Source organism: Thiomonas intermedia, assembly GCF_002028405.1.
Classification (GTDB): Bacteria; Pseudomonadota; Gammaproteobacteria; order Burkholderiales; family Burkholderiaceae_C; genus Thiomonas; species Thiomonas intermedia.
Genome location: NZ_CP020046.1, coordinates 1,413,173 through 1,524,082, shown reverse-complemented (window position 1 = coordinate 1,524,082; position 110,910 = coordinate 1,413,173). Strand labels below are relative to the sequence as shown.

Here is a 110,910-nt window from a genome sequence, read left to right as displayed (position 1 = left end):
AGTCGCTCGCGCCACAGGGCAAGGATGTCGCTTCGCGTGAGCATGCCAACGACCCGACCAGAGCCATCACCCGCTATTACAGGAAGGCGTCCTATGTCATGGGCCGAGAGTTTCAAGATGGCCTCAGCAAGGGTGGTTTCCATGTTCACGCACACGGCAGAGCCTCTGACTAGGCTTCCCAATTGCTGCGTGGCATCAATGTCAGCGCCATACAAACTTTTGCGCGTGATCACGCCAAGGGCCGCACCGTTTGCATCAACGACGGCGTAGCCCTGGTGATGACTTCCTGGTGCGCGAGTGTCTAACCAAGCCCGCACTTCGGCCACACTTTGAGTTGCCAGCAATGTGACCGGCTTGAGGCTGGCGTAGTCGCTCACGCGGGCCTGCGTTAGTGGATCGGCTTGGTACGTATCGGGTACGTGCAGCCCGCGGCGGCTGATTTTCTCGGTCATGATGGTTTGACGCATCAGCAGACTGGATACGAGAAAAGCTGTGCCGCAACCTATGAGCAAGGGCAGCAGTCCCGCTACCTGCCAAGTGGTTTCCAGGGCAAATATCACGGACATGAAAAGGGCGCGGGAGGAACCCGCGAAAATGGCGGCCATCCCCACCAGAGCGGCCAGGTTTGGGCTCAGGCCGAGTTGCGGGAACATGACGGCGCTGATATGGCCCAGAGCCGCGCCCAGGCAGGCGCCTATGGTCATCAATGGAGCCAGCGTGCCGCCCGAGGTTCCACTACCCAACGCGATGGTCCACGAAACCAGCTTGGCTGCACCGAGCAGCCAAAGTGCAGGACCGAGGAGGTTGCCAGACAATGCGTCCGTGATGTTGTCATATCCCACTCCCAAGGTTCTTGGTTGCCACCAACCAATCAGGCCTACCGCCACCGCGCCTATGGCGGGCCACCACATCCAGTGGACAGGGAGATGATCGAATGCATCTTCCACCGCATACACGCCTTGGGTAACAAACACAGCAACCAGTCCGACCACAGCCCCCAGGGGTACGCAGGCCAGTAACGCCGGGGCTTGCGGCCAAGCCAGCGGTTGCATGACAAAAAACGGCGTAGCACCGACGAACAGCGTGCGCATGATTTCAGCAGAAACGCAGGCGGCCAGCACGGGCAGCAACGCGGCTGGGCTGAACTCGAACAGCAGCAATTCGATCGCGAGCATCATGGCAGATAGTGGCGTGCCAAACACGGCTGCCATGCCTGCGGCGGCACCTGCGGCCAACAGTACCTTGCGCTCGTTGGGAGTGATGGAGACCCATTGACCCACCACCGAACCCAAGGCGCCGCCAGTGGCAATGATCGGCCCTTCGGCGCCAAATGGTCCGCCAGTGCCAATGGAAATAGCGGATGACAGGGGTTTGAGAAAAAGCACGCGCAGCGAAATGCGACTGCGGTTGACCAGCACCTGTTCCATGGCCTCCGGGATGCCATGGCCGCGAATGGCGGCAGATCCATATCGCGCCATGACGCCTACGATGAGGCCGCCGATGATGGGTACGCCGATGATCCAAGCGCCCAGTACGGTGTCCGTTGGGCTGACCAGACTCCAGCCGATGCGGCCCTGGAAGCTAAGGTGTGTAACGAGCCCGATCAGTGCCATGAGCAGTTGTGCAATCAACTCTGCCACAACGCCGATCCCTAACGCCAGCAGCAAAATGAACACAGTCCGCGGATGGATTCCGCCGGGAGCGCGGTTCAAATCCTCCGTTCCGATGGATAGTTGATCGGCCGGTTGTATGGGCAGGTCTTTTGGGGGTGATTTAGCAGAAACGGGGCTCATGAAGTGATGGCACAGACTGAGGGTGCAGGGCCGCTTCGAGAAAAGAAAAACGACGAAGCAATAACCAGCTATCTCGAGCGCCAAGTCCAGCAGAATACGAAAGATCAGTGAAATTTGATGTGTCAAAGTGTGGCGAAATCTGTTGCCGATAAAAATGGCCATGGCTTTGGCGTGTCAACATTGCGCCTGAGCTTTCGTTAACCATCCATGTTCATCAAATCGATCAAACGCATGGGCTTGCTCTCCATTTGGCGCGGCCATAAAGTGATCGCCGGGCTGTTGTTTGCTTTCGTGGTGCAGCCGATGCTTCCCGTTAACGCGCAACCGGCCCCGGAGTTTGTCCGTTTCAAGGCGGAATGGCGTGTCACTCTGAAAAGTGACGGTCAAGGTACCGACTCCCGCGGTGCGCAATGGCTGGCTTTGCTCGGCGGGTTGGGCGGACAAGAGGGCGTGGCCACCGCGCAAGACCAGGTGACCTGGCCTGCGCAGGGCAGCGGCGCCTACCGCATCGACAGCACCCTCACGCCGCGCGGTGCGATTGCCGTGCTGCTGCGTCGGCTGCACTGGGTGCGCGGTGCAAGCGGAGAAGTGCGCGACGGCAGGCCCGAGCTGCTCTCGGCCAGCAATCAGCGCGGGGATAGCCCGGCCACGCTGATGCACATCGAGCATGGGCGTATGCAAGTGACGACAGCCGGTCAGGCGGCGTCAGCGCCGGCTGAATCGACGGCAACGACACAGCCCGCGCCACCCGGGCTCACCGATCCGCTGACGCTGAGCTGGGGTTATCTGCAGCGCCCGCTGCCTACCCGCGCCTTCACCGTGCCCTTGCTCATCAATGACAAGGTGCAGACCGCCCACATCACGCCGCAGCGCGCCACGCTGCAATGGCAGGGGCAGGAGGAGGCGTGCACCCTGCTCGACGCTCACAGCGCGCAGAGCAGCGCCACTTTGCGCATCTGGCTGCGGCAAAGCGATGGCCTGCCGCTGCAGGTCGAACTCGGCATGGGCGACCGCTACGGGCTCGATGTGGTGCAGACTCTGGCAGCGGCGCCGGATGGGCTGCCCGCCGTACTGGTTCAGCACTGAACCGTAGGCGCCAGCGAAGCGCTACGCTATATGCATGAACGAGAACGGCACAGCAGACGACAAGGCGCCCCTGCCACCTGCGGATACGGCGAGGGTGCGCTTGCAGATCAAACAAGGCACGGCGCTCGGGCCCGGCAAGGCCGCGTTGCTCGAAGCGCTGGAACGCACCGGCTCGATTTCAGCCGCCGGACGCGCGCTCGACATGAGCTACCGCCGCGCCTGGCTACTGATTCACAGCGTCAATCAGGCTTACAAAGAACCGCTGGTCGAAGCCTCCAAGGGTGGCGCGGGCGGCGGCGGTGCGCAGCTCACCCCGCTGGGGCGCGAGGTGCTGTCGATTTACCGGCGCATGGAGCGCAAGGCGCTGAGGGCCATCCAGCCCGACCTCGACGTGCTGCAAAAACTGCTGCGCGAGTGAGGGGGTAGTCGTTTCAGTGCGGCCAGCACATCAGATGCTCGGCGCGCAGATGTGCCACCACGGGCGCTCCTGCGCGCAGGCCGTGGTGGGCAATCAGCCGCAGCGGGGCGCGCAGCCACAGCCGTGCGTCGCCGCAGCGCATCGCCAGGGTCGCGCTCGCGCCCTGCACCACCAGGTGCTCGATCTGGCCTGAGACCGGGTTTTCCAGATCGGCGGTCTGTCCCGGCTTGAGCGGGGGCAGGCGCACCTCGTCGGGCGATACGGCCCAGTCAACCAGGCAGCCGATCTCGCATGACGCCATCAAGGGCGCCCACAGCGGCAGCCCGCCTTCTTCCCACTGCAACAGCGTCAGCCCGCGCTCAACCGCGTGGCGCAGCACGCGCGCGGTAAAACGGTTGCGCACGCCCAGCAGCGCTGCAGCCGCCTGATTGGCCGGATGCGCAAACACCTCGGCAGGCGGCCCCTGCTGAATGACCTGCCGACCCGAGAGCAGCACCACCCAGTCAGACATGGCCGCCAGGCTGGCATCGTGCGTGGCGGCCAGCGCCGGCATGGAGAGCTGGTGCATGCGCGACACCAGTTCGGCCATGATGTCGTCGCGGGTGCTGGCATCGAGCGCCGAGGTGGGCTCGTCGAGCAACAGCACCTGCGGCCGCCGCGCCAGCGCGCGGGCCAGTGCCACGCGCTGCTGCTGTCCGCCCGAAAGCTGGGCGGGGCGCAGCTCGGTCTGCTGGGCCAGCCCGACCGACTGCAACAACTTGACGGCCGCCTGCCGCTGAGCGCCCAGCGCCCCGCCCAGCGCATAGGCCACGTTCTCCCAGGCGCGCAAATGCGGAAACAGCGCATACCCCTGCGGCAGATAGCCAACGGGCCGACGCTGCGGCGGCAGGGCGCCGAAAGGCGGGCCCTGGCTGGGAATGAGCCCCGCAAGCGCCTTCAGCACCGTGGACTTGCCTTCGCCGCTGGAGCCGAGCAGGGCGGTGAAGCCGTGCACCTCGAAATCGACGTCGAGAGCGATCGGCTGGCGGATCTGCAGATTGACGTGCAGGCGGGCGGGCGAGGGCATCATGTCCGGCGGACGGTTCAGGCCAGGTTCAGGCGCCGCCCTGCCCGCGCCGAGACAGCGCGCCGAGCAGCAGGGGCAGGGGCAGGCCGATGAGGAAGAACAGCCAAAGCAGCGGGTACACCGCGGGCAGGCCGGTGTCCTGCAGGTTGACCCACAGCTTCACCGGAATGCCTTGCGGGTAATACGCCACGATCAGCACAATGCCGAACTCGCCCAGCGCCCGCACCCAGGCCAGCGCCACCCCGGCGGCCAGACCCAGCCCCGAAAGCGGCACGGTAATGCGCCAGAAGGTGCGCCAGGGCGACTGCCCCAGGGTGAGCGAAATCTGCTCAAGCTCGCGCGGCACGCCCTCGAACGCCGAGCGCGCGGCGACGATGAAATACGGCGCGCTGCCATACACCTGCGCCAGCAGAAAGGCCGAGGGCGTGTTGGTGAGATTGAGGCCGAGCCGATCCAGTGGCTGGCCGATCCAGCTGTACGGCCCGTAACTCATCGACAGCAACAGGCCCATGGCCAGCGGCGGCGTGAGCAGCGGCAGCAGCACCAGCATCTCCATGAGCCACTTGCCGCGAAAGTCGTGCCGCGCCAGCCACCAGGCCACCGGCGTGGCGAACATCACCACGATGGCCACGGCGATCAGGCTGTAGCTCACCGACACCCAGAGCGAGCCCAGGTCGCCTTGCTGCAGATGCAGCGTTTGCCACGGCGTGCTGAGGAACAGCCCGGCGAAAGGCAGACTGAGAAACAGCAGCCCGGCCAGCCCGGCGCCCGCCACGATCCACGCGCGGCGCGCAGGCGCTTGCTTGGCGTGCGGCGCAAAGAACGGGGCTGCGGCGGTATCCAGCGGGGTCAGGGTCATGCCGTCATTGTCGTCGCAGCTCGAAGCTCAGAGCACGAGTCAATGAGCCGGTTGAAGATCGCCGCCCTTGGGGGCGCTGTAGCCGTATTGTTTGAACAAGGCCTGACCCTCGCCGCTGTTCATGAATTTGACGAAGGCGGCTCCGGCCTTGGGGTTGGGCGCGTTTTTCAGCACCGCGGCATAAAACACCAGTGGCTGGGTGGACAGGGTGTCGGTCTTGCCGTTGGGGAGCTTGATGTCGAAGTGTGCCTTGCTGTACCACTTTTCGATCATGCCGGGATCGCTGAGATTGATCTCTTCCGGCAGCTTGATGTAGGGCAGTTTGTGCGAAATCACCGCGCTCAGGTAGCCCGAAGTGGCGTCGAGCTGGCCCGACTCCAGGCGCGAGAGCAGCGAGGGTTCGGTGAAAATTTGCTGCTCGTTTTCGACCTTGCCCAGAATCTTGTCGGCCAGTCCCGGCTGCTTGTAAAACTCTTGCGCCAGCAGCATGGTGAACACGATGTTGCGGCCCTGCGGATCGGTTTTCGGGTCGGTGCGGCCAAAGCGCAGGCCCGGTTTTTCGAGCACCGAGTACCACGGCATTTTCCCGGCGTCAGCGGCCTTGAAGTCGGCGGCGAACTTGCTCTTGTCGCTGTAGGCAATCACCATCTGCGTGCTGGCCACCGGTACGGCGGTATCGATCAGGCCGGCTTTTTGCAGCACTTCGATCGGCCCGGGTGTGATGGAGACGAATACATCGGGGTTGATCTGCTTGGCGGCGATCAGGTGGGCCAGGCCGAAGGCACCCGCGCCCTGACCCTGGTACTGCACATGGTCCTGCCTGGCAATGGCCGGGCCCAGCGCCTTGTCCATCAAAGCGCCCATGGAACCCGCATAGGCCACCGCCAGCACGGGCTCGGCCGCGAAGGCCGGGGCGCTGGCAACGGCGCAGGCGGTGCCCATCGCGGCAGCGAGGGAAAGCTTCACCAAAATACGACAGTTCATCAGAAACTCCTTGTTTGTTGAGATCAAGCGTTGGAATTGTCTTGGAAATTCGCGCAGCGAACGCTTCAATGAAATATATCGAAGCGATCCGCTGGGAGGTGTTTGCAGGTGTTTCAGGTGCAATCGCGCAGTCAGGCGTCAAACCGACACCAAAAGGGGCCAAGACGAACGTCATGAGGCAGCGCTGAGCCTGGCGCCGAAGCGAGGCTCAGACAGGTCGGTGCGCCTTAGCGGGGTTCGTCGGCGTGGCGCTCGCGCAGTTGCTCGGCCACGCCCTGCATGGCGCGATCCATCAGACCTTGCGCTTCCAGCGGCAGGATGAGGCCCTGCGCCGCCATGCGTTCGAGCGCACGGCGGGTCATGGAGTGCGCCCGGCCGCCCACCTTGCTCGAGAACATGTAGAACAGGCCTTGCGGGCTGCGCCAGGTCAGCTGGGCGCGTGCGCTGCGTCCCTGGATCTGCAGTTGCACCCAGGTGCCGATATCAAGCGAGGCGATCAGCCCGGTCACTTCGGTGGGCGAGAGCAAGGCCTGCTCGGCCGGGGGCACGCTGGCCGGGCCCAGCTGCGAATCGGCAGGGTCGGCGGCGGGGGGCTGCGGGGGCTCGGCGGGTACGTCGCTGGCTTCGATCAGCCCGCTGGTGAGTTTTTCCTCATTGCGCACCAGCGCCTCGGGCATGGCGCTGGCCACGGAGGCGCTGGGTTGCGGGTGCAGCAGGCGCGTCCATTCGCGTTGCAGCAGCAGGGCATCGTCACGCGAGGTGGCCTGCTGGGCTTCGCCTTGTCCACGTATGGCCTGCGCCTGCGCGTCCATCAGCCACGACATGAACTCCTGACGTTTGTCGGCGGGAAGCGAGATCAGGTCGAGGCCCTGGCTCAATCGTTGCACCAGGGGCGGCAGCAGCTTGAGCAGCGCCTTGCGGTCGGCGTCAAGCGTCTTGGGCTGCACGCTCCAGATGAGATCGCTGGCTGTCTGCTTGTAGGTTTGTGTGATGTCGGCATCTTCGCCATGCCGGAGTACCGATTCGGCCAGCACCGTGGACCAGTGCTCGAGCATGAACTCGCGCAGCTGCGGGTGGGTGTGCAGCCGCGCAAAGACGTCGTGCAGGTGCCGGTACAGCGCGCCGTGCAGCAGGCTGCGGAATTCGGCGCGGCGCAGGGCGTCGACCGCGTCGGCCTGCTGCTGCTCGACGGCGGCGGCGCTTTCGGCAATGTGGCGCTGCAGATCGGCGAGTTGCTGCGTGAATACCGAGGCATCGTCTTCGTCGGCGTTGACCACCGCCTCGACCATGTGCGAGAGAAACGGCAGGAAGCGCTGGGCGGCGGGTTCTTCGACGCTCGAAAAGCCAGCGCTGTATTCGGCTACCCGGTTGAGCAGCTTGCGCGTGGGGTGGTTGCGCGAGCTGAACAGGCTGGCATCGCGCAGGCCCAGACGCAGCACCGGAATCTGCAGCCGGGCCAGTTGCGCCTTGACCGCGGGCAGCAGCTTGGGATCGGCCAGGATGTGATCGAACAGCAGCGAGACCACGTCGATGGTGAGCCGCTCCAGCGGGCGGTTGGCGACTTCGTACAGGCTTTGCCGGTGGCGTTCGATGAGGTTGACCGCGGTGGCGGCCGAAGCCGGCTCGTCGCGCCAGTTCACCTCGCGCAGGCCCAGACGGTCGCTGAGCAACAGGCGGTCGAGCGCATCGCGCAGCTGGGGGTTGAGGCCGTAGGCCTGGCCGAAGACCGAGGGGCCGAAGCCCGACGGCGTGGGGCCGAAACCCGAGGGCGCGAAACCCTCGCCCTGGCCACCCTGCGCCGGGCTGCCAACGGCCTGGGCCGCGCCGCGCCGTCCCGCGAGCAACTGCTGCAAGGCTTCGAGATGCAGCTCTGCGCCGCCCTGCGCCGCGCCCATCAAAGCCTGTTCGTCGATCGCGCCGGTCGCGGCCCGGGTCGGGCCGCGGCGCTGCTGCCGATACTGCGCGGGCTCGACCTGCAACTCGGCCAGCCGTTTGTTGTAAAGCGCATAAGTGTCTTTCAGCGCGGCCGACATGCCCTTGCCGAAAACACGCAGCAGCCCCAGGCGTTCTTCGGCATCGAGATCGACCACGCCGAGGGCGTGGTGCAGCGATTTGCTGAACACCTCCGGCCGCAGCGGGTTGGTCTGCGGTGTGGCATGTTCGCCGGCGCGAAGGCTGTCCAGCCGCGCGCCCAGGTCGCGCACCTCCCACTGGGCCTCTGATTCGAGCAGGTGGGTGAGGCGGGAGACTTCCACGCCTTCCTCCAGGTCGGATTCGTCCACCAGGCTGAGCGCTTCGAGTTGCAATTCGCGCGGGGCCACGGGCTTCTGGCCGCGGATCTCCTCGTCGAGCACCTGATGAAACCGGTCGACGAAGGCGCGGATGAGTTGGCCCTCGTTCTGCCGCAGCGCGTGGCTCATGTCGGAGAACTGCTGCCGGTCCCGCCCCGTTCCCGCGCCTTCGGCCTGCTGTTCCAGGGCTTCGATGACCTGGCGCACGACCGACCGCATCAGCTCATCCGAGCGCTGGATGGCATCGTCGATGCAGGATTGGAAAATCTCGGAAGGCAGCATGGTTCGGTGGAATGTCGAGGTCCGTCTGGTCGGGCGCGGACATAGTTCGCAATGTAAACCGATCCTGATGCGATTTCCCGCTTTGCCCTCCGACGCCTCACCTTCCTTGGGATAAGCGTTGCAGCCTTGCAAACGCCCTATCCCACCATCCGCGCCACGGCCACCCCGCCCACCACTCGGTTTGGCGCGCCCCGCGGATCACCCGATGTCGGGCGCGCCGCAACTTTGGCACTCGGTCCCAGGCGGGAAGGAGGGCGACGCGCGCGGAATGGGCGGGGCAATCCGGCCCAGGCTCTGCCATTCCTCACGCAGCTCGCGTGCGGCCTGCACCATGTGCCGCAAGGCCGCTTCGGTTTCCGGCCAGGCGCGGGTCTTGAGGCCGCAGTCCGGGTTGATCCACAGGCGCTCGGGCGGAATGACTTGCGCGGCGCGGCGCAGCAGCCGAACCATGTCGGCGGTGGAGGGCACGCGCGGCGAGTGAATGTCATACACGCCGGGGCCGATGTCGTTCGGATAGGCGAAGGCGCCGAAGCCGTCGAGCAGCGCCATGTTCGAGCGTGAGGTCTCGATGGTGATGACATCCGCGTCCATCGCCGCGATGGACGGCAGGATGTCGTTGAATTCCGAATAGCACATGTGGGTGTGGATCTGAGTGTCGTCGCGCGCTGCCCCCGCCGACACGCCGAAGGCGCGCACGGCCCAGTCGAGATAGGCGGCCCAGTCGCCGCGCTTGAGCGGCAGACCCTCGCGAATGGCGGGTTCGTCGATCTGGATGATGGCAAGGCCTGCATTCTGCAGATCGTTCACTTCGTCGCGCACCGCCAGCGCGATCTGCAGCGCCACCTGCGCGCGCGGCAGATCGTCGCGCACGAAGCTCCATTGCAGCAGCGTGATCGGGCCGGTGAGCATGCCCTTGACCGGGCGCGCGGACAAGGATTGCGCATGGCGCGCCGTGTCCACCGTCATCGGCTCGGGCCGCCACACATCGCCCCAGATGATGGGCGGCTTCACGCAGCGCGAACCGTAGCTCTGCACCCAGCCGCCTGCAGTGAAGGTGTAGCCCCAGAGCTGCTCGCCAAAAAACTCCACCATGTCGTTGCGCTCGGCCTCGCCATGCACCAGCACGTCCAGGCCGATGTCTTCCTGCTGGCGAATGACTGTGGCAATCTCCTCGCGCATCTTCTGCAGATAGTCGGTGTGCCGACATTCGCCGCGACGCCAGGCCGCGCGCGATGCGCGAATCTCGGTGGTCTGCGGAAAGGAGCCGATGGTGGTCGTAGGCAGCGGCGGCAGAATCAGGCGCGCGCGCTGCAGGGCGATGCGCTGCGCATAGGGGGCGCTGCGGCGGGCGTCGGCCTCGGTGAGCGCCTCCACCCGGCGGCGTACCTGGGGCAGGGTCACGCGCGGGCAGTCGCGGCGCGAAGCCAGGGCCTCCGCATGAACCTGCAAGGCCTCGCGTACCGCCTCAAAGCCCTGGTCGAGCGCGGTGGCGAGCAGGCGCAGTTCCTGCAGCTTTTCTTGCGCGAACGCCAGCCAGGGCCGTACCTCGGCGTTCAGGCGCGCGCCCGCGCCGCCCTCGGCGGCCAGGCTGACGGGCACGTGCAGCAGCGAGCAAGAGGGCGCGATCCACAGGCGTTCGCGAAGCGCGGTGTGCAGCGGTCGCAGGGTGGAGAGCGCAGCAGCCAGATCGCTGCGCCACACATTGCGACCGTCGATGATGCCCGCGGACAGCACCCATTGCGGCGGTAGCGCCTCGCGCCAGACGTCGAGTTGCCGTGGCGCCCGCACCAGATCGAGATGCACGCCATCGACCGGCAGCGCGGCCAGCGTGGCCGGGGCGAAGGTGATCGACTCGAAGTAAGTCGTCAGCAACAACCTGGGGCGAAGCGCACCGGCCTGCGCGGGCAGCGCGGCGTAGAGCGAGGGCAGCAGATCGCGCCAGGCCGTGTCGAGGTCGAGGGTGAGCGCGGGTTCGTCGAGCTGCACCCATTCCACCCCCAGCTCGGCGAGGCGGGCCAGCACCCGGGCGTAGGCTTTGGACAGCGCGGGCGCCAAGTGTCGGCGGTCGAAGCCGGGCTGGTGCGATTTGGACAGCCACAGAAAAGTCAGCGGTCCGATCAGGACCGGCTTGGGCGCATGCCCCGCTGCCTGCGCCTCGCGCACGCGGTCGAACAGCGCTTCACCGCCGCCGTCCAACATGGTTGCGGCGTCGAGTTCGGGTACGAGATAGTGATAGTTGGTGTCGAACCACTTGGTCATCTCCATCGCGGGCTGCGTGGCATGACCGCGGGCCAGCGCGAAGAGCTGCTCCAGGCGCAGCGAGCGGGCGTCGAAGCCGAAGCGCGCGGGCAGCGCACCGAGCAGGACGGCGGTGTCGAGCATGTGGTCGTACAGGGCGAAATCGCCCACCGTGGCAAAGCGCAGTCCTGCATCACGCTGCGTGGCCCAGTTTGCCGATCGCAGCTGTGCCGCGGCTGACTGCAGCGTGGCTCCCGAGCTTTTGCCTTGCCAGAAATGTTCGAGCGCGAACTTCAGCTCGCGCTGCGGGCCGATGCGCGGATAGCCCAGGATGTGCGTGGTGGTCATGCCGATACTCCAAGGTGAAATGAAAGCAGGAGGGAGTTTGCGCACCCCGCTGAAGTGAATCAAGCGATGAATTTTTAGGTTAGGCTGAATGGCATTCAACTTTCCTCTGGCCATGCTCGAACTCCGTCATCTGCGCTCTCTCATCGCCATTGCCGAGACCGGGCGCATCAACGCCGCGGCCGAGGCGGTGCATCTCACGCCCTCGGCGCTGTCGCACCAGCTGCGCGCGCTGGAAAGCCACTACGGCATGCCGCTCTTGTTGCGCGACGCGCGCGGCCTGCGCTTCACGCCAGCGGGAGAGCGTCTGCTGGCGCTGGCGCGGCAGATGCGCGAGGCGCAGCAGGCCGCCGAGCATGATTTGCAGCGTATTCAGGGCGACACCCTTGGCACGCTGAGGCTGGTTCTCGAATGTCACACCTGCTTCGAATGGCTGATGCCGGTGCTCGATGCCTTCCGCCAGCGCTGGCCCGATGTGGAGGTCGATCTGGTGTCGGGATTCCACCGCGACCCCGAGGCGTTGCTGAGCAAGGGCAAGGCCGATCTGGTGATCGGGGCGCGACGCGCCTCCGGGCGGCAATGGGTCTCGCTGCCGCTGTTTCGATTCGAGATCCTGCTCGCGCTGCCGCCGGGTCATGCGCTTGGGGCCCGGCGCAGCGTCCGGGCCGAAGATCTCGAGGGCGAGACCCTGATCACCTATCCCGCGCCCGACGCGCGCATCGACCTCATTCGAGAGGTGCTGCAGCCGGCAGGCATCCATCTGCCGCGGCGCACGGCCGAGCTCACCATCGCCATCCTGCAACTCGTGGCCAGTCGCCGGGGTATCGCGGCGCTGCCGAACTGGGCGCTCAAGCCATCGATCGACAGCGGCTATGTGCAGGCTCGTCGTGTCGGGGCGCGCGGGCTGTGGAGCGAACTGCACGTCACCGTGCCGCGCGAATTGGCCCTGCGCCCCTATGTGGGCGATCTCGTGGAAATGATCCGGCAGCGCGTTGCCACGCATCTCGACGGTGTGCAACTGCTCTGAAGATGGGCTGCCGACGTGCCGGGGTAAGCCGTGGCGCCCGGCGCGCAACGTGACCGCGCCGCACAATGTCCGGGCGGACGTTCAAGTTGCCGCCGCGAGGTTTCGTCGCGGACGTGGACCGGGCCATGACCCGGTCTAGGGCGCTGACATCCGCTCCCCGCACATGCCCTGAAGGAGCCTTTTCATGCCACACAAGTACCTGACCCTGCATACCGCCGATGGACAGACCGTCGGCGCCTATCTCGCCGAGCCCGAGGGCAAGCCCAAGGGCGGCATCGTTGTCGTCCAGGAGATTTTCGGGGTGAACGCCCACATCCGCAGCGTGGCCGATGGCTATGCGGCGGCCGGCTATCTCGCCATCGCGCCCGCCGTGTTCGACACGCTGGAGAAGGGCGTCGAACTGGGCTACGACGGGCCCGGCATGCAGAAGGGCATGGCGCTGGTTTCCGAGCTGGGGTTTGACCGTGCGCTGGCCTCGGTTCAGGCCGCGGCGCAGGCCGTCGCGACTGCGGGCAAGGTCGGCGTCGTCGGCTATTGCTGGGGCGGCAGCATCGCCTATCTCGCGTCCATCCGTGCGGGCATGCCTGCGGTGAGTTACTACGGCGGCCGCAATATCCAGCTGGTGAAGGAGACGGCGCAGGGCCCGCTGCAATTTCATTACGGCCTGCGGGATGCCCACATCTCCGAGGCCGACCGTGAGGCCGTGCGCGTCGCCAATCCCTCGGCGGAGTTCCATGTCTACGACGCCGACCACGGCTTCAACTGCGACGTGCGGGCCAGCCACGACCCTGCAGCGGCCCAACTCGCCCGCGAGCGCGCACTGACGTTCTTCGCCCGACACCTCGGCTGATCGACAGATCGGCGCGGGCCTGCATGCCCGCGCAGCCCATGCGCGATACTGGCGGCTTTGCGTTTCTTGCCCATGGCCCTGCACCGCGTCCGCCGCATGTCCGCTCCGTCCTCCGAGTCCTGGTCGCCAGCGCTGCCCTTGGGGCGGCGCAGCGGGTTGGAAAACTGGCTGACCGACGCGGGCTCGCTCACTCGCAGGCTGCGCCAGCACAGCACGCACTTCGAGTTGCGGCTGCTGCGGCAGGGGGCGGCGCGGGCCCTGCGAGACGAATACCCCCTGCTCGGGCTGCCGCAAGGCCGCAAGGTCTGGCGCCGCGACGTGTTGCTGATGGCCGATGGCGTGCCCAGGGTGCTGGGCCACAGCGTTTGCCCCCTGGCTGCCTTGCGCGGCCCGTGGCGGCTGCTGCGGCACCTTGGCGTCAAGCCGGTGGGCGACGCGGTGTTCACCCGCCCCCAGACCCGGCGCAGCGACCTTCGCGTCCGACGGTTGCGAGCGGCGCATCCCCTGTGCCGTATGCCGCACGCGGCTCACGGCATCGGCGCCCGCTGGGCGCGCCGATCGTCCTTCGTTTATGGCGGCGTGGCGCTCTGGGTCAGCGAGGTCTTCTTCTTTGACGGCCCTTGAATCGTCCAGCGGCTTGCGCCGACACGGCGCCAGGCGCGGGCCGCCGTCAGCCTCTGACAATCAAGGCAGAGACCTCCACGTTCGAAGGCCGTGAGCGTTTTTCGCGCGAGAAAGCCTTTGATTTTTCAGGGATCATTTTTTGGAAATTGCGATCCATCAAACATCGTGGGATTTGCATTCATATACTCCACCCCGTATTTGAAACAAACTGCAACCGCAGCGGCGATGCCGTCGCCGGTTGCGTTCCCTCTTTCTCCCAGGAGTGCTACCCATGCTGGTCAACAACCTTCGAGAGCGTTATTCCCCGATGTACTTCCTGGCCGCGTTGGGCGCAGGCGGGCTTGCGGTGTCGTTTTTCATCTATCCCATGTTTCTGCTGCCCCATCCGGATACGCCGATGGTGACGTTCAACCATCTGTGGCCGATCTTGACGTCGGGGGACAACCCGCTGCTGTCCGCGCTCGTCGGGATCGATCTGGCGGTGATTGCGCTGTTCTCGATCCTGCACTTCTGGCTGCTGGCCTGGAATCTGCGGGAGTTCAGGTTGTTCCGCCAGACGGAGGCCTATCAGAAGCTGCTGTCTTCCAATGCCGAAATCAGCCTGATGGCGGTGCCGCTCACCCTGGCCATGACCATCAATGTGGCCTTCGTGCTGGGCGCGGTGTTCGTGCCCAATCTCTGGAGTGTGGTCGAGTGGATGTATCCCGGTGCGATCGCGGCCTTCCTCGCGGTCGGCATCTACGCGCTGCGCATTCTGGGGGCCTATTTCACCCGCCTGTTCGTGCACGCGCAGTTCGATTTCGCCGAGAACAACTCGCTCGCCCCGATGGTGTCGATCTTCGCGCTGGCCATGATTGCCGTGGGTCTTGCCGCGCCGGGCGCCATGAGCCACCACCGCGAAATCAACGCCATCGCCATGGTGTTGTCGGTCTTCTTCGCCAGCGCGGCCATCCTGCTGCTGGTCATCAAGGTCGTGCTGGGTTTTGACGCCATTTTGCGTCATGGCATCGCGCCGCAGGCAGCGGGCAGTCTGTGGATCCTGATCCCCATCCTCACCCTGCTCGGCATTACCTGGGTGCGCTGGTCCATGGGGCTGTCGCATCAGTTCGGCAACCCACATCACCCCACCGATCTGCTGCTGTTTACCTCGGTGATCGTGTCGATGCAGGTGCTGTTCGGCATGATCGGCTACGCGGTCATGAAGAAGCTCAACTACTTTGCCGACTATGCCGGCGGTGCCAAGAGCAATGCCGGGGCCTTCGCGCTGATCTGCCCGGGCGTGGCGTTCTTCGTCTTCGGCATGTTCTTCCTCAACTTCGGGCTGGTCATGCCCAAGCTGGTCGGTGTGGGGTCGTGGGTGTATTTCCTGCTCATGTCGCCGCTGGTGCTCGTGCAGTTCAAGACCCTTCAGGTCTACTTCCGCCTGTTCGGCAAGCTGCTGCTCAAGCCCGGCCCCCACCTGGCCGCGGCCTGACGCGGTCAATCGCACATGAAAAAGGGACGCTCCGGCGTCCCTTTTTCATGCTGCGAAGATGGGCGGGCGCCAATGCGCCCAGGGATGCGCCTGCTCCAGTTCGCTGGCGACCTGCAGCAGCAAATCTTCCCGGCCCCAGGCGGCGGCACATTGAACGCCGACAGGCAAGCCGTGCGCATCCAGACCCCAGGGCACCGACATGGCCGGCGTGCCTGTGAGATTGGCCAACTGGGTGAATGGCGTGCGATGCAGATTCTCGAACGCCAGACGCTCCACCAGGCCACTGCGGCGCAACACCCCGCCCAGGCCGAATCGCAGAATGGCGCCCAGCGCGGTGCGCTGCCAGTCTGGCGTGGCCAGCTCGCCGATGCGGGCGGGCGGTTGCGCACAGGTCGGGGTGAGATACAGATCGAAGCGCGCGAACAAGGCGCCCAGCGCCCGCATCGGGGCGTTCCAGCGAGCTCGGGAAAGGGCGTAGTCCCCGGCCGAGAGGCTGCGGCCAATGAGCGCCAGGGCCTGAGTGTCGGTCTCAAAGGCCGAGGCGGGCACGCCCCGCCCCTTCCAGTACTGCAATTGGCCGGCAACCTGGCCGAAGTACATCGTGAGGTAATCGCGCGCCAGCTGCATGCCATCGCCCACCGGATCGACCCACTCGACGTGATGGCCGAGCGATTGCAGAAGCTGTCCGCAATCGGCCGCGGCTTGCGACCACGCCGCGTCGACCGCGCCGCCGATGGGCGAGGTCGTGCTCAGCGCGATGCGCAGCCGCCCGGCAGGCGGATGCGCCTCCTGCGCATAGGGGCGAGCGGGCGGCGCAACGACAAATGGGTCGCCGGGCTCGGCGCCAGCGAGCACATCGAGCAGGGCGGCGCTGTCGCGGACCGAACGCGAGATCGCATGGACACTGACCGCGCCCTCCCACTGCTCGTCGAACTGCGGTGCGCAGCTCACCCGGCCTCGCGAAGGTTTCAGACCGAACAGGCCGCAGTACGCCGCCGGAATGCGAATCGAGCCGCCTCCGTCGCTGGCCGCCGCCACCGGCACGATGCCTGCCGCCACGGCCGCCGCCGCGCCACCTGAGGAGCCGCCCGGCGTGTGCTCCAGACTCCACGGGTTGCGCGTGGGCCCGAAGGCGAGCGGCTCGGTGATGGCTTTCAATCCCAGCTCGGGCGCATTGGTGCGGCCGAAAATCACCAGGCCCGCCTGCTCCCAACGCCGCACGACCGCATCGGTCTGTCCCGCAGGCATGCGCGCCAGCCAGGCGTTGCCCTGGCTGGTGGCGCATCCGGCCAGATCCATACCCAGATCCTTGAGCAGAAACGGCACACCAGCAAAGGGCGCGCTTGAAGCGCCGAGCTGCGTCAGGCGACCCTGTGCGTAGGCGCGCAAATCGCCGCTGACCGCATAGATGCGCGGGTTGACCGCATCGCACCGCGCCAGCGCGTCCAGCAAGGCGCCTTCCGCACTCAGCTCGCCGTGCCGGATGCGCGCGGCCGTCTCCAGCGCGTCGGGCGGGGCGGTCGAGAAATTGGGGAGGTCAGTGGGGCTCATGAGGTGCGCCATGAAAGCACATCTCCGAGCCAACAAAAAGGCCTCCTGGTGACAGGAGGCCTTCGAAAGTCTTGGTGGCCAGGGGCGGAATCGAACCGTCGACACGCGGATTTTCAATCCGCTGCTCTACCAACTGAGCTACCTGGCCTTGTTTTTCACCTGCAGGGCATCGGCAGACCGTGCGCAGCATTTCGGAAAAACTGACATGCTAACAAAATTTGCGGGGCCTTTGGGCGCCACCTCACCAACGGGTTCACTCAGCAGCAGGCCCGAGAGGGGTGATGGCTTCGTCGTCTTGCGGGGATGCAGGCTCGTTGCGGCTGCGCATGCCACGGCCCAGGTCGACGCCGAGTTGCTTGATCTTGCGGTAGAGATGGGTGCGCTCAAGCCCGGTCTTCTCGGCCACGCGGGTCATGCTGCCGTTCTCGCGGGCCAGGTGAAACTCGAAGTAGGCGCGCTCGAACTCGTCTCGGGCCTCGCGCAAGGGGCGGTCGAGCAGAAAGGCGCGCTCGGCAGGCAGTGCCGCGGGTTGCGGGGGCAGTGCCGGCGCGGCGGAGCCTGCCGGGGCGACCGCCGGGGGTGCGAGGCTTGCGCCACCCGCCTGGCGAGCCACGGGCTTGGTCAGGGCTTGTGAAACCGATTGCAAGAGCTTTTGCAGGGCGATGGGCTTTTCGAGAAAGGCCATCGCGCCGATGCGGGTGGCTTCGACGGCATGGTCGATGGTGCCATGGCCGGACATCATGATGACGGGCATGGTGAGCTGGCCACTGCTGGACCATTCCTTGAGCAGGGTGACGCCATCGGTGTCGGGCATCCAGATGTCGAGCAGCACGAGGTCGGGCTGGGCCTGGGCACGCAGCTGCCGGGCCTGCGCGGCGTTTTCGGCCAGTGCCACGCTGTGCCCTTCGTCATTGAGGATTTCGGAGAGCAGCTCACGAATCCCCATCTCATCATCCACCACCAAAATGCTTGCCATACCGATTCACTCTTTCAAGAAAACGCCGGGCAGCCCCAAGTTTTCTCGACCCCCCTGGGGACGGCCTTGATGGGGCGCGGCTTCCGGGCGGTCATGCATGCTGCAAGGGCGCGTGCACAGGAGGCTGTTGCGCCAGTCCCGGGAATATAAGGGATACGCGTGCGCCGCCAACCGACCCCTCTGCCAGCAGGTTCTGAATCTCGATGCGGGCATGATGTTCCTCCGCGATCTTTTTCACCACGGCCAAGCCCAGGCCGGTGCCGCGCGGCTTGCTGGTGACGTAGGGCTCGAAGGCGCGGTGCAGGATCTTGTCGCTGAAGCCCGGCCCGTTGTCGCTCACGCTCAGGCGAATGCGGGGCACGGCGCCCGGCTGGGCCGCCAGGATCTCGGTACGCAGGCGCACTTTGCGCTCGGGCTGCGCGGCCACGGCATCGATGGCGTTTTGCAGCAGGTTGTGGATGACCTGGCGCAGTTGGGTGGCGTTGCCCAGGATGTCGGGCAGATCGGCTGCGAGGTCGGCCCGAACCTGCGGATGTTCCTCGGGGCTGGCGCCGTCTTTCGCGGGCAGGCTGCTGTAGAGATTGAGAACGTCGCGGATGAGGTCATTGAGGTTCATGGCCTCGGGCCTGCCGGCCGGCAGCCGCGCGTAATCGCGGAAGTCGTTGACCATGTGCTGCATGGCCTGCACCTGGTTGACGATGGTCGTGGTGCTGCGCTGGAGCATGTCGCGGTCGGCGCCTTCGAGCTTGCCCGAGAGTTTCATCTGCAGGCGCTCGGCGGAGAGCTGGATGGGCGTCAGCGGGTTTTTGATCTCGTGCGCCAGCCGCCGCGCCACTTCGGCCCAGGCGATCGAACGCTGCGCGCTGATGACTTCGGTGATGTCGTCGAACACGACGACCGAGGCCGGCTGTCCAGGAAGGGCCAGCCTCGCGCCCCGCGCCAGCAGGGTGATGGTGGCATCGCTTCCAGGGAAGGTGTAGTCGATCTGCTGCAGCCAGTGCGGGCTTGGGGCGGAGGCGTCCTGCTCGTCGAGCGAGGCGAAGGCCTCGGCGATGGTCTGCGCCAGGGGCTGAAGGCTGGGGTGCTGGCTCAAGGGCTGGCCGATCAGGCCTTGCAGCGGGGCGCGCAGTAGCCTCGTGGCGCTTGGATTGGCAAGGGCCAGACGTTGGTCGCCGCCCAGCACCAGCACGCCCGCGCTGAGGTTGTCGAGCACGCTTTGCAGATAGGCGCGCGAAGCTTCGAGCGCGTCGTGGTTGAACTGCACCTGCGCCCGGGCTTCGGCGAGCTGGTTGGTCATGGCATTGAACGAGCGCACCAGCACGCCGAGTTCGTCGTTGCGCTGGAAGTGCGGTTTTTGGCGCAGATCGCCTTCGGCTACGGCCTTCATGCCATCGGCCAGCAGCAACAGTGGCTTGGCCAGTTGATTGCCGAGAACCACCGCGAGCAGCACCGCCAGGAAAACGGCCAGGAACAAGGTCAGGGTGAGGGTTGAGATATACATGCGCTTGAGGCCCTCACGCCCCAGGGCGCGCTCCTGATACTCGCCATAGGCGCGCTGGACTTCGAGGGCGCTGCTGGAGATGGCTTGCGGCACGTCCTGGATGAGCTGCAGATAGCGCCCATGACCGGGGAGGACGAAGTTGCGCGTGGGCAGGCCGACCACGACCCGCAGCTTCAGCTTCTGCGGCGTCTGACCTGAGCCGTCGTCGCCACCCTCGATATCCGAAATCGATCCCATGGTGCGCAGTTGCCGCATGCTGCTCGGTCCGGGCAGGTCGGGGATCAGCGAAAACGGATTGCCTCCCGCGGTGACCAGAACCGTGCCGTTGCCATCGAACACCGTGATCTGCTGCAGGCCGAGCTGCTGGCGCAATTGCTCCATGGCCAGCGGGGACAGCAGTGTGGGGTCTTCGGCGATCTGCACCGACAGATTGCGCGCCTTGGTCTGCAGATCGTTTTGCAGCACGTTGAGTGTGGTGCGCCCCAGATTCAGGCCGGCGTTGAGCGCACCCTCGACCTTCACATCGAACCAGGTCTCGATGCTGCGGGCGACGAACTGATAGGACACGGTGTAGATGACGACGCCGGGCAGCACGCCCACCAGCGCGAACACCGCCGCGAGCTTGAACAGCAGACGGCTGCCGAAGCGTCGCTTGTGCAGTCGCCAGCCCAGCCGCAGGCCCAGGGCGACGACGAGGAGCAGCAAAAGGCCGGCGACGACGAAGTTGATCCAGTACAGCCAGCCGAAGAACGGGCTGGGCTGCGCCGTGTTGTCGGTGGATACCGCCAGCAGGAAGACCAGGAAGACGGCCAGCGGCAGGCCCAGGGCCAGTGCCAGACGCATGGCCCAGCGCGAGGTGCGACTGTCCCAGGCATTGCCGCTCGGCCTGGTCATGGCGTCCAGACGAAGGGTTGAGGCTGGAAGGTGGCTTCGATCTTCCAGTCTGACTGCGACGAGACGTTGAGCTGGAACGGCCGTGGCAGTTGCGACAGGTCGAGTCTGAACCGGGCATCGAGCTGGTAGGACTGACCCGCCACCAGTTGCGAGGGCTCGGCCACGCGCAGATGCCGGGTGCGCTGCACCACGCCCAGTGCTTCGTCGAGGCTGTCATAGTTCTGCTGCAGGCCGCCCACGGAGACGCGGTAGCGCTGCAGCAGCGGCTGATAGGCCAGCCGCACTTCGCGTCTGGCCAGGGCGATGTCTTCGTTGAACCAGTACCAGCGCGGGCGGACCACCGTGGCCACGGTTTCGAAGTAAAGCGCGATGCCTCGGCTGAGCACGTCTTCGAGGCTGCGCGGCAAGGCAAACACCGCGGCCGTGGTGACGAACAAACCCTCCGGGCTCATGGTCAGCATCAGCGGTTCCGTATCCACCGTGGTGGCCTTGGCCTGCGAGATCAGGCTCGCTCCCGCGGCCAGCGCCAGGCCACTGCGCAGCAGCTTGCGGCGCAGGAGGTCTGGAGTGGGGCGGGCGGCTTTCACGAGGCTTTGGTGAACAGGGCGTAGAAGAAGCCGTCTTGCGAATGACCTGCGGCGTGGGGGCCGCTGCTCTGCTCGGTCGAATCGGGATCGGGTTCCTGTGGCAACAACTGCCCCGGCGCGGGCGATGCTATCGCATCCGCGTGCCTGGCGAGGAAGGCCTGGGCCTGGTCCACGCCCTCCTGGGGAAACACCGAACAAGTGACGTACAGCAACTTGCCGCCGGGTTGCAGCAGCGGCCAGAGCGCATCGAGGAGGGCGGTCTGGGTGGCGGCCAGGGCCGGAATGTCGGCGGCGCGCCGCAGCCAGCGGATGTCGGGGTGGCGGCGGGCGATGCCCGAGGCGCTGCAAGGCGCGTCGAGCAGGATGCGGTCGAAGCCCTGGCCGTCCCACCAGGCCGAAGGGGTGGAGGCGTCGGCCGCAAGGGTGCGAGCGTGAAGCCCCAGGCGTTGCAGGGTGTCCTCGACGCGGCGCAGCCGCTGCGCGTCCTTGTCGAGCGCGAGCACGTCGCAGTCGCAGCGCTCGAGCAGGTGGGCGGTCTTGCCGCCTGGGGCGGCGCAGGCGTCGAGCACGCGCTGGCCGGGCTGCACGTCGAGCAGGCCCGCGGCGTATTGCGCGGCAGCGTCCTGCACGCTGACCCAGCCGGCATCGAAGCCGGGAAGCCGTTCGACCGCCACGGCGTGGCTCAGCACGAGGGCCTGGTCGAGCGCGGCCTCATCGGGCGTCGCGCCGAGCATGCCGTGTTGCTGGAGCGCGGCCTGATAGGTGTCGCGGGCGATGCGCCGGGTGTTGACTCGCAGGGTCATGGACGGCTGGCGCTGGGCGACGGCAAGCAGGCGCTGCCAGTCGCCCGGATAGGCTGTCTGCAGCGATTCGACCCACCACGCCGGGTGATTCCACCGGGCCTCGATCGCCTCGCTCGCTGGCGATGTCGCCTTGGCCTGGGCAGAAAAACGGCGCATCAAGGCGTTGGCAAATCCTTCGGCATGCCGCAGTGCCGGTGTGCGCTTGCAGGCCTCGACCGCCTGATTGACCACGGTGTGCGCCGAGTATTGAAGCGGCGTATCGGGAAGAAGTAGCACCAGGGCCGTCAGCAGCACATCGCGCAGCAAGGGCGGATGAACACTGCGGGGGTGGAGTTCGGCCAGCACGGCTCGCGCCGTGCCCAGGTGGCGCAGCACGGTAAAACTCATGGCCTGCGCCGCGCCGCGCTGGCCCGCATCCCATTTGCCGCGGGCCGCCGCCTGCGGCAAGGCGGTGGCGAGCGATGCACCGGATTGAACGGCCCCGATCAACTGCGCGCTGGCCAGGAGATCGCGCCACAGGGGACGCTGGTGCGGTTTGGGGGTGGGGCTGGAGGATGGGGAAGTCACCGGAGCATTATCGATGCTGCTACGTCCCTGTCCCCAACATGCGAGCGCCCGCATGAAGCGGGCGCTCGGGGAACAATGCGTCGCACCGGGGCGACGCGCGCATTCAAGGGCAGATGTAGGCGAAGCCTTCGCGATACTGCAGATTGGCGGCCTCGGCCACGCCGGAGGGGACGATGGTGGCATCGAGCAGCACGCGGTCCTTGGAAATCTTGCGCGTAGTCAGGGTGTTGTTGCACACTCGGAACGAAACCCCCTGCGAGGCCAGTCCGCCGACCAGCCCGGCGAACTCGGCACCCTTGCCGTCCACCGCGCCATTGAGCATGAAATCAATGCCGGCCCCATTGCCGACAACGACGATCTTCGCCGTGGGGTCGGCGGCGAGATGATTGCGCACATTGCCCAGACAGCGCGAGCCTTGCGCATCGCCTTGGGTGACGTGATAAACAACTTTCACGGGACCTTCCTTGTCTGCGCGGCCTTGCGCCCGTGCGGTGGTGCTGGCCATGAGCGCCGCAGCGCCAACGGTGGCTGCGGCCAGGGCCTTGCGGCGGTTGGTGGTGTTTTCCATAGGTCTCCTCCTTGGGGTGGGGGCGTATCACGCTCTGAAGGCGCTAGTGCGAGAAAAAGGGCCGATTCATGATCGACCCTTGCATGATGCCTGCGAACGACGCGCCGCACAATCCGTGCGGATTCAGACCCTGCGGCGCGTGGGTGTCTTCAGGACAGGGTGTCGCGCCAGATGTTGGTGGCCCAGGCCTCGGCGTAGTGCGCCTCGACGTCGGACAGGCCGGCCGAGATGCCGCCCGAGCCCGGCACCGTGAGGAAGGTCTTGTCCTTTTCGCTGTACTGGTGCACCGTGGCCACGTGGATGGCCTGATGGAAGCTCACCATGCTGTAGCAGGTGTTCATCACCACCGGGCTGGGGTTGATCGGCTGGTCGTAAAGCATGGACACGATGGCGGCTGCCGCCACCTTGGCCTGCTGGTTGGCCATGTGACCCGACTTGGGCATCAGCGGCGAGATCTGGATCGAGTCGCCCAGCACGTGGATGTCCTTGTGGACCGTCGACTCAAAGGTGCGGTAGTCCACCGCACACCAGCGTCCATTCATATTGGACAGACCGGTGCGCTGGGCAATGACGCCGGCGCGCTGCATGGGAATGATGTTGAGCACGTCGGCTTTCACCGGGGCGTCAACCTCGAATTCGGCCTCCATGGTCTGCGTGTTCACGCCCACCACATTGTGGTCGGGCACATACTCCACCATGCCGCCGTACATCTCGGCCCAGGCCTTCTTGAACAGCGGCTCCTTGGACTGCACCTTGTCGTTGGCGTCGAAGATGATGACCTTGGACTTGGGCTTGTGTTTCTTGAAGTAGGCAGCCACCAGCGAGGCACGCTCGTACGGCCCGGGGGGGCAGCGGTAGGGCGCCTTCGGCACCGTCAGCGCGAACACGCCGCCGTCGGGCATGGCTTCGATCTGCTTGCGCAGCGCCACGGTCTCGGGGCCGGCCTTCATCGAGATGAGGATCTTGCCGGATTCATTCGCGGCCTTCAGCCCCTTGACGGTGTCGTACATCAGGTCGATGCCGGGCGAGACCACGAGCTTGTCGTACTTCAGGCTGTCGCCGTTGGCGAGCTTCACGGTGCGCGCGGCCGGGTCGATGCTCTCCACCATGCTCTTGATCCATGTCACGCCGTGTCGGCCGCGCAGCGCGTCGTAGGAGGTGGTGATGTCCTGCATGGACTTGGCGCCCGCGATGACCAGATTGGATACCGGGCAGGAGACGAAGTCATCGCCCGGCTCCACGACCGTGACCTCGATGGTGTTGCCCGACCAGTCGCGGATGTATTTGGCGGCGGTCGATCCACCGTAACCGGCGCCGACGATGACGACCTTGCCTTTGCCCGCCGCGTTGCGCGTGGTGCTGGCGCAGCCGGAGAGGGCGGGTGCGAGGCCGAGGGCGCCCACGGTGGTGGCGCCTGCAAGAAAGTTGCGACGTGATTGCATGATGGGACGTCCTTACGGTTTCTGCTGGGCGAAATAGGTGGCGATCAACTGGATCTGGGCCTCGGTGTAGCCCTTGGCGATCTGCGGCATGATGGTGCCGGTGCGCTTGCCCGACTTGTATTCGGCCATGGCGTCCACGATGGAGGCGGCACTACGCCCGGCCAGGGAGGGGATGGAGGCGGTGGACACGCCGTGCGGCCCGTGGCAGTTGAAGCAGGTGGCGGCCAGCGACTGGGCCGGCGTCACCAGGGAAGTGCCCGCATGCGCCGCGCCTGTGGCGCAGAGCAGGGACGTCAGCAGAAGTTTGCGCAACATTCGATGCCTCCTTGAAGGAATAGAGCGGCAGATCAGAAGACATCTCACGGTCCTTGATCCATCACAAAAGGTATCGAAATGTAGCAAATAGATACATTCGGGTGAACCAGCAGAAGGGCCGGTTCATCTTGCGTTGCCTCAACGCGAGATTGGCGCGAATGCTGCGGCGCCGAATTCTGCCGGTGCGATGCGAGACGAGGCCGAAGCCGAGGCGCGCCGCGCCGCGCCGCACCGTCTCCGTTCAGGGCTTGATGTAGTACCAGCCTTCGGATTGCAGTTTCACCAGCTCGTAGACGCCGGCGGGAACCAGGGTGGCTTCGAGCACCAGCTGACTTTGTGGGATCTTCAGGAAGGTGAGGGTGTTGTTGCAGGCCTTGAACTGCACGCCCTGATTGGCCAGGTCGCCGATCATGCCGGAGAACAAGGCGCCTTGTGGCGTCTTGGCGCCGTTGAGCAGAAAGTGGATGGCCTTGCCATAGCCCACCACGATGAACTGCATCTTCGGATCGAGCTCCAGAACGTTCTGGATATTGATCAAACCCTCGTAGGCCTGTTCCAGACTGTCGCTGATCTGCATCGCGACCTTCCACGGCTCGTTCGAGATCGCCTTCGCCGACACGGGGCCTTGGGTCTGCGCCTGCGCCAGACGGGCACCGCCAAGCCCGACCAGCCCGGCACCGAGCCATTTGATGCGGTCACGTGGATTCATGGTTTCTCCTAGGTCGATGGGATCAATCGGACGGATGCGGATGGGTCCGGCGTGTGTGCAGGTGATGCAGGCTCCAGTGTTGGCGCTCGGCGAGCCAGCGATAGAGCCAATACCCCACTAACGTGACAAAAAGCAGGGCCAGGGTGTTGAAGAACAGGGCGCCCGGCAGGATGGCCAGAAGCTCCAGTCCATTGAAGTCCTGCCACTTCACGATGGCTGTGAGCAATGCGCTGAGCAGGCCGAAACCGGCACCGATGGCGGCATTGATGCGCAGCAGAGTGGGCAGGGTGAGGACGGCGGTCTCGATCCGCGGTGAGGTCATGATGGGGCTGTCAAGGGTTCAGGGCCGGACTTCGCCGTCGCCCAGCACCACCCATTTCAGGCTGGTGAGGCCTTCGAGGCCCACGGGGCCGCGGGCGTGGAATTTGTCGGTGGAAATGCCGATCTCGGCGCCCAGGCCATATTCGAAGCCGTCGGCAAACCGCGTCGAGGCGTTGACCATGACGCTGGCCGAATCGACTTCGCGCAGGAACTGCATCGCCCGCGGGTGATCGCGGGTGAGGATGGCGTCGGTATGTTGCGAGCCGTAGCGGTTGATGTGGGCGATGGCAGCGTCCACGCCGTCCACCAACTTGATGGAGATGACGGGGGCGAGGTACTCGGTGCTCCAGTCGGCCTCGGTCGCGTCGCGCAGCAGGGCCTCGGCGCCGGGCACCGTGGCCAGCAGCGATCGGCTGGCCGGGCAGCAGCGCATTTCCACGCCCTTCTGCGCGAACACGGCGCCGATGCGGGGCAGGAACTCCGCGGCGATATCGCGGGCGACCAGCAGCGACTCGGCTGCATTGCAGGGGCTGTAGCGCTGGGTCTTGGCGTTGTCCGTCACCTTCACGGCCATGTCGAGATCGGCGTCGTCGTCGACATAGATATGGCAGTTGCCGTCAAGGTGCTTGATCACGGGCACCCGCGCTTCGGCGCTGATGCGCTCGATCAGGCTCTTGCCGCCGCGCGGAATGATGACATCGACGAATTGCGGCATGGTGATCAGGGCACCGACGGCGGCGCGGTCGGTCGTGGGCACCAGTTGCACGGCGTCGGCCGGCAGTCCGGCGGCCTGCAAGGCCTGCGCGACCAGCGCGGCCAGCGCCCGGTTGCTGTGAATGGCTTCCGAACCACCCCGCAGAATCACGGCGTTGCCGCTTTTGATGGCGAGCGAGGCGGCTTCGATGGTCACGTTCGGGCGGCTCTCGTAGATCATGCCGAACACGCCCAGCGGCACCCGCATCTGCCCCACGCTGATGCCGCTGGGGCGCCGCCGCACGCCATCGATGCCGCCGATGGGGTCGGGCAGGGCCGCCACCTGCTCGCAGCTTTGCGCCATTTGCTCGACCACCTTGTCGCTCAGCGTGAGGCGATCGACGAACGCCGGCTCCAGTCCGGCATCGCGGGCGGCATGCAGATCGCGCAGATTGGCATCCTGCAACGCAGGCCGCTGCTGGCGGATGGCGGCCGCCAGGGCGATCAGCGCCCGGTTCTTGGCGGCCGAGGGCGCGCGGGCCATGTCGCGCGAAGCGGCCCGGGCACGCGCGCCCAGATCGGCCATCAGGGTGTGGATCTGTTCAGAGGAGGCGTCCATCAAACTGTAAAAAACGCGGAATGAAAGAAATTCGGGATACGAACCGCACGCAACACCATGCAATCCGTTTAAGCTGCCGTCGCAAAGCCCGGGCCAGGCGATTATTGTGCGTCAAGGGGGCCGGACATGCTGGACTGATTGATTTAGACAAAGGAGCGGATCATGGGATTGTTCGATAGCGTGGCAGGTGGTTTGGGTCAGATGCTCGGTGGCCAGCAGGCGCAAGGCGGAGCGGGCGACAACCCGATGCTGCAGGCCGTGATGGGGTTGATGAACGACAGCGGCGGCTTGAGTGGGTTGCTGAGCAAATTCCAGCAGGGCGGACTGGGCGACCTCGTGCAGTCGTGGGTGGGGACCGGCGCGAACCTGCCGATTTCCGCGGAACAGATCCAGCAGGTGCTCGGCAGCGGCGCTTTGGGCGATATGGCGAGCAAGCTCGGCATCCAGCCCGAACAAGTGGCGGGGGCCCTGTCGCAGTCGCTACCCCAGGCCGTGGACGCCATGACGCCCAACGGCCAGGTGCCCGCCGCGTCTGATCTGGCCGGGGAGGTGCAGAACCTCATCGGCGGGTTGTTCCGCTAGCTGGATCGGTCGTATCCAGACACAATTGGATTGGGTACGACACTCTATGCTTGAGGGCAGGCCCGACTAAGCGGAAGGAAGATTCATTCGTCAGCGTCATGTCGGCTACAGGAGATGCGCCCATGATCCGATCGAATCCTTTACATCAGTTCCTGCGGCGGCTTGCCGCCAGCGTTGCGGTGCTGGCCGCCAGCGCCGCGCTGCCAGTTCTGGCGGCGACCGCGGCAGACCCTGCCTCGTGCGCGGCCTGTCACGGCGCCAACGGCATGGGCAATGCCGCGGCGGGCTACCCCCGCCTGGCGGGTCTGCCCAAGGCCTACATCGAAGCCCAGTTGAAAGCCTTCGCCGACGGGCAGCGCAACAATGCGCTGATGTCGGCCATGGCCAAACCGCTGAACCCGGCCGACATCTCCCATCTCGCGGCCTATTACTCGGGCCTGCATCTCGGAGAGGCGCCTTTGGCCAAAGCGCCGCCAGCGGAGCAGGCGGCACTGGGCGATGCCCTGGTTCACCAGGGAGACTGGTCGAAGGGCATTCCCGCGTGCATAAGGTGCCACGGCCCCGGGCTGGAGGGCGTCGGCACGGCCTTTCCGCCGTTGCTGGGCCAGCCAGCCGCGTATATCGAAGCGCAGATCAAGGCCTGGAAAGAGGGCACGCGCCGGGGCGATCCGCAGGCTTTGATGCAGACGGTGGCGTTGCGAATGACCGATGCCCAGACGCAGGCCGCCGCGGCCTGGCTGGCAGCACAACCCGTTCCCGGCCCCAAGGCGGCCGCGCCTGTCAAGAAGGCGCCCTGAAACCTGCCTGCGTGAACCGCAGCGCTGCATGCCCGGCGTTGCGTCCCTGACCGAACCGAATCGTTGAGGATTTCCCATGACAGTCCTGATCACCCGCGCCACGTCCCGCCTGCATCGCCATGGCCGTCTCGCTCTGCTGCAGGCGGCGCTGCTGGCGGCTGCCGGCACGGCCACGGCCGCCGCGCAGACGCCAGCAGTGCCGGTGGCCCCGCCGCCCTCGCAGATCAATGCCGCCGTGGGGACGGGTTCCAAGTTTCAACCGCCCCCGGAGTCGGCCATTCCGAACAATGACTTCGGCAAGATGGTGCGCCTGGGCCGCGACATCATGGTCGACACACCCAAGTACGCCAAGGCCTATGTCGGCAATAGCCTGAGCTGCGTGAACTGCCATACCGACGGCGGACGCATGGCCGGGTCGGCGCCGATGTGGGCGGCCTATGTCAGCTACCCGGCCTACCGGGCCAAGAACAAGAAGGTCAACACCTTCGAGGAGCGATTGCAAGGCTGCTTCATGTACAGCGAAAACGGCAAGGCGCCGCCGCTGGGCAGCGAACCGCTGGTGGCGCTGGAGAGCTACGCGTACTGGCTGTCCACCGGCCTGCCTGTAGACGAGAAGACGCCGGGCCGTGGCTATCCCGCGCTGGCCAAGGCGGCGCAGGCTCCCGACTATGTGCGCGGGCAGAAGGTCTATGCGCAGAGCTGCGCGATCTGCCATGGCGCAGACGGCCAGGGGCAGTACGTCGAAGGCAAGACGGTGTTTCCGCCGCTGTGGGGCGACAAGTCCTTCAACTGGGGCGCGGGCATGGGCAGCATCAAGAGTGCGGCGGAGTTTATCCACGCCAACATGCCCTATGGCCAGAGCTACAGCCTGACGCCGCAGCAGGCCTGGGACGTGGCTTACTTCATGGATGCGCAGGAGCGCCCGCAAGACCCGCGTTGGACCGGCACGGTGGCGGGCACGCGCGCCAAGTACCACGACAGCAAGTTCAGCCTCTACGGTACCAAGGTCAACGGCAAACTGCTGGGCGATACCGGCGCCCCCAAGGCGCGCTGAACGTCTTCCGGTCGGCCCTGCCAATGCGCTGCCATGGCAGCGCATTGGTCATTCAGGTAGCGGCCTTGCTGGGTTCGATGTTGCGGAACAATCGTTGATACAGCACCAGGTACAGCGCCTGGAACGCAGCGGCCACGAGAAAGGGTGCGACCAACCACCCCATGTGCAGCAGCACGCCGGCAAACAGAGGGCCGATGGCGCGGGGGATTTGAATCGAGACATTGTTGACGGTGGCGGCCAGACCGCGCCGGTCCGCGCCCGTCAGACTCACCGTCAAGGCCTGACGCACGCCCATGGTGCCTTGGTTGGCGGTGGCTCGCAGGGCGTAAAAGCTCGCAGCAATCCAGAACACGGGCGACAAGGGGGTGAGCAGGAGCATCAGCAGCCCGGCCGTGCGCATGCCGACGACCGCGCGCACCGCGCCGAAGCGCTGGGCCAGGCGGCTGGCGACCTGCGCGCCAAATGCGGCGAACACAAAGCTGGCCGCCATCGCGGGCCCGATACTGGCTGGGCCATGACCAAAGCGCACCAGATACCAATAGGCCATCAACGGCGCCACCATGCCGATGCCCAGGCCGTTGAGGGCGTTGACCAGGCCCAGTCGCCAAAGCAGGCGGTTCTCGCGGCGGTGACGCTCTTGCCGAGGGCTGTCGTCATCGCTGCGCTCGTCCGCGCCGAGCGCGCTCAAGGGGCGTGGTTCAACGCGGCTGGCGGTTGGCGCATCTTCGGCCGTCAGCAGCAGGAAGAAGCCCGCAGCGGAGCCCAGCAGCGGCAGGACGAACAGGCTGCGGTACGCCCAATCTTGCGACATGAGGCTGCTCAGCCAGTGCGGCGCCGCGCCGAACACGGCACCCAAGGCCATGCCCAGCATTCCCAGGGTTGAGTTCAGGCTGAAGATCTGCGAGCGCAGTGCAGGCGGCGTGCCATGCGCCAGCCAGGCCTGCTCCAGCGGGCCGAAGGGGCCGGCCGCGCCGTTGGCGCCACGCCCGAAGCCCCCGAGCAGGGCGGCGGGCACCAGAAGCCAGGGGGTGCTTGTGAACAGCGCCACGGCGGCGCAGATGACGAGGATCAGTTCGTAGCCGAGCAGGAACTGACGTCGTCCGAGGCGATCGCTGAGCGGTCCGATCCACAACGTGAGTGCCGCACCGATGAACAGCCCGCCGCTGAGAACGGCACCAATCTGCGGCGCGCTCCATTGCAGGGCGTGCAGATACAGCGTAAAGGCTGCGACCAAGGCCCCCTGGCCGATGCTGCGCGACATGCGCGCGAGAATCACGCGCCGTGCGGCTAGAGAAATCTGCGCCCAGGCGCTGGGTTTGGGCTGTGAGGCGTCGTCAGGGCGCCAGGGGGGCGCTGCGGTTTGCATCCCGGGGCTCGTTTACTCCGGCCGTCGCTGTTCGATCGAGGCCGTAGCCAGGTGCGCATCACGGGTTTCGAGGGCGTGGGCCTGCTGCTGTGGTTTGGCGGTGGTGCCGGACGGGGCCGCCATGTAATGCTTGATCTGGGCGATCACGGCGGCCTGATCCCAATTTTCCGGGCCCATGGTGCGTGCAATTTCCTTGCCCTGCTTGTCGATCAGAATGGTGGTGGGGGTGCCCAGAATGCTCAGGGTGTCGAGCGCGTGGGTGGTGGGATCGACATAGATCGGCAGGTTGCCAATGAAGTTGTCATCGTAAAAACTCTTCACCGTGTAGATCCCGCCCTTGTCCACTGACAGGGGGACGACCGCGAAGTCCTTGCTGCCCAGTTGCTTCTGCAGCTTGTCCAGCGTGGGCATTTCGCGCACGCAGGGCGGACACCAGGTGGCCCAGATATTGAGCAGCACGACCTTGCCCTTGAAATCCGCAAGCGTCATGGCTTTGCCCTGCGCATTCTCGAACGTGACCTGCGACAGGGGGAGGTTGTGGGGCGTGGGGTAGGGCGTGAAGGTAAACCCGGCCGCCCAAGAGGCGGGCGCACAGGCGATGCACACGGCGAGCACCGCGCTGGCGCGGCGCATGAGAACAGTCATGGAAGGCATGAAACGACTCCAGGGGAAGGAACGTAGCGTCGCTGTCCAAGGAGGCGAGCGGGTCTCGTTGAGCTCCCGTGCTCTCGGTGGATGTCCGTGACGCTGATGCTCAAACCATAGCCGCGAGACGTCGCTGGAAATGTAACGGCATGTAGTACCGGTTCCACGCATGGTGGCTTTCGGCAAGGGGACAATGCCGCCATGTCCGCAGCGTTCGACCTGTTCTTGGCCCATCTGGTCCTCGGCGTCCACCTCGGGGTGATTCTGTTCAATGTGGCCGGACTGATCGTCGTGCCCCTGGGGGCATGGCGGCGCTGGTCCTGGGTGCGCGGCTGCTTCTGGCGCGCCGCGCATCTGCTGTCGATGGCGGTGGTGGCGGCTCAGGCCGCGATGGGGCGTGCCTGCTTCCTCACTCTGTGGCAGAGCGAGCTGCTGCGAGACGCAGGTCGGCAGGGGTATGCGGCCGGGCTGATCCAGACTTGGATCGATCGCCTGATTTTCTGGAACCTGCCGCTGTCGGTGTTCACGGTGCTTTATCTGGCGGTGGGGGTTTACACCTTGGCGCTGTGGTGGCGGGTGCCGCCGCGCTGTGGGCGCGCCAGGGCCCAGCCCAGCAGCAACGCGAAGAGAGCCAGCAGCACTTCGGGCCAGTCGCCATAGCGCGACGCGGCCCAGGCGAACGGGGTCAGGCCGGCATGGCCTTGCACGGTGACGTTGAGGACGCCCACGGTGTAGGGCGGCAACTCGGCGGCAACCCGTCCTCGCGCGTCGATGAGGGCGGTGGCGCCGGTATTGGTGGCGCGGATGCCGGGAATCTGAAATTCCAGCGAGCGCATGCGCGCAATTTCCAGATGCTGCGGGATGACGATGGTGTTGCCGAACCAACCGAGATTGGTCAGGTTGGCAAAGAGGTTGGGAGCATGGCCGGGCGAGCGAAAGCGCTGCGCCATCTGCGCGCCGAACAGATCCTCGTAGCAGATGTTCGGCGCCACCTTCACGCCCTGCACCACGAAGGGCGGCTGGTCGAAACCGCCGCGGGCAAAGCTACCCAGAGGCATGTCCATCAGCTTCACGAACCAATGAAAGCCATAGGGCACGAACTCGCCGAAGGGCACCAGGTGGGCTTTGTCGTACCGATAGGGCGCCGTGCCCCCCAGCCCCAGCACGCTATTGGTGTATTGATCGGTGCCCCGTGTGAGAGGAATGCCGAGGAGCGCGGCGGCGTGGTGCTCTCTTAGCGAGCGCTCGACCTGTCGCAGATAGGACGGGTCGAGGTCTTCCGGCAGGACCGGCACCGCGGTCTCCGGGGTGACGATGAGATCGGCGTGCAGCGAACTCAGCCAGTCGCCGTACAGACGCAGCGTTGGTGCAAGGGAATCGGGGCGGAATTTCTCAGACTGCGCCACATCGCCCTGGAGCAGCGCCACACGCAGGGCGGGACCGACCGGGTGCGTCCAGCGGACCTGCTGCAATTGCAGGCCGCCCAGAAAGAGCGCCGCCAGCAGGGCCACATTGACCAGTGCGCCGCGCAGACTGACCTGCGAGAGCAGCGCCAGCAGCGCGGCGGCCAAGGCCGCGGCGAAGTTCACCCCGTACTGCCCGACGACTGGGGCGTAGCCCGAAAGCGGATTGCCCACCTGCGCATAGCCCAGCGCCAGCCAGGGAAAGCCGGTGAAAACCGTGCCGCGCAACCATTCGGCCAGGGTCCAGCCGCCGGCGAGCACGCACGCCGATCCGAGCGCCTGCAGCAGCGGCCAAGGCTCGCGTCGAGCAGGCGGTGCGAGTGCGGCGGCGAGTGCCGCAGCCAGCGTGGGGTAGATGGCGAGATAGGCGCAGAACAGCAGCAGGGCACCACCCGCCAGGGGCGGCGACATGCCGCCGTACACCGCCATGCTGATATAGAGCCACCAGAGCCCGCCCGTGAACCAGCCCAGACCCAGGCTGAAGCCCAGCAAGGCGCCGCGCTTGGCTCTTTTCGACCGGGTGGACTGTGGATCGGCCCAGAGCAGGCCGATCCACAGGGCCAGGATCAGGATGGACCACGCGCCGAACTGCGGTCGCCCAAAGGTCTGGGCGAGCAACCCCCCCAGAAGGATCGACAGAAACGGGGCGAGGCGAGGGTGGGCGAGCAGGCGCCCCAGACGGGAGCGGGGGCGCGCAGAGTGGCGATCGCGGGGTGCGGGATGTGCAGGCATGAAACAGGAAGGGTCGGAGGGTGCGGCGCCCGGACTTTACCCTGCAGGCAGGGTGCTGCCGTCAGCATAGGGGTCTGGGATGGCGAAGCGCTGCAGGGCGGCCACTTCGTGACGCTCCATCTCTTGCGCTTCGCGCTCGGTCAGATGGTCCCAGCCTTGGGCGTGCAGTACGCCGTGGATGACGAGATGGGCGTAATGCGCGACCAGAGGCTTGTCTTGAGCCTGTGCTTCGCGCGCGACGACCGGGCTGCACAGCACGATGTCAGCCAGCACGGGCCAGTGGCCGTAGTCGAAGGTGAGGACATTGGTGGCGTAATCCTTGCCGCGGTAATCACGGTTGAGCGCTTGGCCTTCGTCGGCCGTCACGAAGCGCAAGGTGATCTGATGCGGCCGCGCCTCGCCGTTGGAGGACTGGGGCTCACAGGTCTGGGGCCCAACGCGCAAGGCCGCGCGAATCCAGCGCAGCAACAAGGCGCGGGGCAGCAGAGCGCGATGCGTGGGGTCGGCGAACTGGACCGAAAGGCGCAAAGCGGGTGAGGGAAGTCGGGCTGGCCGCGTCATGCCGGGCGCGGCGTGCGCCGGCGTGGAGTTGGGGTGCTGTCGCTTGGATGGCGGTCGGACACACCGGCGGCTTCGAGGCCCTGCTGGGTGTCGTGGGCCTCGTAGGCATCGACGATGCGTGCAACCAGGGGATGCCGCACCACATCCTGACTGGTGAAGTGATTGAAGGCGATGCCCCGAACCTGGGCCAGCACTTTCTGCGCCTGGGCGAGCCCGCTTTGCGTGCCACGCGGCAGATCGACCTGACTGATGTCGCCGGTGATCACCGCGCGGGACCCGAAGCCGATGCGTGTGAGGAACATCTTCATCTGCTCAGGCGTGGTGTTCTGGGCCTCGTCCAGAATGATGAACGACTGGTTGAGTGTGCGCCCCCGCATGAAAGCCAGCGGTGCGATCTCAATGGCGCCGCGTTCAAACAGCTTCTGCGTCTTCTCCATGCCCAGGAGGTCGTACAGCGCGTCGTACAAGGGGCGCAGATACGGGTCGATCTTCTGCGTCAGGTCGCCGGGAAGAAAGCCCAGCCTCTCACCCGCCTCGACGGCGGGGCGGGTGAGCACCAGGCGCGAGATGGCATGACGTTCGAGCGCATCCACCGCGCAGGCCACGGCGAGAAAGGTCTTGCCCGTGCCCGCCGGACCGATGCCAAACGTGATGTCGTGCTGAAGGATGTTGCGGATGTACTGCACCTGATTGGGCGTGCGACCATGAAGGCTATCGCGCCGCGTGTAGAGCACCGGCTCGTCGTCTGCGGCGGCGAGCTTCGGCCGAAGACCCTGGGCGGCCTGGACCAGTTCGAGCTGGATGTCCTCAAGGCTGAATCGGGCCTCGGTCCGGCTCCAGAGTGTCTGCAGCAAATCGAGTGCGCGCCGAGCGGCGGTGCTTTCACCCTCGACGGTCAGGGTATCGGCCCGTCGGGCAAGGCGTACATCGAAAGCGACTTCGATCTGCCTCAAATTCTCATCCAGCGGTCCGCAGAGCTGGGCGAGGCGGGCGTTGTCGGGTGGAGAAAAAGTGTGTCTGAGTTGCACGGACGAAATGGACATGAGGGCTGTTGTGGGTGTGGGCGGGAAACGCCCACGATTCCCCCGCATTCAGGGGCGTGAGTTGATAGTATCGGCCTGATGCCGACATTGTCTGCTCGGCGTAAAGACCAGAAACGGAATCCGATGAGCGCCATGCAATGTGCCTTGGTCGTCGACGACCTTCCCGCGGTGAGGGCCGGGTTTGTCGAGCTGCTGCGGGAAAATTATCCGGGTGCGCGTATTTTCGAGGCGGGACGCATGGCAGACGCCATGCAGCTGCTGCAGCGCGAACCCGTGGATCTGCTGCTGGTCGACCTCGGTCTGCCCGACGCCAGTGGGCTGGAGCTGATTCGCACCCTGACCGACACGCGTCCGCAGGCGCGTTCCGTGGTGGTCACCATCTTTGACGATGATGACCACCTGTTCCCTGCGTTGCAGGCCGGGGCATTCGGTTATCTGCTCAAGGACCGTCCCAAGATCGAGCTGCGCGCCCAGCTGCGACGCATTCAAGACGGCGAGCCCCCGCTTTCGCCCAGTATTGCCCGAAGAATGGTGCAGCACTTCACGCATTTGCACCGCACGATGTCAGCGCCGTCCTCGAACGTCCCGCAGGAAGATCAGATTGCACTGACTGAGCGGGAAAGCGAGGTGTTGCAACTGGTCGGCAAGGGCTACACCTTGCCGGAAATCGCTGTTCAACTCGGCCTCTCGCGCCATACCGTGGCGGACTACGTCAAGCAGATCTATCGCAAGCTCAATATCTCATCCCGCGCCGAAGCTGCCCTGGAGGCGGTTCGGCGCGGACTGGTGCGTTGAGCCCATCGCCACATCCGGAAGGTTGTCATCCCCCGCCTACCTCTATCTATATATATGTCAGCCAGCCCCTTGTCCTTGGAAGCTTCGGAGTGCTATCTCAATGGCACGTTTCAGCCCCTTTCGCAATGCCAGGTGTCCGTTCTGGATCGTGGCTTCATCTTCGGTGATGGCGTCTACGAGGTCATACCGGTTTACGGTCGGCGCGTTTTCAGGGCCCAAGATCATCTGGCGCGACTGCTGCGCAGCCTGTCGGCCATCGGCATCAAGAGCCCGCGGCAGGCCGCTGACTGGCTGTCCCTTGTGCGCGAACTTGTCGCCCGCAACACGCCAGATGACCAGTGCATCTACATCCAGGTGACGCGCGGCGTCGCAAAGCGTGATCATGCTTTTCCTCAGGGCGTCGAGCCCACGGTATTCATGATGAGCTCTCCGTTTCCGCACCTTTCGATGGAGCGGCGTTCCCAGGGCATGGCCTGCATCACTGCCCCGGATCTGCGCTGGAGAAACGCCCATATCAAATCGATATCGCTTCTAGGCAACGTGCTCGCACGCCAGTTGTCCGTGGAGAATGACGCCTCAGAGACCATTCTTATAAGAGACGGATTTCTGACAGAAGCCTCTGCTTCAAATGTCTGGCTGGTCCGCAATGGGCGCCTGGCAGCTCCCCAGCGTGACCATGACAAGCTGGAAGGAATCCGGGTGAGCCTTCTGGAGGAGTTGACGGCAGCGCTGGGTGTGGTGCTTGAGTTCCGGCCGGTGGCCGAGTGGGAACTGCGCTGTGCTGACGAGATTCTGTTGACCTCTGCGACCAAAGAGGTGGTCTCCGTCACGGCCATCGACGGGAAATCCGTCGGTGCAGGGCTGCCTGGCCCTGTAGGGATCTCTCTGTACCAAGCCTATCAAGAGGCCAAGCGCCTGCAATCCCATTGAGGCTGGGGGGCTCTTATGGCCTTATTGGAAGAGTAAACAAATTATTTTGCACAAACACTTGACGCGGCTATTGGCCGCGTGCACAATCTCATCTCTCGGCGCTAACCCGCTTGAGGCGGTCAGCAAAAGGAAAGTTAACAAAGACCTTTCGCTTGACTCGGAAATAAAATTAGTGCAATAATTGATGTCTTCGCTGCAAACAGCGAAACGAAGCAAGAAAAAAGAAAGTAGTTAATAACCTTTCGCTTGACTCGGAAATAAAATTAGTGCAATAATTGATGTCTTCGCTGCTCATGCAGCAAACGCCAAACGGCGAGTTCATTAAGAAATCAACCGATAAGCGTGGGCGTTTGGCTTGATGCAAATATACCAAACGCTCATATGAAGTACGGAAATTTTCCGTAATTCCTTGAGTGTGCATTGTTCGCAATGCAAAAAAGATCGAACTATAGAGTTTGATCCTGGCTCAGATTGAACGCTAGCGGCATGCTTTACACATGCAAGTCGAACGGCAGCGCGGGGCAACCTGGCGGCGAGTGGCGAACGGGTGAGTAATACATCGGAACGTGCCCTGTGATGGGGGATAACTACGCGAAAGCGTAGCTAATACCGCATACGACCTAAGGGTGAAAGTGGGGGATCGCAAGACCTCACGTCATAGGAGCGGCCGATGGCGGATTAGCTAGTTGGTGGGGTAAAGGCCTACCAAGGCGACGATCCGTAGCTGGTCTGAGAGGACGACCAGCCACACTGGGACTGAGACACGGCCCAGACTCCTACGGGAGGCAGCAGTGGGGAATCTTGGACAATGGGGGCAACCCTGATCCAGCAATGCCGCGTGTGGGATGAAGGCCTTCGGGTTGTAAACCACTTTTGGCGGGGGCGAAATATCGAGTGCTAATACCATTCGGTGATGACGGTACCCGCAGAATAAGCACCGGCTAACTACGTGCCAGCAGCCGCGGTAATACGTAGGGTGCAAGCGTTAATCGGAATTACTGGGCGTAAAGCGTGCGCAGGCGGTTAAGTAAGACAGATGTGAAATTCCCGGGCTCAACCTGGGAACTGCATTTGTGACTGCTTGACTAGAGTGCGGCAGAGGGGAGTGGAATTCCGCGTGTAGCAGTGAAATGCGTAGATATGCGGAGGAACACCGATGGCGAAGGCAACTCCCTGGGCCTGCACTGACGCTCATGCACGAAAGCGTGGGGAGCAAACAGGATTAGATACCCTGGTAGTCCACGCCCTAAACGATGTCGACTAGTTGTTGGACGGGTTACTGTTCAGTAACGTAGCTAACGCGTGAAGTCGACCGCCTGGGGAGTACGGCCGCAAGGTTAAAACTCAAAGGAATTGACGGGGACCCGCACAAGCGGTGGATGATGTGGTTTAATTCGATGCAACGCGAAAAACCTTACCTACCCTTGACATGCCAGGAACTTACCAGAGATGGTTTGGTGCTCGAAAGAGAACCTGGACACAGGTGCTGCATGGCTGTCGTCAGCTCGTGTCGTGAGATGTTGGGTTAAGTCCCGCAACGAGCGCAACCCTTGTCATTAGTTGCTACGCAAGAGCACTCTAATGAGACCGCCGGTGACAAACCGGAGGAAGGTGGGGATGACGTCAAGTCCTCATGGCCCTTATGGGTAGGGCTACACACGTCATACAATGGGCGGTACAGAGGGTTGCCAACCCGCGAGGGGGAGCCAATCCCTTAAAACCGCTCGTAGTCCGGATTGTAGTCTGCAACTCGACTGCATGAAGTCGGAATCGCTAGTAATCGCGGATCAGCTTGCCGCGGTGAATACGTTCCCGGGTCTTGTACACACCGCCCGTCACACCATGGAAGTGGGGTTTACCAGAAGTAGTTAGCTTAACCGCAAGGAGGGCGATTACCACGGTAGGCTTCATGACTGGGGTGAAGTCGTAACAAGGTAGCCGTATCGGAAGGTGCGGCTGGATCACCTCCTTTCTAGAGATGCATTAAGTCGAGCGCTCACACTTATCGGTTGTCAACGTTGATGGTGGTTGCGATACCGAACTTCGTGGCCCAAGCGGGTCTGTAGCTCAGTCGGTTAGAGCACCGTCTTGATAAGGCGGGGGTCGTTGGTTCGAATCCAACCAGACCCACCAGAACTGGAGTTTACCCTGGGGGTGTAGCTCAGCTGGGAGAGCACCTGCTTTGCAAGCAGGGGGTCATCGGTTCGATCCCGTTCACCTCCACCAGTCTTCAAAAGAAAAGCAATTTTCTTTTGATGAAACCATCGTTGTGTTCTTTAACAATTCAAAAGCTGATATTTGCATGACAGTAGTCATGCATTGCGATTGCATCGCAAATATGAGTTCAATCCTATTTGACCAGTGGTCAAAATTATAGGATCAAGCGACTAAGTGCATACGGTGGATGCCTTGGCGACTACAGGCGATGAAGGACGTTGTAGCCTGCGATAAGCTGCGGTGAGCTGGCAAACAAGCTTTGACCCGCAGATTTCCGAATGGGGAAACCCACCCGAAAGGGTATCTTTGACTGAATACATAGGTCATTGAAGCGAACCGGGCGAACTGAAACATCTCAGTAACTCGAGGAAAAGAAATCAACCGAGATTCCGATAGTAGTGGCGAGCGAAATCGGATCAGCCTGCATAATTTAGCATTTGGCATAGCAAAACGACATGGAAAGGTCGGCCATAGAAGGTGATAGCCCTGTATGTAAAATGTCTTATGTGGAACTAAGTATGCGAAAAGTAGGGCGGGACACGTGTAATCCTGTCTGAACATGGGGGGACCATCCTCCAAGGCTAAATACTCGTAGTCGACCGATAGTGAACAAGTACCGTGAGGGAAAGGTGAAAAGAACCCCGGGAGGGGAGTGAAATAGATCCTGAAACCGTATGCATACAAAAAGTCGGAGCCCTCCGGGGTGACGGCGTACCTTTTGTATAATGGGTCAGCGACTTACATTCAGTGGCAAGCTTAACCGAATAGGGAAGGCGCAGGGAAACCGAGTCCGAATAGGGCGTCTAGTCGCTGGGTGTAGACCCGAAACCGGATGATCTATCCATGGCCAGGATGAAGGTGCGGTAACACGTACTGGAGGTCCGAACCGACTAGTGTTGCAAAACTAGCGGATGAGCTGTGGATAGGGGTGAAAGGCTAAACAAATCCGGAAATAGCTGGTTCTCCTCGAAAACTATTTAGGTAGTGCCTCGCGTATCACCGCCAGGGGTAGAGCACTGTTTTGGCTAGGGGGTCATGACGACTTACCAAACCAATGCAAACTCCGAATACTGGTGAGTGCAGCGCGGGAGACAGTGCACCGGGTGCTAACGTCCGGACACAAGAGGGAAACAACCCAGACCGCCAGCTAAGGTCCCTAAATATAGCTAAGTGGGAAACGAAGTGGGAAGGCATTGACAGTCAGGAGGTTGGCTTAGAAGCAGCCACCCTTTAAAGAAAGCGTAATAGCTCACTGATCGAGTCGTCCTGCGCGGAAGATGTAACGGGGCTAAGCTATATACCGAAGCTGCGGATGTGCGTAAGCACATGGTAGAGGAGCGTTCTGTAAGCCTGTGAAGGTGTGCTGAGAGGCATGCTGGAGGTATCAGAAGTGCGAATGCTGACATGAGTAGCGTTAAAAGAGGTGAAAAGCCTCTTCGCCGAAAGCGCAAGGTTTCCTACGCAACGTTCATCGGCGTAGGGTGAGTCGGCCCCTAAGGCGAGGCAGAGATGCGTAGTCGATGGGAAACAGGTCAATATTCCTGTACCGATGTCTAGTGCGATGTGGGGACGGAGAAGGTTAAATCAGCCGGGTGTTGGATGTCCCGGTTCAAGTGTGTAGGCGTGCCCCTTAGGCAAATCCGGGGGGCTTAGCTGAGGCATGATAACGAGGCAGCTTGCTGCTGAAGTGATTGATACCCTGCTTCCAAGAAAAGCCACTAAGCTTCAGCTAGACACGACCGTACCGCAAACCGACACTGGTGCGCGAGATGAGTATTCTAAGGCGCTTGAGAGAACTCGGGAGAAGGAACTCGGCAAATTTGTACCGTAACTTCGGGATAAGGTACGCCCTCGGTATGTGACGCCGTACAGGCTGAGCAGAAAAGGGCCGCAGTGAAAAGGTGGCTGCGACTGTTTATTAAAAACACAGCACTCTGCAAACACGAAAGTGGACGTATAGGGTGTGACGCCTGCCCGGTGCCGGAAGGTTAAGTGATGGGGTGCAAGCTCTTGATCGAAGCCCCGGTAAACGGCGGCCGTAACTATAACGGTCCTAAGGTAGCGAAATTCCTTGTCGGGTAAGTTCCGACCTGCACGAATGGCGTAACGATGGCCACACTGTCTCCTCCCGAGACTCAGCGAAGTTGAAATGTTTGTGATGATGCAATCTCCCCGCGGAAAGACGGAAAGACCCCATGAACCTTTACTGTAGCTTTGCATTGGATTTTGAACAGATCTGTGTAGGATAGGTGGGAGGCTTTGAAGCGGTGCCGCTAGGTGTCGTGGAGCCAACCTTGAAATACCACCCTGATGTGTTTGAGGTTCTAACCCTGGACCGTGAATCCGGTTCGGAGACAGTGCATGGTGGGCAGTTTGACTGGGGCGGTCTCCTCCCAAAGCGTAACGGAGGAGTTCGAAGGTACGCTAGGCACGGTCGGAAATCGTGCTGATAGTGCAATGGCATAAGCGTGCTTAACTGCGAGACTGACAAGTCGAGCAGATGCGAAAGCAGGACATAGTGATCCGGTGGTTCTGTATGGAAGGGCCATCGCTCAACGGATAAAAGGTACTCTGGGGATAACAGGCTGATACCGCCCAAGAGTTCATATCGACGGCGGTGTTTGGCACCTCGATGTCGGCTCATCTCATCCTGGGGCTGTAGCCGGTCCCAAGGGTATGGCTGTTCGCCATTTAAAGAGGTACGTGAGCTGGGTTTAAAACGTCGTGAGACAGTTTGGTCCCTATCTTCCGTGGGCGTTGGAGGCTTGAGAGGGGCTGCTCCTAGTACGAGAGGACCGGAGTGGACGAACCTCTGGTGTACCGGTTGTCACGCCAGTGGCATCGCCGGGTAGCTAAGTTCGGAAAAGATAACCGCTGAAAGCATATAAGCGGGAAACTTGCCTCAAGATAAGGCCTCCCCGGAGACTTGATCTCCCTAAAGGGTCGTTGAAGACGACAACGTTGATAGGCTGGGTGTGGAAGCGCAGTAATGTGTTGAGCTAACCAGTACTAATTGCCCGTGCGGCTTGATCCTATAATTTTGACCATAGAGATGCAATCAATCAGCTTTTGAATTGGACGAGTTTTCGTCAACAAGTTATGCCTGATGACCATGGCGAACTGGAACCACCCCTTCCCATCCCGAACAGGGCCGTGAAACAGTTCAGCGCCGATGATAGTGCGCATTCGCGTGTGAAAGTAGGACATCGTCAGGCTACCCTAACGAGCCCGGCCATCCCTTGATGGTCGGGCTTTTGTCATGTTGTTTTGTTCCAGTTACCGTACTCCAGCAGGAGTGAGGAAGATCTATGCCGACGATCAATCAATTGGTTCGCTCTCCTCGTGTGAGCGAGCGCATCAAATCCAAAAGTCCTGCGATGGAAAACTGCCCGCAGCGCCGTGGTGTGTGCACCCGTGTCTATACAACGACGCCGAAGAAGCCTAACTCTGCGCTGCGTAAGGTCGCGAAAATCCGTCTGACCAATGGCTTTGAGGTGATTTCCTACATCGGTGGTGAGGGGCACAACTTGCAAGAGCACTCGGTGGTGCTGGTGCGCGGTGGTCGTGTCAAGGACTTGCCAGGTGTGCGTTATCACATTGTGCGTGGCTCTCTGGATCTGCAGGCGGTGAAAGACCGTAAGCAGTCGCGCTCGAAATACGGTGCCAAGCGCCCGAAGAAATAATTCGATTTACTTGATTGCAAATCGATTTCCGTCCGCATTTGCGGAGTAAGCAGCCCAAATAGGGCTTGGGCTCAGCCCAACTGAATTGGAGAAATCATGCCTCGTCGTCGCGAAGTAGAGAAGCGAGAAATTCTGCCGGATCCGAAATTCGGCAGTGTGGATGTAGCCAAGTTCATGAATGTCGTCATGCTCTCCGGCAAGAAGGCCGTCGCAGAGCGCATCGTCTATGGTGCTTTCGACACAATTCAAGAAAAGTCGGGAAAAGATCCGCTTGAGGTCTTTTCGGCCGCCATGGGTAATGTTCGCCCCATGGTTGAGGTCAAATCCCGCCGTGTGGGTGGGGCTAACTATCAAGTTCCCGTTGAGGTGCGTCCTTCGCGCCGCATGGCTCTTGCTATGCGCTGGATTCGCGAGGCCGCCAAAAAGCGCAATGAGAAGTCGATGCAGCAGCGCCTTGCCAACGAATTGCTGGAGGCGGCGGAAGGCCGTGGCTCCGCAATGAAGAAGCGTGATGAAGTGCACCGCATGGCCGAGGCCAACAAGGCCTTCTCGCACTTCCGCTTCTAAATACAAACCTGGATTTCATCATGGCACGAACTACCCCGATCGAGCGTTACCGTAATATCGGTATCTCTGCGCACATCGACGCTGGCAAGACCACGACGACGGAGCGCATTCTGTTCTACACCGGTGTCAATCACAAAATTGGCGAGGTGCATGACGGCGCCGCCACGATGGACTGGATGGAGCAGGAGCAAGAGCGTGGTATCACGATCACCTCTGCGGCCACGACTTGTTTCTGGAAGGGCATGGACCGTTCCTTGCCTGACCATCGCATCAATATCATCGATACCCCTGGGCACGTGGACTTCACCATCGAGGTGGAGCGCTCCATGCGCGTGCTTGATGGTGCGTGCATGGTGTATTGCGCCGTGGGTGGCGTGCAGCCCCAGTCGGAAACTGTCTGGCGCCAGGCCAACAAGTACAAGGTGCCGCGCCTGGCGTTCGTCAACAAGATGGACCGCACGGGAGCCAATTTCTTCAAGGTTTATGAGCAGATGCGCACCCGCCTCAAGGCGAACCCGGTGCCTATCGTCGTGCCTATTGGCGCCGAAGAGAACTTCAAGGGCGTTGTCGACCTGCTCAAGATGAAGGCCATCATTTGGGATGAGGCGTCCCAAGGTATGAAGTTCAGCTATGAAGACATTCCAGCCGATCTCGTGGAGACCTGCAAGGAGTGGCGCGAGAAGATGGTCGAGGCGGCTGCCGAATCCAGCGAAGAGCTGATGAACCAGTATCTTGAATCGGGCGAGTTGAGCGAGGACGAGATCAAGCAAGGTCTACGCGCACGCACCATTGCCAGCGAAATCCAGCCCATGCTTTGCGGTACGGCGTTCAAGAACAAGGGCGTGCAGCGCATGCTGGATGCCGTGATCGAATTCATGCCTTCGCCGGTCGATATTCCTCCGGTTTCGGGTCATGACGACGACGAGCAGGAGGCTGTGCGCAAGGCTGCCGATGACGAGAAGTTCTCGGCTTTGGCGTTCAAGCTGATGACCGACCCTTATGTGGGTCAGTTGACCTTCATTCGCGTCTACTCCGGGGTGCTTTCCTCCGGCGACACCGTCTACAACCCGATCAAGGGCAAGAAGGAGCGCATCGGTCGCCTGCTGCAGATGCACGCGAACAACCGCGAGGAAATCAAGGAAGTTCGTGCCGGCGACATCGCCGCTGCCGTGGGTTTGAAGGAAGTGACCACGGGTGAAACGCTGTGCAGTCCTGACGCCATCATCACCTTGGAAAAAATGGTGTTCCCCGAGCCCGTCATCGCGCAGGCCGTGGAGCCCAAGACCAAGGCTGACCAGGAGAAGATGGGCCTGGCACTGCAGCGTCTGGCCCAAGAAGATCCCTCTTTCCGCGTCAAGACGGACGAGGAATCGGGTCAGACCATCATTTCCGGCATGGGCGAACTGCACCTCGAAATCATCGTGGACCGCATGAAGCGTGAATTTGGCGTCGAAGCCAACGTCGGCAAGCCGCAGGTCGCCTATCGCGAAACCATTCGCAAGACGGTGGACAATGCTGAAGGCAAATTCGTGCGCCAATCGGGCGGCAAGGGCCAGTATGGCCACGTCGTGCTGAAGGTCGAGCCGAACGAGGTTGGCAAAGGTTTTGAGTTCGTCGATGCGATCAAGGGCGGTGTGGTGCCGCGCGAGTACATCCCTGCAGTGCAGAAGGGTGTTGAGGAGTCGCTGAACTCCGGCGTGCTCGCGGGCTATCCGGTCGTCGACGTCAAGGTGACGCTGCACTTCGGCTCCTACCACGACGTTGACTCTTCCGAGCAAGCGTTCAAGATCGCGGCATCCATGGGCTTCAAGGAAGGTTGCCGCAAGGCCAGCCCGGTCATCCTCGAGCCGATGATGGCCGTGGAGGTCGAGACTCCGGAAGATTACGCCGGCAACGTGATGGGGGACCTGTCGTCCCGCCGCGGCATGGTACAGGGTATGGATGATATGGTGGGTGGTGGCAAGGCCATCAAGGCCGAAGTGCCGTTGTCGGAAATGTTTGGCTACTCGACCACGCTGCGCTCCATGTCTCAAGGTCGTGCCACCTACACGATGGAGTTCAAGCATTACGCCGAAGCGCCCAAGAACGTGGCTGACGCCATTGTGAGCGCCCGGGCAAGCAAGTAATCGATCCAATCAATAGCGACCCCTTTCAAAAGAATTCAGAGAAGGAAAACATCATGGCGAAGGAAAAGTTTGAGCGGACCAAGCCGCACGTGAACGTGGGCACGATTGGTCACGTGGACCACGGCAAGACCACGCTGACGGCGGCCATCACCACCGTGCTGTCGGCCAAGTTTGGCGGATCGGCCAAGAAGTACGACGAGATTGACGCGGCGCCCGAAGAGAAAGCGCGCGGCATCACCATCAACACCGCGCACGTCGAATACGAGACCGAAAGCCGTCACTACGCCCACGTCGACTGCCCCGGCCACGCCGACTACGTCAAGAACATGATCACCGGAGCCGCCCAGATGGACGGCGCCATTCTGGTCGTGTCCGCTGCCGACGGCCCCATGCCCCAGACCCGCGAGCACATCCTGCTCGCCCGCCAGGTCGGCGTGCCCTACATCGTCGTCTTCCTCAACAAATGCGACATGGTCGACGACGCCGAGCTGCTCGAACTCGTCGAGATGGAAGTGCGCGAACTTCTCTCCAAGTACGACTTCCCCGGTGACGACACCCCCATCATCAAAGGTTCGGCCAAGCTCGCCCTCGAAGGCGACAAAGGCGACCTGGGTGAGAAGGCCATCTTCAGCCTGGCCGACGCCCTCGACAGCTACATCCCCACGCCCGAGCGCGCCGTGGACGGCGCCTTCCTGATGCCCGTCGAAGACGTGTTCTCCATCTCCGGGCGCGGCACCGTCGTGACCGGCCGGATCGAGCGCGGCATCGTCAAAGTCGGCGAAGAAATTGAAATCGTCGGCATCCGCCCCACCCAGAAGACCACCTGCACCGGCGTGGAAATGTTCCGCAAGCTGCTCGACCAAGGTCAGGCCGGCGACAACGTGGGCATTCTGCTGCGCGGCACCAAGCGTGAAGACGTCGAGCGCGGCCAAGTGCTGTGCAAGCCCGGCTCGGTCAAGCCCCACACCCACTTCACCGCCGAGATCTACGTGCTCAGCAAAGACGAAGGCGGCCGCCACACCCCCTTCTTCAACAACTACCGTCCCCAGTTCTACTTCCGCACCACCGACGTCACCGGCGCGGTCGAGCTGCCCAAGGACAAGGAAATGGTCATGCCTGGCGACAACGTCAGCATCACCGTCAAGCTGATCGCCCCCATCGCCATGGAAGAAGGCCTGCGCTTCGCCATCCGTGAAGGCGGTCGCACCGTCGGCGCCGGCGTCGTGGCCAAGATCATCGAGTAAATCGTTCATCGCAATGCACCGGCGCCGTCTCGTCATGGCGCCGGTTTTCGCTCTTTGAAGAGATCATCATGCAAAACCAAAAAATCCGTATTCGCTTGAAGGCGTTCGATTACAAGCTGATCGACCAGTCCGCCATGGAAATTGTCGATACCGCCAAGCGCACCGGCGCCATCGTCAAGGGTCCCGTGCCGATGCCTACTCGCCTGCAGCGTTTCGACATCCTGCGTTCGCCGCACGTCAATAAGACGTCGCGTGACCAGCTTGAAATTCGCACCCACCTGCGTTTGATGGACATCGTTGATCCGACGGACAAGACCGTCGACGCGTTGATGAAGCTCGATCTTCCCGCAGGCGTTGACGTCGAAATCAAGTTGCAGTAACTGCACTGCCTTGCTAGAGGCGAGGTGAGTGATGTATGATGCACAGCTTTCTTTTGCTTTGGCAAAAGAAGAAGCATGAGGCCTGTGGCGTGAGCCCGGGTCCCAATTGGGCTCAGCCAAAAGGTTTGGGCCGTTTGATAACCTACGGGTCTGGCCAATCGTAGCCAGGCAGGAGAAAACAATGAGCTCACATTCAATGGGCCTTGTCACGCGCAAGGTCGGAATGACGCGTGTGTTCACCGACGATGGGGAGTCCATCGCCGTCACCGTGCTGGATGCTTCCGGCAATCGGGTGTCGCAGGTGCGCACACAGGATGTGGATGGCTATAGTGCCGTCCAGGTGGCTTTCGGCTCACGCAAGCCGTCACGCCTGACCAAGGGCCAGGCTGGCCATTTGGCCAAAGCTGGCGTGGAGCCGGCCGAAATCCTCAAGGAATTCGATCTGCCTTCTGACAAGGCGGCTGCCTATGCGCCTGGCGCAACGGTGCCTGCCACGTTGTTCCAGGTCGGGCAGATGGTGGATGCGCAAGGTGTCTCGATCGGCAAAGGCTTTGCCGGATCGATCAAGCGCCACAACTTTTCGTCCAACCGCGCCTCTCACGGCAACTCGGTCACGACGCGTGCGCCGGGCTCCATCGGTATGGCGCAGGACCCAGGCCGCGTGTTCCCCGGCAAGCGCATGGCCGGCCAATTGGGCAATGAAACCGTGACGGTGCAAAACCTGGAAGTGGTTCGCATCGACGAGTCGCGCCAACTCATTCTGGTCAAGGGTGCGGTGCCGGGTTCGCGTTCTGGCTTTGTGTTTCTGCGTCCCGCAGTCAAGTCTGCGGCAGGGGGTCAGTGATGCAGCTCGAATTTCTGAATGCGCAGGGTCAGCCTGCGGACAAGTTTGATGTCAGCCCGGAAGTGTTCGGCCGCGACTTCAACGAAGATCTGGTGCACCAGATCGTCATCGCCTACCAGGCCAATGCGCGCTTGGGCAATCGCGCCCAGAAGGACCGCGCGGTGGTCAAGCACTCGACCCGCAAGCCCTGGAAGCAAAAGGGTACGGGCCGTGCGCGCGCCGGTATGACGTCGTCCCCGCTGTGGCGTGGAGGCGGCAAGATTTTCCCGAATTCGCCGGACGAAAATTTCACCCACAAGGTCAACAAGAAGGCCTATCGCGCGGGTATGCGCTCGCTGTTTTCGCAGCTGGCGCGTGAAGGCCGTCTCGTCGTGGTCGACAACTTCACCGTCGATGCGCCGAAGACCAAGCTGGTTGCAGAAAAGTGCAAGGCGATGGGCTTCGATTCGGTGATGATCATCGCCGACGGCACGGACGAGAACCTGTTTCTCGCTGCCCGCAATCTGCCGAATGTTCTGGTTGTCGAGCCGCGCTACGCCGATCCGCTGTCCCTTCTGTTCTACAAGAAGGTCGTGATGACCAAGGGCGCCGTCAGCCAACTTCAGGAGATGCTGTCATGACGCAAGCCGTTCTCAATCCTCAGCGCCTGATGCAGGTGCTCAGCGCTCCGGTCATTTCCGAAAAGGCAACCCTGGTTGCCGAAAAGCGCAATCAAGTGGTGTTCCGTGTTTTGCGCGACGCGACCAAGCCCGAGATCAAGGCGGCGGTTGAGCTGCTGTTCAAGGTTGACGTCGAGTCGGTACAGGTCGCCAACATCAAGGGCAAGGTCAAGCGCACGGCGCGTGGCACGGGCCGTCGCAATCATGTCAAGAAAGCCTATGTCTGCCTGAAGGCGGGCCAAGAGCTGAATTTCGCGCAGGAGGGTATCTAAATGCCCGTCGTCAAAGTCAAACCGACCTCGGCCGGCCGCCGCGCCGTCGTCAAGGTCACGCATCCGCATCTGTATAAGGGTGAGCCGGAGCGTTCGCTGCTCGAGCCCCAGTTTCAGAAGGCTGGCCGCAACAACAATGGCCATATCACCACGCGCCATCGTGGCGGTGGTCATAAGCACCATTACCGTGTGGTCGATTTCCGTCGAGACAAGGACGGCATTCCGGCCAAGGTCGAGCGTATCGAATACGACCCCAACCGTACCGCGCACATCGCGCTGGTGTGCTATGCCGACGGTGAGCGCCGCTACATCATTGCGCCGCGCAACCTCGAAGTGGGTGCCATGCTGATGAGCGGCTCGGAGGCGCCGATTCGCGCAGGGAATGCGCTGCCGATTCGCAATATTCCGGTGGGTTCGACCATTCACTGCATTGAGATGCAGCCTGGCAAGGGCGCGCAGATTGCCCGCTCCGCCGGTGCTTCCGCCGTGCTGCTGGCGCGCGAGGGCATCCATGCCCAAGTGCGTATGCGCTCCGGGGAAGTTCGCCGCATTCACATCGACTGCCGTGCCACGCTGGGTGAGGTGAGCAACGAAGAGCACAACCTGCGCCAGTATGGCAAGGCCGGTGCGATCCGCTGGCAAGGTATTCGTCCGACGGTGCGAGGTGTGGCCATGAATCCGGTCGATCACCCGCACGGTGGTGGTGAAGGCAAGACAGGTGAAGGCCGCGTGGCAGTCAGCCCGTGGGGCACGCCGACCAAGGGTTATCGCACCCGCAACAACAAGCGCACGCAGAGCATGATCGTGTCGCGTCGTAAGAAGTAAGGGATAGCACATGGCTCGCTCACTCAAAAAAGGTCCGTTCTGCGACCAGCATCTGCTGAAGAAGGTTGAAGCTGCTGTCAGCACCAAGGACAAGCGCCCGGTGAAGACCTGGTCGCGTCGCTCCACCATCCTGCCCGAATTCATCGGCGTGACGATTGCCGTGCACAACGGCAAGCAGCATGTCCCGGTGTACGTGTCCGATCAGATGGTGGGTCACAAGCTTGGCGAATTCGCGCTGACGCGGACATTCAAAGGACATCCCGCCGATAAAAAGGCGAAGAGGTAAGGCAGACACATGGAAACTCGTGCAACCCTACGCGGCGTTCGCCTCTCGGCTCAAAAGGGCCGGCTGGTGGCGGACCTGATCCGCGGCAAAAAAGTGGACTCCGCTCTCAGCATCCTGGAGTTCTCGCCCAAAAAAGCATCGGGCATCATCAAGAAAGTGCTGGAGTCGGCCATCGCCAACGCCGAGCACAACGATGGCGCCGATGTGGACGAGCTGAAAGTGACCCAGGTCATGGTGGAAGAGGGTTCGACCCTCAAGCGCTTCAGTGCGCGTGCCAAGGGCCGTGGCAACCGCATCAGCAAGCCCACCTGCCATATCTATATTCAAGTCGGGAACTGAGGACGTCACATGGGACAGAAAATTCATCCGACCGGTTTCCGTCTGGCCGTCACGCGTGGCTGGGCTTCGCGCTGGTATGCGCCGAGCACCCAGTACGCCAAGATGCTCAGCGAGGACATCATGGTCCGCGAGTACCTGGCCAAGCGCCTGAAAAACGCCTCGGTGTCGCGCGTGCTCATCGAGCGTCCGGCCAAGAACGCCCGCATCACCATTTACAGCGCCCGTCCGGGCGTGGTGATCGGCAAGAAGGGCGAAGACATCGAAAACCTGAAGGCCGAGCTGACCAAGCGCCTTGGGGTGCCGGTTGCCGTGGACATCGAAGAAGTGCGCAAGCCCGAGATCGATGCCCAACTGATTGCCGATTCCATCACGCAGCAGCTTGAAAAGCGCATTCAGTTTCGTCGCGCCATGAAGCGCGCGATGCAGAACGCCATGCGCATGGGCGCCCAGGGCATCAAGATCATGTCCGCGGGTCGTCTGAACGGCATCGAAATTGCGCGTACCGAGTGGTACCGCGAAGGCCGCGTGCCCCTGCAGACCTTGCGTGCGAACATCGACTACGCGACCTCCGAAGCCAAGACGACCTATGGCGTCATCGGCGTGAAGGTGTGGGTTTACAAGGGCGATACGCCGGCCAAGGGTGCCATCGTCCCGGCCAAGGCCGAGCCTGCCGCGCCCGAAGATGATCGCCGCAACCGCCGTCCTGGTGCAGCCCGTCCGTCTGGCGCCCGCCGCGCCGCGCCGTCTGCCGATGGCGAAAAATCCGTTGCAGTCAAGCGCGTGCGCAAACCGGCTCAGTCCGGCGGTGCGACCGGCGCTTAAGGAGAGATTTCATGCTACAACCCGCTCGTCGCAAATACCGCAAAGAGCAGAAGGGCCGCAACACGGGCCTGGCCACACGCGGCGCCACCGTGGCTTTTGGTGAGTTCGGCCTGAAGGCGACCACCCGCGGCCGCATCACCGCTCGCCAGATCGAATCGGCCCGTCGCGCCATCTCCCGTCACGTCAAGCGTGGCGGCCGGATCTGGATCCGCGTGTTCCCGGACAAGCCGATTTCCATCAAGCCCGCCGAGGTGCGCATGGGTAACGGCAAGGGCAATCCCGAGTACTACGTGTCGGAAGTCCAGCCGGGCCGCGTGCTTTACGAAATCGAGGGTGTGCCCGAGGCCATCGCGCGTGAAGCTTTCGAGCTCGCCGCTGCCAAGCTGCCGTTCCGCACCATCTTTGTCTCGCGCCAGATCGGCGCCTAAGGAGAGCGATATGAAATCGACCGCTCAACTCACCGAACTGCGCGCCAAGGACATTCCTGCGCTGCAGACCGAACTCGACAGTTTGCTCAAGGCCCACTTCAATCTGCGCATGCAGAAGGGCACGCAGCAGCTGCAGAACACGAGCCAGCTTGGCAACACCAAGCGTGCCATTGCACGGGTTCGCACCCTGATTCAAGAAAAGAAGGCCAAGGGTTAAGCCATGACTGAACAAAAGAAAGTCCAGCGTACGCTGGTCGGCCGCGTGGTCAGTGACAAGCGCCAGAAGACAGTGACCGTCCTTGTCGAGCGCCGTATTCAGCACCCGATCTATGGCAAGTTCATTGCGCGTTCCAAGAAGTACAGCGCGCACGACGAGTCCGGCCAGTACCACCTGAACGATGTGGTCGAGATTGCCGAATCGCGCCCGATCTCGAAGACCAAGGCTTGGGTTGTCAGCCGTCTGATCACCAAGGGTCAGATTATCTGAGCGCGAAAGCCCGTTGACCTTCGGGGGTGCCGCCGGGTCTGACCCACGCGCAGCCCTACTGAAGTCTCAGAGCCCATCGCCCGTTTGTTCCGCAGCCATGCGGGGCAAGCGGGCGATGGGCTTTTTGCATGAGGCGAACGTGTCAGGATTGCTTGCAGGTCTTTCCAACGCATACGGCTCACAGGGTGCCGGCCTGGGCGCAAGCGACTACAGTATCAGCAGGGCACACCATGCCCTGGCCCGAACCAAGGCACCATCAGGCCTTGCGTGGCGCGGTCACATAACAACGCTTGAATGGAGACGCAATGAAAGCCTCAGCATCCACCGCGCCGGCGGCAATCACGCCCGTGTGCTCGCTGTCCTACATCCACCCCGAAGCCGATAGCCCCTGGCTGACCTATCTGGCCCAGGTCGACAGGGTGTTGCCGCATCTGGGTCATCTCGCCCGCTGGGGCGAGACCCTCAAGCGCCCGAAGCGCGCCCTGATCGTGGATGTGCCTATCGAAATGGACGATGGCGCCGTGCGGCACTTCGAAGGCTATCGGGTGCAGCACAACCTGTCGCGCGGGCCGGGTAAAGGTGGGGTTCGCTATCACCCCAACGTCACGCTGGAAGAGGTGATGGCGCTTTCGGCCTGGATGACGATCAAGAACGCGGCGGTCGGGTTGCCCTATGGCGGCGCCAAAGGGGGGATTCGGGTCACGCCCTCCGAGTTGTCGCGCAAAGAGCTGGAACGTCTGACCCGCCGCTACACCAGCGAGATCGGCATCATCATCGGCCCGCAGCAAGACATTCCCGCGCCTGACGTCAACACCAACGGTCAGATCATGGCCTGGATGATGGACACCTACTCCATGAACGTCGGGGCCACGGCCACCGGTGTCGTGACGGGCAAGCCCATTCCCCTGGGTGGGTCGCTGGGGCGGGTCAAGGCCACGGGGCGGGGCGTGTTCGTGACGGGCCGGGAGGCGCTGCGTCGGCTCGGGCACGAACTCAAAGATCTGCGGATCGCCGTACAGGGCTTCGGTAACGTGGGCGGCACCGCGGCCGAGTTGTTCGCCGAGGCTGGTGCGCGCATCGTCGCCGTTCAAGACCATACGGGCACCCTCATCGAGGACAAGGGGCTCGATGTGGGGGCCTTGCTGGCTCACGTCGAGCGTCATGGCGGCGTTGCCGGATTTCCGGGCGCTCAAAGCGCCCGCCATGAGGAGTTCTGGGATGTCCGCTGCGATGTGCTGATCCCGGCGGCGCTCGAGGGCCAGCTTACGGCTGAACGTGCCAGCAAGACCACCGCCAAAGTGATTCTGGAGGGGGCGAATGGTCCGACGCTCCCCGCGGCCGATGATGTGTTCGCGAGCCGCGGCATTCTGGTGGTGCCCGATGTGATCTGCAATGCCGGCGGCGTCACCGTCTCGTACTTCGAGTGGGTCCAGGATTTCTCGAGCTTCTTCTGGGACGAGGACGACATCAACGCCCGGCTCGACAGAATTCTGGGCAACGCCTTCGCCCGGATATGGGACACGGCCGATCAGCTCAAGATCAGTCTGCGCACGGCAGCCTTTGTGGTGGCCTGCGAGCGCGTGCTGCAGGCGAGGGAAGAGCGCGGGCTCTATCCGTAACCCGGCCTTGGCGCCGCACGGTCACGGCTTGGTCGTGATCGCTGCGGCGTCTTCCCCCGGTGACGGAGCTTGCGCTGCGGGCCGGGACCAGGCGGCCCGCAAGCCGTCGAACAGAAACACCGCCAGGCCCAGCCAGACCAGGCCGAAGCCAATCACCTTCGCCTGGGCGAACGGCTCGTGATAGAGCCAGACCCCCAGCGCCAGTTGCAGGCTGGGGGTGATGTACTGCAACACGCCCAGCAGCGTCATCGACATGCGCCGCGCCCCGGCGGCGAACAGCAGCAGCGGGATTGTCGTGATCGGGCCAGCGGCCATCAACAGGCCCCGGGTGGAAAGGTCGGCCGAGGCGAAAGCGTTGATGCCCTGCGTGCTGAGCCAGTACAGATAGGCCGCTGCCAGCGGAAACAGCACCGCCGTCTCCACCGCGAGTCCCTCGAGGGCGCCAAGCGGAGCCGTCTTGCGCAACAGCGCATAGCTGCCGAAGGTCAAAGCCAGGCCGAGGCTGATCCAGGGCACATGGCCGACTTCCAGGGCCATGACGCTCACCCCTCCTGCGGCGATCAGCAGCGCAACCCACTGCATGCGTCGCAGCCGTTCGTGCAGTAGCACCGAGCCCAGGGCGACGTTCACCAGCGGATTGATGTAGTACCCCAGGCTCGCATCCACCACATGGTTGCTGTTGACCGACCAGATGTAGATGCCCCAGTTGGTCGACAACAGCACGGCGCTGAGGGCGAACCGCGCCAGGACGGCGGGCTGTTCGCGCAGCAGCCTGATCCACGCCCAGCGTTTGAACACGACCAGCAGCAAGGCCACGAACAACAGAGACCACGCCATGCGGTGGGCCAGGATCTGCAACGACGGAACCTGCTCAAGCGCCTTGAAATAGAGCGGAAACAGGCCCCAGAGGACGTAAGCGGCCAGAGCGTAGACAACGCCAGAATTCATGGGGCATGGAAGAGGAGGAGCGGGCCGCAGACTTTACCTGCGACCGCCAAACTCTGCGCGGCAGCGCTCAGACGTTGAACAGGAAGTGCAGCACATCGCCATCCTTGACGATGTAGTCCTTGCCCTCGGCCCGCATCTTGCCGGCGTCCTTGGCGCCTTGCTCGCCGCCGTACTGGATGAAGTCGTCGAAGGCTATGGTCTGGGCGCGGATGAAGCCGCGCTCGAAATCGGTATGGATCACCGCGGCAGCCTGCGGGGCCGTGGCGCCGATGCGTACCGTCCAGGCCCGGACTTCCTTCACCCCGGCGGTGAAGTAGGTCTGCAGGCCAAGCAGCTTGAACGCCGCTCGGATGAGGCGATTCAGCCCGGGTTCGTCCTGGCCGAGATCGGCGAGGAAGGCCTGCTTCTCGTCTGCATCGAGCCCGGCCAGTTCGCTCTCCAGCTTGGCGCAGATGGCCACGACCGGGGCGTTTTCCTTGGCTGCGTAGTCGCGAAGACGGTCGAGGTGGGGGTTGTTGTCGAAGCCATCCTCCATCACATTGCCCACGAACATGGCCGGCTTGGCCGTGATGAGGCACAGCGGCGCGATCAGGGCCAGCTCCTCGGCGCTCAGCCCCAGCGCGCGCACCGGGCGCGCCTCGTTGAGCGCGGGAATGATGCGTTCGAGCAGGTCGGCCACGCGCTTGGCATCCTTGTCGCCCGAGCGCCCCTGCTTGTTCATGCGGTGCAGGCTCTTCTCGGCCGTGCCCAGGTCGGCCAGGCAAAGTTCGGTCTGGATCACGGCGATGTCCGAGATCGGATCGACCCGGCCCGCCACGTGAATCACGTTCGGATCTTCAAAGCAGCGCACCACGTTGATGATGGCATCGGTCTCGCGAATGTGCGCCAGAAACTGGTTGCCAAGACCTTCGCCCTGGCTTGCCCCGGCCACAAGTCCGGCAATATCGACGAACTCGACCACTGCGGGCAGAATGCGCTGCGGCTTGACGATGGCGGCGAGCTGGTCGAGCCGCGAGTCGGGCAACTCGACGATGCCGGTGTTGGGCTCGATGGTGCAGAAGGGATAGTTTTCCGCCGGAATGGCGCTTTGGGTCAGCGCATTGAAGAGGGTGGACTTGCCCACGTTGGGCAGGCCCACGATGCCACATTTCAGGCTCATGGTGTCTCGGGGTGGGGGCGCCAGAACCCGGCGCGAAAGGCAGGATTCTAGGGCGCGGCGCCGGTGTCGCGCACCAGGCGGCCGTCGAGCAGTTCGAGGACGCGGTCACAGCGGGCGGCGATGCGTGGATCGTGCGTCACCAGCAGCACGGCACAGCCAAAGGTCTGATTGAAGCGGCGGAACAGGGCGAAAACGTCGTCGGCGCTGCGAGAGTCGAGATTGCCCGTGGGCTCATCGGCCAGCAGGATGGGCGGGCGGATCATCAGCGCCCGGGCAATGGCCACACGCTGCTGCTGGCCGCCGGACAGTTCGGTTGGGCGCTTGAGGGCATGCCGCGCCAGCCCGACCGCATCGAGCAGTTCGAGGGCGCGGTCGCGGGTGGCCGCATCGCGCGGCGCGCTGCCGAGCAGCGCCGGCATCATCACATTGTCGATGACGGTAAACGCATTGATCAGATGGTGGAACTGGAAGACGAAGCCCAGGGAGCGTCCGCGCAGGGCGGTGCGTTCGGCGTCGCTCAGCGCCACCGTGGGGCGGCCCTGCACCTGGATCTCGCCGCGGGTCGGGGTGTCGAGCAGGCCGATGAGGTTGAGCAGGGTGCTTTTGCCCGAACCCGAGGGGCCGATGAGCGCGGCGAATTCGCCGGCCTGCAACGTGAGGTCGATGCCATGCAGCACTTCCACTTCGAGCGGCGTCCCGGCGCCATAGGCTTTGCGCAGGCCGCTGAGGTGCAGCACGGGGGTGGCGGGCGGGCTGGACATGGCGTCAGATCGTGCGGATGGCCTCGACCGGGTCGAGATGCGAAGCCCGCCGCGCTGGGGCATAGGCCGCCACGATGCCGGCCAGCGTGGCGATGAGCATGGCCTGCGGCGCCAGCCACGGGCTGACGGTCACCGGGAAAAGCCGCGGCCCGGCGTGGTTGAAGACATAGACCAGCGAAATGCCCAGGGCCGCGCCCACCGCCGAGCCGATCAGGCCCAGCACGCCGCCCTGGATGAGAAACACCGACATCATGCGCAGGCGCGTGGCCCCCATGGCGCGCAGGATGCCGATTTCGCGCGTGCGCTGCACCACGCTGACCGCCAGCACGCTGGCGATGCCCAGGGCTACCGACAGCGCGATGGACAGCCGGATGATGTTGGTCGACAGCGATTGCGAGCGCAGGGCGTTGAGCAACTGGCTGTTCGTAGTCATCCAGCTCTCGGCCTTGAGGTCGAAAGTGCGGGCGATACGGGCCGCGATGGCCTGGGCGCTGAACAGTTCGCGCACCGTCAGGTCGATCTCGGTGATGGCGCCGGGCAGGCCCAGCAGGGTCTGCGCCTGCTGCAGGCCGAGGTAGACCTGGCGCTCGTCGACATCGCGTACGCCCAGAGAAAAAATGCCGGCCACGCGAAACGCCTGGGCCTGGCCCGAGGGGCCGGTGAGGCGCAAGGTGTCGCCAATCGACAGCCCCAGGTCGGACGCCAGCCGCGAGCCGATCAGAATTTTCTCCGCGCCCACGGCGAACTGTCCGGCCACCATGTCGGTGTTGACGGGAATGATGCGCACATAGCTGCGCGGCTCGATGCCGAGGATGGCCACGGCGCGCACGGCGTTGCCGCGCTGGGCGAAAGCCGGGCCCGACACCACCGGGGTGGCGGCCTTCACGTCGGGCATGGTGCGCAAAGCGTTCAACACGGCGGGCGCGTTGTCGATGCCGCGCAGGCGCTGCGGCCGCGGGTCGATGCGCGACAGGTACACGGTCGAACGCGGCGCGTCCGCATTGGACGGCGTCAGCGGCACCAGATCGGGCGCCTTCACCACGATCTGCGGCTGGCTGCCCAGGGTGCGCTCGACGATATTGCCCTGCAGCCCCGTGACCAGCGCCGTGATGAACACGATGACTGCCGAACCCACGGCGATGCCCACCAGGATGAGCAGCGACTGGGCGCGCCCATCCCGCAGAAATTGCAGTGCGATGGACCAGGACAGGCGCATGACGGCGTCGGCTGAGGGCTCAGCGGCCCGGCATCGGCAGGTCGTTGCCGGTCGGCGACGCGCTGGCCGTTGCGGTGGGCAGCGGCAGCAGCTTCGCTTGCACGCGACTGCCCTCGGCCAGGCTGGCGCCGCCCAGTACCGTCTCGCCAGCCGACAGGCCCGAGGTCACCTGGGAGAGCGTCAGTCCCTGCAGGCCCAAGGTGATCTGTTGCGGCTCGGCGCGGCCCTTGCGCAGCACCAGCACCGTGGCCCGGTCTGCGTGGATCTGGCGCAGGGCGTCGTTGGGCACGACCAGAGCATTCTGCTGCTGCGCGGTGATGATGTCGGCCGACACCGTCATGTCCTGCCTCAGCCAGGACGGCGGCTTCGGCACACGCAGGCGCACTTCCAGCGTGCCCGTGGTGCGATCCACCTGCGGGGCCAGAAAGCTCACCTGCGCGGCAAAACTGCGGTCGGGGTAGGCGTCGGCCACGCAACGGGCCTGCTGGCCGGGCTGCAGATGGCCGATGCTCTGCTCGTTGACGGGCAACAGGATCTCGGTGGCACCGTCCATCGCCAGCGTGAACAGCGATTCGCCGGGCGTGACCGTATCGCCGACTTCGACATTGCGCGACAGCACCACCCCGGCCACGCCGGCGCGCACCACGTTGCGCGCATTCACCGCCTGGGCCGCCTGAACAGCCGCCTCGAGCGCACGCTGCTGCGCACCGCCCGGGACGACCGCGTTGTAGGCCGCCAGGGCGCTGTCGCGCAACTGCTGCGCGGTGCGCAAACTGGTCTGCGCCTGTTCGAGCTGCTGCGCCGACCCGCCGCCGGCCTTGAACACCCCTTGCGCACGCCGGAGATCGCGCTCGGCCTGCTCGACCTGCACCCTGGCCTGCGCCAGAGCCGCCGCCGCCTGGGGACGAGACTGTTCGATCATCTGCCGCAGCGCCGCGCGCGCCTGGTCGAGCTGGGCCGACGACTGGTCGCCGCGCAGCTCCAGCAGGGCCTGGCCTGCCTTGACCTGCGCGCCGCGGTCGACCAGGCGTTTGATCACCGTGCCGGTGATCTCGCTGGCCACCTGCACCCGCGAGGGGGTGATGACATAGCCGGTCGCCACCACATTCTGGATCAAAGGTCGGGCTTCGATCCGGTAGCCGTCGACCTCGGGCGGGCGGCTGCGCCACCACAGCGCCGCGGCCAGCAGGGCCAGCAGAAGCAGCGCCCAGGCCAGACGCGGCCAGAGGGGGCGGGAGGGGTGGGTGGGCGTGGAGGACATGGTGAGCCAGATCAAAGGTCCGGGAGCCGGATGGGGGCGCCGTGTCGAGCCTCTGCCATCGAAGGGACACGACGCCGTCACCCGCTGTATCGGGGAGACGGATCATCATAGAGAGCCCGGCATGGTTCTGTGCCGACCTGCGTCAAGGAAAGCCAGCGCGGTTGCGTTGCGACAAATCGACAGCGGAAAGCGGCAGCGGCCGGTGGCGAAACAAGCCCCGGACTTGCCAGGGTGTTGCGGTTCTGCTTCAATCAATACAGGTATCGCACACAGCGCCCAGCCCAGCCATGACCTTCAGCCGCTTTTATTTTTTTGGTTTTTGGTTCTTCTCGCACCGCACCGGCGGAGGGAGAGGCTGACGCGCAGCCCACAAATCCTCGAAAACCGCCGGCCCAGCCCGGCGGTTTTTTTTCGTGCCGGGACGACGCCAAAGCGGGAAGTGAACCCAGGCACCGATCCCATGTTCGACCCCTCCCCAGTCCGTGAATCCGCTGCGTTTTCAGCGGTTTCCATGTCCATCCCGCCCGCAGGAGAGCTTCCGATGCAGCCCAAATCCGCCGCAGAGTCTCTGCACAAACCGCAGGAGGACAAGACCTCCCGCACCGACAACGCCCGCATCAAGCACATCGTGCCTCTGCCGCCGCCCGAGCATCTCATCCGCTTTTTCCCCATCGCCGACACGCCGGTGGAAACGCTGGTGAGCGACACCCGGCATGCCCTGCATCGCATCATCCATGGCGAGGACGACCGGCTGTTGCTCATCATCGGCCCCTGTTCCATTCACGACCCCAAGGCCGCGCTCGACTATGCGCGACGCCTGGCGGAGCTGCGCAGGCAGCATGCCGGCGAACTCGAAGTCGTCATGCGGGTGTATTTCGAGAAGCCGCGCACCACCGTGGGCTGGAAGGGGCTGATCAACGACCCGTATCTGGACGAGAGTTTCCGCATCGACGAAGGCCTGCGCATCGCCCGTGAGGTGCTGATCGACATCAATCGTCTGGGCGTGCCCGCGGGCAGCGAATTCCTCGACGTGATTTCGCCGCAGTACATCGCCGATCTCATTTCCTGGGGCGCCATCGGTGCGCGCACCACCGAAAGTCAGGTGCACCGGGAACTGGCTTCGGGGCTGTCGGCGCCGATCGGCTTCAAGAACGGCACCGACGGCAGCCTGCGCATCGCCATCGACGCCATTCACGCCGCGCGCCGTCCGCACTCCTTTTTGTCGGTGCACAAGAACGGCCAGGTGGCCATCGTGCAGACCCGCGGCAACAAGGACACCCACGTCATCCTGCGCGGCGGCAAGACGCCCAACTATGACGCCGCGAGCGTGCGCGAGGCCTGCGCCGCGCTGGAAGAGGCCAAGCTCGACTGCCGCCTGATGATCGACTGTTCGCATGCCAACAGCGCCAAGCAGCACCTGCGCCAGCTCGACGTGGCGCGCGACATTGCGGCGCAACTCGCCGCGGGCGAACGCTGCATCTTTGGTGTCATGGCCGAGAGCCATCTCGTCGGCGGAGCGCAGAAATTCAGCGCGGGCAAGGACGATCCGACCCAGCTCACTTACGGCCAGAGCATCACGGACGCCTGCCTGCCGTGGGACGATTCCGTCGAGCTGATGCAGGTGCTGGCCGATGGGGTGAAGGCGCGGCGCAAACACAAGGCGGCCAAGTAAGCTGCGCACTCATCCTGACCGACTTTCAAGGAGCAACCATGCCCGCCATCCGCATCGACCTTTTCGAGGGCCGCAGCCCCGAGGTGAAAAAGCAGCTCGTCCAGAACCTCACTCAAGCCGTGGTCGAGACGCTCAAGTGTTCGCCCGAGGCCGTGGACATCATCCTCAACGAAGTGCCCAAATCGCACTGGGCCACCGGCGGCAAACTCTGGAGCGAACCGCGTGATTGAGCGGCGCTTGCGGCCATGCTGAACAAGCCTCGCGTGCGCCGCCCAGTCTGTTCCTCAACGAGGGTCCGGTGCGTTGGAGCTTGAGCCTGCGCCCCACCCGGCGGGGGAGGTGGAGGGGAGGCGTTGCACGGTGAGGTCCATGAATTCCTTCATTCTTCTGCATGTCGGGTCAAGAAGCGCGCGGCTGATTGGTCATCAAAAAGTATCGAATCATTCGCTTGTCGTTGCTATTAACAGTGACGCGATGCGCCAATAGACTCACCCCATGCCCAAGTTCCGCGTCGATTTCGCGGACCCACGATCAGGAGAATGAGTCATGGCCAGAATGCGCGCGGTCGATGCCGCGGTGTTGGTGATGGAAAAAGAAGGCGTGCATCAAGCCTTTGGCGTGCCCGGCGCGGCGATCAACCCCCTTTATTCCGCGCTGCGCAAGAACGGCCACATCGCGCATGTGCTGGCGCGGCACGTCGAGGCCGCCTCGCACATGGCCGAGGGCTACACCCGCACCGCGCCCGGCCACATCGGCGTGTGCATCGGCACCTCGGGCCCGGCGGGCACCGACATGATCACCGGGCTGTATTCGGCCATCGCCGATTCCATTCCCATTCTGTGCATCACCGGCCAGGCCCCGCGCGCGCGGCTGTACAAGGAAGACTTCCAGGCCGTGGACATCGAGTCCATCGCCAAGCCCGTGTGCAAGTGGGCGGTGACGGTGCGCGAGCCCGCGCTGGTGCCGCGGGTGTTTCAGCAGGCCTTCCATGTGATGCGCTCGGGCCGTCCGGGGCCGGTGCTGATCGATCTTCCGCTGGACGTGCAGCTCGCCGAGATCGAGTTCGATCCCGACACCTACGCGCCGCTGGCGGTCTACAAGCCCACGGCCACGCGGGCGCAGGTCGAGAAGGCGCTGGACATGCTCGACGCCGCCGAGCAGCCATTGATCGTCGCCGGAGGCGGCGTGATCAATGCAGACGCCTCCGAACTGCTGGTGCAGTTCGCCGAGCTGACCGGCGTGCCGGTGATTCCCACGCTGATGGGCTGGGGCGCCATGGGCGACAGCCATCCGCTGATGGGCGGCATGGTGGGCCTGCAGACCAGTCATCGCGGCGGCAACGCCAATCTGCTGGCGTCCGACTTCGTGCTGGGCATCGGCAACCGCTGGGCCAACCGCCACACCGGCTCGCCCGAGGTCTACACCAAGGGCCGCAAGATCGTGCACGTGGACATCGAGCCCACGCAGATCGGCCGGGTGTTCATGCCCGACTACGGCATCGTCTCCGATGCGAAGGCGGCGCTGGAGCTGTTCATCGACGTGGCGCGCGAGCGCAAGGCCGCGGGCAAACTCAAAGACCGCAGCGCCTGGGCTGCGGCCTGCCGCGAGCGCGTGCTGACGATGTTGCGCAAGTGGGATTACGAGCAGATTCCCATCAAGCCCCACCGTGTCTACAAGGAGATGGTCGAGTTCTTCGATGCCGACACGCGCTATGTGACCACCATCGGTCTGTCGCAGATCGCGGCGGCGCAGCTCCTCAAGGTGGAAAAGCCGCGTCATTGGATCAACGCCGGCCAGGCCGGTCCTCTGGGCTGGACGCTGCCTGCTGCGCTGGGCGTGCGCGTGGCCGATCCCACGGCCGATGTCGTGGCGATTTCCGGCGACTACGACTTTCAGTTTCTCATCGAGGAGCTGGCAGTGGGCGCGCAGTTCAAGCTGCCCTACATTCATATCGTGGTCAACAACTCCTACCTCGGCCTGATCCGCCAGGGCCAGCGCCAGTTCGACATGGACTACTGCGTGCAACTCTCGTTCGACAACGTCAACTCGCCCGAGGTCAACGGCTACGGCATCGACTTCGTCAAGGTGACCGAAGGCCTGGGTTGCAAGGCCATTCGCGTGTTCGACCCGAACCAGATCCAGCCGGCGCTGGCGCAGGCCCGGCAGTTGATGAAGGACTATGCCGTGCCCGTGGTGGTCGAAATCATTCTCGAGCGCGTGACGAACATCGCCATGGGGGGCGAAATCGACGCCATCACCGAGTTCGATCCCGTCGTTGACCTGCAAACCGCCGAAGTTTGAGGAGCCCAACATGCCCTTATTTGCCGCCAACCTCACCATGCTCTTCACCGAAGAGCCCTTCATCGACCGTTTCGAGTCGGCCGCCAAGGCCGGCTTCAAGGCGGTGGAATTTCTCTTCCCCTACGCCCACACCGCGCAGCAGGTGCGCAACGCGGCGCAGGAGGCGGGCGTGCAGATCGTGCTGCACAACCTGCCCGCGGGCGACTGGGACGCGGGCGAGCGCGGCATCGCCTGCCTGCCCGATCGCGTGGCCGAGTTCCGCGAGGGCGTGGCCCGCGCCATCGACTACGCCCGCGCCCTGGGCGTGACCCAGCTCAACTGTCTGGCCGGCAAGGTACCCGCGGGGGCCGACCCCGCCGCGCTGCGATCCACCCTGGTGGAGAACCTGCGCTACGCCGCCGCGCAACTGCAGCCCCACGGCATCCGGCTGCTGATCGAGCCGATCAACACCTTCGACATTCCCGGCTTCTACCTGCACGGCACGGCCCAGGCGCTGCAACTGATGGACGAGGTGGGCAGCGACAACCTGTTTCTCCAATACGACATTTATCACATGCAGCGCATGGAAGGCGAGCTGGCCGCGACGATGCAAAAGCACCTGCCGCGCATCGCTCACATTCAGCTGGCCGACAACCCCGGCCGCTTTGAGCCGGGTACGGGCGAGATCAACTACGCCTTCCTGTTCCAGCATCTCGACCGCATCGGCTACACCGGCCACATCGGCTGCGAATACAAACCCAAGACCACCACCACGGCTGGCCTGGGCTGGCTGGCCGGTCTGTAAAACAACACACGTTCACATCAACACGGAGATTCGCATGGCTACTCTTGGATTCATCGGGCTGGGCATCATGGGCGCGCCGATGGCGGGGCATCTGCTGGCCGGCGGGCACACGCTCTACGTGCACAGCCGCAGCAAGCTGCCGCAGGCCCTGCTCGAAGCGGGCGCCAAGGCTTGCGCCAGCAACACCGAGGTGGCGCAGAAGGCCGACATCATCTTCACCATGGTGCCCGACACGCCCGATGTGCAAAAGGTGCTGTTCGCCGAAGACGGCGTGGCCCAGGGGCTGGCGCCGGGCAAAATCGTGGTGGACATGAGCTCCATCGGGCCGATGGAGACCAAGGCCTTCGCCCAGAGAATCAACGCCCTGGGCTGCGAGTATCTCGACGCGCCGGTCTCCGGCGGCGAGGTCGGCGCCAAGGCGGCCAGCCTCACCATCATGGTGGGCGGCAGGCAGGACATCTTCGACAAGGTCGAGCCCCTGTTCAAACTCATGGGCAAGAACATCACCCTGGTGGGCGGCAATGGCGACGGCCAGACCTGCAAGGTGGCCAACCAGATCATCGTCGCGCTCAACATCCAGGCCGTGGCCGAGGCGCTGCTGTTCGCCAGCAAGGCCGGGGCCGATCCGGCCAAGGTGCGCCAGGCGCTGATGGGCGGCTTCGCGGCGTCGCGCATTCTCGAAGTGCATGGCGAGCGCATGGTCAAGCGCACCTTCCAGCCGGGCTTCCGCATCAATCTGCACCAGAAGGATCTGAATCTGGCGCTGTCGGGCGCGAAACAACTCGGCGTGGCGCTGCCCAACACCGCCGTGGCGCAGCAGCTGTTTTCCACCTGCGCCGCGAATGGCATGGAGGCTCTGGATCACTCAGCGCTCTGTCGTGCCGTCGAGCTGATGAGCCATCACACCATCGCGCCTGATGCCTGAGGCGGCCGCAACCTCCTTCCCATGACCCTGCCCGACGCCTCCGCCCAGCCCGTCGCGTTTCTGCGCGCCTTGTTCGACGTGGCCGTGGCCCGCGCGCAACCGCGCGACGTCATGGCGGCTTGCCTGCCGCCGCCGCCCAAGGGCCGTACTCTGGTGATCGGTGCCGGCAAGGCCAGCGGCGCCATGGTCGAGGCCCTCGATAGGCTTTGGCCGCAGGACGCGCCCGTTTCAGGTCTGGTCGTCACGCGCTACGGCTACGTGCCGCCTGCGCTTCGCGGCAGGCCGGGCCGCATCGAACTGGTCGAGACCGCCCATCCCGTGCCCGACGCCGCGGGCGAGGCGGCCGCGCGGCGCATGCTGGCGCTCACCCAGGGGCTCACCGCCGCCGAGCCGCCTCAAGGCGGGGAGAGCCCCCTCGGGGGGCAGCGAGCGCAAGCGAGCGTGGGGGGCATTCTCACCGCGGACGATCTCGTCATCTGCCTCGTCTCCGGCGGCGGTTCGGCGCTGCTGCCCCTGCCGGCCGAGGGGCTGAGCCTGGCCGACAAACAGCGCATCAACCGCGAGCTTTTGATGAGCGGCGCCACCATTGGCGAGATGAACTGCGTGCGCAAGCACCTCTCGGCGATCAAGGGCGGGCGCCTCGCCGCGGCCTGCGCCCCGGCCCAGGTGCTCACCCTGCTGATCTCCGACGTGCCGGGCGACGATCCGGACGTCATCGCCAGCGGGCCCACGGTGCCCGACCCGACCACCTGCGCGCAGGCGCTGGCCATCATCGATCGCTATGGCATCGGCATTCCCGAGAGCATCCGCGCCGGGCTGCAAAGCGGCGCGCTCGAAACGCCCAAGCCGGGCGATGCCGCATTCAACGGCAACCGGGTCGAACTCATCGCCACCCCCAGGCAGATGCTGCAAGCCGCGGCCGAGGCCTGTCGCCAGATTGGCTTGCCTGCGTACATCCTGGCCGACGACATGGAAGGCGAGTCGCGCGACATCGCCCAGGCGCACGCCGCACTGGCGCGCAGTGTGGCGCGTCACGGCACGCCCTTCGCCAAGCCCTGCGTCATTCTCTCTGGCGGCGAAACCACCGTGAGCGTGGCCAAGGGCAGCCCCCACGGCAAGGGCGGGCGCGGCACCGAGTTTCTGCTCGCCCTGGCCCTGGCTCTCGAGGGTGAGGCGGGCGTCTGGGCGCTCGCGGGCGATACCGACGGCATCGACGGCAGTGAAGACAACGCCGGGGCCTGGATTACGCCCGATACCCTCGGCCGGGCCCGTGCCGCCGGGTTGAAGCCCCGCACGTTTCTCGACGGCCACGATGCCTACAGCCTGTTCGCCGCCACGGGTGATCTGCTGGTGACCGGGCCCACCTACACCAACGTCAACGACTTCCGCGCCCTGCTGGTGCGCTGAGCGCGGCACCCTCGCCGCCGCCTTGCGGCTTGCCAGAGTGGCTGCGTGGCGCCGCGTCCATGGTGTCAAAAACCATGAAGCCATGATGGATATGCGCATAGGCTGTTTGACGACATAATGAATATGTGTAAATAAATTTCAATTATGGTCTTTGCTGAATGATCATTTTTGCAAGTTACATATAATTACAAAAAAGCATTTGTATTCCAGGGTTAGCGGCCTATATTTAAGTGCAAGGGACGACTAATCGCCGCCCTGTCGCTCCAACCTAGCCCGAGCGACTTCTTCACCCCTCGACCTCTCCCCCACATACGGATTTCGCATCCGTCTTGGCGAATTCAGTGCCTCCCATCTTCATGGCACTCGCCGGGGAAACTGTTCTCTTTTCAGAAAGGAGCATCAGCATGCTGAGTTGGGCCGTGACTTTTCTCATCATCGCCATCATCGCAGGATTCCTGGGATTTTTTGGCATCGCAGGGACGGCGGCATCCATTGCCAAAATCCTGTTCCTGATTTTCCTTGTGCTCTTCGTCGTATCCCTGATCACGGGACGCAAACGATTATGAGCTGGTCATCATGCTTTTCCGTGTCATCTGACCGACCATTATCTCGAAAGGAATTGATATGAACTGGGATCAAATCGAAGGAAACTGGAAGCAACTCAAGGGTCATGTCCGCACGCAGTGGGGCAAACTCACCGATGACGACCTGGAAGTGGTCGCTGGCAAGCGCGACAAACTCGCTGGCGTACTGCAGGAGCGCTATGGCCTCGCCAAAGAGGCGGCCGAGAAGCAGGTCAAAGACTGGGAAGATCGTCTCAAGGACGCGGATCGACCCTGACGCCTGCGGGTCGCTCATCCAGCGGCCCGGCACGGGCCGGCAGCGCGCGAGGGGATTGCTCCGCGTTGCCCTCAACACGAAAGGAAACCTCATGAATAAGAACTCGAACGTCATGCGCAAAACCCCCTTCCTGAAATCTGCCGCCGCTGGCGCGGCTGCCGTGCTGGCGCTTGCCATGCCATTGGCCCCGGCATCGCAGGCAGCTTCCAGCGGGATGTCCGCTGCCGCCGCAGGGCAGAGCGTCGACGATGCCGCCCTCACGACCAAGGTGAAGGCCGCGCTGTTGATGGACGCCAAGACCAAGTCCACCGCCATCCACGTCGAAACCCAACAAGGCGTGGTGACCTTGACCGGCCAGGTGCGCGATCTCAGCGCGCGTCGCGAGGCCGTGCATGTGGTGCAGGGGGTGAGCGGCGTGAGCCGCGTCGATGATCAACTCGTGCTCGACTCGAACGCTGGCGTGAGTGCGAGCGAAAAAGTCGCGCACGCCGCCGACAAGGCGGGGGATGCCGTGGCGGACAGTCTGATCACCGCGAAGGTGAAGGCTGCGCTGCTGGCCGCCCCCGATCTGAAATCGATGCGGATCAACGTCAGCACGCGCCAAGGCGTGGTGGTGCTGGCCGGACTGCTGCCAAGTCAGAAGCAGTTTGATGAAGCGGTCAACACGGCCGGGCATATCGACGGCGTCAAGGCGGTCAACACTCAGGCGCTCACGGTCGGCAAATCTTGAACGTTTGTGACCTGATCGGATCGATAGAAGCAGGACGCGGGCTTCGGCCCGATCCGGCCTCAAGGTGCGGGCGCAATCCCGCCACCGTTTCCTCCCCCCGCGACACACGGCGAGGACCCAACGAGAAGGAGATCATCATGCAGATCAAGCAAACAACCCGGGCGGCGGGTGCCGCCGTGGCCCTGGCCCTGTTGGTCGGCCTGGGCGGATGCGCCAATATGAGTGCGCGTGACAAAAACACCGCGATCGGCGCGGGCATCGGCGCCGTCGGCGGGGCCGTGCTCTCAGGCGGCAGCGGCATCGGCACGGCGGGCGGCGCCGCGGTGGGCGGGGTCATCGGCAATCAGATCGGCAAATAAGATGAGTCGACGAACCGCGTTCACTCGTTCACTTGAAGGGAGTCCATCATGAATCACCTCCAACGAAAACATGGCGCCTTGGCCATGCTGCTGGCGCTGAGTCTGGTCGGCGGGCTGTCGGGCTGTCAGAAGCCCGAAGGCCCTGCCGAAAAGGCGGGCAAGGCGATCGACAACGCGGCAGCCCAGGCCGGCCAGCAGGTGCAGAAGGCGGGCGAAAAGATTCAGGACACCGCCAAGGGCGACAACTGAGCGCGATGGGCCTGGCGCCAGCGCAGCGGCCTGTCTGCTGTGCCTGAGCGCCTGGCGCCTGGCGCAAGACACTCCGATCCCACCCTCATGCCGCCCATGCCATCCCCCTCTGACGATCCTCTGCGTCCGCCGCCGCCCCGCCGCATCGGCTGGATGGTCGCTGTGCTGCTGATCCTGGCGCTGCTCGCGCTGGGCTATGTCGAGCGCGATCGTCTGCCCCCGTGGGCGAGCGCCTGGATGGACCCTACCAAGGTGAGCCCCGAGGCGGCCTCCGCACCGCAGGCGTCGATCCCGCCCGTTGCGGCCAGCAGCGCTCCCTCGCCAGTGGCTTCGGCGGCCTCCGCGCCCTTGCGTCTGCCCGCAAGCACCGCATCGCTGCCCGAGCTGCGCGACAGCGATACCCTGGCCCTGCGCGAACTCGGCGGGCTGGTCGGCAAGCCGGGCCTGGCGTGGCTGGTGCCGGGTCATCTCATCGTGCACCTGGTCGCCACGGTGGACAACCTGACCCGGCAGACCGTGCCGATGCAGGTCTGGCCGGTGCGCCCCCTGCCTGGCGCGCTGCGCGTCACGGGGCAGGGGAGCGAACTGGCGCTGGCGCCGGACAACGCGCGCCGCTATGCCCCTTACGTACGCATCCTGACCGGCATCGAAGCGCCAAGCGCGGTCGAGGTTTACCTGCGTCTAGCCCCGCTTTGCCAGCAGGCCTGGCGCGAGCTGGGCCATCCCCACAGCGCCTTCAACGACCGTTTGCTCGCTGTCATCGCCAGCTTGCTGCAGGCCCCGGAGCCGCAGGCGCCGGTGCTGCTGCGCCAGCCCAATGTGCCTGGCGGCGAACGCGCGGCTCAAGGGGTTCTTTACACCTACGCCGACCCGGCCCACGAATCGGCGCCAGCAGGCCAGAAGATCCTCATGCGCATGGGGCTGGACAACGAGCGCGCCGTCAAGGCCTGGCTGCGCCAGTTCCGTCAGGCGCTGCTGGCGAAGATGGAGCCCGCCGCAGCGTCTGCGCCGTGATCGAACCGGGTTTCAGTTGTCGCACACCTGACGCCACCGCGTCAGAAACGCCGTACCCGCCGCGCCGAGCGGCGGGCGCACGGTGTCGGACATCATCCCCTGTTCGGCCAGCGCCGCCTTGACCGGCCCTGGATTGGGTTCGCTGAACAAGGCACGGATGCAGGGCGCCAGCGATGCGAAAAGGTCGCGCGCCAGCGACAGGCGGTCCTCGCACAGGGCGCGGTACAGCGCCACGAAGCGCGGGGTATGCAGATGGGCGCTGGCGACAATGGCGCCGCTGGCTCCCAGGCAGAGCGCATTGAACAGTTGCAGATCTTCGCCAGCCAGCACCTGCAACCTTCCGTCGGCCAGCACGGCCAGCGTCTTTTCGAGGTCGCCGCCACAGTCCTTCACGGCCCGGATGTGCGGGTGCTCCGCCAGCGACAGCAGCGTGTCGGCGTGGATCGGCACGCCAGTCCGGTAGGGAATGTCGTAAACGATCAGCGGATGGATGCTGACATCGGCCAATTCCAGGAAATGCCGCCGGATGCCGTCCTGTCCCGGACGCACGTAATAGGGCGCGGGGACGAGCAAGCCCGCCAGCGGCAGCGTGCCCAGGTGTCGCGCACGCGCATGCAGCGTCGGCCTGTGGTTGCCCGACAGCCCGGCCACCACAGGCGTGCTGCTGGCCGCGTCCAACACGGTGGCGAGCACCGCATCCTGCTCCTGCAGATCGAGTGCCGCGGGCTCGCCTGTCGTGCCCAGAGCGACAAAGCCGGAAACACCCGCTTCCCGAAGGCGCGCCACCAGTTGTCGCAGGGCGTGGTGATCGACGGCGTGGCCGTCAGGCGTGAAGGGGGTGACCAGGGGCACCCAGATACCCGTGAATCCAGAAGACATGCGATTTCTCCAAAGCATGACCGAGAAGAACCGATCAGATCGCAGGTTGGAGAAGGAGTGCCGCCTGTCCGCCGTCCCGTCGATCTGACGGAACAGCGCTCCGGTCAGATGAGCGGCTGTTTTTGGGATTTGGGTTGGGATGCGCAGACCGCATCTCGCACGCATCGGGTGGCGAAAGCGGAGGGCAGGGTGGAGGCGGGTTGGCGCATCGCAACAGTCTATAGTGACTCAACAAGATTGCGCAAAAGCATCAGGCGTGCAATCTCACGGCGTGGCCTTTCGAGTGACGCGAATTGAACGTGATTTGATGGAACCAGTCATTTCACGACAGCATCGCTTCCAGTAGCCAGGCTCCAGCAGGCCCTAGCGGTTGGCGCCTGGAACAAACCGCATCAACCACGATGTTCCGGGGCCAGGCCTGCAGCCTGAGTTCGTATAGCGAGTCTCTTCCAAATCGTTCGACCAGCCATCGTGGCAAGGCCGCCCAGCCAAAGCCACGTTGGGCCATTTCCATCAACATCAAATAACTGGGAGCAGACCAGGAGCGGCCATGTGACAAAGACGTTTGCGCTCCAAGCACTGTGGAGAGCCGTAGCTCGCGATATTGCAAAAGCATGTCGGCCTGGATCCACTTTTGTTCAGCAAGCGGATGTGATCTGGCGACATATAAGGCGATCTCGGTTTGTTCCGGCACTGGCCTGGCGCAGATGTCGGCCGGGTAGCTCTGTTGCTGCTCAACAAAGCCGATTTGGGCACGCCCGCTTTGGATCAAGGTCACGAGGTCGTCACATTCCGCGATCAGGCATTCCAGTTCGGTCTCGGGAAAGCGTTCTCCAAAGGAGTTCAGAGCCTCCTCGAATCGATCCGACTGGTAGGTGTCTGATAGCGCCACGCTCAATCGTGGCTCATGGCCAGAGACAAAAGTGTTGGCAGCTTGGCCCAAGCGGCTGTAAGCCCTTAGCACATCTTCCGCGTGACGCAACATGGCTTCGCCCTGTTGCGTCAGCGTTGGCTTGCGGCCGCTCCGGTCGAACAACACCAAGCCGAAATCAATCTCCAGATTGGCAATCGCCGTACTAATGGTTGATTGACCTTTGCCCAGCTTGAGTGCCGCAGCAGAGAAGGAACCCAGCTTTGCCGCCTCGGCAAAAGCGAGCAGGGCTTCGGAACTAGGGAACATGATCTATCAATTTATACGATACTAAGTAACTATGAAGTATCGATAAATGTGGGGATGATGGCAAGCATTTTCCTTGAGTCCTTTTTGATCGCTTGCCATGCCCGACAAATCACCTCATGAACGCGTGCTTCAAGCGATTGGATTTGAAGTTTTGGCCATCCTCCTCAGCACGCCGCTGTTCGCATGGGTGATGGGCACCCCGTGGCTGCAAATGGGTGTGCTCACCGTGGCAAACAGTCTCATCGCGGTCGTATGGAATGTGATCTTCAATGCGACATTTGACCGCTATGCAAATCGGCATGCGCTGCATTTGGGCTGGGTTTGGCGTGTTGCGCATGCTGCGCTCTTCGAGGGGGGCTGTTCTTGATCACAGTGCCCTTGGCGGCGTTGTGGCTGGGCATCAGTCTCGTTGCTGCCGTCATGCTCGACATAGGCCTGCTGCTGTTCTTCTTGCCTTATACGTACATCTATCACTGGGCCTATGACAGTGTGCGTGCTTCAGTCACGAGATCGCGATGTGAATTCTGAAGTCTCACCCTGAAAGGGGTGCGTTCGAGAGTGGCGTAACCGTTGCCAATTTCAAGAAATTGCGCAGCGGCGGGGTGTCGTCGTCCCGGCGCCAGGCCAGCAGCACGTCGGTCGTGACGTTCTCGTCATGCAGGTGGAGATAGGTGACGAAGGGCAACTGGGCGCGCTGCATCGAGGCGGCCACGATGCCCACGCCCAGCCCGGCCGAGATCAGGCCGATGAGGGTGGGCATTTCGTGCACTTCCTGCGCGATGCGCGGGGCGAAGCCGGCCTGGGCGCACAGCGCCAGGGTCTGCTCTCGCAGGCCCGAGCCGAGGCGGGCGCTGTAGAGGACGAAAGGCTGGTCCCGCAGGTCGGCCAGGCTCACTGCGGGCTGCGTGGCCAGGGGGTGATCGCTATGGACGGCGGCCAGCAACGGCTCGCGCTGCACCACCAGGGTGGCGAGGCGGGCGTCGTGCATCAGCGTCGTGGGGCGGATGAAGCCGAGGTCGATACGGTGGGCCAGCAGATCGTCAATCTGGGCTTGCGAGGGCTGCTCGCGCAGATCGAGCGTCACCTGCGGCCAGGCGGCGCGGTAGTCGCGCAGCAGACGCGGCATGACGTCGGTGAAGGGCATGGAGCCGGCGAAACCCACGGTGAGCCGTCCAGCGTCGCCCCGGCCGACGCGGCGTGTCTGCGTCATCGCGTGTTCGACGGCGTCGAGGATGGCGCGCGCCAGCGGCAGCAGGGCGTCTCCCGCGGCCGTGCGCTGCACGCCGCCGCGCCCACGGGTGAACAGCGGCACGCCGAGCTCGGCTTCGAGCGCCTGGATCTGCTGACTCAACGGGGGCTGCGAGACGTGCAGGCGCTGCGCGGCCCGGGAGAAATGGCGTTCCTCGGCAACGGCGACGAAGTAGCGCAGGTGGCGCAAGTCCATATCGAAATCAAATCAAAGTTTCAGAAAATGATATTTCACATATGGAAACGCCGACCGTAAGCTGTGGTCAACGGGCCCTCGCAGCCCGGCTCCCGTCATGTCCACCACCACCTTGTCCCCGTCGCTTCACGATGCCGCAGGCCCGCCCGAATGGCTGCGCCGTGCCGCCGTGACGGCGGCGGGCATGTGCGCGTTTTTCACCATGTACGTCACGCAGGGCCTGCTGCCCAGCCTGCAGGCCGTGTTCCACGCCAGTGTGGCCGAGCTCAGCCTGACGATCACCGTCACCACGCTGGCGGTGGCGGTGGCGGCGCCGTTCTCGGGCATCGCCGCGGACCGTTTCGGCCGCAAGCGGGTGCTGCTGGTGTCGCTCGCGGGGCTGGGGCTGTCCACCTTGCTGGCGGCGACGAGCCATTCCCTGCATGGATTGCTGGTGTGGCGGGCCATCGAAGGTCTGTGCATCCCCGGCGTGTTCACGGCCACGGTGGCCTATATCAGCGAGGAATGGCAGCCCGCCGACGTGCCGGCGGTGACCGCGCTCTACATCTCGGGCTCGGTGGCCGGGGGTTTCTGCGGCCGCTTCATCGCGGGCATGGTGACTGCGCACGCCGGCTGGCAGGCGGCCTTCGTGGTGCTGGGGGCGATCAATCTGCTGTTTCTGGTGCTGATCGCCCGGGGCCTGCCCGCCTCGCGTCGGTTTGCGGCCAACCACGGCGGCCTGCGCGTGGCGCTGTCCGGGTTTGCCTTGCATCTGCGCAACCCCGGCCTGTTGGGCACTTATGCCATCGGCTTCGGCATTCTGTTCTCTCAGGTTTGCACTTTCACCTACGTGAGCTTTCACCTGGCGGCGGCGCCCTATCACTTCAACCTCAAGGACCTGAGCCTACTGTTCACCGTGTATCTGGTGGGCATGATCGCCACCCCGCTGGCGGGCAAACTGGCGTGGACCTTCGGCAAGCGCCGCGTGTTCATGGCCGCGGTGGTTTTGGGCAGCGGAGGCATGGTGCTGACCCTGTTCAGCCCGGTCTGGGCCATTGTGCTCGGGCTGATGCTCAGCTCGGGCGGCGTGTTCATCGCGCAGTCGATGGCGACGGCGCAGGTGCCGGTCCTCGCGGGCCAGGCCCGCTCATCGGCCGTCGGTCTGTACGTGCTGTGCTACTACGTTGGCGGCAGCGTTGGGGCCTTTGGCCCGGCCTGGCTCTGGGCCCATGCGGGCTGGGCGGGGTGCGTGGCCCTGGTGCTGGTCGCGCAACTGGTCATCGGGGTCGTGGCATGGAAGGTCTGGGCTACACCAGCCGCGCGATGACGTAGGCCAGGAAGGACAGGAGCAGGCTTGATCCGAAGGGGAAGATCCACTCCCGGCCGAACAGGCGGATGGTGAAATCCAGCGGCATGCGGCCGATGCCGAAGCGGCGCAGATGCGGCAGCAGCGCTGAAAACACGATGGACGCGAGGATGAAAATGATCAGCCAGCGCACGTTGGGCCTACAAGGTGTGGGTGCGGTCGCCGCGGGCGAAGCCGCGCAGGGCGTGGGCGTTCACTCCGCGGCCCAGGGCGATGACCTTGAACAGTTCGCCCATTTCGCTCTCGCCCAACAGCTTGTTGACGGCGGCGGTCTGCCGCAGGTAATGCGAGCCGCCGGACGCGGCCGTGGTGGCGCATAGGGCGGCGGTGCTGCTCGGGGCCACGGGTTCGGGGCCGGCGGCCAGCGCGTCGGCAACCCGGTCGAGCAGTCCGCAGTTCATCAGGAAATGGGCCTGGTTGGTGTAGCCGAGCACGTCGAGCCCGGCTTCTTGCGCGGTCAGCGCGAGGGCGGTGAAGTCGATGTGGGCGGTGAGGTCGGCCAGGCCGGGCCACAGCAGCACGTCGTCGAGCACGCGGTGGCGGTAGTGCGCCTGCAGTGTGCCCATGTGGCGCTGCGGGTGGTAGTACTCGTGCTGGGGGAAGCCGTAGTCGATGAACAGCGCGATGCCGCGCGAGAGCCGGTCGGCCAGGGTGCGCACGAAGCCCAGGGCCTGGGGGTGGATCTCGGTCACGGCGCCGATGGGCAGCGCCTGCGCTTCGGGCGCGGGGGGCAGCAGGGTGGTCGCGCGGTCGGCGAAGACCAGGTCGTCGCCCTCTTGCGCCACGCCGCGTTCCATCCAGCCGTTGGCGTGCTTGTGCAGCAGCTTCACGGGCATCGCATCGAGCACTTCATTGCCGATGACGACAGCCTCGAAGGCTTCGGGCAGGGCCGGCCACCACTGCACGCGCTCAAACAGGTGGGGCACGGCGTGGCGCAAGGTGTCCATCTGGCGATGTTTGAGCGCGCCCGAGACTTCCACAATGGCGTATTGCCGCGGGGCGCAGCCCAGTTGATCGAGTTCGCCCAGCACCTGGGCGGCGAGCCGGCCCGAGCCCGCGCCGAACTCCACCACGGTGTGCAGTTCGTGGTGCTGCAGCACTTGCGCCACCTGAGTGGCCAGGGTGCGGCCGAACAGCGGGGAGAGTTCGGGCGCGGTGACGAAGTCGCTGTCGCTGCCGAAGTCGCCGAACTGGCCCGCCTGCCCGGTGTAATAGCCCAGCCCCGGCGCGTACAGCGCCTGCTGCATGTAGGCATCGAAAGGCAGCCAGCCGCCGCCCGCATGCAGCGCGGCCCGCAGTTGCGCCAGGAGTTGCGCGCTGCGCTCCAGCGCCAGGGGGGCGGGTGCCGGTAGACTTGTCGGCTGTTCGTTCATCTGTTCATTCTAGAAAGCATGCAGCCCAATGCCACGCCATCCCACGGTTCACGAGCCTGCGTGCTGGTGACCGGCGGTGCGCACCGGCTGGGGCGGGAAATCGTTCTGCATCTCGCGGCGCAAGGCTGGGATGTGGCGGTGCACTACCACCGCTCGGCCCAGGCCGCCGAGGCCGTTTGCGCCGAGGTGCGGACGTTGGGCGGCCGGGCGCATGCCGTGCGCGCCGATCTGTTCGAACCGGTTGCCGTTCAGGGCCTGCTGCCGCAGGCGGTGGCGGCCCTGGGGAGGATCGATGCCGTGGTGAACAACGCCGCCGAGTTCGCCTTCGACGATGCCCAGCATTTCAGCGTGCAGGCGGCGCAGCAGCATTACCAGGTCAACACCATCGCCCCGGTGCTGCTGGCGCAGGCGCTGCATGCGCATCTGCGTGCGCGAGAAGCGCAGGGCTGCGTGGTCAATCTGCTCGACCAGAAGCTGAGCAACCCCGATCCCGACTATCTCTCCTACACCTTGTCGAAGGCGGCGCTGCAGGCCGCGACGGTGGCGTTGGCCCAGGCGCTGGCGCCCACGCTGAGGGTGGTGGGGGTGGCGCCCGGCCTGATGCTGCCTTCAGGGCCGATGACCGAAGATGAATTCACCCGTGTGCACAGCCGCACCCCGCTGCAGCGCGGTAGTACGCCGCAAGACGTGGCCCAGGCCGTGCTTTTCGCACTGCAGGCCCGCGCCATGACGGGCACCACGCTGCTGGTCGATGGCGGTCAGCATCTGGCAGGCACCGGGCGCGATGTGTTGTTCGCCGTGCGCGAGCAGGCCAGCCCTTCAATTTAGGAATCCCATCATGTTCAGCGCCCTGTCGCACCCCGCCCTTCGCGCCTGCCGCCGCCTGTTCTTGCAGAACTACGAGGTCAACATCAACATCGGCGTGCACGACTTCGAGAAACGCGCCGAGCAGCGCGTGCTCATCAATGTCGATCTGTTCATTCCGCTGGCCATGTCCACGCCGCAGCAGGACAAGCTCGACGAAGTGGTCGACTACGACTTCATGCGCAGCGTCATCGCCACGCGCATTGCCCGCGGCCACATTCATCTGCAGGAGACCCTGTGCGACGACGTGGCGCGCATCATGCTCGAACATCCGCGCGTGAAAGCCGTGCGCGTGTCGACCGAAAAGCCCGATGTCTATCCCGATTGCGAGAGTGTGGGCGTCGAAGTGTTCCATGTGAAGGATTTGCAGCCATGATTCCCGCAGAAGCCGCTGCCACCTACCGCTCGGCGCACAAGGGCCAGTTCGAGGACAACAAGCTTTCCAAGCGGCTGCACCGCCTCATCGGGCAGGCCGTGGTCGATTTCAACATGATCGAGCAGGGCGACCGGGTGATGGTGTGCATGTCCGGCGGCAAGGACAGCTACGCCATGCTCGACATCCTGCTGAGTCTGCGCGAACGCGCGCCGATCGACTTCGACCTGGTTGCCGTCAACCTCGACCAGAAACAGCCCGGCTTTCCCGAACATGTGCTGCCCGACTATCTCAAGAGCCGCGGCGTGCCCTTTCACATCGAGGAGCAGGACACTTACTCCATCGTCAAGTCCATCATTCCCGAGGGCAAGACCACCTGCGGGCTGTGTTCGCGGCTGCGGCGCGGCATTCTGTACCGCGTCGCGGGTGAGCTCGGCGCCACCAAGATCGCGCTGGGCCATCATCGCGACGACATCCTCGAAACCTTTTTCCTCAATCTGTTCTTCGGCGGCAAGCTCAAGGGCATGCCGCCCAAGCTGGTGAGCGACGATGGACGACACGTGGTCATCCGGCCGCTGGCCTATGTCGAAGAAGCCGACCTGGAGCGCTGGGCCGAGCTGCGCGCCTTTCCGCTCATTCCCTGCACCCTGTGCGGCAGCCAGGAGAATGCGCAGCGCAAACAGGTGAAGGCGATGCTGCGGCAGTGGGAACGCGAGTCTCCGGGCCGCGCGCAGACCATGTTCAACGCGCTCACGCAGGTGGTGCCCTCGCACCTGGCTGACCGCAGCCTGTTCGATTTCGCCAGCCTGCGCGCCACGGGCGTGCCCGATCCGGCGGGCGACATCGCCTTTGATGCCGAACCCTGTGCGAGCACCGAGGAACGCCCGCGCGCACAATCGATCCAATGGTTTTGACCCGAATGGCGCATAGGGATCGCGGCGGGTCGGTTCGGGGGGATTCCGCCGATCACGCGCAGCGCCTTCTCCTCCTCCCCCACCCTGTGGGGGAGGTTGGGAGGGGCGTATGCAGATCACGCGCAGCGCCTTCTCCTCCTCCCCCACCCTGTGGGGGAGGTTGGGAGGGGGAGTCTGTCGCATGGCGTGGACCATGAACCCGTCGCCCCTTCACAATTGCGGATCAACAAGGAGAACATGCCATGCGCTTACCCGATAGCCTGACCCGCCTTTGGCATTGCGCCCGCATCGGCCTGTTGCTGGTGCCCGCACTGTTGCTCGGCGGTTGCGCCAGCCTCACCGATCTGCGCGCCACGGTCGTGACGCCCAACCCCGCGCCGCAGGCCTTGGTGGGGGCCAAGGTGCAGGTGCAGGCCGCGCCCGGCAATGCCGACAGCGCCGACGCCTACGCCCTTCAGACCGCCGTGCTCGACGCCATGACCCAGGCCGGCATGGTGCCCTTGCTGGGGGCGCCCGCACCCTACACCGCGCGCTACACCTACACCGTGCGTCTCGATCTGGAGGCCACCTACGGCCCCTCGGTCTGGCCGCCTCCGGTGCTGCTGCCCAATGGCACGGTGTATTTCCCCGGCGGATACCGCGGCTGGGGCGGGGGCATGTTCGGCTGGATGCCGCCGCCCAATTACTACGACCGCAGCCTCTCGCTGGAAATCCGCGATACCGCCACCGGCGCGCTGATCTGGCAGTCGCACGCCACGACCGGCGGCTACGAGCGCGGGCTGGCGTCCGTGGCCTTGCCGCTGGCGCAGGCCGCGCTGCGCGGCTTCCCTTCAGAGTACGGGGAACACAAGGTTCTGTTCCCGCGCTGAGTGCTGACTCCAATCTCCCCACCTGTGGGGAGAGCGTGTTCTCACCGCCTCCACGCAGTGGGGGAGGCCGGGAGTGTGACGTTCTCAGTTCAAGAACAATCTCGTCGCCGGGTTGTCGGTTTCTTCGCTGTATTGATAGCCGAGTTGCTGCAAAAAGCGGCTGAACGCGCGTTTGTCCGCCGGAGGCACCTGGATGCCGACCAGCACCCGGCCGCTGTCGCCGCCCTGATTGCGGTAGTGGAACAGGCTGATGTTCCAGTCCGGGCTCAAGGCGTCGAGGAAACGCAGCAGCGCGCCCGGGCGTTCCGGAAAATCGAAGCGCAGCAGGCGTTCGTTCTCCGCCATGCTCTGCCCCTGCGGACCGCGCGGGGCGGGGCCGCCCACCAGATGGCGCACATGCACCTTCGCCAGTTCGTTGTCGGTCAGGTCGAGCACGCCATAGCCCGAGCGCTCGAAGGTCTGCGCCATCTTCTGCGCATCGTCGCGGCCGTTCACCGTCAGGCCGACGAACACATGCGCCGCCTCCGGGCCTTTGATGCGATAGGTGAATTCGGTCACGTTGCGCGCGCCCACCAGACGGCACAGGCGACGGAAGCTGCCGGGTTTTTCGGGGATGGTCACGGCGAACAGCGCCTCGCGCGCTTCGCCCACTTCCGCGCGCTCCGCGACGAAGCGCAGGCGGTCGAAGTTCATGTTCGCCCCGCAGGTCACGGCCACGAGAGTCTCGCCCTTGAGCTTGTGCTGCGCGCAATAGGCCTTGGCGGCGGCCACCGACATGGCGCCCGAGGGCTCCAGCACGCTGCGGGTGTCTTCGAACACGTCCTTGATCGCGGCGCTCACCGCATCGGTATCGACCACGACGAAATCGTCCACCAGATCGCGCACGAGGCGGAAGGTCTCGCGCCCGACCTGCTTCACCGCGGTGCCGTCGCAGAACAGCCCCACTTCGGACAGCGTGACCCGGCGGCCCGTCTGCACGCTGCGCAGCATGGCATCGGAATCGACCGTCTGCACCCCGATCACCTTGATCTCCGGCCGCACCGCCTTGATGTAAGCGGCCACGCCCGAGATCAGCCCGCCGCCGCCGATGGCGCAGAACACCGCGTGAATCGGCGCCTGATGCTGCCGCAGGATCTCCATGGCGATCGTGCCCTGGCCCGCGATCACGTCGGGGTCGTCGAAGGGGTGAACGAAGGTCAGCCCCTGCTTGTCCTGCAGCGTGAGCGCGTGGGCATAGGCATCGCTGTAGCTCTCGCCCTGCAGCACGACGTCCACGCTGGCGCCTCCCAGGGCACGCACCGCGTCGATCTTCACCTTCGGCGTCGTGGCCGGCATCACGATCACCGCGCGGCAACCCAGCCGGTGCGCCGACAGCGCCACGCCCTGAGCATGATTCCCGGCCGACGCGCAGATCACGCCCCGCTTGCGTTCAGCCTCGGTCAACCGCGACATCTTGTTGTACGCCCCGCGCAGCTTGAAGCTGAACACCGGCTGCGTGTCCTCGCGCTTGAACAGCACCTTGTTGTGCAGACGGCGCGACAGGTTGCGCGCGGGCTCCAGCGCAGACTCGATCGCCACGTCATACACCCGTGCGTTCAAAATACGCTGCAGATAGTCGGTATGCTTCGCGGCCATTTGGATCTTCCCAGAGCAAAAGAGCCGATTCTATGAACCCTGCCCCTTGCGCCCTTCAGCCCTTGTTTCAAACCCTGCCGTGCTGATCCCCGCCGAGTGGGTGGGCGCCGCCGTGGCCTCATGGCATGCGCTGCTGCAGTCCGCCTCCGGCCCGTCCGGGCTGTACGTGCTGGCGGCGCTCAGTTTTGCCGCCGCCACGCTCATCCCCTTCAGCTCCGAAGCCGTGCTGCTCGTGGTGATCTCGGCACAGCCGCAGCACACCGCGCTGGCCGTGGTCGTGGCCACGCTCTCCAACACAGTCGGCGGCATGACCACCTATGCCCTCGGGCGCTGGGTGCGCCATTGGCAGACCCCCGACGCCTGGCGCTGGGCGCCTCAGGTGCGCCACTGGGGCGCGCCCATCACCGTGCTGGCCTGGGTGCCCGGCATAGGCGATGCCCTGGTGGTCGTGGCCGGTTGGCTGCGGATCAACGCCTGGGCCTGCGCCGGGTGGATGCTGCTCGGCCGCAGTCTGCGCTACATCGCTGTCGCCGGTCTGGCCTTGGCGCTCTAGTTGGAGACGGCGCTTCCCAACCCGTGGAGAGGGAGCCAATACGCCTCCCCCACAGCGTGGGGGAGGTTGGGAGGGGGAGTTCGTTGCGCGGCACTGTCCATGCGCCCTTCATCCTTGCCCATGCTGGAGCCATCGCGCCAGCACTTGCCACCCCCAGAAACAAGCAAAAAAATACCCGGGCGGATGAGTTGCATCGGCCCGGGTAAGAATCCACCAAAGGAGGAGGTGGAGGAGACAAAGGGTGCGTCAACTGCGACGCGTGATGCAATATTAGAGGATGCTTATGTATCTTGCATAGCCCATCCGTACATCATGGTATTGTTGAATAAGCATTCACTTATTAAACGTCTAACACATTGAAAAACAAAAGAAATAACCAACTTTGAAGCCACTCTTGTTTTCTCGCTCCCTCGCCTCAAGCCATAGAAATTGATGTGAATCAACAAAAGTCAGCGCACCCCGCCGACCGCAATGACCGACATGCCGCCCAGTAAATCGTCAGGCACCGCGCCATCTCGCGCAAAACGGGTTTGATGGCCAAGTCGGCGGCGTCTTGCGCCTGGTGAAAAACGTTGGCAACCGCATTGGACTGGGCGTCGACCATGCGCAATTCGCGCCTATCGAGCGTGACCGTCGTCATGCTGCGGCTGGTGGACGATCTGGAAAACCATCGACAATGAAGTCACCGATCAACAGGAAACCGCAAGGAGACACATCAATGCAATGCACCGTGCAATGGGAGGGCAGCGACGGCATGGCCTTCACCGCCCACACCGAAACCGGCCACACCCTGCGCATGGACGGCGCCCCAGCCAGCGCACCCGGCGAGCCCGGCGGCCACAACCTCGCCCCGCGTCCGATGGAGACGGTACTCGTGGGCACGGGGGGCTGTACGGCCTACGACGTGGTGTTTATTTTGAAAAAGGCCCGGCAAGATGTACGCGGCTGTACGGTCCGTCTTGACGCGGAGCGAGCCACGGCGGACCCGAAGGTATTCACCCGCATTCACATGCATTTCGTCGTGACAGGGGTGAATCTGCGCGAAGACATGGTGCGCAGAGCCGTCGAGCTGTCGCATACCAAATACTGCTCAGCCAGCGCCATGCTTGAAAAGACGGCGGTGATGACTTTCGATATCGAAATCAAATCAAGTGAAATATAAGTCGTAACGCATGTTGTTTCCTGGCAACATCCTGTCATAAAACTGACCGCATACATCCTCTAGTTCTTGCCATGCCGGGGGGGCAATGCTGCAATGCAAACAGCTCCCTCCTTGGAGTTGATGTGGCAGGCGACGGAAGTTCACAACCGTCCCCCCTTCGCTGAGGTCTAACCGACTACGGCACCCCCGCGTTATTTCGACAATCCTCTGGAGTATTTCCACATGAAAAAATCACTGATTGCCCTGGCGGTTTTCAGCGCCTTCTCTGGCGCAGCTTTCGCTGCAGACAGCGTTCAACTCTACGGTACCTTGGACATGGGCGTCACCCGCTACAGCAACGGTAGCGCTGACAGCCTGACCAATATGACCAGCGGCGTGCTCAATGGCACCAAATTTGGCGTGAAGGGCACGGAAGATCTGGGCGGCGGCCTCACGGCTGGCTTCCAGGCTGAAACGGGCTTCTGCTCCCAAGGCGGCGGTACTGGCTATGGTTCAACCACTCCTGCTGGCAACCAGTATTGCACGGGCGGTGGCTTCATGGGCCGCACTTCGATGGTCAACTTGTCCGGTGGGTTTGGTACCGTGGCCGCTGGCCGTATGTACTCTTTCACCGACAATTCCATCGGTACGGTTGACCCCACTGCAAACAGCCTGCTCGGCTATTCCGGCCAGCTGATCCCCGCGGACAGCATTAGCCGTATCAGCCAGATGATCGCGTACATGTCGCCCACGTTGCTGGGCGGCCTGACTCTTAACGCTGGCTATGCCTTCGGCGATGGCACGGGCCTGACCACCAAGACCACTGGCGCTTACAACCTGAATGCCACCTACGCTGCAGGCCCGATCGTTGCTGGTCTCGACTACCAGCGTCTGAACGTTGACACCGCTACATCTTCCGGCGCTGCTGCAATCAAGAACACCATGTTGTTCGGCAGCTACGATTTCGGCGTGGTCAAGGTCGGTGGTCTGTTCGCCAGAAACAAGCCTGATGCGTCCACGCTGCTTGACGAAACGGATTCCTGGATGCTGGGCGTGTCCGCCCCCATCGGCGCAGGCTCCCTGCAGCTCGCCTACACACAGCTGAAGGACAAGACGACTGAAGCCAACGGTGCCAACGTCTGGAACTTGGGCTATGTGTACGCGATGTCCAAGCGTACCCAGCTGTATGCTAACTACGCTCGTCTGTCCAACAAGTCTGCTGCCATGTACACCATCTCTGGCGCCATGGGTGTGTCGGCACCCACCCCGACCACGGGTGGTTTCAACTCCAGCGGCTTCGCCGTGGGTATCAGCCACAGCTTCTAATCGCTGGTGTGCTTGGCGGACGGGCACGCTCGTCTGCATTGGCCCAAACCCCTGCCTCTCTTAGAGGGGCAGGGGTTTTTTCATGGCCATCCTTGTTGCCCGAGCGCAACAATTCGGTGCGGTCCTGCCTCCAATTGGCGCATCAGGGTTTGCCTGGTCACACAAGAGTGGTGCAATACATGAAGCTCCTTTCCCGAAATGGAGTTGGCGCCTGGAGTGGGATGTCAGTATGAACCCCAAGCAAGGCGTGGCGGCTTCCCTTCAAGAGCCGCATTGACCAACGATCTACTGGAGATGCACATATGAAAAAATCACTCATTGCCCTGGCTGTGCTCGGTACTTTCGGCATGGGCGCTGCCCAAGCTGCTGACACCGTTCAGCTGTACGGCATCATCGACCTGGGCGTGGCCCACTTCAACAACGACGGCGCAGGCAACGTGACCAAGCTCGGCACGGGTGGTCAATCCGGCTCGCGGATCGGCCTCAAGGGCTCCGAGGATCTGGGTGGCGGCCTGACTGCGATCTTCCAAGCAGAGACCGGCTTCTGCGCCAACGGCGGCAGCTCGGCTTCTGCTACCGGCGGCTCTACTACCACGACTGGTAACCAATACTGCACCGGCGGCGGCTTCATGGGCCGTACCAGCATGGTGGGCTTGAAGGGTAGCTTCGGTACGGTGGCTGCTGGCCGCATGTACACGCTGGACTTCAACGACCAAGCTGCTGTCGATCCGTTCGGCTATGGCCTGATGGGCAATATCGCCAACATCGGGACTATCGGCTCACCGGCCCGCGCCAGCCAGATGGTGGCCTACATGTCGCCGAGCTTCGGAGGCTTCAACTTCGCCGCTGGCTATGTGTTTGGTGACGGTCTTACTGGCCTGACGACGGCGACGACGACCCAAACGACGGGCGCATATAACCTGCATGCCGGTTACAACAACGGCCCGTTGATGGTTGGCCTGGACTATCTGCGCGTCAACAACAGCAATGGCGATGCCACTGTCAAGCACACCATGCTGGTCGGCACCTATGACCTGGGCGTGGCGAAACTGGCTGCTATGTACGCACAGAACAAGCCGAATGCCAACGCTGCTGGTGCGACGGTTAACACCAACCAGCAAGCCTGGATGCTGGGCGGCACCATTCCCGTGGGCCCGGGCGCCGTTCTGGTGTCTTACACCCAAACCAAGAACAAGAGCGTTTCTGCGAGCACTAGCAAGCAAATCGCTCTGGGTTACACGTACTCGCTGTCCAAGCGTACCAACCTGTACGCGTCGTATGCCCGCATCACCAACGATGCCAATGCCAATGCAATCGTGAACGACAGCACGGGCAACAACGATGCGCCGATGGGCCCCAATGGTCTTACCTCCACGGGTTTTGACTTCGGCATCCGTCACCAGTTCTGATCAGCGCAAGCTGTTTAGAGTCTGTTTTGAAAGCCGCCTTCGGGCGGCTTTTTTATGGGATTTATCTGGCAGACACGTCGCGCCAGGGCGGGCAGGGCGTTGCAAGCATAATGAGTCGGCAAGGAGGTTGTGCCATGCTGATTGTTCTTCCGGTTGACGGTTCCTCTTACACCCTCAAGGCTGCGCAGGTGCTGGTGCATCACGCTCGGCTTTACAGCGAGCCGCCCAGTGTCGTGTTGTTCACAGTGGCGCTCCCCATCGGCACACCGCTGGCGCGGGCGCAGATCAGCAAGGCAACGCTGGACGATTACTACCGCGAAGTCAGCGCACAGGCGCTGGCACCTGCCGAGGCCGTGTTGAAAGACGCAGGGCTGGCTTACGAGGCACGCGATGGGGTGGGCGATCCAGCCGAGCAGATTGCGGCCGAGGCCAGACGCCTGCAGCCCGATCTGCTCATCATGGGGACGCACGGCCATTCGGCACTGAAGGGTTTTGTCATGGGGTCGGTGGCGAGCAAGGTGGTGGCGTCCACCACGGTGCCGGTGTTGCTGGTGCGCTGAACTCGTAAGGCTGCATCTCCCCCTCTCCCACGGCTGGGGGAGGAGTGTTTGCCCCCTCTCCACTTGTGGGTATGGCCGGGGTGGGGAGGAGTGGCGCCGCTTGAGTCTTGGCCTCATCCTCCAAATCTCTTCCGCAAGCGGGAGAGGTCTCTTCCGCGTTTCTGCCTTCTGGGCGGCGAATTACCGCTGGCTCAGGGCATTGCCGACGAGCTTGGCGGTGATGTCCACGATCTGGATCATGCGGTCATAGGCCATGCGGGTGGGGCCGATGACGCCCAGGGTGCCGATGACGGTGCCGTCCGCCGCGTAGGGCGCGGTGATGACGGAGAGTTCCTCAAAGGGCACGGCCTCGCTTTCGCCGCCGATGTAGATGCGCACGCCATCGGCCCGCGCGGAGGCGTCCATGAGCTTGAGCAGCTGGGCTTTTTGCTCGAACAGGTCGAAGAGCTGGCGGAGTTTGCCCAGATTGCCCGAGAGATCGCCGATGCCCAGCAGTTGCTGCTGCCCGGAGATGACGACCTGATCCTGCGGTTGTTGCAGCGCCTGGCTGCCCGCCTGCACGCCGGCCTGCATGAGGGCGACGAGTTCACTGCGCAGGTGTTCCACTTCGCTGCCGAGCTTTTGCGCGACCTGCTCGAAACTCATGCCCGAAAAATGAGCGTTGAGGTAGTTGGTCGCGGTGTTGAGCTCGTTCTGGCTGAGGGCATGCGGCCAGTGCAGCATGCGGTTTTGCACATCGCCCTCGGGGCTGACGATGATGAGCAGGATGCGATGTTCGCTCAGCTGCAGAAACTCGATGTGGCGAAACGCGGCGCTGCGCTGCGGCGCCAGGACCACGCCGACGAACTGCGACAGACTGGACATGAGCTGCGCCGCGCGCATCATCACTTGCTGCGGCGGGGCGGTGTCGATGTGTTGTTGCAGCGTCTGCGGCAGCAGATCGGGCTGCTTGGGCGACTGGGCCGTGAGCATGGCATCGACGAAGATGCGGTAGCCACGTGGCGTGGGAATGCGCCCCGCGGAGGTGTGCGGGCTCGTGATCAGGCCCAGATCTTCCAGATCGGCCATGACGTTGCGGATGGTGGCTGCAGACAACTCCAGCCCCGAGGCGCGCGATAGCGTGCGCGAGCCCACCGGCTGACCATCGGCGATGTAGTGTTCGATCAGGGTCTTGAGCAGCAGTCGGGCGCGTTCGTCCATCGTGATTGATACCGAATTGAGAATTATGAACGAGTCATGGGCTGCGCCCTCCAACAGACTCCCCCTCCCAACCTCCCCCACGTTGTGGAGGAGGAGAAAACAGCGCTGTGCGCGATCTGCGTACGCCCTCCCAACCACCCTCCCCACGGGTGGGGAGGGTCGGGGTGGGGAGTCGTTTCAAACTTCAGCGTGCTGGACCGTTAAATTCTAGGGCGCCCACGACAGCCAGACCCAGTGCCCACCGCGCGACTTGCGCCTGTGCTGTAATTTGCCGCCAGGGCGGTGCTCTCCGCCGAGCCTTCTCTTTCCATCCCATGCTCCGTACCGTGTTCCAGCAGGTTTTGCTGATCGGCAAGTATCAGGCGCCGCAGGCGCAGCGCAAGCTCGGCGAGATTGCCGCCCGTCTGAGCCGGGCCGGGGTGGAGGTCTGGGTCGGCGAGCTCACCGCGCAGCACACCGAGCTGCCCTACCCGGTGTTGCGCAGTAGCGAGTTGGCCGAACGCACCGCGCAGGGCGGCTGGGTGGCGGTGGTGCTGGGGGGCGACGGCACCATGCTGGGCGCGGCGCGGCGACTGGCGCCTTTGAATGTGCCGCTGGTGGGCATCAATGCCGGACGTCTGGGCTTCATGACCGATATCGCCGACAGCGAATGGGACAGCGCGATCGACGGCCTGATGGCGGGTGAATTCGAGCGCGAGGAACGCGCCATGCTTTCAGGTGCGGTGGAGCGCGCGGGACAGACCATCTTCAGCGCCATCGCGGTGAATGATGTGGTGGTCAACCGCAATGGGGCGTCGGGCCTGGTCGAGCTGAAAGTGGAGGTGGACGGCCGCTTCATGTACGTGCAGCGGGCCGACGGCCTGATCGTGGCCACGCCGACCGGCTCGACCGCCTACGCCTTGTCGGCCTACGGGCCCATCCTGCATCCCAGCGTCAACGGCGTGGTGCTGGTGCCGATTGCGCCGCACACCCTGTCGAACCGCCCGATCGTGTTGCCGGGCGGTGCCGACATCGTGATCGAGGTGGTCACGCCGCGCGACGTCAGTGTGAATTTCGACATGCAGAGCTATGCCGAGTTGATCGGTGGCGACCGCATTCGCATCGGCCAGGCGCCGTATCGCTGCGTCTTCCTCCATCCGCCCGGCTGGAGCTATTTCTCCACCCTGCGCAGGAAGCTCCATTGGCATGAAGGGCCCGATGAGTCTTGAATCGAGCCTGTCGAGGCGCGGGGCTCTGCGCCTGTGCGCGGTCCTCGGGCGGAAGGCCGAGGCTGGGCAGCACAAGGTTCACGCCATCCCCACCCCAACCCTCCCCACGAGTGGGGAGGGGGTGATCTCACCTCCCCCACACCGTGGGGGAGGCCGGGAGGGGGAGATGCCCACCCCAACCCTCCCCACGAGTGGGGAGGGAGTGATCTCACCTCCCCCACACCGTGGGGGAGGTTGGGAGGGGGAAATTCGGTCCGCCTCGTCATCGCCCCTGTCCTCAGGAACAATCCGGGGTCCATCGTTCCACTCACACTGAGCCATGCTGCTGCATCTGCATTTGCGTGATTTCGTCATCGTTCCCGAACTCGACATCGATCTGGCGGCCGGGTTCACCGTGCTCACGGGCGAGACTGGCGCGGGCAAGTCCATCCTGATCGACGCGCTCAAGCTCGCGTTGGGCGAGCGCGCCGACAGCAGCGTGGTGCGCGCGGGGGCGTTGCGTGCCGAGATCAGCGCCGAGTTCAGTCTGACTCCGCCGCTGGCCGCCTGGCTGGAGGCGCAGGGGTTTGCCGCCGAGGCCGATACGCTGCTGCTGCGCCGCGTGATCGACGCGCAGGGCAAGTCACGCGGTTTTCTCAACGGCAGCCCGGCCACCGCCGCGCAGCTCAAGGCGGCCGGGGAGTGGTTGGTGGACATTCACGGCCAGCACGCCTACCAGGGTCTGGTGCGGCGCGAGGTCGTCACCCAACTGCTCGACGGCTATGCCGGGGCGCAGGACGAAGCCCGGGCCGTGGCCCAAGCCTGGGCCCAGTGGCGCGACGCGCATGCCGCCCTGCAGCAGGCGCGCCGCGACGCTGGAGCCCTGGACGAAGAGCGCGAGCGCCTGCAGTGGCAATGCGAGGAACTCGACCGCCTGCAGCCGCAGTTCGGCGATTGGGAGGCGCTGGAGGCCGAGCACAAGCGCCTTGCCCATGTCAGCAGTCTGCTCGAAGATTTCGCGGCGGCCGCTGGGGCGCTCGATGGGGAGGATCAGGGTGTCCTGCCCTTGCTGGCGCAGGCGCAGCAGGCCTTGGAGCGTGCGCTGCAGGTCGATGCCGGTCTGCAGCCGCTGGTGCAGCAGATCGAGGCGGCGCAAACCAGTCTGAGCGATCTCAGCCACGAGCTGCGCCGACTCGCCGAGCGCACCGAGGCCGACCCGCAGCGCCTGGCCGAACTGGATGTCCGGCTCTCGGGCTGGATGAGCCTTGCGCGCAAACATCGCGTGACGGCCGCGGCTCTTCCGCAAACCCATCAAACCCTGCGCGACAAGCTCCAGCAGCTCAATCTCAGCGCCGACCTTCCCGCCCTGGAGAGCGCCGAGCAGCAGGCGCTAGCCGCCTTGCAAAAGGTTGCTGCCAAGCTCAGCGCCAGGCGCCGCAAGGCCGCGCAGCAATTGGCCAAGGCCGTGCAGGCGGCCATGCAGGAACTGGGTATGCCCGGCGGGCGCTTCGACGTGGCGCTCGTGCCGCTCGACGCCGTGGGCGCGCGCGGGGCGGAGGCCGTGGAACTGCAGGTGGCCGCGCATCCGGGCGCAGAGCTGCGCGCGCTGGGCAAGGTGGCCAGCGGTGGCGAGCTGTCCCGCATTGCCCTGGCCGTCGCCGTGACCACGAGCGCCCTGCAGGACACCGACACCCTGATCTTCGACGAGGTCGATGCCGGCATTGGCGGTGCCGTGGCGCAGACCGTGGGGCGGCTGTTGCGCCGCCTGGGGGGCGACCGGCAGGTGCTGGCCGTCACCCATCTGGCGCAGGTGGCCGCCTGCGCCCAGCAGCATTTCGCGGTGCGCAAGCACAGCAGCGGCCAGCAGACAGCCAGTCTGCTCGACGCGCTCGCGCCGGCGCAGCGGCCTGGCGAGATCGCCCGTATGCTGGGTGGCAACGCCCAGTCCGACGCCGCGCTGGAACACGCGCGCGAACTGCTCGCGGCCTGCGACGCGACCTGAACACGGTGCCCACGCCATGAATCCCTCCGAGCCTTCAGCTGCCGCCCCTTCCGCCGACTCCCGCTCGACCCATCAGCTCGTGCTGATCTCGGGGCTGTCGGGATCGGGCAAATCGGTGGCGCTGACCGCGCTGGAAGACTCCGGCTATTACTGCGTGGACAATCTCCCGCCGCAGCTCATCACGCCCCTGGTCGAGCAGACCCGCGCCTCGGGGCAGAAGCGCGTGGCCGTGGCGGTGGACGCGCGCAGCGCCGAGTCGCTGGCCGACGTCCCGGCCCTGCTCAAGAACCTGCGGGCCTGCTGCGAGGTGCACGCCATCTACCTCGACTGCGCCACCGACACGCTGGTGCAGCGGTTCTCCGAGACACGCCGCCGCCATCCGCTCACCAGCCGCGCCACGGCCCATCAGTCGGGCCACGCCGCAGCGGCGCGAGGCGAGGGCTATGCCAATGCGCTGATCGAGTCCATCGAGCTCGAACGCGAGTTGCTGCATCCGGTCGCCGAGATCGGCCTGCACATCGACACCAGCCAGATGAAGTCGGCGCAACTGCGCGAGTGGATCAAGCAGGTCGTGCGGGTGCAGGCCTCGCAGATGGTGGTGATGTTCGAGTCGTTCGCGTTCAAGCGCGGCGTGCCGCTCGACGCCGACTATGTGTTCGACGTCCGCATGTTGCCCAACCCGCATTACGACCCGGTGTTGCGGCCCCTGACCGGGCGCGACGTGCCCGTGGCCGAGTTTCTGCTGCGCCAGCCCGAGGTGCTGCAGATGCAGGCCGACATCACCGGGTTTCTGCAGCGCTGGCTCCCCCGGCTGGCGGCCGATCATCGCAGCTACGTGGGCGTGGCCATCGGCTGCACCGGTGGGCAGCATCGGTCGGTGTATCTGAGCGAGCAGCTCAGCCGCGCGTTCGCCAGCCAGTACACCGTGCTGCTGCGTCACCGCGAGCTGGGTGCGACGGGAGCGAGCGAGCAGTGACCGGCATCGGCCGCCGGGCCGTTGCCCAGGGCGAGCGGCGGCGGTTCGGCAAACCGGTCATGCGGCGCGCTCACGCGCCAGTCCAGCACGAGGAGCATGACGACGGCGGCCCAGAACAGGGCCATCAGCCAGGGGAGTCTGCGTTTCATCAGGGCCCTTTCGACCGAGATCGTTGATGTGGACACGCGGTGCCGCCGAGGCGTGCTGAGCTCCCCCTCCCAGCCTCCCCCACGGTGTGGGGGAGGTGAGATCACTCCCTCCCCACTCGCGGGGAGGGTTGGGGTGGGCATTCCCTCCCGGCCTCCCCCGCGGTGTGGGGGAGGCGAGATCACTCCCTCCCCACTCGTGGGGAGGGTTGGGGTGGGCATTCCCTCCCGGCCTCCCCCGCGGTGTGGGGGAGGCGAGATCACTCCCTCCCCACTCGTGGGGAGGGTTGGGGTGGGGATGGGGTGCAAGACGCGCATGAGCCCAGCCGGTTTTGATCGGCAGAGGGTTCTCAATCCTGCATGCCCAGACGGTGGCGCAGGCGCACGCCGATGAGGCTTCCTGCAAACGCGCAGGCAAACCACACCCAGCCGTGCAGACTGCCGGTGGCGATGCCCGAAAAATACGCCCCGACATTGCAGCCGAAGGCCAGGCGCGAGCTATAGCCCAGCAGCAGACCCGCGATGATCGAGGCCAGCCATTGACGTGCGGGCAACGTCACCGCCGGGCTGGCTTTTCCGCGCCAACGGGCAGCGATGAGCGCGCCCAGCAGCAAGCCCAGATCGGTGACGCTGGTGTTGTCGGCCAGCACCGTGGTGTGCAACTGGGCCTGCTGCGCCGGCAGGCCCCAGAACGCGTTGCCGCTCAGATCGATGCCCAGGGCCTGCACGATCTTGGCGCCCCACAGACCCAGGCCGTACACAATTCCCCAGGGTTGCCCGGCCACCGCCAGATTGGCGGTCGCCAGCAGGCCCAGCCCGATGGCGGCCCACCACACCGCCGATCCGCGCCAGCGTGAAGGCTGCGAGCCGCGAAACCGCCACAGCAGCGCGGCCAGCAGGGCCAGGGCCGCAAGCTGGATGATCAGCGTTTGCGTGGCCCCGAGCCGGTGCACCAGATTGACGGGAGGCAGCGCGCCGAGCGACAGCCAGGCCGGAAGCTGGGCTGCCCCGAGAAAGCTGCCGAACACGAAGGCCGGCAGTACGGCCAGACTCACCGGATGGCCGAGTCCGGCCTTGTACAAGGTGCCCGAGCCACAGCCATCGGCCACCTGCATGGCCGCGCCGAATACGAAGGCGCCCACCAGCAGGCTGATGGAAAGCGGCCCGTCGGCACCCTGCAGCGTGGGCTGCGCGGCCAGCAGCGGCACGCTGATGATCATGGCCACCGCGATGCCGACAAACTGCGCCCACAGACCCTTGGGGTCGCGGCGGGTGATCCATACCCGCCACCCCGTGGTGAAGCCGAAGGCGGCGGCCGCGAGCAGCACGCCATAACCCAGGCCGATCAGCCAGAGCAGGCCCTGCCGCCATCCGACCAGCCAGGTGATGGCGGCAAACCCGGCCAGACCGCATGCGACCAGCAGACTGCGGGGCAACCGGCTCCGGCTCGGTTCGGAGGTTTGCGCCACCGCGGTGCGGATGGCCGGGTTCAGAGGGCTTGCCATGTCAGCCCCATTTGCTGCCAGAGTTGTTGCAGCCGGGTGGGGACATGCGCCATGGGCGCGTCGGTGCGTGACCAGTCCACCATCGAGCCGGGATAGAGCGCGACATGCGGCCGACGCAGCACCTGGGACAGCACGAACCAGTTGGTCGCCGCCCAGTGCCCGGTATTGCAGAACGAGACCACTCCGTCCGTCGGCGCTGCCTCCAGAGGTTTCGGCAGGCCTTGGGCGATGCGTTCGAGCGTGGCGGTATCGGGCAGGGCGCCGCTGCCCGGCTCGAACCAGCGCAGGTTGTCGAAATCGAGGGCGCCGGGCAGGGTGCCTGGGCGGCGTGCTGCGGGCGCCTTCTCGCGTCCCAGATAGAAGGCGCGGGGGCGGGCGTCCAGCAGCAGGGTGCCGGGTCGGGTCAGGTCCTGCGCCACGTCGGAGCGGGTGGCGAGCAGGGCGTCGTCGAGTTGGGGCGTAAACGCGCTGGGCGCGGCGGGCGGCGTGGGCTTGCGCGTGATGGGCAGCCCGGCCGCCTGCCAGGCGGTCATGCCGCCGTTGAGGATGGCGAGATGCCTCAGGCCCAGCCATTTCAGCGTCCAGTACACGCGGGCGGGCGCCCCGAAATCGCTGGGATCGTCTCCGGTGGCGACGAGCACCGCGGGGGTCTCGGCCGTCAGGCCCAGGCGGCGCACCAGCGCGGTGAACTCGGGTAGCGGCCGGAGTTGCCCGGGATTGCTCGCCGGACCGCGCCAGTCGGCATAGGGCGCGGGCAGCGCGCCCGGGATGTGCGCGACATCCGGCTCGCCGGCTGCGTCGCGAAGGTCGATGATGCGCACCTGGTCGCGCCGCGCCGCCAGGGCGGAGGCTGAGATCAGCGGGCCGAAGGCCTGTGGCCCTGCCGGATGGACGGATGCCGCGCTGACGCCTTGTTGCAGAGCCCAGGCGGCAAGAAGCCAGCCCAGCGCGCAAACGCGGCACAGGCGCGACCAGCCGGAGCGCCGCGCCGTGCGGGAGGTGGACGGAAAGGGGGTGGGGGGCGGTGTGTTCATGCAGGGCATTCTGGAAGTCCGGCGGCCGAAACGGAAATACAGAGTTGTCATGCGCATCCAACCGCAAGGCATATGCGCCCGAGCCGCGCCCGGGGCGTCCCTGAAGAGGGCCGGGATGCGTGGTGCTAACCTCTTCCCATACCCATCGCAGAGTGGAATCTCCATGCACCCCCGATGTCCTCCACCCCGGCGCGCAGTCTTTGCGCCGAGACGCCGCCATGGCTGAAACGGCCGGGGCCTGCCCTCCCGGCGCCGAATGGATCGAGCTGTTGCCGGCCTGTGTGGTGATGCTGGTGGGCGATGTCGTGCGCTACGCCAACCCCGCGGCGCTGCGGCTGTTGCAGGCGCGCCAGCCGTCCGACCTTATCGGGCGCACGCTGGAGACTTTCATCCACCCGCTCGATCTGCACCGCTCGCTGGCGCGGCTGCGTCATGCCGAAAGCGGCGGCACCAATCCGGTCACCGAAATCCGCGCCTACACCTGCGACGGGCGGCCGCTGATGCTGGCGATGAGCAGCACCACGCTGCCTATCGAGGGCCACACGGCGGTGCTGTCGACCTTTCTCGACATGACCGAGCGTGCCGCGATGGAGCAGCAGCTACGGCAGACCGACGAAGACTTCCAGCGCATGATGAACACCATGCAGGACGTGTTCTATCGCACCGATGCCCAGGGCATCACCCGCTACGTCTGCCCGGCGGTGAAGAACGTGCTGGGCTACACGGCCGAGGAAATCATCGGCTTGCCCGCCGCGGCGTTTTATCCCGACCTGTCGGAGCGCGATGCCCTCGTGGCCGAGATCCGCAAGCACGGTGCCGTGCACGATTTTCCGGGCCGCATGCGGCGCAAGGACGGCGTGATCATCGACATCTCCATCAGCACCCAGGCCTTGCGCGACGAGCAGGGCCAATACGCCGGCGTCGAAGGTATCTGGCGCGACATCAGTGAACGCAAGGCGCTGGAGCGACGGCTCGAACATCTGGCGACCTGCGACAGCCTCACGGGCATCCACAACCGGCGCAGCGTGCTGGCCATCCTGGACCAGCTGTTGCAGCGCAAGGCGCCGTTGTCGGTGCTGCTGCTCGACCTCGATCACTTCAAGCGGGTCAATGATGGTTTCGGCCACGCGGCGGGCGATGGGGTGTTGTGCCGCTTCGCCCAGATCATCAATCAGGAAAAGCGCAGCCGCGATTTTTTCGGGCGGCTGGGCGGCGAAGAATTCCTGCTGATTCTCGACGGCGCGGACGAGGCCGAGGCGCTGCAGATCGCCGAGCGTCTGCGCCTGGCCGTCAGCGCCCAGGCCATTGCATTGCCCGAGGGCGCCACGGTGGCGCTGACGGTGAGCATCGGCATGACCCAACTGCGCCCCGGTGATTTGCGCACGGCCGACGTGCTGGTGCGCGCCGACCGAGCCCTTTACCGCGCCAAGGCCTCGGGCCGCAATCAGGTCTGCGGGTAGACGGCCTGGGGGCGCAGACCCGGCGCCCGGGCAGGCCGTGGGTCTGTCACGCAGGGTCCACCCTCCCCACCCCAACCCTCCCCACGGGTGGGGAGGGAGCAAAACAACGCCGTCATCCGTTGGGGGAGGGGCTTGCCCCGGTCGCGCGCGCAGCGCTGTTTTCTCCTCCCCCACAACGCTGGGGAGGTTGGGAGGGGCTTGCGCCGATCGCGCGCAGCGCTGTTTTCTCCTCCCCCACGCCGTGGGGGAGGTTGGGAGGGGGAGTCCGTCGCGTGGCGTTGTCCCTGAACCCTGCATCCCTCGCCTTTCCGGATCGATAGCGGCCAGTCCGGGGTCAGTATTCCTTGCGCACCCCGCCAGCCAGGGCGACGAAGGCGCGGGCGGCGACGGCCACGAAGGGGCTCAGCCACCACGGCGCCCGCGTGCGCAGGCGGTCCGGCGTGTTGATCGGAAGCGAGCGGGCAAGCTGATGCTCGACGTGGGCGCCCAGTTCGCGCGCGAAGGCGCGGTCGCGCACGGCCAGGTTGGCCTCCAGGTTGACCAGCAGCGACAGCGGATCGATGTTGGAACTGCCCACGGTGGCCCAGTCCTCGTCGACCACGGCAACCTTGGCATGCAGATAGGCCGGCGTGTATTCGAAGATGTGCACGCCCGCGCGCAGCATTTCGCCGTAAAGCGCGCGGGCGGCCCACGCCGCCATGCGATAGTCGATGCGGCCCTGCAGCAGCAGATCGACGCGCACCCCGCGCGCGGCCGCGTTTTTCAGCGCCTGGCGAAACTCCCGTCCCGGATAGAAGTAGGGGCTGACGATGAGCACGCGCTCGCGGGCACGATGGATCGCGCGGATGTAGCTGCGCTCGATGGCGCGCCGCCGCGAGAAGTTGTCGCGCACCACCAGGGTGGCCAGGCTGGCCGCGGCGCCCGGCTCGGTCTCAGGGGCCGGGGCTGCCGCCTTGGCGGGCTGCGGAGCCTCCGGGCGCAGCGGGCTGCCGTCTTCCTGCACCTCGGGCATCGGGCCGCCCCAGTCCAGCAGTTCCTGCCAGTAGGCGCGGCGGTTGGGCGAGGTGTCGAAGACGCCGGGGCCCGGCATTTTGCGCAGGCGCCGCTGCAGGCTGCCGGTGAGCACGGTGCGCAGCCAGAGCCGCTGCATCACCCACTGCGTCTGGCGGGCCAGATGGCCGTGGTATTGCACGGCGTAGTCCAGCCGGGGTTCGGCGCTCCAGCCGTGGTGAAGGTCGAAGCGGTCGTCGATGAGGTTGATGCCGCCGATGAAGGCGATCTGCGCATCGACCACGCACAGCTTGCGATGCAGCCGCCGCCAGCGCCCGCGCTGCACCACGTCGGTCCACAGACGCCAGGGGCGGAACACCATGAATTCCACCCCGGCTTCGGCGAAACGGCCGGAGAGCGTGTCGATGCTGCGTCCCGAGCCCAGCCCGTCCACCAGCACCCGCACCTGCACGCCGCGCCGCGCCGCATCGCACAGCGCGCCTGCGATGCCCATCGACGCCTCGTCGGTATGGAAGATGTAGGTTTGCAGCCAGATGCTCTCGCGCGCCTGCTCGATGGCCCTGTGCATCGCCGGAAACAGCGCGCTGCCGAAGGGCAGCAGACGCGGGGCGGCGCCGTGGACCCAGTTCAGCGGAATGTCATCCGGCGCGGACGGCGGGTCGGGCCGCATGCTCACACGGCGATGTCGGTCTTGCTGCCTTGAGCGGCCAGACCCGGCCCCGGGGCCTCGGGGCAGTCGGGCAGATCGCAGCGCAGCGCGGCCAGCAGCGGGGCATGGTCGGACAGCCGCGCCCAGGCGCGGCCCCAGCCCAGGCCGATCTCGCTGGCCGTCAGACCGCGGGCGTAGATCCGGTCCAGAGGCATCAGCGGCAAGCGCGCTGGATAGGTGCGCACCCGATTGCGCCAGGACGTCTTGCCATTGGTCTTGAGCGGCGGCTCGCTCACGTCGATCAGCCTTTGCTGTTGCAACTGCGGTCCGATGCGGCCGTGCCAGTCGTTGAAGTCACCAGCGACGATGAGGGTGGCCTGCGCGGGCACGCGGGCGGCGATGTAGTCGAGCAGGCGATCGGTCTGCCGCTGGCGGCTGGCCGCGAACAGCCCGAAATGCACCACGATGCAATGCAGCGGCCCGCCCCTGGGCAGCGCCACCTGCACGTGCAGCAGGCCGCGTTGCTCGAAGCGGTGGTCCGAGACGTCGCAGTGGTCGATGTCGATGATAGGGTAGCGCGACAACAGCGCGTTGCCATGCTCGCCATGACGGGTGCAGGCATTGGTGCGGTAGGCCGCGTGCATGCCCAGGGCCTGGCCGAGGAAATCGTGCTGCGGCAGCGCGGGCCAGCCGCTCAGGCGGTTGGCGTGGCGCTGATGCAGAAACTGCACTTCCTGCAGAAAGACCAGATCGGGTTCGAGTCCCTGCAAGGCGGTGTGCAATTCCAGGATGCTGGCCCGCTTGGCCGGGCCGTGTCCGAGCACGCCCTTGTGGATGTTGTAGGAGGCGACGCGAAGTTCCATGTCAGTTCCGCACGGTCGCCCCGAAGGAACTGACACCGCCCTCGGGAGGGAACGCGCGCAGCAAGTTAGGGGGCTGTTTCACCTTGAGCGCCTTCAGCGGGGCATGAGGCGGTGAGGCAACTGGCGGATGGCGTCGGCATTGGAGGCCGAGAAGCAGCGCCGCGCCGCCTCCTGCCAGGGTAGCCAGACCTGGGCGCGATGCTCGCGCGCCGCCAGCGTCACCGCGGTTCCTGCGGGCACTTCGAGGCTGAACACATGCTCGGTGTTCTTCCAGGTGCCCGCCGGGTAGCGGTGCCGCCAGAGCGGATAGATCTCGTACACATTGGCCAGGTGCCAGTCGCGCAGCGCCCCGCTGGGTAGGGCCGCGGTGCCGGTGTGGATGCCGGTTTCCTCGGCCACTTCGCGCCGCGCCGTGGCGGCGAGCGACTCGCCCGGAGCGTCGATGCTGCCGGTCACGCTCTGCCAGAAGCCCGGCTGCTGCGCGCGTTCGATCAGCAGCACCTCGAGCGCCGGGGTGTGGATCACGACCAGCACCGAGACCGGAATCTTGCGTCCGGCATCTGACAGGGGAGGGGAAAGGGTCGAGGCATCCATGACCCGCATGTTAAGGAAGGACGCGCCGGGCTGCGTTGGCGGTGGCTTGCCCGAGCGCCGCAGATTTTGGCGGCCTGAAATGACGAGGCCCCGGCAAGAGCCGGGGCCTCGTTTCCGGGGCACCCCTCAATCATCGCGGGATGACCGGGGCGTGCCGGGCGGTGCGCGACTTACAGAGTCTTCTTGGAGAAGTACCAGTCGGTCACTTCCATGCCCATGGAGGCGCCCTTGGACACGCGCTCCTCGGCGGCGGCGGAGGTCTTGGGCGGCGGCACGATGACCTTGTCGCCCGGGCACCAGGCTTCCGGCGTGGCCACGCCGTGCTTGTCGCTGGTCTGCAGGGCTTGCAGCAGTCGCACGAACTCGTTGATCGAGCGGCCGTTGCTCATCGGGTAGTACACCATGGCGCGCAGGATGCCGTTGGGGTCGATGAAGAAGGTGGCGCGCACGGCCTGGGTGTCGGCGGCGCCGGGGTGGATCATGCCGTAGGCACGGGCCACGTCCATCTTCAGGTCTTCGATGATGGGGAAGGGAATATCGACGCCGAAGTGCTGCTTGATCGAACGCACCCAGGCCAGGTGGGCGAAGATCGAGTCGATCGACAGGCCGAGCAGCTCGCAGTTCATCGACTTGAAGGTCTCGGCTTCACGGGCGAAGCCCATGAATTCGGTGGTGCACACCGGGGTGAAGTCCGCCGGGTGGGAGAACAGGATCAGCCACTTGCCCTTGTAGTCGGCCAGGGTGCGATCGCCGTGGGTGGTCTTGGCGACGAAATTCGGCGCGGGCTCGTTGAGGCGGGGGAGGCCGAAAACTTCAGTGGTTTGTTCCATGGTTGAGGTCCTTATCGTGGGAAGAAATCATCCGGCGTGTGAGCCGTTGAGGAAGAAGTCTAGGGATAACCCTGAAATTGATCCAATCGATTGTCACAATTGAACAGTTAGGAAAAACACATAATGTTCCTTGTTCCTCAACGTTTCATTGTGCGCCGCGTCGCGCTCGTCGATGTGACAAAGGGTGTAGCACCGCGGGACATGGCCGCGGCGGAAGATCAGCGGATCGCGAGATGAAGCGGAAAAACCAGCTCGACGTGGGTGCCCAGGCTGAAAACCGGCGTGGCGCCGTCGCCCGGCTGGCGCCACTGGATCTGTCCGCCAAGTGCGCGGGCGCGGATCTGCATGCTGCTCAGGCCGTGCCCGCTGGCGGCGTGTTGCGGATCGATGCCGATGCCGTCGTCGATGACGTCCAGCCGCAGTCGGTCGCCGTCGAGGAGGGACAGGCGCACCGACACCCGGCTGGCGCGGGCATGGCGGATGGCATTGCTCACCGCCTCCTGCAGCAGCGCGCGCAGGTGGTATTGCTGCGCCGTGTCCTGCGGCAGGGTCGCAGCGGCGTCCGGGTGGGGAAGCGCGGCGCTCAGGCCGCCGATGAGGGGCGGCGGCCAGTCGAGTGCCATGCCGGCGGCAGCCAGGCGTTGCGCGGTCTCCGAGCGCATGTCGGCGGCGAAATCCTCCCAGGGCTGCGCGTGCTGCTGCAAGCCCCGCACGATGGCGCGGAGCTGGTCGATGGTGGTCATCAGCATGGCTTGCTCGCGCTCGCCGTGCACCAGATGCCGCAGGGTGAGCAGCTTGGCGCCGATGTCGTCGTGCAGGTCGCTGGCGATGCGGTCGCGCTCCTGCTGCACCCCGGTTTCGAGCGCATCGCGGCCCGAGGCGGCCTGGTTGAACAGGCTCACGAGCGAGGCCGCCAGCTCGGCATCGGTCACGGTGAACAGCCGCTGCCCGGCGCTGCGCCCCTGCAGGCAGCGGGCGCCGATGCCGCCCGCCGAGGCGACGCGCAGTTCCATGCCGTCCTGAGCCAGACCGGACGCCGCCTCGGCGCTCTCGGTGGCCAGCGGCAGGTTGTGCAGGGGCTGATAGAGGCGGTCGAGCAGGCCGAGCCAGCGTCGTTCGCGCTCCAGCGACTGGGCGGTGAAGGCCACTGAAATGATTTCGGGCAGCAGCCGGTCGACCGGAGGCAGCTCGCCCTGCATCATGCGTGTCCAGAGCCATTGCCGCAGGGGCAGATACAGCAGACCGGCCAGCAGCAGGGTGAGCAGCAGCGAGGTTTCGTGGCGCCAGTTCAGCAGCAGCACCAGCAGCATGTCGAGCACGATGATCAGCCCCAGGCCGAGCACCCACAGCAGCAGCCGATAGGCCCAGCGATCGAGGTCGAACAGGTGGTAGCGTCCCACCCCCAGCGCCAGGCCGAGATACATGGCGAGGAAGAAGCCGAAGGCGTAGCCCTGCTGCATGGGCGGAAACACCCCGAACATTCGCGACCCGAAGGTGAACACGACAAAGGTGAACGTGCCCAGCATGGCCGAGAGCATGAACCAGCGCAGCGCGGCGCGGTCCGAGGCCCGCATGGCGCTGCGTCGCCACTGCACCACGGCCAGGGCGACGGCCAGCAGGATTTCGATCAGCAGCGGAATGCGCACGCCCCAGCTCACATCTGGGGTGAGGCGCAGCACATCGGCGGCCCACCAGCCCACAATGACGAAGGGCACGGGCCAGAGCCATTTCGGCGGCGCCAGCCGTGCGGGATACACCATGAAGAGCGCCGCCAACGCGCCGCCGAAGCCCAGGCCACCGAGGTGATTGATCGCCGACAGGGTTTCGAACAGGCTTGCGGGAATGGCCAGCTCGCGGGTGCTGTAGATCGCGGCCGAATAGGTATTGGGCAGGAACAGCAGCCCGGACAGGGCCAGCAGACGCCCCGGCCAGCTCTGGGGTTTGAGGGCGTACACCCAGGCGCCGACGAGCAGGGCGACGCCGCCGCAAATCAGCTGAAACCAGAAGACCCAGGGCAGGCTGGACAGCGGCCGGTCGGGCTGCGGGGTGATCGGCGCCTCGACGATCTGCCCGGCGGGGTCGCGCCAGCTCAGCACCAGGGGCTGGGCCTGCAGCGCGGCGATGCGGGTCTGGCGCCGAAAGAAACTCTCGACCTGGTCATAGGTCTCGAAAAAGTCCGGCTCCTCGACCAGGTCGCTGGCCTGCAGCATGACGCGCTGCCCACCGGCTGCTATGGACTGCAGGCGCGAGCCGGGGTTGATGGCGGCCGCAGGGCCGTCGGGGTCGACGCGCCTGACCAGAATGCCCGGGCTGTAAGGGTCGAAGCGGGGCGACAGCGTCAGCCCCAGCCAGGGCTGATGCAGGGCGAGATAGAGCGCCGACGTGACCCCGGCGAGGGCCAGCAGCAAGGCCGCCATCAGGGTGCGGGCGGAGCGGGTTTGCGGCAGCGACATGATGGGCGAATTGTCGCCCAGGGTCGAGGGGGGGCGTCAATGACGGCCAACCGCCCTATCGACCGCGCTTTCAAGCGCCGAGACGAAGCGAGCCGCCACGTCGCAACCGGACTGCTGGGTGATTTCCTGAAAGCAGGTGGGGCTGGTGACGTTGATCTCGGTGAGCTTGTCGCCAATGATGTCGATGCCCACCAGCAGCAGGCCGCGCGCGGCCAGCACCGGGCCCAGCGCGCGGGCGATGGTCCAGTCGGTTTCGGAGAGGGGCTGCGCCACGCCCAGGCCGCCGGCGGCCAGATTGCCGCGTGTCTCGCCGCCTTGCGGAATGCGCGCAAGGCAATAGGGCACGGGCTCGCCGTCGATGATCAGCACGCGTTTGTCGCCATGCGCAATGGCGGGCACGAAGCGCTGCGCCATCACGGTGGTGGCACCAAAGGCGGTGAGGGTTTCGATCACCACGTTGAGGTTGGGATCGGGGCTGCCATCGGCCTGTTGGCGCAGGCGGAAGATGCCCGTGCCGCCCATGCCGTCGAGCGGCTTGAGAATCACGTCGCCATGCTCGCCGTAGAAGGCCTTGATCTCGGCCGCGCGGCGGCTGACCAGGGTGGGGGTGATGAACTGCGGAAACTCCAGGATGGCGAGTTTCTCCGGGTGGTCGCGCAGCGCCCGGGGGCTGTTGAACACGGCAGCGCCTTCGCGCTCGGCCTGCTGCAGGAGATGCGTGGCGTAGAAATATTCGCTGTCGAAGGGCGGATCCTTGCGCATGAGCACCGCATCGACCTCGCGCAAGGCCAGCGGGCGCTGGTCGAGCACGCGGTACCAGTCGTGGCCCGACGCGGCCCCGGTGAGTTCGATGCGGCGGCAAACGGCGGTGACTGGGGCGGCGCCTGCGGCAAGCGTGGTGGCTGCAGTCTCCCCCTCCCAACCTCCCCCGCGCGGTGGGGGAGGAGAGACCACTCCCTCCCCGCTTGCGGGGAGGGCCGGGGTGGGGCTGCCTCCCCTCCAATGCAGATCGGCCGCTTCACAAACCCAGAGCACATGGCCGCGCGCCTGCGCTTCGCGCATCATGGCAAAGGTGGTGTCCTTGTAGATCTTGAAGGACGTGATCGGGTCGGCGATGAACAGCAGTTGCATGACTGGCTCAGCCCAGTTCGACTTCGGGGTCGGTGCGCTCCAGCTCATAGCTGGCGGCCACCATGGCCAGCCGGGCGATGACGCCGTACATGTAGAAGCGGTTCGGCCCGTTGGTGCCGGGGGCGGCTTCCGGGTGGGTCACGTTGAACTGCTCCTCGAAAGCCAGCGGCACGAAGTGCATGCCGGGGGCGTTGAGGTTCTCGTCCGGTCCGCGGTCGGCGTGCACGCGGTAGAAGCCGCCCACGACATAGCGGTCCATCATGTACACCACGGGCTCGCACACCGCTTCCTGCAGGCGTTCGACGCTGGGCACGCCTTCCTGTACCAGCACCTCGCTGACCTCCAGGCCTTCCTTGACCACGCTCATCTTGTTGCGGGTCTTGCGGTTGAGGTCTTTCACTTCGCTGGGGTCGCGCACGGTCATCACGCCCATGCCGTAGGTGCCGGCGTCGGCCTTGACGATGACGAAGGGCTTTTCCTGAATGCCGTATTCCTTGTACTTCTTGCGCACCTTGGTGAGCACGCTGTCGACCGCCTCGGCCAGACAGTCTTCGCCATGGCGCTCCTGGAAGTTGATCTTGCCGCACTGGGTGAAGTAGGGGTTGAGCATCCACGGGTCCACGCCGATGAGTTTGGCGAACTTCTTCGCCACGTCGTCATAGGCATGGAAGTGGTGCGATTTGCGCCGCACCGCCCAGCCGGCGTGCAGCGGCGGGAGCAGGTATTGCTCGTGCAGGCCCTGCAGGATGGGCGGGATGCCGCCCGACAGATCGTTGTTGAGCAGGATGGTGCAGGGATCGAAGTCTTTCAGGCCGAGGCGCAGTTTGTTGCGGATCAGCGGTTCGACCACGAGTTCGCCGCCCGACGGCAGCTTGAGATGCATGGGGTCGGCCAGCGATTCGTCGAGCGAACCCAGGCGCACGTTCAGCCCGGCCTGGCGGAAGATGCGCATCAGGGTGTGGACGTTCTCGAGGTAGAAGGTGTTGCGGGTGTGGTTCTCGGGAATCACCAGCAGGTTCTTGGCCTCTGGGCAGATTTTCTCGATCGCGGCCATGGCGGCCTGCACGGCCAGCGGCATCATCTCCGGGGAGAGGTTGTTGAAGCCGCCGGGGAACAGATTGGTGTCGACCGGCGCGAGCTTGAAGCCGGCATTGCGCAGATCGACCGAGCTGTAGAACGGCGGGGTGTGTTCCATCCACTCGAGGCGGAACCAGCGTTCGATGGCCGGCTGCGCTTCGAGGATGCGCTGTTCGAGTTCGAGGACGGGATCGCCCGAGGACGTGATGAGATGCGGGATCATTGTTCTGTTGGGGAATGCATGAAGATTCCCCGATTCTTGCAGAGCCCGCGAGGTTGTGCTCGGGCGGGGGCGAGCCGCGCTCAGGCGCCGTGCGTCATCCAGCCCCAGCGCTGAAAGATCGCCGCGCCTTGCGGGCTTTGCAGAAAGGCGATGAACTGCTGCGAGGCCGGCTGCTGTTTGCCGCGCGCGGTCGGGGCGATGCCGGTATCGCGGTAGATCAGGTAAGGCTCTTCCACGGCGACCTGTTCGGCCAGCTTGGGGTTGGAAACCTGCCAGATGTTCCAGATCAGCCAGGCGTCGATGTCGGGCCGGTCGATCCAGGCCTGGCGGGCCAGCGCGCTGTTGCCCGGATAGGCGACGATGTTCTTGCGCAGCGCGCGCACGGTGCGGATGTCGCCCAGGCGGCCGGCGGCGTCTTCCCAGACCCCGTTCTGTCCGGCGCCGTTGACCACGAGCACCTTGATGCCGGGTTTGAGCAGGTCCTTGAAGCCGGTGATGTGCTTGGGGTTGCCCGGGCGCACCAGGATGGAGAGGGGCCGCAGGTAGAGCGGAATGACGTCGGCGCTGTCGAGCTGGCCGTTCATGGCGGTGACGAAGTCGCTCATCATGGTTTCCGATCCGGAGAAGATCAGGTCGGCGTTGGCCCGGGCGGCGTCGATCCACTTCGGCGTCGGGCCGGCGGTGACTTCGACCTTGATGCCCGTGGCCTTTTCGAAAGCCGCGGCGGCCTCGTGCATGGCGGGTGCGGGGCCGCCGGGGCCGTAAACCTTGAGCGTCGGGGGGGTGTCCGCCAGAGCCAGCGGCGAGGTCGAGGCTAGCAGCAGGCCGGCGCCCAGCAGGCTGGTGCGCAACAAGGTGCGGCGGGTGGCGTTGGGCTTGGGTGAGATGGGTTGGGTCATGAGCGCTCCTGAAGGTCGAGAAAAGCCCGGCCTATCGACGCCGGGGCGTCGGTCTGCAAGGCGGGGGGAAATCGAAAGAGACGCCGCGGGGTCAGGCTTGCGGCGCGGCGGTGGGGCCCGGAGGGGCCGGATCGTCGGCGGTGTAGCGTTGGTAGAGCGCGCGCGCCGCGTCCAGCAGTTGGGCGCGGGGCAGATCGCCGGTCAGCGCGTAGCCCCATTGGCGATCCACCCAATAGAAGGTGGACGCCTGCTTTCCGGGCACGATGCGGAAGGAGGTTTCGGCGGTGGGTTTGGCCATGCCGCGCAGATAGACCGTGACGCGGTGGCCTTGCGCGTCCTGGTACATGAGCTGTGCGGCGGGTTTGCCCGGCATGCCGGGCAGCAGGCGGCCGCCCATGAGCACCAGGCCGCCAGGCAGGGCATCGGGCGCCACGATGGGACGCTGCAGGCGGCGCGACAGCCAGGTGGTCAGATCGCTGCCCTCGCGCACTTCCACCGGTCGGCGTGCGTCCGGGGTGTAGACGGCGTAGGCGAGTTCGGCCTGATGCACGAAGTGCTGCATGCCTTCGTTCTGCGCGGCGACCACGGCGCCGTCCTGCTGCGATTCGCGGGTGATCAGGCTGCCCGCCACCGCGCCCACGCCGATCCACAATGCCACCGCCGCCGCGCGCACCCAGGGGCGCGCGGGCGGTGCGAGAGGCTGAAGCAGACGCGCGGGCACAGGTTCGTCGAGCAAGGGGGCGAGCGCCTCGCGCAGCGCCAGGTTCTGCGCCTGCAGGGCGGCGATCTCGGCACGCACCGGGTTGTGCGCGCCCGGAGGGGGCGGTTCACCCGTCTGAGCCAGCCGGGCTTCGTGTTCCAGGTAGCGATCGACCTCGGCGCGCCGGACGTCGTCGAGTTGACCGTCGGCATAGGCCATGAGGATGTCGCGATCGGGGCGTTGCGGGTTCATCCCACACTCCTTTGACCGTCGATGACGCGCAGCGCCGGACGCTGCGCCCCTTCACCGTGGGTGAGTTGCCAGAGCTGGCTGCGCGCGCGCGACAGGCGGGACATCACGGTGCCGGTGGGCACGCTCAGCGCCTTGGCCGTTTCGGCATAGCTGAGCCCTTCCACGGCCACCAGCAGCAGCACCTCGCGCAAGGGCACGCTCAGGCGCTGCAGGGCGGCCAGGAGTTCCAGGGCCTCAAGCCGAAGCTCCTGGGTGGCGGCCTGCGCCGGAAGGGCGCCGTCGGGCAAATCGTCCAGCGCCTGCGTGGCCTGCGCCTGGCGCACGGCGCACTGATCGACGAACAGGTTGTGCATGATGGAGAACAGCCAGGGCCGCACACTGCCCACGCCTCGCCAGAGCCCCCATTTGTTGACGGCGCGCTCCAGCGTGTCCTGCACCAGATCGTCGGCGTCGGCCATGCGGCCTGCATGGAGAACGCGGGCATATCGCCGCAGATGCGGGATCTGCTCGGTCAGCAGTTGGTGGCGGTCGGCCATGGCGGGGCGGGTTCGAGGGTAGGCGAGCCGTGGTGGGGATCAGTATCCGCCCTTGCTGGCGAGTTTGGGGTCGATCTGCCAGATTTCATCGACCAGCTTGCCGTCGCGATAGGTGAGCACATAGCGCACCGGAATCGCCGCCTTGCCCTGGAACACGACATCGGCCGTGACGGTGGCGCCCTTCGGATTGGCCGACTCCTGCAGATGCGAGATCTCGGCCTTGAGCGGTCCGTTGGCCTTGGCGAACTTGGTCCAGGTGGTCTTGATGGTGTCGGCTGCGGCGTAGCGGCCGTCCAGCGGGCCGCCAACCCATTCGAGCACGGCGTCCGGGCCATAGCTGGCGGCGATGGCGTCCACATTGCCCGCGGCAATCGCCTCGATGTGCGCCCGGGCGGCCTCGGTGGGGGTGTCGGCGTAGGCCGACGGTGCGATCCAGAGCGCCGAGAGGGCCAGTGCCGCGGCGGCGAAGGTGGGGGTCAGGCGGGTTGCGGTGTTCATCATCAGCTCCGTTTGGGTGGGGGATGCTGCATGGACGGCCTGGCGCGGCGATTATTCCCAAGCCCGACAGACTCCTGGACGAAAAAAAACCGCCCCGGTATTTCGGGGCGGTGGGAACATCCTGGGGACAGGATGAGGAGACGCCTTCGGGTGCGGCGGCTGGCCGCCGCACCGTCGGGAAACTTGCGCTCAGAGCACTTGCTCGCCGTGCAGGCTGATGTCCAGACCTTCGCGTTCCTGCTCTTCGGTGACGCGCAGGCCGATGACCATGTCGATGACCTTGAGGATGACGAAGGTGACGATGGCGTCGTAGACGATGGTGAAGCCCACGCCCTTGGCCTGGATCAGGATCTGGGCCATATTGCCTTCCAGGGCGCCGGCGGTGCCGCCGATGGCCTTGACCGCGAACACGCCGGTGAGCATGGCGCCGACGATGCCACCGATGGCATGCACGCCGAAGGCGTCGAGCGAGTCGTCATAGCCGATCATTTCCTTCATGTAGACCGCGGTCCAGAAGCAGACCACGCCGGCGATGAGGCCGATGGCCAGCGCCCCGCCAGGGCCGACGAAGCCGGACGCCGGGGTGATGGCCACCAGACCCGCAACAGCGCCGGAGGTGATGCCCAGAATGGTGGGTTTGCCGCGAGCGATCCACTCGGCGAACATCCAGCCCAGTGCGGCAGCGGCGGTGGCGATCTGCGTGGCGGCCATGGCCATGCCGGCGCGGTCGCTTGCAGCCACGGCGGAACCGGCGTTGAAGCCGAACCAGCCCACCCACAGCAGCGAGGCACCGATCATGGTCAGCACCAGGTTGTGCGGCGGCATGGCTTCCTTGCCGTAACCCACGCGCTTGCCGATGACCAGTGCAGCCACCAGACCGGCGACACCGGCGTTGATGTGCACCACGGTGCCACCGGCGTAGTCGAGCACGCCGTCACCGCCGAGGAAGCCGCCACCCCACACCATGTGAGCGATCGGGGCGTACACGGCCAGCAGCCAGATGCCCATGAACCACAGCAGGGCCGAGAACTTCATGCGGTCGGCGAACGATCCCACGATGAGCGCCGGGGTGATGATGGCGAAGGTCATCTGGAAGGTCATGTAGGTCGACTCAGGGATGGTCGGCGCCAGCGGGTTGGCCGAGTCCAGGCCCATGCCGTTCAGGAAGAACCGGCTCAATCCGCCGATGAACCCGTTGCCCGGCGTGAAGGCCAAGCTGTAGCCGATGATCATCCACAGCACAGTCACCAGGCAGGTGATGGCGAAGCTCTGCATCAGCGTGGCCAGCACATTCTTCTTGCGCACCATGCCGCCGTAGAACAGCGCCAGACCCGGAATGGTCATCAGCAGCACCAGGGCGGTGGAGGTCAGCATCCAGGCGTTGTCGCCGGAGTTGATGAAGGCGGCGGGGTTGGACGCCGCGGCGGCAGGCGCCGCAGCGGGAGCGGCCGCTGGCGCGGCGGCCGGGGCGGTGGCCGCAGGTGACGCGGCGGCAGCGGGTTCGCTGGCCGTCTGCGCCCAGGCGCTGCCCGGGCCAGCCAGCGCCGCCATCGACAAGGCGATGATTGCGAGGAGTTTTTTCATGGTGAAAGCCTCAAGGAATGGGTGGGGTTCAGAGGGCGTCGCCGCCGGTCTCGCCGGTACGGATGCGCACGACCTGTTCGAGTGCAGAAACGAAAATCTTGCCGTCGCCGATCTTGCCGGTACGGGCTGCGGTTTCAATCGCTTCGATGGTGCGTTCGACCAGGGCTTCCGGCACGGCCGCCTCGATCTTCACCTTGGGCAGGAAGTCCACCACGTATTCCGCGCCGCGGTACAACTCGGTGTGGCCTTTCTGCCGACCAAAACCCTTGACTTCGGTGACCGTGATGCCGGTCACCCCGATGCCCGACAAGGATTCGCGCACCTCGTCGAGCTTGAACGGCTTGATGATGGCCGTGATCATTTTCATGTGTTGCTCCTTCCAGTGACGGAATTGAGTGTGTTCAAGATGCTTTGATGGGCTTGATGACACGCACCCAGCGCAGCGACGCCGATCGATTTGTTTTCAATGCATCCCCTCGAAGCATGCTGACGATTCAGTCGTCTTGGATTGAATGCCCGGTGTCTACAGCAGGTTTCATGCCAGTGTCGGCGCTGCTTTACAAAGGGGCGTTCTAGCCGCTCGGGACCGCTGTCGCGGTCAGGCGGGAGAGAAATTGCACTTAAACGGTGCAAAACGGGTGCATACGCACCATGACGAGGCGCCATGACGTAGCGCCGCGCGGATTTGGACGACAGTGTGGAGGCTCGCGGGCTGGCCGTGCACCGGGAACGCTCACGTTCTGGTGCAGAGGGCCGATCTATCGGGAGTCGGGAGGTGGGGACGGGGCGCGGGCCGCGCCATGCAACGGACTCCCCTCCCAACCTCGCCCTCAGGCGGGGGTGTCGGGCTCGGCGGCGAGCGCCTCGGCGAGATGGCAGGCCACCTCGCGCCCCGCCACGACGCGCAGCAGGGGCACCTCGGCCTTGCACCGGGCCACGGCGTGCGGGCAGCGGGTGTGGAAGGCGCAACCCGACGGCGGGTTGAGCGGCGAGGGCAACTCGCCCTTGAGGGGCACACGCACCTGGCGGCGGCTCGCCTCGATCTGCGGCGTGGCGGCGATGAGGGCGCGGGTGTAGGGGTGCAGCGGGGTGTCGAGCAGGGTTTCCCGCGGGCCGATCTCCACAGTGCGGCCGAGGTACATGACCATCACCTCGTCGGCGATATGGCGGACCACCGACAGGTCATGGGAGATGAACAGGTAGGCCACGCCGAATTCCTCGCCCAGGTCCATGAGCAGGTTGAGCACCTGCGCGCGCACCGAGACGTCGAGTGCAGAAACGGGTTCGTCGGCGACGACCACGCGGGGGTTGAGTATCAGCGCGCGGGCGATGGCGATGCGCTGGCGCTGGCCGCCGGAAAACATGTGCGGGTAGCGGACGCCGTGCTCGGTGCGCAGGCCGACCTTGGCCATCATCCAGTCCACCCGCTCGCGGCGTTCGGCCGTGGTCATACGGGTGTTGATGATGAGCGGCTCTTCGAGCGTGCTGCGCACGGTCTTGCGGGGGTTGAGCGAGCCGTAGGGGTTCTGGAACACGATCTGCACCTGGGTGCGCGCCTGCTTGAGCGCGGCATGGTCGTGCAGGGCCACGGGTTGGCCGTCGAGATGGATGGTGCCTGCGGTGGGCGATTCGATGAAGGTCACCTGCCGCGCGAGCGTGGACTTGCCGCAGCCCGATTCGCCGACCACGGCCAGGGTGCGGCCCGCCGGCAGACTGAACGAGACGCCAGCCAGCGCACGCACGGTGCCCTTGGGGCGGAACAGCCCGTTGCGCACGGCGTAGTGTCGGCTGAGGTCTTCGGCCTTCAGGACGGGGGTGGGAGGGTTCGGGGTCGTCATGCGGACTCCAGGGTGGCGGCACCGGACGCCGCCGGGGCAAGAGGATGGAAGCAGCGAACCTGATGCTCCGCCGGGCCGTCAAGTACAGGGCGTGCCGTGCGGCAGCGCTCGGTCACATAGGGGCAGCGCGGGTTGAGCAGGCAGCCGCGAGGCCGGTCGTGCTGACCCGGCACCATGCCGGGCAGGGCGTTGAGGCGCCGCTGCCCCTGCGCCCGCTCGGGCAGCGAGCCGAGCAGGGCTTCGGTGTAGGGATGGCGGGGGGCGTCGAACACGGTGTCGGCACGGGCGGTTTCGACCACCTGGCCGGCATACATCACCTGGACGCGGTGCGCGGCTTCGGCCACCACGGCGAGGTCGTGGGTGATGAGGATGAGCGACATGCCGCGTTCTTGCTGCAGGCGCAGCAGAAGATCCATGATCTGCGCCTGGATGGTCACGTCCAGCGCCGTCGTGGGCTCGTCGGCGATCAGCAGCTTGGGGTTGCAGGCGATGGCCATGGCGATCATCACCCGCTGGCTCATGCCGCCGGAGAGCTGATGCGGATAGGCGCCGAGGCGGTGGCGCGGGTCGGGAATGCCCACCTGCGCCAGCAGCTCGGCGGCCCGCTCGCGGCGACCGCGGGCGTTGCCGCCCTCATGGATTTTCAGCGCCTCCATGATCTGCCATCCCACGGTGAAGCTGGGGTTCAGGCTGGTCATGGGCTCCTGGAAGATCATGGCGATGTCACCACCCGTGATGGCGCGGCGCCGCTTGGGCGGCAGGGCCAGCAGATCCTGGCCATCGAACATCAGGCGGTCGGCGCTCACACGGCCGGGATAGGCGATCAGGCCCATGAGCGCGAGCGAGGTGACGCTCTTGCCCGAGCCGGACTCGCCGACGATGCCCAGCACTTCGCCGGGTTGCACGGTGAGGCTGACGCCGTCCACCGCGCGGAAGGGTTGGTCTGCGGCGCCGAATTCGACGCGCAGGTTCTGAATGTCGAGAAGGGCGGCCATCAGCGTTTGAGTTTGGGGTCCAGGGCGTCGCGCAGGCCGTCACCCATGAGGTTGAAGGCGAGCACGGTGATCAGAATGGCCAGACCGGGAAAGGTCACCACCCACCAGGCGCTTTGCACGAACTGCA

Annotated in this window: 111 protein-coding genes, 3 tRNA genes and 3 rRNA genes (2 of these 117 only partly in view); 62 read left to right on the top strand and 55 right to left on the bottom strand. The window is 64.8% G+C overall.

Annotated elements, in window-relative coordinates; all coding sequences use genetic code 11:
• Positions 1-1,955, bottom strand: the 5' portion of a protein-coding gene (locus BVH73_RS07195; RefSeq protein ID WP_245800453.1) for a chloride channel protein. Its footprint begins 28 nt before the window's first position; the window shows 1,955 of its 1,983 coding nt (coding positions 1-1,955); it begins with the start codon at positions 1,953-1,955; its stop codon lies off the left edge, out of view.
• Between the two features lie 45 nt (positions 1,956-2,000).
• On the opposite strand from BVH73_RS07195, the gene BVH73_RS07190 reads away from it, so the two are divergent.
• Together BVH73_RS07190 and BVH73_RS07185 are read left to right on the top strand one after the other, a co-directional pair.
• Positions 2,001-2,879 carry a hypothetical protein gene (locus BVH73_RS07190; protein WP_245800452.1) on the top strand — a complete coding sequence of 293 codons (879 nt, stop codon included), beginning with the start codon at positions 2,001-2,003 and terminating at the stop codon, positions 2,877-2,879.
• 34 nt (positions 2,880-2,913) lie between these two features.
• Positions 2,914-3,297 carry a winged helix-turn-helix domain-containing protein gene (locus tag BVH73_RS07185; protein ID WP_013107334.1) on the top strand — a complete coding sequence of 128 codons (384 nt, stop codon included), beginning with the start codon at positions 2,914-2,916 and terminating at the stop codon, positions 3,295-3,297.
• Between the two features lie 13 nt (positions 3,298-3,310).
• Here BVH73_RS07185 and BVH73_RS07180 read toward each other — a convergent pair whose 3' ends face one another.
• The 3 genes from BVH73_RS07180 to BVH73_RS07170 are packed head-to-tail and all read right to left on the bottom strand — an operon-like array spanning position 3,311 to position 6,206.
• Positions 3,311-4,366 carry an ABC transporter ATP-binding protein gene (locus tag BVH73_RS07180; RefSeq protein ID WP_245800451.1) on the bottom strand — a complete coding sequence of 352 codons (1,056 nt, stop codon included), beginning with the start codon at positions 4,364-4,366 and terminating at the stop codon, positions 3,311-3,313.
• A gap of 25 nt (positions 4,367-4,391) precedes the next feature.
• Complete coding sequence (locus BVH73_RS07175; RefSeq protein ID WP_079417410.1) at positions 4,392-5,222, bottom strand: ABC transporter permease; 831 nt, start codon at positions 5,220-5,222, stop codon at positions 4,392-4,394.
• A 39-nt stretch (positions 5,223-5,261) separates the two neighbouring features.
• Entirely contained in the window at positions 5,262-6,206 is a 945-nt protein-coding gene (locus BVH73_RS07170) for an extracellular solute-binding protein (RefSeq protein ID WP_079417408.1), read from the bottom strand.
• 41 nt (positions 6,207-6,247) lie between these two features.
• On the opposite strand from BVH73_RS07170, the gene BVH73_RS15725 reads away from it, so the two are divergent.
• Positions 6,248-6,394: a hypothetical protein gene (locus tag BVH73_RS15725; protein WP_154048445.1), complete on the top strand. Its 147-nt coding sequence runs from the start codon at positions 6,248-6,250 to the stop codon at positions 6,392-6,394.
• Between the two features lie 39 nt (positions 6,395-6,433).
• Here BVH73_RS15725 and BVH73_RS07165 read toward each other — a convergent pair whose 3' ends face one another.
• Positions 6,434-8,779: a DUF1631 family protein gene (locus BVH73_RS07165; RefSeq protein ID WP_079417406.1), complete on the bottom strand. Its 2,346-nt coding sequence runs from the start codon at positions 8,777-8,779 to the stop codon at positions 6,434-6,436.
• A 198-nt stretch (positions 8,780-8,977) separates the two neighbouring features.
• Positions 8,978-11,365: a 5-methyltetrahydropteroyltriglutamate--homocysteine S-methyltransferase gene (gene metE, locus BVH73_RS07160; protein ID WP_079417404.1), complete on the bottom strand. Its 2,388-nt coding sequence runs from the start codon at positions 11,363-11,365 to the stop codon at positions 8,978-8,980.
• A gap of 112 nt (positions 11,366-11,477) precedes the next feature.
• On the opposite strand from metE, the gene BVH73_RS07155 reads away from it, so the two are divergent.
• The 4 genes from BVH73_RS07155 to BVH73_RS07140 all read left to right on the top strand — a co-directional run bounded on the left by BVH73_RS07155 (position 11,478) and on the right by BVH73_RS07140 (position 15,337).
• Positions 11,478-12,389 carry a LysR family transcriptional regulator gene (locus BVH73_RS07155; RefSeq protein ID WP_079420418.1) on the top strand — a complete coding sequence of 304 codons (912 nt, stop codon included), beginning with the start codon at positions 11,478-11,480 and terminating at the stop codon, positions 12,387-12,389.
• A gap of 184 nt (positions 12,390-12,573) precedes the next feature.
• Positions 12,574-13,239 (top strand): dienelactone hydrolase family protein, encoded by a 666-nt coding sequence (locus BVH73_RS07150; RefSeq protein WP_079417402.1) that lies wholly within the window; start codon positions 12,574-12,576, stop codon positions 13,237-13,239.
• A gap of 96 nt (positions 13,240-13,335) precedes the next feature.
• Positions 13,336-13,863: a chorismate--pyruvate lyase family protein gene (locus BVH73_RS07145; protein ID WP_245800450.1), complete on the top strand. Its 528-nt coding sequence runs from the start codon at positions 13,336-13,338 to the stop codon at positions 13,861-13,863.
• A 271-nt stretch (positions 13,864-14,134) separates the two neighbouring features.
• On the top strand, positions 14,135-15,337 hold the full coding sequence (locus tag BVH73_RS07140) for a TsoY family (seleno)protein (RefSeq protein WP_079417398.1): 1,203 nt from the start codon (positions 14,135-14,137) through the stop codon (positions 15,335-15,337).
• A gap of 45 nt (positions 15,338-15,382) precedes the next feature.
• On the opposite strand, the gene BVH73_RS07135 is transcribed toward BVH73_RS07140, so the two are convergent.
• The 12 genes from BVH73_RS07135 to BVH73_RS07080 form a co-directional block, all read right to left on the bottom strand.
• Positions 15,383-16,888: an amidase gene (locus BVH73_RS07135; RefSeq protein ID WP_079420416.1), complete on the bottom strand. Its 1,506-nt coding sequence runs from the start codon at positions 16,886-16,888 to the stop codon at positions 15,383-15,385.
• A gap of 72 nt (positions 16,889-16,960) precedes the next feature.
• Positions 16,961-17,036, bottom strand: a tRNA-Phe gene (locus tag BVH73_RS07130).
• Positions 17,037-17,141: 105 nt separating this feature from the next.
• Positions 17,142-17,864: a response regulator gene (locus BVH73_RS07125; protein WP_079417396.1), complete on the bottom strand. Its 723-nt coding sequence runs from the start codon at positions 17,862-17,864 to the stop codon at positions 17,142-17,144.
• Positions 17,865-17,955: 91 nt separating this feature from the next.
• The gene (locus BVH73_RS07120) at positions 17,956-20,259 is read right to left on the bottom strand and encodes a sensor histidine kinase (protein ID WP_079417394.1); all 2,304 of its coding nucleotides are present in this window, start codon (positions 20,257-20,259) and stop codon (positions 17,956-17,958) included.
• The gene (locus BVH73_RS07115) at positions 20,256-20,846 is read right to left on the bottom strand and encodes a DUF4390 domain-containing protein (protein ID WP_079417392.1); all 591 of its coding nucleotides are present in this window, start codon (positions 20,844-20,846) and stop codon (positions 20,256-20,258) included. The genes BVH73_RS07120 and BVH73_RS07115 overlap by 4 nt, the downstream gene beginning before the upstream one ends.
• Positions 20,843-22,216, bottom strand: coding sequence for a 16S rRNA (cytosine(967)-C(5))-methyltransferase RsmB (gene rsmB / locus BVH73_RS07110; protein WP_245800449.1), 1,374 nt, complete (start codon positions 22,214-22,216; stop codon positions 20,843-20,845). The genes BVH73_RS07115 and rsmB overlap by 4 nt, the downstream gene beginning before the upstream one ends.
• A 103-nt stretch (positions 22,217-22,319) precedes the next feature.
• Complete coding sequence (locus tag BVH73_RS07105; RefSeq protein WP_079417388.1) at positions 22,320-22,784, bottom strand: DsrE family protein; 465 nt, start codon at positions 22,782-22,784, stop codon at positions 22,320-22,322.
• A gap of 149 nt (positions 22,785-22,933) precedes the next feature.
• Complete coding sequence (locus BVH73_RS07100) at positions 22,934-24,226, bottom strand: NAD(P)/FAD-dependent oxidoreductase (protein ID WP_079417386.1); 1,293 nt, start codon at positions 24,224-24,226, stop codon at positions 22,934-22,936.
• A gap of 12 nt (positions 24,227-24,238) precedes the next feature.
• Positions 24,239-24,541, bottom strand: coding sequence for a c-type cytochrome (locus tag BVH73_RS07095; protein ID WP_079417384.1), 303 nt, complete (start codon positions 24,539-24,541; stop codon positions 24,239-24,241).
• A 241-nt stretch (positions 24,542-24,782) separates the two neighbouring features.
• Positions 24,783-25,250, bottom strand: coding sequence for a DsrE family protein (locus BVH73_RS07090; RefSeq protein ID WP_079417382.1), 468 nt, complete (start codon positions 25,248-25,250; stop codon positions 24,783-24,785).
• A gap of 22 nt (positions 25,251-25,272) precedes the next feature.
• Positions 25,273-25,572: a hypothetical protein gene (locus BVH73_RS07085; protein WP_079417380.1), complete on the bottom strand. Its 300-nt coding sequence runs from the start codon at positions 25,570-25,572 to the stop codon at positions 25,273-25,275.
• 18 nt (positions 25,573-25,590) lie between these two features.
• Positions 25,591-26,883, bottom strand: a complete 1,293-nt coding sequence (locus tag BVH73_RS07080; RefSeq protein WP_079417378.1) for a glutamate-5-semialdehyde dehydrogenase — start codon at positions 26,881-26,883, stop codon at positions 25,591-25,593.
• A gap of 162 nt (positions 26,884-27,045) precedes the next feature.
• Here BVH73_RS07080 and BVH73_RS07075 point away from each other — a divergent pair, with 162 nt between their 5' ends.
• The 3 genes from BVH73_RS07075 to BVH73_RS07065 all read left to right on the top strand — a co-directional run bounded on the left by BVH73_RS07075 (position 27,046) and on the right by BVH73_RS07065 (position 29,316).
• Positions 27,046-27,465 (top strand): YidB family protein, encoded by a 420-nt coding sequence (locus BVH73_RS07075; RefSeq protein WP_079417376.1) that lies wholly within the window; start codon positions 27,046-27,048, stop codon positions 27,463-27,465.
• A gap of 122 nt (positions 27,466-27,587) precedes the next feature.
• Positions 27,588-28,262 carry a c-type cytochrome gene (locus tag BVH73_RS07070; RefSeq protein ID WP_079417374.1) on the top strand — a complete coding sequence of 225 codons (675 nt, stop codon included), beginning with the start codon at positions 27,588-27,590 and terminating at the stop codon, positions 28,260-28,262.
• Between the two features lie 76 nt (positions 28,263-28,338).
• On the top strand, positions 28,339-29,316 hold the full coding sequence (locus tag BVH73_RS07065) for a c-type cytochrome (protein WP_079417372.1): 978 nt from the start codon (positions 28,339-28,341) through the stop codon (positions 29,314-29,316).
• 52 nt (positions 29,317-29,368) lie between these two features.
• On the opposite strand, the gene BVH73_RS07060 is transcribed toward BVH73_RS07065, so the two are convergent.
• Together BVH73_RS07060 and BVH73_RS07055 are read right to left on the bottom strand one after the other, a co-directional pair.
• Positions 29,369-30,682 (bottom strand): MFS transporter, encoded by a 1,314-nt coding sequence (locus BVH73_RS07060; protein WP_079417370.1) that lies wholly within the window; start codon positions 30,680-30,682, stop codon positions 29,369-29,371.
• Positions 30,683-30,694: 12 nt separating this feature from the next.
• Complete coding sequence (locus BVH73_RS07055) at positions 30,695-31,336, bottom strand: TlpA family protein disulfide reductase (RefSeq protein ID WP_079417368.1); 642 nt, start codon at positions 31,334-31,336, stop codon at positions 30,695-30,697.
• A gap of 192 nt (positions 31,337-31,528) precedes the next feature.
• On the opposite strand from BVH73_RS07055, the gene BVH73_RS07050 reads away from it, so the two are divergent.
• Positions 31,529-31,987 carry a DUF2784 domain-containing protein gene (locus BVH73_RS07050; RefSeq protein WP_079417366.1) on the top strand — a complete coding sequence of 153 codons (459 nt, stop codon included), beginning with the start codon at positions 31,529-31,531 and terminating at the stop codon, positions 31,985-31,987.
• On the opposite strand, the gene lnt is transcribed toward BVH73_RS07050, so the two are convergent.
• The 3 genes from lnt to BVH73_RS07035 are packed head-to-tail and all read right to left on the bottom strand — an operon-like array spanning position 31,879 to position 35,126.
• Positions 31,879-33,522, bottom strand: coding sequence for an apolipoprotein N-acyltransferase (gene lnt, locus BVH73_RS07045; RefSeq protein WP_079417364.1), 1,644 nt, complete (start codon positions 33,520-33,522; stop codon positions 31,879-31,881). The genes BVH73_RS07050 and lnt overlap by 109 nt on opposite strands.
• A 36-nt stretch (positions 33,523-33,558) precedes the next feature.
• Positions 33,559-34,083 (bottom strand): rRNA maturation RNase YbeY, encoded by a 525-nt coding sequence (gene ybeY / locus BVH73_RS07040; protein ID WP_079417362.1) that lies wholly within the window; start codon positions 34,081-34,083, stop codon positions 33,559-33,561.
• Positions 34,080-35,126: a PhoH family protein gene (locus BVH73_RS07035; RefSeq protein ID WP_245800448.1), complete on the bottom strand. Its 1,047-nt coding sequence runs from the start codon at positions 35,124-35,126 to the stop codon at positions 34,080-34,082. Before BVH73_RS07035 ends, ybeY begins: the two co-directional genes overlap by 4 nt.
• Before the next feature lie 123 nt (positions 35,127-35,249).
• On the opposite strand from BVH73_RS07035, the gene BVH73_RS07030 reads away from it, so the two are divergent.
• The 23 genes from BVH73_RS07030 to BVH73_RS06920 all read left to right on the top strand — a co-directional run bounded on the left by BVH73_RS07030 (position 35,250) and on the right by BVH73_RS06920 (position 53,649).
• Positions 35,250-35,921, top strand: a complete 672-nt coding sequence (locus BVH73_RS07030; protein WP_079417360.1) for a response regulator — start codon at positions 35,250-35,252, stop codon at positions 35,919-35,921.
• Between the two features lie 54 nt (positions 35,922-35,975).
• Positions 35,976-36,851 carry an aminotransferase class IV gene (locus tag BVH73_RS07025; RefSeq protein ID WP_079417358.1) on the top strand — a complete coding sequence of 292 codons (876 nt, stop codon included), beginning with the start codon at positions 35,976-35,978 and terminating at the stop codon, positions 36,849-36,851.
• Positions 36,852-37,294: 443 nt separating this feature from the next.
• Positions 37,295-38,823: ribosomal RNA gene (locus tag BVH73_RS07020) — 16S ribosomal RNA — on the top strand.
• Between the two features lie 84 nt (positions 38,824-38,907).
• Positions 38,908-38,984: transfer RNA gene (locus tag BVH73_RS07015), tRNA-Ile, on the top strand.
• 17 nt (positions 38,985-39,001) lie between these two features.
• Positions 39,002-39,077, top strand: a tRNA-Ala gene (locus BVH73_RS07010).
• Positions 39,078-39,228: 151 nt separating this feature from the next.
• Positions 39,229-42,102: ribosomal RNA gene (locus BVH73_RS07005) — 23S ribosomal RNA — on the top strand.
• 68 nt (positions 42,103-42,170) lie between these two features.
• Positions 42,171-42,283: ribosomal RNA gene (gene rrf / locus BVH73_RS07000) — 5S ribosomal RNA — on the top strand.
• Together the 16S, 23S and 5S rRNA genes with 2 tRNA genes alongside form the textbook arrangement of a ribosomal RNA operon.
• 93 nt (positions 42,284-42,376) lie before the next feature.
• A complete protein-coding gene (gene rpsL, locus BVH73_RS06995; RefSeq protein ID WP_055451829.1) occupies positions 42,377-42,751 on the top strand; it encodes a 30S ribosomal protein S12 in 375 nt (124 codons plus the stop codon).
• Between the two features lie 96 nt (positions 42,752-42,847).
• A complete protein-coding gene (gene rpsG, locus BVH73_RS06990) occupies positions 42,848-43,318 on the top strand; it encodes a 30S ribosomal protein S7 (RefSeq protein WP_013107283.1) in 471 nt (156 codons plus the stop codon).
• Positions 43,319-43,338: 20 nt separating this feature from the next.
• The gene (gene fusA, locus BVH73_RS06985; protein WP_079417356.1) at positions 43,339-45,444 is read left to right on the top strand and encodes an elongation factor G; all 2,106 of its coding nucleotides are present in this window, start codon (positions 43,339-43,341) and stop codon (positions 45,442-45,444) included.
• Positions 45,445-45,497: 53 nt separating this feature from the next.
• Entirely contained in the window at positions 45,498-46,688 is a 1,191-nt protein-coding gene (gene tuf / locus BVH73_RS06980) for an elongation factor Tu (protein ID WP_079417354.1), read from the top strand.
• A 68-nt stretch (positions 46,689-46,756) separates the two neighbouring features.
• Positions 46,757-47,068 (top strand): 30S ribosomal protein S10, encoded by a 312-nt coding sequence (gene rpsJ, locus BVH73_RS06975; RefSeq protein WP_055449832.1) that lies wholly within the window; start codon positions 46,757-46,759, stop codon positions 47,066-47,068.
• Between the two features lie 181 nt (positions 47,069-47,249).
• Entirely contained in the window at positions 47,250-47,912 is a 663-nt protein-coding gene (gene rplC / locus BVH73_RS06970; protein WP_079417352.1) for a 50S ribosomal protein L3, read from the top strand.
• Complete coding sequence (rplD, locus tag BVH73_RS06965) at positions 47,912-48,532, top strand: 50S ribosomal protein L4 (RefSeq protein ID WP_079417350.1); 621 nt, start codon at positions 47,912-47,914, stop codon at positions 48,530-48,532. Before rplC ends, rplD begins: the two co-directional genes overlap by 1 nt.
• The gene (gene rplW / locus BVH73_RS06960) at positions 48,529-48,843 is read left to right on the top strand and encodes a 50S ribosomal protein L23 (RefSeq protein ID WP_079417348.1); all 315 of its coding nucleotides are present in this window, start codon (positions 48,529-48,531) and stop codon (positions 48,841-48,843) included. The genes rplD and rplW overlap by 4 nt, the downstream gene beginning before the upstream one ends.
• Positions 48,844-49,668, top strand: coding sequence for a 50S ribosomal protein L2 (gene rplB, locus BVH73_RS06955; protein ID WP_079417346.1), 825 nt, complete (start codon positions 48,844-48,846; stop codon positions 49,666-49,668). It abuts the gene before it with no gap.
• Positions 49,669-49,678: 10 nt separating this feature from the next.
• Positions 49,679-49,954, top strand: coding sequence for a 30S ribosomal protein S19 (gene rpsS / locus BVH73_RS06950; RefSeq protein WP_079417344.1), 276 nt, complete (start codon positions 49,679-49,681; stop codon positions 49,952-49,954).
• 9 nt (positions 49,955-49,963) lie between these two features.
• A complete protein-coding gene (gene rplV, locus BVH73_RS06945) occupies positions 49,964-50,293 on the top strand; it encodes a 50S ribosomal protein L22 (protein WP_079417342.1) in 330 nt (109 codons plus the stop codon).
• Between the two features lie 9 nt (positions 50,294-50,302).
• Positions 50,303-51,115 (top strand): 30S ribosomal protein S3, encoded by an 813-nt coding sequence (rpsC, locus tag BVH73_RS06940; protein ID WP_079417340.1) that lies wholly within the window; start codon positions 50,303-50,305, stop codon positions 51,113-51,115.
• Between the two features lie 11 nt (positions 51,116-51,126).
• Positions 51,127-51,543 (top strand): 50S ribosomal protein L16, encoded by a 417-nt coding sequence (rplP, locus tag BVH73_RS06935; protein ID WP_079417338.1) that lies wholly within the window; start codon positions 51,127-51,129, stop codon positions 51,541-51,543.
• 10 nt (positions 51,544-51,553) lie between these two features.
• Complete coding sequence (rpmC, locus tag BVH73_RS06930) at positions 51,554-51,760, top strand: 50S ribosomal protein L29 (RefSeq protein WP_055449841.1); 207 nt, start codon at positions 51,554-51,556, stop codon at positions 51,758-51,760.
• 3 nt (positions 51,761-51,763) lie between these two features.
• Complete coding sequence (gene rpsQ, locus BVH73_RS06925) at positions 51,764-52,030, top strand: 30S ribosomal protein S17 (RefSeq protein WP_079417336.1); 267 nt, start codon at positions 51,764-51,766, stop codon at positions 52,028-52,030.
• A gap of 305 nt (positions 52,031-52,335) precedes the next feature.
• Positions 52,336-53,649 carry a Glu/Leu/Phe/Val family dehydrogenase gene (locus tag BVH73_RS06920; protein ID WP_079417334.1) on the top strand — a complete coding sequence of 438 codons (1,314 nt, stop codon included), beginning with the start codon at positions 52,336-52,338 and terminating at the stop codon, positions 53,647-53,649.
• 21 nt (positions 53,650-53,670) lie between these two features.
• Here BVH73_RS06920 and rarD read toward each other — a convergent pair whose 3' ends face one another.
• The 5 genes from rarD to BVH73_RS06895 form a co-directional block, all read right to left on the bottom strand.
• Positions 53,671-54,597, bottom strand: a complete 927-nt coding sequence (rarD, locus tag BVH73_RS06915) for an EamA family transporter RarD (protein ID WP_079417332.1) — start codon at positions 54,595-54,597, stop codon at positions 53,671-53,673.
• Positions 54,598-54,664: 67 nt separating this feature from the next.
• Positions 54,665-55,756 (bottom strand): redox-regulated ATPase YchF, encoded by a 1,092-nt coding sequence (gene ychF / locus BVH73_RS06910; RefSeq protein WP_079417329.1) that lies wholly within the window; start codon positions 55,754-55,756, stop codon positions 54,665-54,667.
• Positions 55,757-55,803: 47 nt separating this feature from the next.
• Entirely contained in the window at positions 55,804-56,517 is a 714-nt protein-coding gene (locus tag BVH73_RS06905) for an ABC transporter ATP-binding protein (protein ID WP_079417327.1), read from the bottom strand.
• Positions 56,518-56,521: 4 nt separating this feature from the next.
• On the bottom strand, positions 56,522-57,733 hold the full coding sequence (locus tag BVH73_RS06900; protein ID WP_079417325.1) for an ABC transporter permease: 1,212 nt from the start codon (positions 57,731-57,733) through the stop codon (positions 56,522-56,524).
• 19 nt (positions 57,734-57,752) lie between these two features.
• Positions 57,753-58,994: an efflux RND transporter periplasmic adaptor subunit gene (locus BVH73_RS06895; protein WP_079420412.1), complete on the bottom strand. Its 1,242-nt coding sequence runs from the start codon at positions 58,992-58,994 to the stop codon at positions 57,753-57,755.
• Positions 58,995-59,535: 541 nt separating this feature from the next.
• Here BVH73_RS06895 and BVH73_RS06890 point away from each other — a divergent pair.
• The 12 genes from BVH73_RS06890 (at position 59,536) to BVH73_RS06835 (ending at position 69,275) form a co-directional block, all read left to right on the top strand.
• Positions 59,536-60,666: a 3-deoxy-7-phosphoheptulonate synthase gene (locus BVH73_RS06890; RefSeq protein ID WP_079417323.1), complete on the top strand. Its 1,131-nt coding sequence runs from the start codon at positions 59,536-59,538 to the stop codon at positions 60,664-60,666.
• Positions 60,667-60,704: 38 nt separating this feature from the next.
• Positions 60,705-60,896 carry a 4-oxalocrotonate tautomerase gene (locus tag BVH73_RS06885; protein WP_079417321.1) on the top strand — a complete coding sequence of 64 codons (192 nt, stop codon included), beginning with the start codon at positions 60,705-60,707 and terminating at the stop codon, positions 60,894-60,896.
• 316 nt (positions 60,897-61,212) lie between these two features.
• Positions 61,213-62,967 (top strand): glyoxylate carboligase, encoded by a 1,755-nt coding sequence (gcl, locus tag BVH73_RS06880; protein ID WP_079417319.1) that lies wholly within the window; start codon positions 61,213-61,215, stop codon positions 62,965-62,967.
• A 10-nt stretch (positions 62,968-62,977) separates the two neighbouring features.
• Positions 62,978-63,751, top strand: a complete 774-nt coding sequence (gene hyi, locus BVH73_RS06875) for a hydroxypyruvate isomerase (RefSeq protein WP_079417317.1) — start codon at positions 62,978-62,980, stop codon at positions 63,749-63,751.
• A gap of 34 nt (positions 63,752-63,785) precedes the next feature.
• Positions 63,786-64,676 carry a 2-hydroxy-3-oxopropionate reductase gene (locus tag BVH73_RS06870; protein ID WP_079417315.1) on the top strand — a complete coding sequence of 297 codons (891 nt, stop codon included), beginning with the start codon at positions 63,786-63,788 and terminating at the stop codon, positions 64,674-64,676.
• Positions 64,677-64,697: 21 nt separating this feature from the next.
• On the top strand, positions 64,698-66,083 hold the full coding sequence (locus tag BVH73_RS06865) for a glycerate kinase type-2 family protein (RefSeq protein ID WP_079417313.1): 1,386 nt from the start codon (positions 64,698-64,700) through the stop codon (positions 66,081-66,083).
• A gap of 404 nt (positions 66,084-66,487) precedes the next feature.
• Positions 66,488-66,649 carry a DUF1328 domain-containing protein gene (locus tag BVH73_RS06860; RefSeq protein WP_079417311.1) on the top strand — a complete coding sequence of 54 codons (162 nt, stop codon included), beginning with the start codon at positions 66,488-66,490 and terminating at the stop codon, positions 66,647-66,649.
• Positions 66,650-66,707: 58 nt separating this feature from the next.
• Positions 66,708-66,923 (top strand): CsbD family protein, encoded by a 216-nt coding sequence (locus BVH73_RS06855; RefSeq protein WP_079417309.1) that lies wholly within the window; start codon positions 66,708-66,710, stop codon positions 66,921-66,923.
• Between the two features lie 91 nt (positions 66,924-67,014).
• A complete protein-coding gene (locus tag BVH73_RS06850) occupies positions 67,015-67,653 on the top strand; it encodes a BON domain-containing protein (RefSeq protein ID WP_169836762.1) in 639 nt (212 codons plus the stop codon).
• 137 nt (positions 67,654-67,790) lie between these two features.
• Positions 67,791-68,012, top strand: a complete 222-nt coding sequence (locus tag BVH73_RS06845) for a glycine zipper 2TM domain-containing protein (protein WP_079417306.1) — start codon at positions 67,791-67,793, stop codon at positions 68,010-68,012.
• Between the two features lie 48 nt (positions 68,013-68,060).
• On the top strand, positions 68,061-68,261 hold the full coding sequence (locus tag BVH73_RS06840) for a hypothetical protein (RefSeq protein ID WP_079417304.1): 201 nt from the start codon (positions 68,061-68,063) through the stop codon (positions 68,259-68,261).
• Between the two features lie 96 nt (positions 68,262-68,357).
• Complete coding sequence (locus BVH73_RS06835; RefSeq protein ID WP_079420410.1) at positions 68,358-69,275, top strand: DUF3014 domain-containing protein; 918 nt, start codon at positions 68,358-68,360, stop codon at positions 69,273-69,275.
• Positions 69,276-69,287: 12 nt separating this feature from the next.
• On the opposite strand, the gene dapA is transcribed toward BVH73_RS06835, so the two are convergent.
• Both dapA and BVH73_RS06825 read right to left on the bottom strand, forming a co-directional pair.
• The gene (gene dapA / locus BVH73_RS06830) at positions 69,288-70,154 is read right to left on the bottom strand and encodes a 4-hydroxy-tetrahydrodipicolinate synthase (RefSeq protein WP_079417302.1); all 867 of its coding nucleotides are present in this window, start codon (positions 70,152-70,154) and stop codon (positions 69,288-69,290) included.
• A 322-nt stretch (positions 70,155-70,476) separates the two neighbouring features.
• Positions 70,477-71,334 (bottom strand): LysR family transcriptional regulator, encoded by an 858-nt coding sequence (locus BVH73_RS06825; protein ID WP_079417300.1) that lies wholly within the window; start codon positions 71,332-71,334, stop codon positions 70,477-70,479.
• A gap of 97 nt (positions 71,335-71,431) precedes the next feature.
• On the opposite strand from BVH73_RS06825, the gene BVH73_RS16135 reads away from it, so the two are divergent.
• Together BVH73_RS16135 and BVH73_RS16130 are read left to right on the top strand one after the other, a co-directional pair.
• Entirely contained in the window at positions 71,432-71,701 is a 270-nt protein-coding gene (locus BVH73_RS16135) for a PACE efflux transporter (RefSeq protein WP_342746333.1), read from the top strand.
• Between the two features lie 5 nt (positions 71,702-71,706).
• A complete protein-coding gene (locus BVH73_RS16130; protein ID WP_342746335.1) occupies positions 71,707-71,862 on the top strand; it encodes a chlorhexidine efflux transporter in 156 nt (51 codons plus the stop codon).
• A gap of 4 nt (positions 71,863-71,866) precedes the next feature.
• Here BVH73_RS16130 and BVH73_RS06815 read toward each other — a convergent pair whose 3' ends face one another.
• Positions 71,867-72,778, bottom strand: a complete 912-nt coding sequence (locus BVH73_RS06815; protein WP_079417298.1) for a LysR substrate-binding domain-containing protein — start codon at positions 72,776-72,778, stop codon at positions 71,867-71,869.
• Between the two features lie 97 nt (positions 72,779-72,875).
• Here BVH73_RS06815 and BVH73_RS06810 point away from each other — a divergent pair, with 97 nt between their 5' ends.
• Positions 72,876-74,084 carry an MFS transporter gene (locus BVH73_RS06810; RefSeq protein ID WP_079417296.1) on the top strand — a complete coding sequence of 403 codons (1,209 nt, stop codon included), beginning with the start codon at positions 72,876-72,878 and terminating at the stop codon, positions 74,082-74,084.
• Here BVH73_RS06810 and BVH73_RS06805 read toward each other — a convergent pair.
• Together BVH73_RS06805 and BVH73_RS06800 are read right to left on the bottom strand one after the other, a co-directional pair.
• A complete protein-coding gene (locus BVH73_RS06805; RefSeq protein ID WP_079417294.1) occupies positions 74,065-74,256 on the bottom strand; it encodes a DUF2905 domain-containing protein in 192 nt (63 codons plus the stop codon). The two genes, BVH73_RS06810 and BVH73_RS06805, sit on opposite strands and share 20 nt — an antisense overlap.
• A 7-nt stretch (positions 74,257-74,263) precedes the next feature.
• On the bottom strand, positions 74,264-75,496 hold the full coding sequence (locus tag BVH73_RS06800) for a class I SAM-dependent methyltransferase (RefSeq protein WP_079417292.1): 1,233 nt from the start codon (positions 75,494-75,496) through the stop codon (positions 74,264-74,266).
• Between the two features lie 18 nt (positions 75,497-75,514).
• Here BVH73_RS06800 and BVH73_RS06795 point away from each other — a divergent pair, with 18 nt between their 5' ends.
• From BVH73_RS06795 to BVH73_RS06780, 4 genes are all read left to right on the top strand, one after another.
• Positions 75,515-76,324: an SDR family oxidoreductase gene (locus BVH73_RS06795; protein WP_079417290.1), complete on the top strand. Its 810-nt coding sequence runs from the start codon at positions 75,515-75,517 to the stop codon at positions 76,322-76,324.
• A gap of 10 nt (positions 76,325-76,334) precedes the next feature.
• Complete coding sequence (locus BVH73_RS06790) at positions 76,335-76,736, top strand: dihydroneopterin aldolase (RefSeq protein WP_079417288.1); 402 nt, start codon at positions 76,335-76,337, stop codon at positions 76,734-76,736.
• Positions 76,733-77,647 (top strand): tRNA 2-thiocytidine(32) synthetase TtcA, encoded by a 915-nt coding sequence (ttcA, locus tag BVH73_RS06785; protein WP_154048444.1) that lies wholly within the window; start codon positions 76,733-76,735, stop codon positions 77,645-77,647. Before BVH73_RS06790 ends, ttcA begins: the two co-directional genes overlap by 4 nt.
• A gap of 242 nt (positions 77,648-77,889) precedes the next feature.
• Positions 77,890-78,516 (top strand): DUF4136 domain-containing protein, encoded by a 627-nt coding sequence (locus tag BVH73_RS06780; protein WP_079417283.1) that lies wholly within the window; start codon positions 77,890-77,892, stop codon positions 78,514-78,516.
• An 84-nt stretch (positions 78,517-78,600) separates the two neighbouring features.
• On the opposite strand, the gene ilvA is transcribed toward BVH73_RS06780, so the two are convergent.
• Positions 78,601-80,151: a threonine ammonia-lyase, biosynthetic gene (gene ilvA, locus BVH73_RS06775; protein ID WP_079417281.1), complete on the bottom strand. Its 1,551-nt coding sequence runs from the start codon at positions 80,149-80,151 to the stop codon at positions 78,601-78,603.
• 79 nt (positions 80,152-80,230) lie between these two features.
• Here ilvA and BVH73_RS06770 point away from each other — a divergent pair, with 79 nt between their 5' ends.
• Positions 80,231-80,704, top strand: a complete 474-nt coding sequence (locus BVH73_RS06770; protein WP_245800447.1) for a YqaA family protein — start codon at positions 80,231-80,233, stop codon at positions 80,702-80,704.
• 439 nt (positions 80,705-81,143) lie between these two features.
• Here BVH73_RS06770 and BVH73_RS15720 read toward each other — a convergent pair whose 3' ends face one another.
• On the bottom strand, positions 81,144-81,344 hold the full coding sequence (locus BVH73_RS15720; protein ID WP_154048443.1) for a hypothetical protein: 201 nt from the start codon (positions 81,342-81,344) through the stop codon (positions 81,144-81,146).
• A gap of 78 nt (positions 81,345-81,422) precedes the next feature.
• Here BVH73_RS15720 and BVH73_RS06765 point away from each other — a divergent pair, with 78 nt between their 5' ends.
• The 4 genes from BVH73_RS06765 (at position 81,423) to BVH73_RS06750 (ending at position 85,140) form a co-directional block, all read left to right on the top strand.
• Positions 81,423-81,866 (top strand): OsmC family protein, encoded by a 444-nt coding sequence (locus BVH73_RS06765; RefSeq protein ID WP_079417277.1) that lies wholly within the window; start codon positions 81,423-81,425, stop codon positions 81,864-81,866.
• A 222-nt stretch (positions 81,867-82,088) separates the two neighbouring features.
• Positions 82,089-83,171, top strand: coding sequence for a porin (locus BVH73_RS06760; protein ID WP_079417275.1), 1,083 nt, complete (start codon positions 82,089-82,091; stop codon positions 83,169-83,171).
• A 302-nt stretch (positions 83,172-83,473) separates the two neighbouring features.
• Complete coding sequence (locus BVH73_RS06755) at positions 83,474-84,580, top strand: porin (RefSeq protein ID WP_079417273.1); 1,107 nt, start codon at positions 83,474-83,476, stop codon at positions 84,578-84,580.
• 134 nt (positions 84,581-84,714) lie between these two features.
• Positions 84,715-85,140 (top strand): universal stress protein, encoded by a 426-nt coding sequence (locus BVH73_RS06750; protein ID WP_079417271.1) that lies wholly within the window; start codon positions 84,715-84,717, stop codon positions 85,138-85,140.
• 180 nt (positions 85,141-85,320) lie between these two features.
• On the opposite strand, the gene hrcA is transcribed toward BVH73_RS06750, so the two are convergent.
• On the bottom strand, positions 85,321-86,340 hold the full coding sequence (hrcA, locus tag BVH73_RS06745; protein ID WP_079417269.1) for a heat-inducible transcriptional repressor HrcA: 1,020 nt from the start codon (positions 86,338-86,340) through the stop codon (positions 85,321-85,323).
• 314 nt (positions 86,341-86,654) lie between these two features.
• Here hrcA and BVH73_RS06740 point away from each other — a divergent pair, with 314 nt between their 5' ends.
• From BVH73_RS06740 to rapZ, 3 genes are all read left to right on the top strand, one after another.
• Complete coding sequence (locus tag BVH73_RS06740; RefSeq protein WP_079417267.1) at positions 86,655-87,548, top strand: NAD kinase; 894 nt, start codon at positions 86,655-86,657, stop codon at positions 87,546-87,548.
• 319 nt (positions 87,549-87,867) lie between these two features.
• Positions 87,868-89,529: a DNA repair protein RecN gene (recN, locus tag BVH73_RS06735; protein WP_079417265.1), complete on the top strand. Its 1,662-nt coding sequence runs from the start codon at positions 87,868-87,870 to the stop codon at positions 89,527-89,529.
• A gap of 16 nt (positions 89,530-89,545) precedes the next feature.
• The gene (gene rapZ, locus BVH73_RS06730; RefSeq protein ID WP_079417263.1) at positions 89,546-90,505 is read left to right on the top strand and encodes an RNase adapter RapZ; all 960 of its coding nucleotides are present in this window, start codon (positions 89,546-89,548) and stop codon (positions 90,503-90,505) included.
• On the opposite strand, the gene BVH73_RS06725 is transcribed toward rapZ, so the two are convergent.
• The 3 genes from BVH73_RS06725 to BVH73_RS06715 form a co-directional block, all read right to left on the bottom strand.
• A complete protein-coding gene (locus BVH73_RS06725; protein ID WP_079417261.1) occupies positions 90,466-90,654 on the bottom strand; it encodes a hypothetical protein in 189 nt (62 codons plus the stop codon). The genes rapZ and BVH73_RS06725 overlap by 40 nt on opposite strands.
• Before the next feature lie 347 nt (positions 90,655-91,001).
• Entirely contained in the window at positions 91,002-92,156 is a 1,155-nt protein-coding gene (locus tag BVH73_RS06720) for a YeeE/YedE family protein (RefSeq protein WP_079417259.1), read from the bottom strand.
• Entirely contained in the window at positions 92,141-93,190 is a 1,050-nt protein-coding gene (locus BVH73_RS06715; RefSeq protein WP_169836761.1) for a sulfurtransferase, read from the bottom strand. The genes BVH73_RS06720 and BVH73_RS06715 overlap by 16 nt, the downstream gene beginning before the upstream one ends.
• 218 nt (positions 93,191-93,408) lie before the next feature.
• Here BVH73_RS06715 and BVH73_RS06710 point away from each other — a divergent pair, with 218 nt between their 5' ends.
• On the top strand, positions 93,409-94,650 hold the full coding sequence (locus tag BVH73_RS06710) for a sensor domain-containing diguanylate cyclase (protein ID WP_079417257.1): 1,242 nt from the start codon (positions 93,409-93,411) through the stop codon (positions 94,648-94,650).
• A 334-nt stretch (positions 94,651-94,984) separates the two neighbouring features.
• Here the strand turns inward: BVH73_RS06710 and clsB are convergent, their stop codons facing one another.
• The 16 genes from clsB to BVH73_RS06630 form a co-directional block, all read right to left on the bottom strand.
• Complete coding sequence (gene clsB, locus BVH73_RS06705; RefSeq protein WP_079417255.1) at positions 94,985-96,331, bottom strand: cardiolipin synthase ClsB; 1,347 nt, start codon at positions 96,329-96,331, stop codon at positions 94,985-94,987.
• Between the two features lie 2 nt (positions 96,332-96,333).
• On the bottom strand, positions 96,334-97,173 hold the full coding sequence (locus BVH73_RS06700) for an endonuclease/exonuclease/phosphatase family protein (RefSeq protein ID WP_079417253.1): 840 nt from the start codon (positions 97,171-97,173) through the stop codon (positions 96,334-96,336).
• A 93-nt stretch (positions 97,174-97,266) separates the two neighbouring features.
• On the bottom strand, positions 97,267-97,767 hold the full coding sequence (gene nudB, locus BVH73_RS06695; protein ID WP_079417251.1) for a dihydroneopterin triphosphate diphosphatase: 501 nt from the start codon (positions 97,765-97,767) through the stop codon (positions 97,267-97,269).
• 170 nt (positions 97,768-97,937) lie between these two features.
• Complete coding sequence (locus tag BVH73_RS06690; RefSeq protein WP_079417249.1) at positions 97,938-98,597, bottom strand: peroxiredoxin; 660 nt, start codon at positions 98,595-98,597, stop codon at positions 97,938-97,940.
• Between the two features lie 218 nt (positions 98,598-98,815).
• The gene (locus tag BVH73_RS06685; RefSeq protein ID WP_079417247.1) at positions 98,816-101,050 is read right to left on the bottom strand and encodes a sensor histidine kinase; all 2,235 of its coding nucleotides are present in this window, start codon (positions 101,048-101,050) and stop codon (positions 98,816-98,818) included.
• 36 nt (positions 101,051-101,086) lie between these two features.
• Positions 101,087-102,181: a glutathione synthase gene (gshB, locus tag BVH73_RS06680; protein ID WP_079417245.1), complete on the bottom strand. Its 1,095-nt coding sequence runs from the start codon at positions 102,179-102,181 to the stop codon at positions 101,087-101,089.
• A gap of 7 nt (positions 102,182-102,188) precedes the next feature.
• The gene (gene gshA / locus BVH73_RS06675; RefSeq protein WP_079417243.1) at positions 102,189-103,481 is read right to left on the bottom strand and encodes a glutamate--cysteine ligase; all 1,293 of its coding nucleotides are present in this window, start codon (positions 103,479-103,481) and stop codon (positions 102,189-102,191) included.
• Positions 103,482-103,561: 80 nt separating this feature from the next.
• Positions 103,562-104,380, bottom strand: coding sequence for an extracellular solute-binding protein (locus BVH73_RS06670; RefSeq protein WP_079417241.1), 819 nt, complete (start codon positions 104,378-104,380; stop codon positions 103,562-103,564).
• Positions 104,381-104,471: 91 nt separating this feature from the next.
• On the bottom strand, positions 104,472-105,332 hold the full coding sequence (locus tag BVH73_RS06665) for an anti-sigma factor family protein (RefSeq protein ID WP_079417239.1): 861 nt from the start codon (positions 105,330-105,332) through the stop codon (positions 104,472-104,474).
• Positions 105,329-105,868 (bottom strand): RNA polymerase sigma factor, encoded by a 540-nt coding sequence (locus BVH73_RS06660; protein WP_079417237.1) that lies wholly within the window; start codon positions 105,866-105,868, stop codon positions 105,329-105,331. The genes BVH73_RS06665 and BVH73_RS06660 overlap by 4 nt, the downstream gene beginning before the upstream one ends.
• A gap of 39 nt (positions 105,869-105,907) precedes the next feature.
• On the bottom strand, positions 105,908-106,366 hold the full coding sequence (locus BVH73_RS06655) for a nuclear transport factor 2 family protein (protein ID WP_079420408.1): 459 nt from the start codon (positions 106,364-106,366) through the stop codon (positions 105,908-105,910).
• A 189-nt stretch (positions 106,367-106,555) separates the two neighbouring features.
• Positions 106,556-107,950 carry an ammonium transporter gene (locus tag BVH73_RS06650; protein WP_079417235.1) on the bottom strand — a complete coding sequence of 465 codons (1,395 nt, stop codon included), beginning with the start codon at positions 107,948-107,950 and terminating at the stop codon, positions 106,556-106,558.
• Between the two features lie 28 nt (positions 107,951-107,978).
• Positions 107,979-108,317 (bottom strand): P-II family nitrogen regulator, encoded by a 339-nt coding sequence (locus BVH73_RS06645; protein WP_013107214.1) that lies wholly within the window; start codon positions 108,315-108,317, stop codon positions 107,979-107,981.
• A gap of 463 nt (positions 108,318-108,780) precedes the next feature.
• A complete protein-coding gene (locus BVH73_RS06640) occupies positions 108,781-109,788 on the bottom strand; it encodes a dipeptide ABC transporter ATP-binding protein (protein WP_079417233.1) in 1,008 nt (335 codons plus the stop codon).
• Complete coding sequence (locus BVH73_RS06635; RefSeq protein ID WP_079417231.1) at positions 109,785-110,783, bottom strand: oligopeptide/dipeptide ABC transporter ATP-binding protein; 999 nt, start codon at positions 110,781-110,783, stop codon at positions 109,785-109,787. The genes BVH73_RS06640 and BVH73_RS06635 overlap by 4 nt, the downstream gene beginning before the upstream one ends.
• A protein-coding gene (locus BVH73_RS06630; protein WP_079417229.1) for an ABC transporter permease subunit crosses the window boundary here: on the bottom strand, positions 110,783-110,910 show its 3' end. The gene runs 820 nt beyond the window's last position; 128 of the gene's 948 nt are visible here — the last part of the coding sequence; the start codon falls outside the window, past its right edge; it ends in the stop codon at positions 110,783-110,785. The genes BVH73_RS06635 and BVH73_RS06630 overlap by 1 nt, the downstream gene beginning before the upstream one ends.

Bases quoted from the DNA above. Each gene is read 5' to 3' on its own strand.
- BVH73_RS07190 (WP_245800452.1), top strand. From the start codon at position 2,001: ATGTTCATCAAATCGATCAAACGCATGGGCTTGCTCTCCATTTGGCGC.
- BVH73_RS07185 (WP_013107334.1), top strand. From the start codon at position 2,914: ATGAACGAGAACGGCACAGCAGACGACAAGGCGCCCCTGCCACCTGCG.
- BVH73_RS07180 (WP_245800451.1), bottom strand. From the start codon at position 4,366: ATGATGCCCTCGCCCGCCCGCCTGCACGTCAATCTGCAGATCCGCCAG.
- BVH73_RS07175 (WP_079417410.1), bottom strand. From the start codon at position 5,222: ATGACCCTGACCCCGCTGGATACCGCCGCAGCCCCGTTCTTTGCGCCG.
- BVH73_RS07170 (WP_079417408.1), bottom strand. From the start codon at position 6,206: ATGAACTGTCGTATTTTGGTGAAGCTTTCCCTCGCTGCCGCGATGGGC.
- BVH73_RS07165 (WP_079417406.1), bottom strand. From the start codon at position 8,779: ATGCTGCCTTCCGAGATTTTCCAATCCTGCATCGACGATGCCATCCAG.
- metE (WP_079417404.1), bottom strand. From the start codon at position 11,365: ATGACCACCACGCACATCCTGGGCTATCCGCGCATCGGCCCGCAGCGC.
- BVH73_RS07155 (WP_079420418.1), top strand. From the start codon at position 11,478: ATGCTCGAACTCCGTCATCTGCGCTCTCTCATCGCCATTGCCGAGACC.
- BVH73_RS07150 (WP_079417402.1), top strand. From the start codon at position 12,574: ATGCCACACAAGTACCTGACCCTGCATACCGCCGATGGACAGACCGTC.
- BVH73_RS07145 (WP_245800450.1), top strand. From the start codon at position 13,336: ATGTCCGCTCCGTCCTCCGAGTCCTGGTCGCCAGCGCTGCCCTTGGGG.
- BVH73_RS07140 (WP_079417398.1), top strand. From the start codon at position 14,135: ATGCTGGTCAACAACCTTCGAGAGCGTTATTCCCCGATGTACTTCCTG.
- BVH73_RS07135 (WP_079420416.1), bottom strand. From the start codon at position 16,888: ATGAGCCCCACTGACCTCCCCAATTTCTCGACCGCCCCGCCCGACGCG.
- BVH73_RS07125 (WP_079417396.1), bottom strand. From the start codon at position 17,864: ATGGCAAGCATTTTGGTGGTGGATGATGAGATGGGGATTCGTGAGCTG.
- BVH73_RS07120 (WP_079417394.1), bottom strand. From the start codon at position 20,259: ATGACCAGGCCGAGCGGCAATGCCTGGGACAGTCGCACCTCGCGCTGG.
- BVH73_RS07105 (WP_079417388.1), bottom strand. From the start codon at position 22,784: ATGGAAAACACCACCAACCGCCGCAAGGCCCTGGCCGCAGCCACCGTT.
- BVH73_RS07100 (WP_079417386.1), bottom strand. From the start codon at position 24,226: ATGCAATCACGTCGCAACTTTCTTGCAGGCGCCACCACCGTGGGCGCC.
- BVH73_RS07095 (WP_079417384.1), bottom strand. From the start codon at position 24,541: ATGTTGCGCAAACTTCTGCTGACGTCCCTGCTCTGCGCCACAGGCGCG.
- BVH73_RS07090 (WP_079417382.1), bottom strand. From the start codon at position 25,250: ATGAATCCACGTGACCGCATCAAATGGCTCGGTGCCGGGCTGGTCGGG.
- BVH73_RS07085 (WP_079417380.1), bottom strand. From the start codon at position 25,572: ATGACCTCACCGCGGATCGAGACCGCCGTCCTCACCCTGCCCACTCTG.
- BVH73_RS07080 (WP_079417378.1), bottom strand. From the start codon at position 26,883: ATGGACGCCTCCTCTGAACAGATCCACACCCTGATGGCCGATCTGGGC.
- BVH73_RS07075 (WP_079417376.1), top strand. From the start codon at position 27,046: ATGGGATTGTTCGATAGCGTGGCAGGTGGTTTGGGTCAGATGCTCGGT.
- BVH73_RS07070 (WP_079417374.1), top strand. From the start codon at position 27,588: ATGATCCGATCGAATCCTTTACATCAGTTCCTGCGGCGGCTTGCCGCC.
- BVH73_RS07065 (WP_079417372.1), top strand. From the start codon at position 28,339: ATGACAGTCCTGATCACCCGCGCCACGTCCCGCCTGCATCGCCATGGC.
- BVH73_RS07060 (WP_079417370.1), bottom strand. From the start codon at position 30,682: ATGCAAACCGCAGCGCCCCCCTGGCGCCCTGACGACGCCTCACAGCCC.
- BVH73_RS07055 (WP_079417368.1), bottom strand. From the start codon at position 31,336: ATGCCTTCCATGACTGTTCTCATGCGCCGCGCCAGCGCGGTGCTCGCC.
- BVH73_RS07050 (WP_079417366.1), top strand. From the start codon at position 31,529: ATGTCCGCAGCGTTCGACCTGTTCTTGGCCCATCTGGTCCTCGGCGTC.
- lnt (WP_079417364.1), bottom strand. From the start codon at position 33,522: ATGCCTGCACATCCCGCACCCCGCGATCGCCACTCTGCGCGCCCCCGC.
- ybeY (WP_079417362.1), bottom strand. From the start codon at position 34,083: ATGACGCGGCCAGCCCGACTTCCCTCACCCGCTTTGCGCCTTTCGGTC.
- BVH73_RS07035 (WP_245800448.1), bottom strand. From the start codon at position 35,126: ATGTCCATTTCGTCCGTGCAACTCAGACACACTTTTTCTCCACCCGAC.
- BVH73_RS07030 (WP_079417360.1), top strand. From the start codon at position 35,250: ATGAGCGCCATGCAATGTGCCTTGGTCGTCGACGACCTTCCCGCGGTG.
- BVH73_RS07025 (WP_079417358.1), top strand. From the start codon at position 35,976: ATGTCAGCCAGCCCCTTGTCCTTGGAAGCTTCGGAGTGCTATCTCAAT.
- rpsL (WP_055451829.1), top strand. From the start codon at position 42,377: ATGCCGACGATCAATCAATTGGTTCGCTCTCCTCGTGTGAGCGAGCGC.
- rpsG (WP_013107283.1), top strand. From the start codon at position 42,848: ATGCCTCGTCGTCGCGAAGTAGAGAAGCGAGAAATTCTGCCGGATCCG.
- fusA (WP_079417356.1), top strand. From the start codon at position 43,339: ATGGCACGAACTACCCCGATCGAGCGTTACCGTAATATCGGTATCTCT.
- tuf (WP_079417354.1), top strand. From the start codon at position 45,498: ATGGCGAAGGAAAAGTTTGAGCGGACCAAGCCGCACGTGAACGTGGGC.
- rpsJ (WP_055449832.1), top strand. From the start codon at position 46,757: ATGCAAAACCAAAAAATCCGTATTCGCTTGAAGGCGTTCGATTACAAG.
- rplC (WP_079417352.1), top strand. From the start codon at position 47,250: ATGAGCTCACATTCAATGGGCCTTGTCACGCGCAAGGTCGGAATGACG.
- rplD (WP_079417350.1), top strand. From the start codon at position 47,912: ATGCAGCTCGAATTTCTGAATGCGCAGGGTCAGCCTGCGGACAAGTTT.
- rplW (WP_079417348.1), top strand. From the start codon at position 48,529: ATGACGCAAGCCGTTCTCAATCCTCAGCGCCTGATGCAGGTGCTCAGC.
- rplB (WP_079417346.1), top strand. From the start codon at position 48,844: ATGCCCGTCGTCAAAGTCAAACCGACCTCGGCCGGCCGCCGCGCCGTC.
- rpsS (WP_079417344.1), top strand. From the start codon at position 49,679: ATGGCTCGCTCACTCAAAAAAGGTCCGTTCTGCGACCAGCATCTGCTG.
- rplV (WP_079417342.1), top strand. From the start codon at position 49,964: ATGGAAACTCGTGCAACCCTACGCGGCGTTCGCCTCTCGGCTCAAAAG.
- rpsC (WP_079417340.1), top strand. From the start codon at position 50,303: ATGGGACAGAAAATTCATCCGACCGGTTTCCGTCTGGCCGTCACGCGT.
- rplP (WP_079417338.1), top strand. From the start codon at position 51,127: ATGCTACAACCCGCTCGTCGCAAATACCGCAAAGAGCAGAAGGGCCGC.
- rpmC (WP_055449841.1), top strand. From the start codon at position 51,554: ATGAAATCGACCGCTCAACTCACCGAACTGCGCGCCAAGGACATTCCT.
- rpsQ (WP_079417336.1), top strand. From the start codon at position 51,764: ATGACTGAACAAAAGAAAGTCCAGCGTACGCTGGTCGGCCGCGTGGTC.
- BVH73_RS06920 (WP_079417334.1), top strand. From the start codon at position 52,336: ATGAAAGCCTCAGCATCCACCGCGCCGGCGGCAATCACGCCCGTGTGC.
- rarD (WP_079417332.1), bottom strand. From the start codon at position 54,597: ATGAATTCTGGCGTTGTCTACGCTCTGGCCGCTTACGTCCTCTGGGGC.
- ychF (WP_079417329.1), bottom strand. From the start codon at position 55,756: ATGAGCCTGAAATGTGGCATCGTGGGCCTGCCCAACGTGGGCAAGTCC.
- BVH73_RS06905 (WP_079417327.1), bottom strand. From the start codon at position 56,517: ATGTCCAGCCCGCCCGCCACCCCCGTGCTGCACCTCAGCGGCCTGCGC.
- BVH73_RS06900 (WP_079417325.1), bottom strand. From the start codon at position 57,733: ATGCGCCTGTCCTGGTCCATCGCACTGCAATTTCTGCGGGATGGGCGC.
- BVH73_RS06895 (WP_079420412.1), bottom strand. From the start codon at position 58,994: ATGTCCTCCACGCCCACCCACCCCTCCCGCCCCCTCTGGCCGCGTCTG.
- BVH73_RS06890 (WP_079417323.1), top strand. From the start codon at position 59,536: ATGCAGCCCAAATCCGCCGCAGAGTCTCTGCACAAACCGCAGGAGGAC.
- BVH73_RS06885 (WP_079417321.1), top strand. From the start codon at position 60,705: ATGCCCGCCATCCGCATCGACCTTTTCGAGGGCCGCAGCCCCGAGGTG.
- gcl (WP_079417319.1), top strand. From the start codon at position 61,213: ATGGCCAGAATGCGCGCGGTCGATGCCGCGGTGTTGGTGATGGAAAAA.
- hyi (WP_079417317.1), top strand. From the start codon at position 62,978: ATGCCCTTATTTGCCGCCAACCTCACCATGCTCTTCACCGAAGAGCCC.
- BVH73_RS06870 (WP_079417315.1), top strand. From the start codon at position 63,786: ATGGCTACTCTTGGATTCATCGGGCTGGGCATCATGGGCGCGCCGATG.
- BVH73_RS06865 (WP_079417313.1), top strand. From the start codon at position 64,698: ATGACCCTGCCCGACGCCTCCGCCCAGCCCGTCGCGTTTCTGCGCGCC.
- BVH73_RS06860 (WP_079417311.1), top strand. From the start codon at position 66,488: ATGCTGAGTTGGGCCGTGACTTTTCTCATCATCGCCATCATCGCAGGA.
- BVH73_RS06855 (WP_079417309.1), top strand. From the start codon at position 66,708: ATGAACTGGGATCAAATCGAAGGAAACTGGAAGCAACTCAAGGGTCAT.
- BVH73_RS06850 (WP_169836762.1), top strand. From the start codon at position 67,015: ATGAATAAGAACTCGAACGTCATGCGCAAAACCCCCTTCCTGAAATCT.
- BVH73_RS06845 (WP_079417306.1), top strand. From the start codon at position 67,791: ATGCAGATCAAGCAAACAACCCGGGCGGCGGGTGCCGCCGTGGCCCTG.
- BVH73_RS06840 (WP_079417304.1), top strand. From the start codon at position 68,061: ATGAATCACCTCCAACGAAAACATGGCGCCTTGGCCATGCTGCTGGCG.
- BVH73_RS06835 (WP_079420410.1), top strand. From the start codon at position 68,358: ATGCCATCCCCCTCTGACGATCCTCTGCGTCCGCCGCCGCCCCGCCGC.
- dapA (WP_079417302.1), bottom strand. From the start codon at position 70,154: ATGTCTTCTGGATTCACGGGTATCTGGGTGCCCCTGGTCACCCCCTTC.
- BVH73_RS06825 (WP_079417300.1), bottom strand. From the start codon at position 71,334: ATGTTCCCTAGTTCCGAAGCCCTGCTCGCTTTTGCCGAGGCGGCAAAG.
- BVH73_RS16135 (WP_342746333.1), top strand. From the start codon at position 71,432: ATGCCCGACAAATCACCTCATGAACGCGTGCTTCAAGCGATTGGATTT.
- BVH73_RS06815 (WP_079417298.1), bottom strand. From the start codon at position 72,778: ATGGACTTGCGCCACCTGCGCTACTTCGTCGCCGTTGCCGAGGAACGC.
- BVH73_RS06810 (WP_079417296.1), top strand. From the start codon at position 72,876: ATGTCCACCACCACCTTGTCCCCGTCGCTTCACGATGCCGCAGGCCCG.
- BVH73_RS06800 (WP_079417292.1), bottom strand. From the start codon at position 75,496: ATGAACGAACAGCCGACAAGTCTACCGGCACCCGCCCCCCTGGCGCTG.
- BVH73_RS06795 (WP_079417290.1), top strand. From the start codon at position 75,515: ATGCAGCCCAATGCCACGCCATCCCACGGTTCACGAGCCTGCGTGCTG.
- BVH73_RS06790 (WP_079417288.1), top strand. From the start codon at position 76,335: ATGTTCAGCGCCCTGTCGCACCCCGCCCTTCGCGCCTGCCGCCGCCTG.
- ttcA (WP_154048444.1), top strand. From the start codon at position 76,733: ATGATTCCCGCAGAAGCCGCTGCCACCTACCGCTCGGCGCACAAGGGC.
- BVH73_RS06780 (WP_079417283.1), top strand. From the start codon at position 77,890: ATGCGCTTACCCGATAGCCTGACCCGCCTTTGGCATTGCGCCCGCATC.
- ilvA (WP_079417281.1), bottom strand. From the start codon at position 80,151: ATGGCCGCGAAGCATACCGACTATCTGCAGCGTATTTTGAACGCACGG.
- BVH73_RS15720 (WP_154048443.1), bottom strand. From the start codon at position 81,344: ATGACGACGGTCACGCTCGATAGGCGCGAATTGCGCATGGTCGACGCC.
- BVH73_RS06765 (WP_079417277.1), top strand. From the start codon at position 81,423: ATGCAATGCACCGTGCAATGGGAGGGCAGCGACGGCATGGCCTTCACC.
- BVH73_RS06760 (WP_079417275.1), top strand. From the start codon at position 82,089: ATGAAAAAATCACTGATTGCCCTGGCGGTTTTCAGCGCCTTCTCTGGC.
- BVH73_RS06755 (WP_079417273.1), top strand. From the start codon at position 83,474: ATGAAAAAATCACTCATTGCCCTGGCTGTGCTCGGTACTTTCGGCATG.
- BVH73_RS06750 (WP_079417271.1), top strand. From the start codon at position 84,715: ATGCTGATTGTTCTTCCGGTTGACGGTTCCTCTTACACCCTCAAGGCT.
- hrcA (WP_079417269.1), bottom strand. From the start codon at position 86,340: ATGGACGAACGCGCCCGACTGCTGCTCAAGACCCTGATCGAACACTAC.
- BVH73_RS06740 (WP_079417267.1), top strand. From the start codon at position 86,655: ATGCTCCGTACCGTGTTCCAGCAGGTTTTGCTGATCGGCAAGTATCAG.
- recN (WP_079417265.1), top strand. From the start codon at position 87,868: ATGCTGCTGCATCTGCATTTGCGTGATTTCGTCATCGTTCCCGAACTC.
- rapZ (WP_079417263.1), top strand. From the start codon at position 89,546: ATGAATCCCTCCGAGCCTTCAGCTGCCGCCCCTTCCGCCGACTCCCGC.
- BVH73_RS06725 (WP_079417261.1), bottom strand. From the start codon at position 90,654: ATGAAACGCAGACTCCCCTGGCTGATGGCCCTGTTCTGGGCCGCCGTC.
- BVH73_RS06720 (WP_079417259.1), bottom strand. From the start codon at position 92,156: ATGGCAAGCCCTCTGAACCCGGCCATCCGCACCGCGGTGGCGCAAACC.
- BVH73_RS06715 (WP_169836761.1), bottom strand. From the start codon at position 93,190: ATGAACACACCGCCCCCCACCCCCTTTCCGTCCACCTCCCGCACGGCG.
- BVH73_RS06710 (WP_079417257.1), top strand. From the start codon at position 93,409: ATGGCTGAAACGGCCGGGGCCTGCCCTCCCGGCGCCGAATGGATCGAG.
- clsB (WP_079417255.1), bottom strand. From the start codon at position 96,331: ATGCGGCCCGACCCGCCGTCCGCGCCGGATGACATTCCGCTGAACTGG.
- BVH73_RS06700 (WP_079417253.1), bottom strand. From the start codon at position 97,173: ATGGAACTTCGCGTCGCCTCCTACAACATCCACAAGGGCGTGCTCGGA.
- nudB (WP_079417251.1), bottom strand. From the start codon at position 97,767: ATGGATGCCTCGACCCTTTCCCCTCCCCTGTCAGATGCCGGACGCAAG.
- BVH73_RS06690 (WP_079417249.1), bottom strand. From the start codon at position 98,597: ATGGAACAAACCACTGAAGTTTTCGGCCTCCCCCGCCTCAACGAGCCC.
- BVH73_RS06685 (WP_079417247.1), bottom strand. From the start codon at position 101,050: ATGTCGCTGCCGCAAACCCGCTCCGCCCGCACCCTGATGGCGGCCTTG.
- gshB (WP_079417245.1), bottom strand. From the start codon at position 102,181: ATGCAACTGCTGTTCATCGCCGACCCGATCACGTCCTTCAAGATCTAC.
- gshA (WP_079417243.1), bottom strand. From the start codon at position 103,481: ATGATCCCGCATCTCATCACGTCCTCGGGCGATCCCGTCCTCGAACTC.
- BVH73_RS06670 (WP_079417241.1), bottom strand. From the start codon at position 104,380: ATGACCCAACCCATCTCACCCAAGCCCAACGCCACCCGCCGCACCTTG.
- BVH73_RS06665 (WP_079417239.1), bottom strand. From the start codon at position 105,332: ATGAACCCGCAACGCCCCGATCGCGACATCCTCATGGCCTATGCCGAC.
- BVH73_RS06660 (WP_079417237.1), bottom strand. From the start codon at position 105,868: ATGGCCGACCGCCACCAACTGCTGACCGAGCAGATCCCGCATCTGCGG.
- BVH73_RS06655 (WP_079420408.1), bottom strand. From the start codon at position 106,366: ATGAACACCGCAACCCGCCTGACCCCCACCTTCGCCGCCGCGGCACTG.
- BVH73_RS06650 (WP_079417235.1), bottom strand. From the start codon at position 107,950: ATGAAAAAACTCCTCGCAATCATCGCCTTGTCGATGGCGGCGCTGGCT.
- BVH73_RS06645 (WP_013107214.1), bottom strand. From the start codon at position 108,317: ATGAAAATGATCACGGCCATCATCAAGCCGTTCAAGCTCGACGAGGTG.
- BVH73_RS06640 (WP_079417233.1), bottom strand. From the start codon at position 109,788: ATGACGACCCCGAACCCTCCCACCCCCGTCCTGAAGGCCGAAGACCTC.
- BVH73_RS06635 (WP_079417231.1), bottom strand. From the start codon at position 110,783: ATGGCCGCCCTTCTCGACATTCAGAACCTGCGCGTCGAATTCGGCGCC.